This window comes from Amycolatopsis sp. cmx-4-54, from assembly GCF_046548895.1.
GTDB lineage: Bacteria > Actinomycetota > Actinomycetes > Mycobacteriales > Pseudonocardiaceae > Amycolatopsis.
In genome coordinates this window covers 55,910-166,968 of the sequence record NZ_JAEBEJ010000011.1, presented here as the reverse complement: position 1 = coordinate 166,968, position 111,059 = coordinate 55,910, and the positions used below count along the sequence as shown (strand labels likewise).

The 111,059-nt window shown below is 68.5% G+C and carries 111 protein-coding genes (2 of these 111 running past the window's edge); 55 read left to right on the top strand and 56 right to left on the bottom strand.

The features are described from left to right. Both ACLJQ7_RS31825 and ACLJQ7_RS31820 read right to left on the bottom strand, forming a co-directional pair. Positions 1 to 433, bottom strand: partial view of a hypothetical protein gene (locus ACLJQ7_RS31825; RefSeq protein WP_410652020.1) — the 5' portion only. Its footprint begins 29 nt before the window's first position; only the first 433 of its 462 coding nucleotides appear in the window; its start codon is at positions 431 to 433; the stop codon falls past the left edge of the window. Positions 434 to 516: 83 nt separating this feature from the next. Then, positions 517 to 1,920 carry an NAD(P)H-quinone dehydrogenase gene (locus tag ACLJQ7_RS31820; protein WP_410651843.1) on the bottom strand — a complete coding sequence of 468 codons (1,404 nt, stop codon included), beginning with the start codon at positions 1,918 to 1,920 and terminating at the stop codon, positions 517 to 519. A gap of 127 nt (positions 1,921 to 2,047) precedes the next feature. Between ACLJQ7_RS31820 and ACLJQ7_RS31815 the strand changes: the two genes are divergently transcribed. After that, positions 2,048 to 2,500 carry a gamma-glutamylcyclotransferase gene (locus tag ACLJQ7_RS31815; protein WP_192746686.1) on the top strand — a complete coding sequence of 151 codons (453 nt, stop codon included), beginning with the start codon at positions 2,048 to 2,050 and terminating at the stop codon, positions 2,498 to 2,500. Between the two features lie 149 nt (positions 2,501 to 2,649). On the opposite strand, the gene ACLJQ7_RS31810 is transcribed toward ACLJQ7_RS31815, so the two are convergent. The 6 genes from ACLJQ7_RS31810 to ACLJQ7_RS31785 form a co-directional block, all read right to left on the bottom strand. After that, positions 2,650 to 3,543: an endonuclease domain-containing protein gene (locus tag ACLJQ7_RS31810; RefSeq protein WP_410651842.1), complete on the bottom strand. Its 894-nt coding sequence runs from the start codon at positions 3,541 to 3,543 to the stop codon at positions 2,650 to 2,652. A 178-nt stretch (positions 3,544 to 3,721) separates the two neighbouring features. Then, positions 3,722 to 5,020 (bottom strand): amidohydrolase, encoded by a 1,299-nt coding sequence (locus ACLJQ7_RS31805; RefSeq protein ID WP_410651841.1) that lies wholly within the window; start codon positions 5,018 to 5,020, stop codon positions 3,722 to 3,724. Positions 5,021 to 5,258: 238 nt separating this feature from the next. Further along, a complete protein-coding gene (locus tag ACLJQ7_RS31800) occupies positions 5,259 to 5,567 on the bottom strand; it encodes a hypothetical protein (RefSeq protein ID WP_410651840.1) in 309 nt (102 codons plus the stop codon). Positions 5,568 to 5,624: 57 nt separating this feature from the next. Continuing rightward, positions 5,625 to 6,623 (bottom strand): methylmalonyl Co-A mutase-associated GTPase MeaB, encoded by a 999-nt coding sequence (gene meaB, locus ACLJQ7_RS31795; RefSeq protein ID WP_410651839.1) that lies wholly within the window; start codon positions 6,621 to 6,623, stop codon positions 5,625 to 5,627. Positions 6,624 to 6,760: 137 nt separating this feature from the next. Beyond that, on the bottom strand, positions 6,761 to 8,980 hold the full coding sequence (gene scpA / locus ACLJQ7_RS31790; protein ID WP_410651838.1) for a methylmalonyl-CoA mutase: 2,220 nt from the start codon (positions 8,978 to 8,980) through the stop codon (positions 6,761 to 6,763). Then, positions 8,980 to 10,860 carry a methylmalonyl-CoA mutase family protein gene (locus ACLJQ7_RS31785; protein WP_410651837.1) on the bottom strand — a complete coding sequence of 627 codons (1,881 nt, stop codon included), beginning with the start codon at positions 10,858 to 10,860 and terminating at the stop codon, positions 8,980 to 8,982. The genes scpA and ACLJQ7_RS31785 overlap by 1 nt, the downstream gene beginning before the upstream one ends. 196 nt (positions 10,861 to 11,056) lie before the next feature. Here ACLJQ7_RS31785 and ACLJQ7_RS31780 point away from each other — a divergent pair, with 196 nt between their 5' ends. After that, the gene (locus tag ACLJQ7_RS31780) at positions 11,057 to 12,841 is read left to right on the top strand and encodes a serine/threonine-protein kinase (RefSeq protein ID WP_410651836.1); all 1,785 of its coding nucleotides are present in this window, start codon (positions 11,057 to 11,059) and stop codon (positions 12,839 to 12,841) included. Here ACLJQ7_RS31780 and ACLJQ7_RS31775 read toward each other — a convergent pair. Beyond that, entirely contained in the window at positions 12,825 to 13,454 is a 630-nt protein-coding gene (locus ACLJQ7_RS31775) for a MerR family transcriptional regulator (protein ID WP_410652019.1), read from the bottom strand. The genes ACLJQ7_RS31780 and ACLJQ7_RS31775 overlap by 17 nt on opposite strands. A gap of 119 nt (positions 13,455 to 13,573) precedes the next feature. Here ACLJQ7_RS31775 and ACLJQ7_RS31770 point away from each other — a divergent pair, with 119 nt between their 5' ends. The 11 genes from ACLJQ7_RS31770 (at position 13,574) to hisS (ending at position 23,613) form a co-directional block, all read left to right on the top strand. Next, positions 13,574 to 14,542 carry a hypothetical protein gene (locus ACLJQ7_RS31770; protein WP_410651835.1) on the top strand — a complete coding sequence of 323 codons (969 nt, stop codon included), beginning with the start codon at positions 13,574 to 13,576 and terminating at the stop codon, positions 14,540 to 14,542. Further along, the gene (locus tag ACLJQ7_RS31765; RefSeq protein ID WP_410651834.1) at positions 14,539 to 14,970 is read left to right on the top strand and encodes an ABA4-like family protein; all 432 of its coding nucleotides are present in this window, start codon (positions 14,539 to 14,541) and stop codon (positions 14,968 to 14,970) included. The genes ACLJQ7_RS31770 and ACLJQ7_RS31765 overlap by 4 nt, the downstream gene beginning before the upstream one ends. Beyond that, on the top strand, positions 14,963 to 15,748 hold the full coding sequence (locus ACLJQ7_RS31760) for a purine-nucleoside phosphorylase (protein WP_410651833.1): 786 nt from the start codon (positions 14,963 to 14,965) through the stop codon (positions 15,746 to 15,748). Before ACLJQ7_RS31765 ends, ACLJQ7_RS31760 begins: the two co-directional genes overlap by 8 nt. A gap of 94 nt (positions 15,749 to 15,842) precedes the next feature. Then, entirely contained in the window at positions 15,843 to 17,489 is a 1,647-nt protein-coding gene (locus ACLJQ7_RS31755) for a phospho-sugar mutase (protein WP_410651832.1), read from the top strand. Position 17,490: 1 nt separating this feature from the next. Continuing rightward, on the top strand, positions 17,491 to 17,943 hold the full coding sequence (locus tag ACLJQ7_RS31750; RefSeq protein ID WP_410651831.1) for a flavodoxin family protein: 453 nt from the start codon (positions 17,491 to 17,493) through the stop codon (positions 17,941 to 17,943). A 390-nt stretch (positions 17,944 to 18,333) separates the two neighbouring features. Beyond that, complete coding sequence (locus ACLJQ7_RS31745) at positions 18,334 to 18,726, top strand: helix-turn-helix domain-containing protein (protein WP_410651830.1); 393 nt, start codon at positions 18,334 to 18,336, stop codon at positions 18,724 to 18,726. Next, a complete protein-coding gene (locus tag ACLJQ7_RS31740) occupies positions 18,723 to 19,244 on the top strand; it encodes a hypothetical protein (RefSeq protein WP_016331300.1) in 522 nt (173 codons plus the stop codon). Before ACLJQ7_RS31745 ends, ACLJQ7_RS31740 begins: the two co-directional genes overlap by 4 nt. Then, positions 19,241 to 20,374 carry an MAB_1171c family putative transporter gene (locus ACLJQ7_RS31735; protein WP_410652018.1) on the top strand — a complete coding sequence of 378 codons (1,134 nt, stop codon included), beginning with the start codon at positions 19,241 to 19,243 and terminating at the stop codon, positions 20,372 to 20,374. Before ACLJQ7_RS31740 ends, ACLJQ7_RS31735 begins: the two co-directional genes overlap by 4 nt. Further along, positions 20,371 to 21,588, top strand: a complete 1,218-nt coding sequence (locus ACLJQ7_RS31730; protein WP_410651829.1) for an amidohydrolase family protein — start codon at positions 20,371 to 20,373, stop codon at positions 21,586 to 21,588. Before ACLJQ7_RS31735 ends, ACLJQ7_RS31730 begins: the two co-directional genes overlap by 4 nt. A 335-nt stretch (positions 21,589 to 21,923) precedes the next feature. Then, positions 21,924 to 22,316, top strand: a complete 393-nt coding sequence (locus tag ACLJQ7_RS31725) for a hypothetical protein (RefSeq protein ID WP_410651828.1) — start codon at positions 21,924 to 21,926, stop codon at positions 22,314 to 22,316. 10 nt (positions 22,317 to 22,326) lie between these two features. Then, entirely contained in the window at positions 22,327 to 23,613 is a 1,287-nt protein-coding gene (hisS, locus tag ACLJQ7_RS31720; protein WP_410651827.1) for a histidine--tRNA ligase, read from the top strand. Positions 23,614 to 23,674: 61 nt separating this feature from the next. Here hisS and ACLJQ7_RS31715 read toward each other — a convergent pair whose 3' ends face one another. From ACLJQ7_RS31715 to ACLJQ7_RS31705, 3 genes are read right to left on the bottom strand one after another with little or no spacing between them, the layout of a single operon-like run. Next, a complete protein-coding gene (locus ACLJQ7_RS31715; protein WP_410651826.1) occupies positions 23,675 to 24,676 on the bottom strand; it encodes an aldo/keto reductase in 1,002 nt (333 codons plus the stop codon). Between the two features lie 25 nt (positions 24,677 to 24,701). Beyond that, on the bottom strand, positions 24,702 to 25,685 hold the full coding sequence (locus ACLJQ7_RS31710; protein WP_410651825.1) for an aldo/keto reductase: 984 nt from the start codon (positions 25,683 to 25,685) through the stop codon (positions 24,702 to 24,704). Continuing rightward, positions 25,682 to 26,083, bottom strand: coding sequence for a MerR family transcriptional regulator (locus tag ACLJQ7_RS31705; RefSeq protein WP_007032012.1), 402 nt, complete (start codon positions 26,081 to 26,083; stop codon positions 25,682 to 25,684). The genes ACLJQ7_RS31710 and ACLJQ7_RS31705 overlap by 4 nt, the downstream gene beginning before the upstream one ends. Before the next feature lie 84 nt (positions 26,084 to 26,167). Between ACLJQ7_RS31705 and ACLJQ7_RS31700 the strand changes: the two genes are divergently transcribed. Continuing rightward, complete coding sequence (locus ACLJQ7_RS31700) at positions 26,168 to 26,761, top strand: TetR/AcrR family transcriptional regulator (protein ID WP_410651824.1); 594 nt, start codon at positions 26,168 to 26,170, stop codon at positions 26,759 to 26,761. 382 nt (positions 26,762 to 27,143) lie between these two features. Here ACLJQ7_RS31700 and ACLJQ7_RS31695 read toward each other — a convergent pair whose 3' ends face one another. Genes ACLJQ7_RS31695 through ACLJQ7_RS31680 form a run of 4 tightly spaced genes read right to left on the bottom strand, consistent with a single transcriptional unit; the run spans position 27,144 to position 30,142 of the window. Further along, positions 27,144 to 28,412: a hypothetical protein gene (locus ACLJQ7_RS31695; RefSeq protein WP_410651823.1), complete on the bottom strand. Its 1,269-nt coding sequence runs from the start codon at positions 28,410 to 28,412 to the stop codon at positions 27,144 to 27,146. Beyond that, positions 28,409 to 29,002 (bottom strand): RNA polymerase sigma factor, encoded by a 594-nt coding sequence (locus ACLJQ7_RS31690; RefSeq protein ID WP_410652017.1) that lies wholly within the window; start codon positions 29,000 to 29,002, stop codon positions 28,409 to 28,411. The genes ACLJQ7_RS31695 and ACLJQ7_RS31690 overlap by 4 nt, the downstream gene beginning before the upstream one ends. 54 nt (positions 29,003 to 29,056) lie before the next feature. After that, a complete protein-coding gene (upp, locus tag ACLJQ7_RS31685; protein ID WP_410651822.1) occupies positions 29,057 to 29,680 on the bottom strand; it encodes a uracil phosphoribosyltransferase in 624 nt (207 codons plus the stop codon). Positions 29,681 to 29,698: 18 nt separating this feature from the next. Further along, positions 29,699 to 30,142: a protein-tyrosine phosphatase family protein gene (locus ACLJQ7_RS31680; protein WP_410651821.1), complete on the bottom strand. Its 444-nt coding sequence runs from the start codon at positions 30,140 to 30,142 to the stop codon at positions 29,699 to 29,701. A 105-nt stretch (positions 30,143 to 30,247) separates the two neighbouring features. Between ACLJQ7_RS31680 and ACLJQ7_RS31675 the strand changes: the two genes are divergently transcribed. From ACLJQ7_RS31675 to ACLJQ7_RS31655, 5 genes are read left to right on the top strand one after another with little or no spacing between them, the layout of a single operon-like run. Next, positions 30,248 to 30,859, top strand: a complete 612-nt coding sequence (locus ACLJQ7_RS31675) for a DUF1707 domain-containing protein (RefSeq protein WP_410652016.1) — start codon at positions 30,248 to 30,250, stop codon at positions 30,857 to 30,859. 22 nt (positions 30,860 to 30,881) lie between these two features. Continuing rightward, positions 30,882 to 32,045, top strand: coding sequence for a serine hydrolase domain-containing protein (locus ACLJQ7_RS31670; protein ID WP_410651820.1), 1,164 nt, complete (start codon positions 30,882 to 30,884; stop codon positions 32,043 to 32,045). Between the two features lie 19 nt (positions 32,046 to 32,064). After that, on the top strand, positions 32,065 to 33,039 hold the full coding sequence (gene deoC, locus ACLJQ7_RS31665) for a deoxyribose-phosphate aldolase (RefSeq protein ID WP_410651819.1): 975 nt from the start codon (positions 32,065 to 32,067) through the stop codon (positions 33,037 to 33,039). A 3-nt stretch (positions 33,040 to 33,042) separates the two neighbouring features. Next, positions 33,043 to 34,476, top strand: coding sequence for an aldehyde dehydrogenase family protein (locus tag ACLJQ7_RS31660; protein WP_410651818.1), 1,434 nt, complete (start codon positions 33,043 to 33,045; stop codon positions 34,474 to 34,476). Beyond that, positions 34,469 to 35,335: an aldehyde dehydrogenase family protein gene (locus ACLJQ7_RS31655; protein WP_410651817.1), complete on the top strand. Its 867-nt coding sequence runs from the start codon at positions 34,469 to 34,471 to the stop codon at positions 35,333 to 35,335. The genes ACLJQ7_RS31660 and ACLJQ7_RS31655 overlap by 8 nt, the downstream gene beginning before the upstream one ends. Before the next feature lie 217 nt (positions 35,336 to 35,552). Here the strand turns inward: ACLJQ7_RS31655 and ACLJQ7_RS31650 are convergent, their stop codons facing one another. Further along, positions 35,553 to 36,191 carry a TetR/AcrR family transcriptional regulator gene (locus ACLJQ7_RS31650; RefSeq protein WP_410651816.1) on the bottom strand — a complete coding sequence of 213 codons (639 nt, stop codon included), beginning with the start codon at positions 36,189 to 36,191 and terminating at the stop codon, positions 35,553 to 35,555. 215 nt (positions 36,192 to 36,406) lie between these two features. Here ACLJQ7_RS31650 and ACLJQ7_RS31645 point away from each other — a divergent pair, with 215 nt between their 5' ends. Both ACLJQ7_RS31645 and ACLJQ7_RS31640 read left to right on the top strand, forming a co-directional pair. Further along, positions 36,407 to 37,621: a cytochrome P450 gene (locus tag ACLJQ7_RS31645; RefSeq protein WP_410651815.1), complete on the top strand. Its 1,215-nt coding sequence runs from the start codon at positions 36,407 to 36,409 to the stop codon at positions 37,619 to 37,621. An 8-nt stretch (positions 37,622 to 37,629) separates the two neighbouring features. Next, positions 37,630 to 37,824 carry a ferredoxin gene (locus ACLJQ7_RS31640; RefSeq protein ID WP_034304647.1) on the top strand — a complete coding sequence of 65 codons (195 nt, stop codon included), beginning with the start codon at positions 37,630 to 37,632 and terminating at the stop codon, positions 37,822 to 37,824. 81 nt (positions 37,825 to 37,905) lie between these two features. Here the strand turns inward: ACLJQ7_RS31640 and ACLJQ7_RS31635 are convergent, their stop codons facing one another. Both ACLJQ7_RS31635 and ACLJQ7_RS31630 read right to left on the bottom strand, forming a co-directional pair. Next, positions 37,906 to 38,763 (bottom strand): DUF11 domain-containing protein, encoded by an 858-nt coding sequence (locus ACLJQ7_RS31635; RefSeq protein WP_410651814.1) that lies wholly within the window; start codon positions 38,761 to 38,763, stop codon positions 37,906 to 37,908. A 204-nt stretch (positions 38,764 to 38,967) separates the two neighbouring features. Continuing rightward, on the bottom strand, positions 38,968 to 39,633 hold the full coding sequence (locus ACLJQ7_RS31630; RefSeq protein ID WP_410651813.1) for a nitroreductase/quinone reductase family protein: 666 nt from the start codon (positions 39,631 to 39,633) through the stop codon (positions 38,968 to 38,970). Positions 39,634 to 39,743: 110 nt separating this feature from the next. Between ACLJQ7_RS31630 and ACLJQ7_RS31625 the strand changes: the two genes are divergently transcribed. Both ACLJQ7_RS31625 and ACLJQ7_RS31620 read left to right on the top strand, forming a co-directional pair. Then, the gene (locus ACLJQ7_RS31625; protein ID WP_410652015.1) at positions 39,744 to 40,178 is read left to right on the top strand and encodes a MarR family transcriptional regulator; all 435 of its coding nucleotides are present in this window, start codon (positions 39,744 to 39,746) and stop codon (positions 40,176 to 40,178) included. A gap of 8 nt (positions 40,179 to 40,186) precedes the next feature. After that, positions 40,187 to 40,513, top strand: coding sequence for a YciI family protein (locus ACLJQ7_RS31620; RefSeq protein WP_410651812.1), 327 nt, complete (start codon positions 40,187 to 40,189; stop codon positions 40,511 to 40,513). Here ACLJQ7_RS31620 and ACLJQ7_RS31615 read toward each other — a convergent pair. Then, the gene (locus ACLJQ7_RS31615; protein ID WP_410651811.1) at positions 40,510 to 41,334 is read right to left on the bottom strand and encodes a class I SAM-dependent methyltransferase; all 825 of its coding nucleotides are present in this window, start codon (positions 41,332 to 41,334) and stop codon (positions 40,510 to 40,512) included. The genes ACLJQ7_RS31620 and ACLJQ7_RS31615 overlap by 4 nt on opposite strands. A 142-nt stretch (positions 41,335 to 41,476) precedes the next feature. On the opposite strand from ACLJQ7_RS31615, the gene ACLJQ7_RS31610 reads away from it, so the two are divergent. Beyond that, positions 41,477 to 42,130, top strand: a complete 654-nt coding sequence (locus ACLJQ7_RS31610) for an NAD(P)-dependent oxidoreductase (protein ID WP_410651810.1) — start codon at positions 41,477 to 41,479, stop codon at positions 42,128 to 42,130. A 351-nt stretch (positions 42,131 to 42,481) separates the two neighbouring features. Here the strand turns inward: ACLJQ7_RS31610 and ACLJQ7_RS31605 are convergent, their stop codons facing one another. Then, complete coding sequence (locus ACLJQ7_RS31605; RefSeq protein WP_410651809.1) at positions 42,482 to 43,402, bottom strand: proteasome assembly chaperone family protein; 921 nt, start codon at positions 43,400 to 43,402, stop codon at positions 42,482 to 42,484. Between the two features lie 105 nt (positions 43,403 to 43,507). Between ACLJQ7_RS31605 and ACLJQ7_RS31600 the strand changes: the two genes are divergently transcribed. Together ACLJQ7_RS31600 and ACLJQ7_RS31595 are read left to right on the top strand one after the other, a co-directional pair. Next, positions 43,508 to 44,047, top strand: coding sequence for a PH domain-containing protein (locus tag ACLJQ7_RS31600; protein WP_410652014.1), 540 nt, complete (start codon positions 43,508 to 43,510; stop codon positions 44,045 to 44,047). Beyond that, the gene (locus ACLJQ7_RS31595; RefSeq protein WP_410651808.1) at positions 44,044 to 45,558 is read left to right on the top strand and encodes a PH domain-containing protein; all 1,515 of its coding nucleotides are present in this window, start codon (positions 44,044 to 44,046) and stop codon (positions 45,556 to 45,558) included. Before ACLJQ7_RS31600 ends, ACLJQ7_RS31595 begins: the two co-directional genes overlap by 4 nt. Here ACLJQ7_RS31595 and ACLJQ7_RS31590 read toward each other — a convergent pair. Beyond that, a complete protein-coding gene (locus tag ACLJQ7_RS31590) occupies positions 45,549 to 46,457 on the bottom strand; it encodes an SDR family oxidoreductase (RefSeq protein ID WP_410651807.1) in 909 nt (302 codons plus the stop codon). The genes ACLJQ7_RS31595 and ACLJQ7_RS31590 overlap by 10 nt on opposite strands. 111 nt (positions 46,458 to 46,568) lie before the next feature. On the opposite strand from ACLJQ7_RS31590, the gene ACLJQ7_RS31585 reads away from it, so the two are divergent. The 5 genes from ACLJQ7_RS31585 (at position 46,569) to ACLJQ7_RS31565 (ending at position 49,481) form a co-directional block, all read left to right on the top strand. Beyond that, entirely contained in the window at positions 46,569 to 47,348 is a 780-nt protein-coding gene (locus ACLJQ7_RS31585; protein WP_410651806.1) for an IclR family transcriptional regulator, read from the top strand. Between the two features lie 154 nt (positions 47,349 to 47,502). After that, complete coding sequence (locus tag ACLJQ7_RS31580; protein WP_410651805.1) at positions 47,503 to 47,997, top strand: GNAT family N-acetyltransferase; 495 nt, start codon at positions 47,503 to 47,505, stop codon at positions 47,995 to 47,997. A 111-nt stretch (positions 47,998 to 48,108) separates the two neighbouring features. Next, positions 48,109 to 48,303 carry a hypothetical protein gene (locus ACLJQ7_RS31575; RefSeq protein ID WP_020631236.1) on the top strand — a complete coding sequence of 65 codons (195 nt, stop codon included), beginning with the start codon at positions 48,109 to 48,111 and terminating at the stop codon, positions 48,301 to 48,303. After that, on the top strand, positions 48,282 to 48,704 hold the full coding sequence (locus ACLJQ7_RS31570) for a VOC family protein (RefSeq protein ID WP_410651804.1): 423 nt from the start codon (positions 48,282 to 48,284) through the stop codon (positions 48,702 to 48,704). Before ACLJQ7_RS31575 ends, ACLJQ7_RS31570 begins: the two co-directional genes overlap by 22 nt. Positions 48,705 to 49,055: 351 nt before the next feature. Beyond that, positions 49,056 to 49,481 (top strand): MmcQ/YjbR family DNA-binding protein, encoded by a 426-nt coding sequence (locus ACLJQ7_RS31565; protein ID WP_410651803.1) that lies wholly within the window; start codon positions 49,056 to 49,058, stop codon positions 49,479 to 49,481. On the opposite strand, the gene ACLJQ7_RS31560 is transcribed toward ACLJQ7_RS31565, so the two are convergent. Further along, the gene (locus tag ACLJQ7_RS31560) at positions 49,475 to 51,022 is read right to left on the bottom strand and encodes an AbgT family transporter (protein WP_410651802.1); all 1,548 of its coding nucleotides are present in this window, start codon (positions 51,020 to 51,022) and stop codon (positions 49,475 to 49,477) included. The genes ACLJQ7_RS31565 and ACLJQ7_RS31560 overlap by 7 nt on opposite strands. Before the next feature lie 24 nt (positions 51,023 to 51,046). Then, positions 51,047 to 52,255 (bottom strand): lyase family protein, encoded by a 1,209-nt coding sequence (locus ACLJQ7_RS31555; protein ID WP_410651801.1) that lies wholly within the window; start codon positions 52,253 to 52,255, stop codon positions 51,047 to 51,049. 148 nt (positions 52,256 to 52,403) lie between these two features. Here ACLJQ7_RS31555 and ACLJQ7_RS31550 point away from each other — a divergent pair, with 148 nt between their 5' ends. After that, positions 52,404 to 53,057, top strand: a complete 654-nt coding sequence (locus ACLJQ7_RS31550; protein ID WP_410651800.1) for a GntR family transcriptional regulator — start codon at positions 52,404 to 52,406, stop codon at positions 53,055 to 53,057. 137 nt (positions 53,058 to 53,194) lie between these two features. Here the strand turns inward: ACLJQ7_RS31550 and ACLJQ7_RS31545 are convergent, their stop codons facing one another. Both ACLJQ7_RS31545 and ACLJQ7_RS31540 read right to left on the bottom strand, forming a co-directional pair. Then, complete coding sequence (locus tag ACLJQ7_RS31545; RefSeq protein WP_410651799.1) at positions 53,195 to 53,686, bottom strand: pyridoxamine 5'-phosphate oxidase family protein; 492 nt, start codon at positions 53,684 to 53,686, stop codon at positions 53,195 to 53,197. After that, a complete protein-coding gene (locus ACLJQ7_RS31540) occupies positions 53,683 to 54,558 on the bottom strand; it encodes an NAD(P)-dependent oxidoreductase (RefSeq protein WP_410651798.1) in 876 nt (291 codons plus the stop codon). Before ACLJQ7_RS31540 ends, ACLJQ7_RS31545 begins: the two co-directional genes overlap by 4 nt. 83 nt (positions 54,559 to 54,641) lie before the next feature. Between ACLJQ7_RS31540 and ACLJQ7_RS31535 the strand changes: the two genes are divergently transcribed. Further along, positions 54,642 to 55,646 (top strand): GlxA family transcriptional regulator, encoded by a 1,005-nt coding sequence (locus ACLJQ7_RS31535; RefSeq protein ID WP_410651797.1) that lies wholly within the window; start codon positions 54,642 to 54,644, stop codon positions 55,644 to 55,646. 5 nt (positions 55,647 to 55,651) lie between these two features. Here the strand turns inward: ACLJQ7_RS31535 and ACLJQ7_RS31530 are convergent, their stop codons facing one another. The 9 genes from ACLJQ7_RS31530 to ACLJQ7_RS31490 form a co-directional block, all read right to left on the bottom strand. Continuing rightward, positions 55,652 to 56,923: an aspartate aminotransferase family protein gene (locus ACLJQ7_RS31530; protein WP_410651796.1), complete on the bottom strand. Its 1,272-nt coding sequence runs from the start codon at positions 56,921 to 56,923 to the stop codon at positions 55,652 to 55,654. 224 nt (positions 56,924 to 57,147) lie between these two features. Beyond that, a complete protein-coding gene (locus ACLJQ7_RS31525) occupies positions 57,148 to 57,843 on the bottom strand; it encodes a GntR family transcriptional regulator (RefSeq protein WP_410651795.1) in 696 nt (231 codons plus the stop codon). A gap of 4 nt (positions 57,844 to 57,847) precedes the next feature. Next, on the bottom strand, positions 57,848 to 58,633 hold the full coding sequence (locus ACLJQ7_RS31520) for an SDR family NAD(P)-dependent oxidoreductase (protein ID WP_410651794.1): 786 nt from the start codon (positions 58,631 to 58,633) through the stop codon (positions 57,848 to 57,850). A 2-nt stretch (positions 58,634 to 58,635) separates the two neighbouring features. Continuing rightward, positions 58,636 to 60,333: a hydantoinase B/oxoprolinase family protein gene (locus tag ACLJQ7_RS31515; RefSeq protein WP_410651793.1), complete on the bottom strand. Its 1,698-nt coding sequence runs from the start codon at positions 60,331 to 60,333 to the stop codon at positions 58,636 to 58,638. Next, positions 60,330 to 62,390, bottom strand: a complete 2,061-nt coding sequence (locus ACLJQ7_RS31510) for a hydantoinase/oxoprolinase family protein (protein ID WP_410651792.1) — start codon at positions 62,388 to 62,390, stop codon at positions 60,330 to 60,332. Before ACLJQ7_RS31510 ends, ACLJQ7_RS31515 begins: the two co-directional genes overlap by 4 nt. Continuing rightward, positions 62,387 to 64,018 carry a thiamine pyrophosphate-binding protein gene (locus ACLJQ7_RS31505; RefSeq protein WP_410651791.1) on the bottom strand — a complete coding sequence of 544 codons (1,632 nt, stop codon included), beginning with the start codon at positions 64,016 to 64,018 and terminating at the stop codon, positions 62,387 to 62,389. The genes ACLJQ7_RS31510 and ACLJQ7_RS31505 overlap by 4 nt, the downstream gene beginning before the upstream one ends. A gap of 334 nt (positions 64,019 to 64,352) precedes the next feature. After that, on the bottom strand, positions 64,353 to 64,976 hold the full coding sequence (locus ACLJQ7_RS31500) for an MSMEG_1061 family FMN-dependent PPOX-type flavoprotein (protein WP_410651790.1): 624 nt from the start codon (positions 64,974 to 64,976) through the stop codon (positions 64,353 to 64,355). Next, positions 64,969 to 66,126: an NAD(P)/FAD-dependent oxidoreductase gene (locus tag ACLJQ7_RS31495; RefSeq protein ID WP_410651789.1), complete on the bottom strand. Its 1,158-nt coding sequence runs from the start codon at positions 66,124 to 66,126 to the stop codon at positions 64,969 to 64,971. The genes ACLJQ7_RS31500 and ACLJQ7_RS31495 overlap by 8 nt, the downstream gene beginning before the upstream one ends. Beyond that, complete coding sequence (locus tag ACLJQ7_RS31490) at positions 66,110 to 67,111, bottom strand: glutathione S-transferase family protein (protein ID WP_410651788.1); 1,002 nt, start codon at positions 67,109 to 67,111, stop codon at positions 66,110 to 66,112. Before ACLJQ7_RS31490 ends, ACLJQ7_RS31495 begins: the two co-directional genes overlap by 17 nt. A gap of 95 nt (positions 67,112 to 67,206) precedes the next feature. On the opposite strand from ACLJQ7_RS31490, the gene ACLJQ7_RS31485 reads away from it, so the two are divergent. Then, the gene (locus ACLJQ7_RS31485) at positions 67,207 to 68,583 is read left to right on the top strand and encodes a WS/DGAT/MGAT family O-acyltransferase (protein WP_410651787.1); all 1,377 of its coding nucleotides are present in this window, start codon (positions 67,207 to 67,209) and stop codon (positions 68,581 to 68,583) included. 136 nt (positions 68,584 to 68,719) lie between these two features. Here ACLJQ7_RS31485 and ACLJQ7_RS31480 read toward each other — a convergent pair whose 3' ends face one another. Continuing rightward, a complete protein-coding gene (locus ACLJQ7_RS31480; protein WP_410651786.1) occupies positions 68,720 to 69,703 on the bottom strand; it encodes a PQQ-dependent sugar dehydrogenase in 984 nt (327 codons plus the stop codon). A gap of 294 nt (positions 69,704 to 69,997) precedes the next feature. On the opposite strand from ACLJQ7_RS31480, the gene pqqA reads away from it, so the two are divergent. The 5 genes from pqqA to pqqB all read left to right on the top strand — a co-directional run bounded on the left by pqqA (position 69,998) and on the right by pqqB (position 73,071). Next, on the top strand, positions 69,998 to 70,105 hold the full coding sequence (pqqA, locus tag ACLJQ7_RS31475; protein ID WP_410651785.1) for a pyrroloquinoline quinone precursor peptide PqqA: 108 nt from the start codon (positions 69,998 to 70,000) through the stop codon (positions 70,103 to 70,105). Positions 70,106 to 70,188: 83 nt separating this feature from the next. Continuing rightward, positions 70,189 to 70,872, top strand: coding sequence for a pyrroloquinoline-quinone synthase PqqC (gene pqqC / locus ACLJQ7_RS31470; RefSeq protein WP_410651784.1), 684 nt, complete (start codon positions 70,189 to 70,191; stop codon positions 70,870 to 70,872). Beyond that, positions 70,872 to 71,144, top strand: a complete 273-nt coding sequence (gene pqqD, locus ACLJQ7_RS31465; RefSeq protein WP_410651783.1) for a pyrroloquinoline quinone biosynthesis peptide chaperone PqqD — start codon at positions 70,872 to 70,874, stop codon at positions 71,142 to 71,144. The genes pqqC and pqqD overlap by 1 nt, the downstream gene beginning before the upstream one ends. Further along, positions 71,135 to 72,217, top strand: a complete 1,083-nt coding sequence (gene pqqE, locus ACLJQ7_RS31460; RefSeq protein ID WP_410651782.1) for a pyrroloquinoline quinone biosynthesis protein PqqE — start codon at positions 71,135 to 71,137, stop codon at positions 72,215 to 72,217. Before pqqD ends, pqqE begins: the two co-directional genes overlap by 10 nt. Continuing rightward, positions 72,214 to 73,071, top strand: a complete 858-nt coding sequence (gene pqqB / locus ACLJQ7_RS31455) for a pyrroloquinoline quinone biosynthesis protein PqqB (RefSeq protein WP_410651781.1) — start codon at positions 72,214 to 72,216, stop codon at positions 73,069 to 73,071. The genes pqqE and pqqB overlap by 4 nt, the downstream gene beginning before the upstream one ends. Here pqqB and ACLJQ7_RS31450 read toward each other — a convergent pair. Continuing rightward, positions 73,068 to 74,042 (bottom strand): aldo/keto reductase, encoded by a 975-nt coding sequence (locus tag ACLJQ7_RS31450; RefSeq protein ID WP_410651780.1) that lies wholly within the window; start codon positions 74,040 to 74,042, stop codon positions 73,068 to 73,070. The two genes, pqqB and ACLJQ7_RS31450, sit on opposite strands and share 4 nt — an antisense overlap. A gap of 107 nt (positions 74,043 to 74,149) precedes the next feature. Between ACLJQ7_RS31450 and ACLJQ7_RS31445 the strand changes: the two genes are divergently transcribed. Next, positions 74,150 to 74,668, top strand: coding sequence for an ArsR/SmtB family transcription factor (locus ACLJQ7_RS31445; RefSeq protein ID WP_410651779.1), 519 nt, complete (start codon positions 74,150 to 74,152; stop codon positions 74,666 to 74,668). Beyond that, positions 74,665 to 75,885, top strand: coding sequence for an MFS transporter (locus ACLJQ7_RS31440; RefSeq protein ID WP_410651778.1), 1,221 nt, complete (start codon positions 74,665 to 74,667; stop codon positions 75,883 to 75,885). The genes ACLJQ7_RS31445 and ACLJQ7_RS31440 overlap by 4 nt, the downstream gene beginning before the upstream one ends. Positions 75,886 to 75,936: 51 nt before the next feature. Here ACLJQ7_RS31440 and ACLJQ7_RS31435 read toward each other — a convergent pair whose 3' ends face one another. Together ACLJQ7_RS31435 and ACLJQ7_RS31430 are read right to left on the bottom strand one after the other, a co-directional pair. Next, positions 75,937 to 77,313, bottom strand: coding sequence for an amidase (locus tag ACLJQ7_RS31435; RefSeq protein WP_410651777.1), 1,377 nt, complete (start codon positions 77,311 to 77,313; stop codon positions 75,937 to 75,939). 7 nt (positions 77,314 to 77,320) lie between these two features. Further along, positions 77,321 to 78,310, bottom strand: a complete 990-nt coding sequence (locus ACLJQ7_RS31430; protein ID WP_410651776.1) for a D-2-hydroxyacid dehydrogenase — start codon at positions 78,308 to 78,310, stop codon at positions 77,321 to 77,323. A 98-nt stretch (positions 78,311 to 78,408) separates the two neighbouring features. Between ACLJQ7_RS31430 and ACLJQ7_RS31425 the strand changes: the two genes are divergently transcribed. Genes ACLJQ7_RS31425 through ACLJQ7_RS31415 form a run of 3 tightly spaced genes read left to right on the top strand, consistent with a single transcriptional unit; the run spans position 78,409 to position 80,660 of the window. Then, entirely contained in the window at positions 78,409 to 79,149 is a 741-nt protein-coding gene (locus ACLJQ7_RS31425) for an Asp/Glu/hydantoin racemase (RefSeq protein WP_410651775.1), read from the top strand. Positions 79,150 to 79,193: 44 nt separating this feature from the next. Then, positions 79,194 to 79,964: a maleate cis-trans isomerase gene (locus tag ACLJQ7_RS31420; protein WP_410651774.1), complete on the top strand. Its 771-nt coding sequence runs from the start codon at positions 79,194 to 79,196 to the stop codon at positions 79,962 to 79,964. Between the two features lie 3 nt (positions 79,965 to 79,967). Beyond that, the gene (locus ACLJQ7_RS31415) at positions 79,968 to 80,660 is read left to right on the top strand and encodes a GntR family transcriptional regulator (protein ID WP_410651773.1); all 693 of its coding nucleotides are present in this window, start codon (positions 79,968 to 79,970) and stop codon (positions 80,658 to 80,660) included. A 4-nt stretch (positions 80,661 to 80,664) separates the two neighbouring features. On the opposite strand, the gene ACLJQ7_RS31410 is transcribed toward ACLJQ7_RS31415, so the two are convergent. The 3 genes from ACLJQ7_RS31410 to ACLJQ7_RS31400 form a co-directional block, all read right to left on the bottom strand. Then, complete coding sequence (locus tag ACLJQ7_RS31410; RefSeq protein ID WP_410651772.1) at positions 80,665 to 81,141, bottom strand: DUF4262 domain-containing protein; 477 nt, start codon at positions 81,139 to 81,141, stop codon at positions 80,665 to 80,667. 528 nt (positions 81,142 to 81,669) lie between these two features. Continuing rightward, entirely contained in the window at positions 81,670 to 82,743 is a 1,074-nt protein-coding gene (locus ACLJQ7_RS31405) for a tartrate dehydrogenase (RefSeq protein ID WP_410651771.1), read from the bottom strand. After that, complete coding sequence (locus ACLJQ7_RS31400; protein ID WP_410651770.1) at positions 82,740 to 84,203, bottom strand: NAD-dependent succinate-semialdehyde dehydrogenase; 1,464 nt, start codon at positions 84,201 to 84,203, stop codon at positions 82,740 to 82,742. Before ACLJQ7_RS31400 ends, ACLJQ7_RS31405 begins: the two co-directional genes overlap by 4 nt. An 88-nt stretch (positions 84,204 to 84,291) precedes the next feature. On the opposite strand from ACLJQ7_RS31400, the gene ACLJQ7_RS31395 reads away from it, so the two are divergent. Together ACLJQ7_RS31395 and ACLJQ7_RS31390 are read left to right on the top strand one after the other, a co-directional pair. Next, a complete protein-coding gene (locus ACLJQ7_RS31395; RefSeq protein ID WP_410651769.1) occupies positions 84,292 to 85,542 on the top strand; it encodes an aspartate aminotransferase family protein in 1,251 nt (416 codons plus the stop codon). Further along, complete coding sequence (locus tag ACLJQ7_RS31390) at positions 85,542 to 86,039, top strand: DUF3830 family protein (protein ID WP_038508763.1); 498 nt, start codon at positions 85,542 to 85,544, stop codon at positions 86,037 to 86,039. Before ACLJQ7_RS31395 ends, ACLJQ7_RS31390 begins: the two co-directional genes overlap by 1 nt. Before the next feature lie 60 nt (positions 86,040 to 86,099). On the opposite strand, the gene ACLJQ7_RS31385 is transcribed toward ACLJQ7_RS31390, so the two are convergent. Both ACLJQ7_RS31385 and ACLJQ7_RS31380 read right to left on the bottom strand, forming a co-directional pair. Further along, positions 86,100 to 86,261, bottom strand: a complete 162-nt coding sequence (locus ACLJQ7_RS31385) for a hypothetical protein (protein WP_410651768.1) — start codon at positions 86,259 to 86,261, stop codon at positions 86,100 to 86,102. Between the two features lie 67 nt (positions 86,262 to 86,328). Then, the gene (locus ACLJQ7_RS31380) at positions 86,329 to 86,919 is read right to left on the bottom strand and encodes a hypothetical protein (RefSeq protein WP_410651767.1); all 591 of its coding nucleotides are present in this window, start codon (positions 86,917 to 86,919) and stop codon (positions 86,329 to 86,331) included. A gap of 180 nt (positions 86,920 to 87,099) precedes the next feature. On the opposite strand from ACLJQ7_RS31380, the gene ACLJQ7_RS31375 reads away from it, so the two are divergent. Then, positions 87,100 to 88,482 (top strand): FAD-binding oxidoreductase, encoded by a 1,383-nt coding sequence (locus ACLJQ7_RS31375; protein WP_410651766.1) that lies wholly within the window; start codon positions 87,100 to 87,102, stop codon positions 88,480 to 88,482. A 12-nt stretch (positions 88,483 to 88,494) separates the two neighbouring features. After that, positions 88,495 to 90,048, top strand: coding sequence for an acetolactate synthase large subunit (locus ACLJQ7_RS31370; RefSeq protein ID WP_410651765.1), 1,554 nt, complete (start codon positions 88,495 to 88,497; stop codon positions 90,046 to 90,048). A 47-nt stretch (positions 90,049 to 90,095) separates the two neighbouring features. Here ACLJQ7_RS31370 and ACLJQ7_RS31365 read toward each other — a convergent pair whose 3' ends face one another. The 5 genes from ACLJQ7_RS31365 to ACLJQ7_RS31345 form a co-directional block, all read right to left on the bottom strand. Beyond that, on the bottom strand, positions 90,096 to 91,523 hold the full coding sequence (locus ACLJQ7_RS31365; RefSeq protein WP_410651764.1) for an MFS transporter: 1,428 nt from the start codon (positions 91,521 to 91,523) through the stop codon (positions 90,096 to 90,098). A 57-nt stretch (positions 91,524 to 91,580) separates the two neighbouring features. Further along, on the bottom strand, positions 91,581 to 92,078 hold the full coding sequence (locus ACLJQ7_RS31360) for a DUF3761 domain-containing protein (protein ID WP_410651763.1): 498 nt from the start codon (positions 92,076 to 92,078) through the stop codon (positions 91,581 to 91,583). Positions 92,079 to 92,161: 83 nt separating this feature from the next. Then, positions 92,162 to 92,914, bottom strand: a complete 753-nt coding sequence (locus tag ACLJQ7_RS31355; RefSeq protein ID WP_410651762.1) for an SDR family NAD(P)-dependent oxidoreductase — start codon at positions 92,912 to 92,914, stop codon at positions 92,162 to 92,164. Between the two features lie 9 nt (positions 92,915 to 92,923). Continuing rightward, positions 92,924 to 93,817, bottom strand: coding sequence for an SRPBCC family protein (locus ACLJQ7_RS31350; RefSeq protein WP_410651761.1), 894 nt, complete (start codon positions 93,815 to 93,817; stop codon positions 92,924 to 92,926). Beyond that, complete coding sequence (locus tag ACLJQ7_RS31345; RefSeq protein ID WP_410651760.1) at positions 93,804 to 94,361, bottom strand: helix-turn-helix domain-containing protein; 558 nt, start codon at positions 94,359 to 94,361, stop codon at positions 93,804 to 93,806. The genes ACLJQ7_RS31350 and ACLJQ7_RS31345 overlap by 14 nt, the downstream gene beginning before the upstream one ends. Before the next feature lie 84 nt (positions 94,362 to 94,445). Between ACLJQ7_RS31345 and ACLJQ7_RS31340 the strand changes: the two genes are divergently transcribed. The 3 genes from ACLJQ7_RS31340 to ACLJQ7_RS31330 all read left to right on the top strand — a co-directional run bounded on the left by ACLJQ7_RS31340 (position 94,446) and on the right by ACLJQ7_RS31330 (position 98,400). Next, positions 94,446 to 95,522: a sensor histidine kinase gene (locus ACLJQ7_RS31340; RefSeq protein ID WP_410651759.1), complete on the top strand. Its 1,077-nt coding sequence runs from the start codon at positions 94,446 to 94,448 to the stop codon at positions 95,520 to 95,522. Next, positions 95,519 to 96,187, top strand: coding sequence for a response regulator (locus ACLJQ7_RS31335; RefSeq protein WP_410651758.1), 669 nt, complete (start codon positions 95,519 to 95,521; stop codon positions 96,185 to 96,187). Before ACLJQ7_RS31340 ends, ACLJQ7_RS31335 begins: the two co-directional genes overlap by 4 nt. A gap of 110 nt (positions 96,188 to 96,297) precedes the next feature. Beyond that, on the top strand, positions 96,298 to 98,400 hold the full coding sequence (locus ACLJQ7_RS31330) for an MMPL family transporter (RefSeq protein ID WP_410651757.1): 2,103 nt from the start codon (positions 96,298 to 96,300) through the stop codon (positions 98,398 to 98,400). Between the two features lie 68 nt (positions 98,401 to 98,468). Here ACLJQ7_RS31330 and ACLJQ7_RS31325 read toward each other — a convergent pair whose 3' ends face one another. Then, complete coding sequence (locus tag ACLJQ7_RS31325; protein WP_410651756.1) at positions 98,469 to 100,667, bottom strand: 3-hydroxyacyl-CoA dehydrogenase NAD-binding domain-containing protein; 2,199 nt, start codon at positions 100,665 to 100,667, stop codon at positions 98,469 to 98,471. Positions 100,668 to 100,677: 10 nt separating this feature from the next. Next, on the bottom strand, positions 100,678 to 101,889 hold the full coding sequence (locus tag ACLJQ7_RS31320) for an acetyl-CoA C-acetyltransferase (protein ID WP_410651755.1): 1,212 nt from the start codon (positions 101,887 to 101,889) through the stop codon (positions 100,678 to 100,680). Positions 101,890 to 102,034: 145 nt separating this feature from the next. Between ACLJQ7_RS31320 and ACLJQ7_RS31315 the strand changes: the two genes are divergently transcribed. From ACLJQ7_RS31315 to ACLJQ7_RS31300, 4 genes are all read left to right on the top strand, one after another. After that, positions 102,035 to 103,222, top strand: a complete 1,188-nt coding sequence (locus tag ACLJQ7_RS31315; RefSeq protein ID WP_410651754.1) for a TetR/AcrR family transcriptional regulator — start codon at positions 102,035 to 102,037, stop codon at positions 103,220 to 103,222. A gap of 38 nt (positions 103,223 to 103,260) precedes the next feature. Then, positions 103,261 to 104,484: a low temperature requirement protein A gene (locus ACLJQ7_RS31310; protein WP_410651753.1), complete on the top strand. Its 1,224-nt coding sequence runs from the start codon at positions 103,261 to 103,263 to the stop codon at positions 104,482 to 104,484. Between the two features lie 110 nt (positions 104,485 to 104,594). Continuing rightward, entirely contained in the window at positions 104,595 to 105,890 is a 1,296-nt protein-coding gene (locus ACLJQ7_RS31305) for an acyl-CoA dehydrogenase family protein (RefSeq protein ID WP_410652013.1), read from the top strand. Between the two features lie 17 nt (positions 105,891 to 105,907). Continuing rightward, positions 105,908 to 107,116, top strand: a complete 1,209-nt coding sequence (locus tag ACLJQ7_RS31300; RefSeq protein WP_410651752.1) for an acyl-CoA dehydrogenase family protein — start codon at positions 105,908 to 105,910, stop codon at positions 107,114 to 107,116. Positions 107,117 to 107,155: 39 nt separating this feature from the next. On the opposite strand, the gene ACLJQ7_RS31295 is transcribed toward ACLJQ7_RS31300, so the two are convergent. The 5 genes from ACLJQ7_RS31295 to ACLJQ7_RS31275 all read right to left on the bottom strand — a co-directional run. Then, positions 107,156 to 108,211: an alpha/beta fold hydrolase gene (locus ACLJQ7_RS31295; RefSeq protein ID WP_410651751.1), complete on the bottom strand. Its 1,056-nt coding sequence runs from the start codon at positions 108,209 to 108,211 to the stop codon at positions 107,156 to 107,158. A gap of 117 nt (positions 108,212 to 108,328) precedes the next feature. Further along, complete coding sequence (locus ACLJQ7_RS31290) at positions 108,329 to 109,192, bottom strand: SDR family oxidoreductase (protein WP_410651750.1); 864 nt, start codon at positions 109,190 to 109,192, stop codon at positions 108,329 to 108,331. 86 nt (positions 109,193 to 109,278) lie between these two features. Beyond that, positions 109,279 to 109,785: a GNAT family N-acetyltransferase gene (locus ACLJQ7_RS31285; protein WP_410651749.1), complete on the bottom strand. Its 507-nt coding sequence runs from the start codon at positions 109,783 to 109,785 to the stop codon at positions 109,279 to 109,281. Between the two features lie 9 nt (positions 109,786 to 109,794). Then, positions 109,795 to 110,400 carry a type I methionyl aminopeptidase gene (locus ACLJQ7_RS31280; protein ID WP_410651748.1) on the bottom strand — a complete coding sequence of 202 codons (606 nt, stop codon included), beginning with the start codon at positions 110,398 to 110,400 and terminating at the stop codon, positions 109,795 to 109,797. 74 nt (positions 110,401 to 110,474) lie between these two features. Further along, on the bottom strand, positions 110,475 to 111,059 hold the 3' portion of the coding sequence (locus tag ACLJQ7_RS31275; protein ID WP_410651747.1) for an acyl-CoA dehydrogenase family protein. It continues 570 nt past the right edge of the window; 585 of the gene's 1,155 nt are visible here — the last part of the coding sequence; the start codon falls outside the window, past its right edge; it ends in the stop codon at positions 110,475 to 110,477.

Sequence of the window (111,059 nt, the reverse complement as noted above, 5' to 3'; positions counted from 1 at the left end):
GAGCGGCGCCGGAAGGCACCGCGCTCACCTGACGGGGAGGAACGGTGAACGTTGCCGTATAAGACTTTCCGTTGCAATTGACGGTCAGCGGGTAACGGCCGGGCGCCGTGCCCTCGTTGAGCTCGACGTCGGCGCTGACGTTCGCCGGGACTCCGACGAGCGGGCCGTAGTCGTACTTCCCGACGCTCAGCACCGGCGAAGAGAACGTCGTCGACGCCGGCGCCTTCAGCCCGTCGCCGCCGGGGCAGCGCGCGAGGGCCACGTTGGAGTCGCCGTGCACGTACTTGTCGACCAGCCCGAGTTCGTAGGCGGTGTCGTCGTTGAGCTGCACCGTGACACCGGGATCCGCCTCGGGTTGCTGAGCGAAACCGGGCGACGATCCCGCCAGCACCGCCGCACCGATCGCCACCACTCCGGCGAGAACCCTGCGAATCACGGAAAACCCCTAGCTGTCAACGAAACACCGACACGCGCTAGACGCGAGCGGCCCCGCGAGGGTTGCTTCGCCGGAGACGATCAGTCCAAGTCGTCGTGGCGCATCAACTGGCGGCCTGCCTCGGTGATCGATCCCGACAGCGACGGGTACACCGAAAATGTCAGTGCCAGATGTTCCACTGTGAGCTGGTTCTGGACGGCGAGCGCGATGGGAAGGATGAGTTCGCTCGCCGTCGGCGCCACGACCACCCCACCGACGACCACACCGGTGGCGGGGCGGCAGAACAGCTTCACGAAACCGCGTCGCAGGCCTTCCATCTTCGCGCGGGCGTTCGTCGCGAGCGGGAGCATGATGGTGCGGGCGGGCACCTCACCCGAGTCGATCGCCTGCTGGCTGATGCCGACGGTCGCGATCTCGGGGTGGGTGAACACGTTGGCGGCGACGGTCTTGAGTTTGATCGGCGCGACACCCTCGCCGAGCGCGTGCCACATCGCGATGCGGCCCTGCATGCTGGCCACGGAAGCGAGCATCAGCACCCCGGTGCAGTCGCCCGCGGCGTAGATGCCGGGCGCGCTGGTGCGGGAAACGCGGTCGACGCCGATGAAACCGCCGGGGCCGGGCTCGATGCCGACCTTCTCCAGGCCGATGTCGGTGGTGTTGGGCACCGAACCGACGGTCATCAGCGCGTGGCTGGCTTCGATCACGCGGCCGTCGGAGAGGTGGATCTCGACGCCCTTTTCGGTGCGCTCGACCTTGTCGGCGCGGGCCTGCTTGACGACCGTGGTGCCGCGCTGGGAGAAGACCTCTTCGAGCACGGCGGCGGCGTCGGCGTCCTCGTGCGGGAGCACGCGGTCGCGGCTGGACACGACGGTGACCTTGACACCCATCTCGGTGTAGGCCGAGGCGAATTCGGCGCCGGTGACACCCGAACCGATGACGGCCAGGTGCTCGGGCAGCTCGCGCAGGTCGTAGAGCTGGCGCCAGTCGAGGATGCGCTCGCCGTCCGGCACGGCGCCGGGCAGCACCCGCGGGGTGGCACCGGTCGAGATGAGGACGACGTCGGCGTCGAGCACCTCGGTCGAGCCGTCGTGGGCGGTGACGGCGACCTTGTGCGCGGCGAGCCCGGCCTCTTCGTCGTCGAAGCGGGCCTGGCCGATGACGACGCGGACGCCCTCGCGCTGAACGCGGGCGCGGATGTCGGCGGACTGGGCGAGCGCGAGGCCCTTGACCCGGCCGTGGACGGTCGGCAGGTCGACGCTGGTGTCGGCCATGTCGGTGTTGATGCCGAGCTCACGGAGGTCGTGCATGTTCGCGAGCGCGCCGGAGGAGGCGATGAACGTCTTCGACGGGACACAGTCGTAGAGCACGCACGCGCCGCCGAGACCGTCGCGCTCGACGATGGTGACATCGGCTCCGTGCTGGGCCGCGACCAGTGCCGCTTCGTAACCGGCGGGGCCTCCGCCCATGATCACGATCTTGGTCACTGGTCTCCTCCTCGCAGCGGTGTCTGTGACTGCGTTTACCGTACGCGGGCGACCGTTGGGCGGATTGAGTGGCCGGACACGGCATGTACGTCCAGCCGGGTGACCGGCGGGTCGCTAGGCTGTCGCCGTGCCGTTGTATGCCGCGTATGGATCCAATATGGAGCCCTCCCAGATGTTGGAGCGCGCTCCCCACTCGCCCATGGCCGGCACCGGCTGGCTGGAGGGCTGGCGGCTGACCTTCGGGGGCGAAGACCTCGGCTGGGAAGGCGCGCTGGCGACCATCGTCGAAGACCCGGCCTCCCGGGTCTTCGTGGTGCTGTACGACGTCACCTCTTTGGACGAACCCAACCTCGACCGCTGGGAAGGCGGCGAGCTGGGCATTCACTCCAAGATCCGGCTCCGCGTGCAGACCATGGACGGCTCCGTGCTGGCGTGGCTGTACGTCCTGGACGCCTACGAGGGCGGCCTCCCGTCCGCGCGCTACCTCGGCGTCCTGGCCGACGCGGCCGAGGCCGCCGGTGCCCCCGCCGACTACGTCGACGCCCTCCGCACCCGTCCCTGCCAAGGCATCTCCGGCTGATCCCGCGAGTGTCGTCCGTCTGATCACACGTGTCGTCCGTCTGATCACGCGCGTCGTCCGTCTGATCACGCGCGTCGTCCGTCTGATCACACGCGGCGTCCGGCTGATCACGCGCGTCGTCCGTCTGATCACACGTGTCGTCCATCTGATCACGCGACTCCGCGCCTTTCGAACGCCCTGGACAGCTCGGCCAAGAAACGTCGAGGTTCACGTAGGTCGGCCGCCGACACTCGGATGGTGATCCAACCCCGTCCAGCCATCCGCGAGTCTCGCTCGGAGTCGTAGTCGTGGCGCCCCTCGTGAGACGCGAAGCCGTCGTACTCGAGGGCGATTCTCCGCGACGGCCACGCCATATCGAGTACGTACAGCGTCCGGCCGTCGATCGTGGTGATCTCGTACTGCACCTCCGGTATCGGGAACCCTGCCTCGACGACGATCAACCGGACGATGCTTTCCGGCGGGGAGTCCGCCTTACCGGTCGCCAGATCGAGCAACATGAGGGCCCTGTGGATACCTCGCCGGTCGCGGCGGTCCACAACTCTGTCCCGAACGTTCGCACGCAGGGTTCGGACGTGGTCCGGCGCAAGCCCGCGCATCGCCTCGTCCAGTGCGGCGAACGCGGTTCGCTTGTCCCCATCGCAGAGGAAACCCGCCAGCGCCAGATCCAACGAAAACGTGCCGAGCCCGTCGAGCTCGACAACATCTGAGGGCTGGAAATCGGCCTGATGGACGATCAGCCTGGGCTTCGACTTGATCCGCCGCGCGAAGGGCACCGTCACGTGGATACTCGTGTCGTCCACGGCCGAAATCCCATGTAGCGCAAGGGCTGTAGCTCCGGACAGTGCCGCAGGCTGCCCCACCACGAGCAGAGCGGCCTGAGCCCGGGTGGTCAGTTTGAGCGAATCCGCGGCATGAACGACCACGCCCCGCCATGGCTGCGTGAGGACACCGTTGGCCAGTCCTTCAAGGACCAGCCGACGCCCTAAGACCTTGTCGGCCTCACGACGCGAGACCGCCCCATGTCGTCCTCCCCAATCGATCATGCCTTCGAGGATCGTTGGTTTTCCAGCCTTGGGAAAGGGCCCTCATCCACACCTGTGGATAACTTCATATCTGTGGATAACCCTGTGGACAGGTGTTCGACACCGGAAGTGGCGAACACCTGTGACCAGGTGGACGACGCGCGTGATCAGACGGACGACACGCGTGACTGGCTGGACATCAGGCCAGGGTGGCCAGGGCCGTGTGGACCAGCGTGCGGACTCCGCACAGGAGCGAACGCTCGTCGAGGACGAAGGTCGGGCGGTGGATGTCGGCCATCGGGCCTTCACCGGGCCACACGCCGAGGCGCGCGAAGGCGCCTTGGACGTGCTCCAGGTACCACCCGAAGTCCTCGCCACCGGACGACTGCTCGGTCCCGGCCACGGCGGCCTCGCCCAGCGCGGCCTCGACACCGGCCCGCATCAGCGCGTGCGACTCCGGATCGGAGACGACCGGCGGCACGCCGCGGCGGTAGTCGAGGGAGAACCCGACCCCGGTCGGCGCGAGCAGCGACTCCACCGAAGACGCGACGAGCGGCTCCAGCATCGTCCAGACGTCGTGGTCCGCCGTGCGGAGCGTGCCGCGCAGCACCCCGTCCTGCGGGACCGCGTTGGCGGCCTGCCCGGCGTGCACCGCGCCCCAGACCAGCACGGTCCCGGATCGCGGGTCGACGCGCCGCGAGAGCACCGCGGGCAGCGACGTGATCACGGTGCCCAGCGCGTGCACCAGGTCCGCGGTCAGGTGCGGCCGCGAGGTGTGCCCGCCCGGCGAGGTGAGCCGCAGCTCGATGAGGTCGGCGGCCGAGGTCAGCGCGCCTTCGCGCAGACCGACCTTGCCGACTTCGAGCCGCGGGTCGCAGTGCAGCCCGTAGATCCGCTCGACGCCTTCCATCGCTCCCGCGGCGATCATGTCCAGCGCGCCGCCGGGCATGACCTCCTCGGCGGGCTGGAAGATCAGCCGCACGCGGCCGGGCAGCTCCGGCGCGCCGGCCAGTGCCCGCGCCGCGCCCAGCAGGATCGCGGTGTGCGCGTCGTGTCCGCACATGTGCGCGGCGCCGTCGGTCTTGGAGGCGTACGGGAGCCCGGTGGCCTCGGTCAGCGGCAGGGCGTCCATGTCGGCGCGCAGTGCGACGCAGCGGTCGCCGCTGCCGATGTCGCAGACCACGCCGGTGCCCGTGGGGAGCACCCATGGCTTGAGCCCGACCGAGCGGAGCAGGGACATGACCATTTCGGTCGTGGCGAACTCGTGGCGGGAGAGCTCCGGGTGCGCGTGGATGTGACGACGCCACGCGACGACGTCGGTGGCGTTCGCGCGGAGCCAGTCGTCGAGCCAGAAGGGGCCGCGTCCGGCGCCGAGGTCATGCACAGGTGCCATGCTGACGCCGGCCTCGGAGATCAGCGCGGCGGGCGCCTCTATCGGGGCAACGACGCGACCCTCGGGGTCGCCTGGAATGTCCGGACGTGAATCGAGCAACGTCACGCCGCACCTCCTCCCGCGACACAGTCACCTTCGTCTACCACCGTACGAGTGGTCGCTGAAGGCACGCTGGGTGCCGTTCGATCTGTGATACGCATTTGCGATAGATCGTGCACCATGCAGATGACAAGCCGCTCGTCGAGTGATCGAGCCGGAGATGGCCGGTAGTGGATCTGCGATGAACGGCTGCGAGAGTTCGGCCCGGGCTAAGCGGAGAGTCCTTCTACTTACCGGTCGCGGTTCAGGACTTCTTTTTCTTGGAACGGGCACGCCTGCCGAGGATCACCAGACCGAGCAAGATGGCCGCGGCGACGCCCGCGATGATCTTCCGTTTGGTCTCCTGGCTGTTGGCCTTGTCGGTCTCGGCGGGGTCGAGCACCGGCCCCGGGGGCGCCTGCGACGGCACCTCGTGCACCGCCGCTGCCTGCGCGATCACCGGCGCGGGCGCCTGGATCTCCGAAAACGGCGCAGCCTGCGCGACCGGCGCACAGACGACCAGCCCGGCGGCGACGAGTCCGGCAAGCTGCCCGAGACGAGACCTTTTCGGCATGACTCCCTTTCGACGGCGTGGCGCGAACCCGATTCTGCACTCTGCCGCGTTCCCGCGTCAGCCGCCACGCGGAGGACCGGAGAACGCCTCCAGAATCCGTTGCGCGGCCAGCGTCGGGGTCAGTTCACCGTCCCGGACCGCCCGTTCGACGTCCGGAACGACCGCTCGCACGTCCGGATGCGAAGCGAGCCGTCCGAGGAGCTGTTCCCGGACCATCGACCAGGTCCACTCCACCTGCTGCCGCCGTCGCCGTCCGTCCAGTTCACCCGAAGCGGTCAAAACGTCGCGGTGACGGCCGATTTCGGCCCACACGTCGTCGAGGCCGACGTCGGTGAGCGCGCTGCAGGTCAGCACCGGGGGCGTCCACTCGGCGTCCCGTCCGTAGATCATCCGCAGCGCGCCTGCCAGTTCGCGGGCCGCGCGTTTCGCGTCGCGCGCGTGGTCGCCGTCGGCCTTGTTGACCGCGATGACGTCCGCCAGTTCGAGGACGCCCTTCTTGATGCCCTGCAACTGGTCGCCGGTGCGGGCCAGGGTCAGGAACAGGAAGTGGTCGACCATGTTCGCCACGGTCACCTCGGACTGTCCGACACCGACGGTTTCGACCAGCACGATGTCGTATCCGGCCGCTTCCATCAGCACGATGGTCTCGCGGGTCGCCCGCGCGACGCCGCCGAGCGTGCCCGAAGTCGGCGAAGGGCGGATGAACGCCTTCGGGTCCACCGCGAGGCGGGCCATCCGGGTCTTGTCGCCCAGGATCGAGCCGCCGGTCCGCGTCGACGACGGGTCGACGGCCAGCACGGCGACCTTGTGCCCGGCCTCGGTCAGATCCATGCCCAGCTGGTCGATGAAAGTCGACTTGCCGACACCGGGAACGCCCGTGATGCCGACGCGCCGCGCGCCGCCCGCGTGCGGGAGCAGCTCGACCAGCAGTTCCTGCGCCTGCGCCCGGTGATCCTCCCGGTTGGACTCGACGAGCGTGATCGCCCGCGACAGCAGGCCGCGGTCACCCGCGAGGACACCTTTGGCGAGTGCCCCGACGTCGATCTTGCGCGGCAAGGTTCAGGACTCCTGAATTTCGGTTCGTGCACCCGCGTCCGCGATCGAGTCGGCAGGGCGCAACCCGCGCGAGCCCGTCACGACGGCGAAGAAGAGCGCCCTGCCACCGCGATAGCGGGGCCCTCGGCCGGGCGGGTTCACGCGTTGTGCCCGTTCGCCGGTTCGGTCTCAGCTCCGCCGACGGCTTCCTGGGCGGTCAGCTGTCCGATGAGGTCGATCGCCGCTTCGGCGATCACCGTGCCGGGACCGAAGATCGCCGCCGCGCCCGCCGCGCGCAACTCCTCGTAGTCCTGCGGCGGGATGACGCCGCCGACCACGACGATGATGTCCTCACGGCCCTGCTCGGCGAGCTCGGCGCGCAGCGCGGGAACCAGCGAAAGGTGCCCGGCCGCCAGCGACGAGACGCCGATGACGTGCACGTCGGCCTCGATCGCCTGCCGCGCGACCTCGCCGGGGGTGGAGAACAGCGGGCCGACGTCGACGTCGAAACCGATGTCGGCGAAGCCGGTCGCGATCACCTTCTGACCTCGGTCGTGGCCGTCCTGGCCCATCTTCGCGACCAGGATCCGGGGACGGCGGCCCTCTTCCTCGGCGAACTTCTCGACCAGCTCGCGCGCCTGCTCGACGTTCTCGGCCTTGCCGACCTCCTCGCGGTACACACCGAAGATGGTACGAATCTGGCCGGAGTGGCGCCCCCAGATCTTCTCCAGCGAGTCGGAGATCTCGCCGACGGTGGCCTTCGCCCTGGCGGCGTCGATGGCGAGCGCGAGCAGGTTGCCGTCGGACCGGGCGCCCGCCGTCAGCCGCCGCAACGCGTCCTGAGTCGCGTCCTCGTCCCGCTCTTCGCGCAGCCGCCGCAGTTTCTCCAGCTGCTGCGCGCGCACGCCGGCGTTGTCGATTTTGAGCACTTCGATCTGCTCGGCTGGGTCCCCGCTGGCGACCTGGTACTTGTTCACACCGATCACCGGCTGGCGGCCGGAGTCGATCCGCGCCTGCGTCCGCGCCGCGGCCTCCTCGATGCGCAGCTTCGGGATACCGGCGTCGATCGCCTTCGCCATCCCGCCCGCCTGCTCGACCTCGGTGATGTGGCCCCACGCCTTGCGCGCGAGGTCGTAGGTCAGCTTCTCGACGAACGCGCTGCCGCCCCACGGGTCGATCACGCGCGTGGTGCCGGATTCCTGCTGCAGCAACAGCTGCGTGTTCCGCGCGATGCGCGCGGAGAAGTCGGTCGGCAACGCCAGCGCCTCGTCGAGGGCGTTGGTGTGCAAGGACTGCGTGTGCCCCTGGGTCGCCGCCATCGCCTCGACACAGGTGCGGACGACATTGTTGTAGACGTCCTGGGCGGTCAGCGACCAGCCGGAGGTCTGAGAGTGAGTCCGCAGGCTCAAAGACTTCGAACTCTTGGGCTCGAAGCCCTTCACCAGCTTCGCCCAGAGGAGTCGTGCCGCGCGGAGCTTCGCGACCTCCATGAAGAAGTTCATCCCGATCGCCCAGAAGAAGGACAAGCGCGGCGCGAACTTGTCGACGTCCAGCCCGGCCTCGACCCCGGCACGGATGTACTCGACGCCGTCCGCGAGCGTGTACGCCAGCTCCAGGTCGGCGGTCGCCCCGGCCTCCTGCATGTGGTAGCCGGAGATGGAGATCGAGTTGTACTTCGGCATGTTCCGCGAGGTGAACGAGAAGATGTCCGAGATGATCCGCATCGACGGCTGCGGCGGGTAGATGTAGGTGTTGCGGACCATGAACTCCTTGAGGATGTCGTTCTGGATGGTCCCGGCCAGTTTGTCCGGCGTGACCCCCTGTTCCTCGGCCGCGACGACGTACAGCGCGAGCACCGGCAGGACGGCGCCGTTCATGGTCATCGAAACGCTCATCTTGTCGAGCGGGATGCCGTCGAAGAGCTGGCGCATGTCGTAGATCGAGTCGATCGCGACGCCCGCCATGCCGACGTCACCGGCGACGCGCGGGTGGTCGGAGTCGTAACCGCGGTGTGTCGCGAGGTCGAAGGCGACCGAGAGACCCTTCTGCCCGGCGGCGAGGTTGCGGCGATAGAAGGCGTTCGATTCCTCGGCGGTGGAGAAACCCGCGTACTGGCGGATGGTCCACGGCTGGTTGACGTACATCGTCGGGTACGGGCCGCGCAGATACGGCGCGACACCCGGATACGTCCCGAGGAAGTCCACACCGGACAGATCGCCGGCGGTGTAGACCGGCTTGACGCCGATGCCTTCCGGTGTCTCCCACGCGAGCGCGTCGGGGCCCTTGCCGGTGGCGGCGTGCAGTGCTTCGGTCCACTGAGGACGGTTGGCGGGGTCGGGGCCGCCCAGCTCGATTCCGGCGAAGTTCGGGATGGTCATCACTGCACTCCGAGCTCGGTCAACGTGCCGGTCAGGATTTCCAGGGCGTCGCAGCCGGTGTAGAGGTAGCCTGTGACATCCGGGTGGTCGCCGGGCTTTCCGGCGAGAAGCACCGACGTGGCGCCCGCTTCCTTCAACGCCTTCGCGACGCTGTCGGCTTCCTCCGCGTAGGAAGTGTTGCTGCCACAGAGGCAGGCGATCTTCGTTCCGCTGGCCCGGAATTCGGCGATGACGCCGTCGATGTCCTTGGGGGCGCCGGGGTTCACGGCCTCGATTCCGCCCGCCTGGAACAGGTTCACCGCGAAACTCGCCCGCGCGGTATGCGCCGCGACCGGGCCGAGCGTGGCGAGGAAGACGCGGGGGCGGCTCGGATGCGCGTCCGCCCGGTCCCGCAGGGTCTCGAACGCTTCGGCGTACCGGTGCCGGGGCAGGCCGCCGCCCGGCAGGTCATCGACGGCGTCGCGGATGACGGTTTTCTCGGTCAGGTTGGGGAATTCACTGACGCCGGTGATCGGATCTCGCCGGGTCGCGAGCCGCTTCGACCGCTTCTCCCAGGTCTCGGCGAGTCGCGCGGCGAGCGCACCGGAAGCCAGTTCGGCCTCGATCCCGCCCGCCGCCTCGATGGCGGTGAACTCGCGCCACGCGGCCTTGGCCAGGTCTTCGGTGAGGTTCTCGACGTACCAGGAGCCGCCGGCCGGGTCGATGACACCGGCCAGTTTGGACTCCTCCAGCAGCACGGCGTGCGTGTTGCGCGCGATCCGCGCGGAGAACGCGTCCGGCTGGCCGATCGCGGCGTCGAACGGGAGCACGGTGATCGCGTCCGCGCCGCCGACCCCGGCGCCGAAGCAGGCGAGCGTGGTCCGCAGCATGTTCACCCACGGGTCACGCTGGGTCAGCATCGCGGGCGAGGTGACCGCGTGCTGCCGCATGCCCGAAGCCTTGCCGCCGGACACTTCGGTGACCCGGGCCCACAAGCGCCGCGCGGCGCGGAATTTGGCGATCGTGAGGAACTGGTCGGCCGTGGCGGCGAGCCGGAACTCGATCTGCCCGGCCGCGGTGTCGACGTCCAGCCCCGCTTCGGTGAGCGCCCGCAGGTACGCGACACCCGCGGCGATGGTCGCGCCGAGTTCCTGCGCGTCCGAGCCGCCGGCCTCGTGGAACGGCAGGCCGTCGGCGACGATCGTCCGCACCTTCGGGTGACTGACGGCGACCCGCGCCGCCAGTTCCGCGGCGGGGGCGAGCGGCTGCGCCGAACCGGTGCGCGCGGCCGACCCGATCGGGTCGGCGCCGAGGGTCGCGGTGACCGCGCTCGCCGGGATCTCGCGTTCGGCGAAAAGGGCGAACAACTCGTTCGCGGCGGATTCGTACTCGTCGCCCGCGTCGAGGGTGACAGGCGCGAGGTCGACGTAGACCTCGTTCAGCGCGTCACCCAGATCGGTGACGGGGACGCCGTGCGCGCCGGCACGCAGCCAGATGGAGCTGACGCCGCCTTCGAGGTCGGCGAGGATCGCGGCGTTCGTGGCCTTCGCGTCACGGCGCGCGTACCGGGCACGGATGTCCCAGCCGGTCGTCACGGCGCCTTCGGGCCGGGCGTTTCTCACGAACGGCGGGAGACCGGGGAAACCTGTCCCCTCGACGGCGTCTTCGGCGGTGTAGAGCGGCTGGATCTCCAAGCCGTCATACGTCCGGGTGACGAGTTTGCTTTCGGGCAGGCCGTCGAAGGATTCGTCGATGGCGCCGCTCTTGCGCAGCACACCGGCCACGAGTTCCCGCCACTGGTCCCGGCTCGCTTCCGGGAACTCGGCCGCGAGCTTCAGCTCCTCGGGCGCGTCGGGCTCGCCGCGGGTCGGCACTGACTCCGTCTCGGCCACTTCCGTCATAACCATCGATGCTAACGGCCCTCAAGTGGCGTTACCTGTGACGCTAGTCGCGCCGGGGGCGGGCCGCGCGTGACGATCACCGGGGTCCACAGCCGGAAACGATCCGCGGGCCGACGGCATGTGCCCCAGTGGTCCGTTCATTCCGACAGGGCACGTCGCATGGGTCCCTCACACGGGCATACGCCACAATTGGGCCGTGCCGTCCGACACCACCGAGCCCAGCGAGAGCCCCGGCGACGAGAAGCGAGTGGTCGCCGGGCGATATCGGTTGCGCTCGGTCATCGGATCAGGGTCCATGGGCACGGTCTGGTCGGCCTACGACGAGTTCCTGCACCGCCCCGTCGCGGTCAAAGAGGTCCGTCTCCCGCCCGGCGTGCCCGCGTCGCAGGCCGACGAGCTGCGTGAGCGGACCCTGCGCGAAGCCCGCGCGATCGCCGTCCTGAGTCATCCGAACGTGATCATCCTGCACGACGTCGCGCGGGAAAACGACGAGCCGTTCGTGGTCATGGAGCTGCTGCCGTCGCGCAGCCTCGCGCATATCCTGCGCGACCACGGGCCGCTGACGGTCGAGCAGGCGGCGGCGGTCGGTATCGCGGTGGCGTCCGCGCTCGAGGCCGCGCACACCGCCGGCATCACCCACCGTGACGTCAAACCGGGCAACGTCCTCGTCGCGGGTGACGGCCGCATCAAGCTCACCGATTTCGGCATCGCGCGCAACGTCTCCGAAGCCACCATGACCCGGACCGGGATGATGCTGGGCTCGCCCGCCTACATCGCGCCCGAGGTCGCCTCCGGCGGCGCCGTCGTCCCCGCCGCCGACCTGTGGGGTCTCGGCGCGACGCTGTTCGCCGCCATCGAGGGCTCGCCGCCCTACGACGCCGACGGCGACCCGCTCGAAACGGTCGGCAAGGTCGTCAACGGGAAGGTGCCGAAGCCCGGCCCCGGTCCGCTGGCCGACGTGATCGGCGCGCTCATGAAGAAGGAGCCGTCGAAGCGGATCACCCTGCGCGAAGTGCGGCGCCGTCTGTACCCCTTGCAGGCCAAGACGCTCATCGACCTCTTCCCCGCCGAGCTGTTCCACACGCCCGACGGCAAGAAGACCACCGCGCACCTCGACGCGACCGACACCCAGGTGATCAAGCAGGTCGCGCCCGAGAAACCGGGCGAGGGCACGAGTTCCGCACTCGCCGCCGACCCCGGACCGCTGCCGTTCCTGAACCAGCCCGCACCGGCGCCTCCCGCTGAACTGCCGCCGATGCCGACCGTCACGCCGCCGCCACCTCGTCCGCCTCGTCCACCGGGGCGGTCAGGGCGGTCGGCGGTGGGCACGGTGGTCCTGGCGCTCGCGTCGGTCGTCCTCTTCCTGCTGGCCGCCGGAGGCGGGTTCGTGCTGGCCAGGGCCGTCGGCGGGCAGGACCTGCGGCCACCGGAGAAGGTGCAGCAGGGCGATACGGTCATCACTCAGCCGCCGCCGAAACTGATCACACAGCAGGGTGATGCCAGCACGGTGAACGGCCTCAAGGGCGGCCGGTTCAGCATCGGCGTCCCGGAAGGCTGGAAGAAGTTCGTCGCACCGCATGTCACCAGGGGCGTGCCGAGCACCGTGGTCCAGTACGTTTCGCCCGACGGCCGCCAGGTCATCCGGATCGAGCGGCTGAGCGGTTTCCTGTCGAACAGCCCGCCGCCCGCCTACTTCAGCTGGCTGAAGAGCCAGCATCCGGAGATCGCCCTCATCGGCGAGCCGACCACCGTGCCCGGCCGGGGCGACAACAGCCAGCGGTACACCTACCGGACGACCGAGCGCGCCGCCGGGAACAGGGACACCGTGAACGAGAGCATCACGCGCACGACGTACATGGACCTGTTCAGCGGGGGCACGGACCTCTGGATCCTCTCGGTGACCTCGACGATCGAGCAGGAGAACTCGACGAAGACCGGGATCTTCGAGCCCGTGGCGCTCTCCCTCATCGTGGACGGCTGAAGTAGGCCTTCGAGGCACGCTGCTGCGCCAGCCTCCGCAACACCGAGAGCAGCCTGTCCCCGAGCACCGTCTCCACGACGGCGATCTCGATGATCTGCTCCAGCGACTCGATCCCGGCGATCCCTTCGAGGTCCAGATCGGCGGTCCGGTCGGCGATCTCGGCGTAGGCGTCGAGTTTGTCGAGGTACCAGCCGTGCCCGACCTCGCGGATCGTGCACAGGACCCCGACCAGGGCCTGAATGACCAGGTCGTCGTCGGATTTGCAGGGCCAGCCTCGGCGTTCGGCGAGGTCGCGGACCGTGGCGAGCGCCCATTCCCTTGCTTCGTCGTCGGGCACCTGCCGGGAGGTGGTGATGCCCTGCTGGGCGATGCCGAGGACGTGGTGGGGGTTGGCTTCCCCGGCGTCGACCGCGGCGAGCACCTCGCCGACGGTCGCGAGCGAAAGGCCGCCGACCTCCATCAGCGCCCTGATCAGCTTGATCCGCTGAACGTGCCCGTCGTCGTACTTCGCCTGATTGGGGCTGGTCCGCTCACCCGGCGGGAGCAGCCCCTCCCGCAGGTAGTACTTGATCGTGGCGACCGGAAGCCCGGCTTTTTCGCTCAGTTCGGCCATCCGCACGCGCGCGTTCTCCGATCTCGGGGACGTTCCAGGGTCATCCCTGAAGACTTCTCAGGATGGATAGTTTAACTTCCCATAACGGAGAGCTTCACTATCCATCCTGGGAGGGACCCATGACCATCTTGACCGATCTCCGCGAGAGAACCCGCACCTGGCACCGGGGTTCGTACCGGCTCGCCCAAGCCTTCGCCGTCATCACCGTGCTGTGCGTGCTGGCGCTGCTGATCGACCAGCGGACGCTGGACGGCGCGCCGCTCTGGGCGAAACCGTTCAAGTTCGCCGTCTCCGCCGTGCTGTACTTCTTCACCTGGAGCTGGCTCGTCTCGATGCTGCCGAAGTTCCGCCGGACCGCGAGCTGGCTGACGAACGCGCTCGTCGTGATCTTCGCGGCCGAGTACGCGCTGATGATCTTCCAGGCCGCCCGCGTCCGGGCGAGCCACTTCAACAACGCGACCCCGCTGGACATCACGATCTTCCAGGTCATGGGCCGGATGATCGCCGTGCTCTGGGCGGTCAACCTCGTCCTGACGATCATCGTGATGTTCACCCGGCTCCCCGACCGCACGACGACGTGGGCGGCCCGGATCGGCGCGCTCCTCGGCATGATCGGGATCTCGCTGGCGACACTGATGGGCCCCCCGACCCCGGCCCAGCAGGCCGCGCTCGACGCGACCGGTCAGTCCGCGATGCTCGGCGCGCATACCGTCGGCCTCCCCGACGGCGGCCCCGGCCTGCCGATCCTCGGTTGGAGCACGGTCGGCGGCGACCTGCGGATCCCGCATTTCCTCGGCCTGCACGGACTTCAGGCGCTTCCGCTGCTCGCGCTCGCCCTCGGTGTCCTGGCGGCGCGCTACCCGCGGCTTCGCGACGACGTCCTCAGGCTGCGGCTGGTGGTGATCGCCGGCGTCGGCTACGCGGGTCTGCTCGCCCTGCTGACCTGGCAGGCGCTGCGCGGCCAGTCGATCGTCGCCCCCGACTCCCGGACCCTGACCGCCTTCGCCTTGCTCGTGGCGGGCGTCGCCTTTAGCGGGCTAATCGCGATCGGGCGGCCGTCGCGGGAGCTGGAGGTCTCGTTGCGATGAGCGTCGAGACGCTGTTCACCTGGACCTTCCCGCTGGCGACGCCGTTCTGGCTGCTGATGATCTTCCTGCCGGGCTGGTCGTGGACCCGCCGGATCATGTCCTCGCCCTGGACGCCGCTGCTCCCGCTGATCCCGTACTTCGTGCTCGCCATCGCGCATCTCGGCGAACTCTGGACGGCGGTCAGCAGGCCGGACCTCGACGTGCTCGGCGCGTTCACCGGCACGCCGTACGGGGCGGCCACGATCTGGGCCCATCTGATCGCCTTCGACCTGTTCATCGCCCGCTGGATGTACCTCGAATCCCGCGAGCACCGGATCCACCCGCTGGTGACCGGCCCGATCCTGGTGCTCACGATCTTCCTGTCCCCGTTCGGGCTGGTGGTGTTCCTGCTCGTCAGAACCGTCCGGATACGCTCGTCGCATGAGTGAGAACGAGGTCGCGGCGGCCGCCGCCATCGCCGAACGCACCGGCGTCGACAAGCACGACATCGCCGTCGTGCTGGGTTCGGGCTGGCGCCCGGCGGCGGACGTCATCGGGGAGCCCGAAGCGGAGATCCCGCTGGGCGAGCTGCCCGGATTCGTCGCGCCGGGCGCGGTCGGGCACGGGGGCACCGTCCGGTCGGTCCGCGTCGGCGACAAGCGCGCGCTGATCCTGCTGGGCCGCACGCATTTCTACGAGGGCAAGGGGATCGACCCGGTCGTGCACAACGTGCGCACCGCCGCGGCGGCGGGCGCCAGGACCGTGCTGCTGACCAACGCCGCGGGCGGCCTGCGCGAGGGCTTCCGGGTCGGGCAGCCGGTGCTGATCTCCGACCACCTGAACCTGACCGCGCGCTCACCGATCGTCGGCGCGAACTTCGTCGACCTGACGGACCTCTACGCGAAGCGGCTGCGCGACATCGCCCGCGAGATCGACCCTTCGCTGGAAGAAGGCGTCTACGCGGGGCTGACCGGGCCGCATTTCGAGACGCCGGCGGAGATCCACATGCTGCGGACGCTCGGCGCCGACCTCGTCGGCATGTCGACGGTGCTGGAGGCCATCGCCGCCCGCGCCGCCGGGGTCGAGGTGTTCGGGCTTTCGCTGGTGACCAACCTGGCGGCCGGGATGACCGGGGAACCGCTGAACCACGAAGAGGTCCTGGAGGCGGGGCGCCAGTCCGCCACCCGCATGGGCACCCTGCTCAAGGAACTCGTCGCCCGCGCCTGACACTTTGCGCGTGAAGGCCCCCTTTTTTCGGCTGAGCCGAGGGAAGGGGGCCTTCACGCGCTTCTCCTCCCCAACGTACCCGTAGGCTGACTCGGTGACGACTTCCTTGACCTCGGAGCTGCGGGATCGGGCGTTCCGCTGGATCGCCGACGACCCGGACGACGATTCCCGTGTCGAGCTGCAGAACATCCTCGCGCGCGCGATGGGCGGCGAAGCCGGTGCGGCGGACGAACTCTCGGACCGGATGGCGGGCCCGCTCGAATTCGGCACCGCCGGTCTGCGCGGCCCGGTGCGCGCGGGCCCCAACGGGATGAACGTCGCGGTCGTGACCCGGACGACGGCCGGCGTCGCGGCCTGGCTGACCTCGCAAGGACGTGCGGGTGGGGTCGTGGTGGTCGGCCGCGACGCGCGGCACGGTTCGGAAGCCTTCGCCAAGGCCGCCGCCGAAGTGCTGACGGCCGCCGGGTTCGCGGTGAAGACGCTGCCCGGCCCGCTGCCCACCCCGGTGCTCGCGTTCGCCGTGCCGGCCCTCGGCGCGGTCGCGGGTGTCCAGATCACCGCGTCGCACAATCCCCCGGCCGACAACGGTTACAAGCTTTACGACGCGTCGGGCGGGCAGATCGTCCCGCCTTCGGACGGTCAGATCGAGCGCGCCATCGAAGCCGCACTCCCGGCGATCAGCGTGCCGCGCGAGCCGGGCGCCGAGGTACTGGGCGGCGAACTCCTGGACGCGTACCTCGCGGAGGTCGCGCTTTTACCGCGTGGCCCGGAGCGAGCGGTCAGGGTCGCCGCGACGGCCCTGCACGGCGTCGGCGCGGACACCCTGCGCGCCGCGTTCGAGCGCGCCGGTTTCGGCGCCCTCCACCTGGTGGCCGAGCAGGCCACGCCCGATCCCGACTTCCCGACGGTCGCCTTCCCGAATCCGGAAGAACCTGGCGCGACGGACCTTTTGCTGACGCTGGCGTCCCAAGTGGACGCGGATCTGGCGGTCGCGCTCGACCCCGACGCCGATCGTTGCGCACTGGGCGTGCGCGAGCGGGACGGTTCGTGGCGGATGCTGCGCGGCGACGAGACCGGTGTCCTTCTCGGCTGGCACGTTCTGTCCACTGTAGACAGCGCTGTCGGCGATGCTCCGCTCGTCGCCACGACGATCGTGTCGTCGTCGATGCTCGGCGAGGTCGCGAAGGAATTCGGAGCGCGCTACGCGGAGACCTTGACCGGGTTCAAATGGCTGGTCCGCGCGGGCGAAGGGCTCGTCTTCGCTTACGAAGAGGCGCTCGGCCTTTGCGTGAACCCCGGTTTCGTCCGCGACAAGGACGGCATCGCCGCCGCCGTCCTCGCCGCGGCGTTGACCGCTTCCCTGCGCGCGGCGGGCCGCGGGCCACTGGACGTCCTCGACGAACTGTCCGTGAAGCACGGGGTGCACGTGACGGATCAGGTCTCGTTGCGGGTCACCGATCTTTCGGTGCGAGAGCGGCTGATGGCGGGCCTGCGCGCCACGCCACCGTCGGCACTGGGCGGCACCGGCGTCACGATGGAGGACCTCCTGCCCGACGCCGACGTCCTCCGCCTGACCGGCGAGGGCCTGCGTGTCGTCATCAGGCCGTCCGGGACCGAGCCGAAACTGAAGGCGTACCTGCAGGTCAAGCAGCCGGTCACCGGCGACCTCGCCGAGGCACGCGCCGCGGCGGGCGCCCGGCTGGCCGCGCTGCGAGCCGACATCGAGTCCCTGCTGGTGTGAAATGCCGAAGCTGCTGATCGTCCACCACACGCCGTCGCCCTCGACGCAGGCGATGTTCGAGGCCGTGCTTTCCGGCGCGAACCATCCGAACATCGAGGGCGTCGAGGTCATGCGCCGCGCGGCGCTGGGCGCGACCGTGCCCGACGTCCTGGACGCCGACGGCTATCTGCTCGGCACCCCGGCGAATCTGGGGTACATGTCCGGCGCGCTGAAGCATTTCTTCGACACTGTTTACTACCCGTGCCTGGATTCCACGCGGGGACGGCCGTTCGGGTTCTTCGTGCACGGCAACAACGACGTCTCGGGCACCGTGCGCGGGATCGAGAGCATCACCACCGGACTCGGCTGGGAGAGCGCGGCTTCTCCGGTGCTCGTCACCGGCGAACCGGGCAAAGCGGATCTGGCGGCTTGTTTCGAACTGGGCGGCACCCTGGCCGCCACCCTGATGCCCTGACGCCTTTCGTCCTCTAAATGCGGTAGTTGGCGATACGAACTACCGCATTCAGAGGACGAACGCGGGAAAAGTAAGGGGCCTGTCACCGGAAGCCCTGGGGGTCGACCTCCGGCAACAGGCCGAGACCAAGGGTTCGCCGTGACGGCGATCAACCTTGGCTGCCTCAGCGTACTACATCCGGCACGATCTTGTGCACCCACCGGGGAAAACGGCTCTCACTCCGGCGTCCGTACACCCCCAGGGCACGGATTCCGGAGTGAGAGACCGGACACGGCACGAAACCGCTTGACAACTGTAAACCACTGCATACATACGCTGTCAACAGCTGCGGACAGGCTGTATCGCGTTACACTCCCACTACGGAACGGGACCAGGGAACGGATGGGGGCCATGTCTCCGTATCAGACCTTCGCGCAGAAGCTGAGCGCGCTGATCGATTCGGCGCGCGCGGACGAATGTGCCCCGCACAGCTATCGCGAGCTGTCCGCGGCGATCGACCGCGCCGGTGGGCCCACCATGTCGCCCGCGTACCTCCAGCAGCTCGCCACGGGCAAACGCGTCAATCCGAAGATCCACTACGTCGAGGCGCTGGCGAAACTGTTCGGGGTTCCGATCACCTACTTCTTCGAAGACCAGGAACAGCAGCCCGCCGGAGAGGCGACGCTCATGGCCATGCGCGCGCAGGAGCTTTCCCCACAGGGCCGTCGCCAGGTCATGGACCTGCTGGAGCTCGTCGAGCGGTACGAACGGGCCGAGCGCGACCAGCCGGGCGAAAGCCGATGAAGGAACGGGAACTCCGCAAACGCTGCCGCAAGATGCTGAACAAGCTCGACATCGAGCCGCCGCTCGACGTCGGCGTGCTCTGCGAGCGGCTCGGCGAACAACGGGGCAGGCCGATCCGGCTGATGCCGTACCCGCTGGAGGTCCCCGGCCCGTTCGGCTGCTGGATCGCCACCGGTTCGGCGGACTACATCTTCTTCCAGCAGGAGACCACGAAGTCCCACCAGGACCACATCATCCTGCACGAACTCGGGCATATGCTCGCCGATCACCATCCCGGTGGCGACGCCGAACCCGCCGACTTCCTGCGCGGCCCCGCCCCCGGGCTCGACGGGGACGCGGTACACCGCGCCTTGCGCCGCACCTCCTACGATGAGGCGCACGAATGGGAAGCCGAGACCGTGGCGACCATCATCCTCGAATGGGCGTCGGTCTTGAACTACACGATTCCCCGTCGCGCCGACGACGATGACGTCCGCCGCGTCCAAGGCGCGCTGGGCGACCATCAAGGGTGGCTGTGAACTCGCTGTTCTCCCCTCTCAACGTCGTGGCGATGGCGCTGTTCGCGACCGCGCTCGCCTGGCGGATCTACCAGACCTACCGCGCGCCCCGGCTGCTGCCGAACTGGGCGATCACCATCACGATCGTCTGCGTCGCCGGCTCCTTCCTCGCCCAGCAGAAGGTCATCTCCGGCTGGCTCGACGGCCTGACGGGCAAGGGCACGGGGCGACTGGTCAACAACATCATGCTCGCCATCGGGGTGTGCGCGCTGCTGATCGTGTTCCTCGGCTCCGCGCTGGGCCCGCGCAGGCCGAGGCGCGTCCTGTTCGAACTCGTCCCGCTGTCCGGCGCGATCGCGCTGATGCTGGTCGCCATGGCCCTCACCCCGCCGGAGGTGCGCGGGCTCGCGCTGAGCCCGAAGCTCGTGCACGTGCCCGGCGTGGCGCTGTTCTACCTGGGGGCCGGGATCTACCTGATCTACGGTCTCGCCGCGTGCGCCTGGTGGATCTTCCGCTACATCCGCACCGCGGACCGCCATCTGAAGACCGGGCTGAAACTCAGTGCCGCCGGACTGGTCTGCCTTTCGGCAGGCAGCGTCTTCCGCGCGCTGTACATCGTGATCGCGTGGGCGTTCGGGCCGTCCGTCCGGCTTCTGCTCACCGTCGCCATCCCGCTGGTGATCCTCGGGATCGTGCTCTTCCTCGCCGGCATCACCTATCCGGGTGTCCGCGCGCGGTTCGCCGCGCTGCGACGCCGTCGCCAGCACCGGCGCCACCACGACGAGCTCACCCCGTTGTGGACCGCGCTGGCCGGGATCTACCCGAACATCGTGCTCCGGACCGCGCCGCAGAGCCGGTGGGAACGGTGGCGCCCGCGCACGGTCCACCGCCGGTACTACCGCCGCGTGATCGAGATCCGGGACGGGCTCGTGCAGCTGAGCCCCTATCTGGAAACCGATCTCACCGCGCTCGCCGCCGACGATCCGCGAGCGGCGGCGGAGGCGCTGAAGACGGCGATCGCCAGGCAGACCGCGGGCGAGGAGACCGACGGGCGGGCGAAACTCGTGCTCCCGGGCGGCGCCTCCGACATCGAATCCGACGTGCGGCCGCTGCTCGCCCTGTCCGCCGCCGTCTCCAGGAGCGACGCATGACCGCACAACTGCTGCTGACGGCCGGGCGCGTCCTGCCGCGTCCGAGCACACCGGTCGAAGACGGCGCCGTGCTCGTCGAGGGCGGCCGGATCCTCGCGGCGGGCCCTCGCGCCGACGTCGTGGCCCAGGCGTCGCCGGACGCCGAAAGGCTCGACTTCCCCGGAGCGACGCTGTTGCCCGGCCTGTTCAACGCCCACGTGCACCTGGCTTTCGACGCCTCGCGCGAGATGCTGCCGAACTTCCTGGCGAGCGAAGACGACGCTCTCCGCGCGGGTGCCAAGGACCGGCTGGGACAGCTGCTGCGCAGTGGCGTCACGACGGTGCGGGATCTCGGCGATCGCGACGCGCTGGGCGCGCGAGTCCGGGCGGAACTCGACGCCGAAGGCATCGCCGCTCCGCGCCTGCTGACCGCGGGATCCCCCTTGACCGTCCTCAAAGGACACTGCCATTTCTTCGGCGGCGAGGTCGCGGACGACGCCGCGATCCGGGCCATGATCGACGCCAACGCGGCCGCCGGCGCGGACGTGATCAAGGTGATGGCCAGCGGCGGCCAGATCACCGAGGGCGGCGCGGACATGTGGGAGTCGCAGTTCGACGTCCGGGCGCTGCGCCTGATCGTCGAGCACGCGGCACGCCACGGACTCCCGGTCGCGGCGCACGCCCACGGCTCCGACGCGATCGAGGCGTCGGTCGAGGCGGGTGTCCGCACGATCGAGCACTGCACCTGGATGACCGGGCCGCAGCGCCAGGACAGGCGCGAAAATGTCGCCAAGCGCATGGCGGCCGAGGACATCGCGGCGTGTTCGACGAGCAGCCGCAACTGGCGGATGCTGGCCGAGCGCATGGGCGAGGAGCTCGCGAAAACCGTGTACGGACGGCTGTCCTGGCTGGAGGAGCTGGGCGTCCCGCTGCTGGCGGGGACGGACGCCGGGCTGCCCGGTTCGGTCTTCGACGATCCCGTCGGCGCCCTCGAACTCTACGAATGGCTCGGTTTCGGTCGGCGCCGGATCCTCGAGATCGCGACCGAGGACTCCGCCGCCGGGCTCGGTCTCGGCGACGTCACCGGGCGGCTCACCCCCGGTCTGAGCGCCGACGTCCTGGTCGTCGACGGCGATCCGCTCGCCGAACTTTCCGCGCTCCGGAACGTCCGCCTCGTCCTCGCGCGGGGTGATGGCTGCGCTGTGACGTTGCGAAAGCCACTTTCGCAACGTTGAAGGTTGCGAAAGTGGCTTTCGCAACACGCCCTCCCAGCCCGGCTTGAACGCCGACGTCCTTATCGTCGACGGCGATCCGCTCACCGAACTTTCCGCGCTCCGGAACGTCCGCCTGGTCCTCGCGCGCGGCGTGATGGCTGCGACGTGACGTTGCGAAAGCCACTTTCGCAACGTTGAAGGTTGCGAAAGTGGCTTTCGCAACACGCCCACAGCGACGCCACAGGGACACACCGGCAACAACCCGGCACGGCAACGGCAACGGCAACGGCAAGACTTTCGTGACAGTGTTTTAAAACGGTGTTACCGTTGCCTCCCGCACCACGAAAGGAACCACCATGGAAGGCCCGATCAGGCTCTTCACCGTCATCGCGCTCGTTTCCCTGCCGACGGTGATGTACGGCGGTTACGCGCTGATGGGTGTCCTGCGCGACAGGAAACTGACCGAACACCAGCGCGGGATGTTCCGCGCAGGCCACGCGCACGCCGGTGTCCTCCTGGTTCTCGCGCTGGTCGCGCTGCAGATCCTCGGGCAGACCGGGCTCCCGGCCGCCACGCTTTGGATCGTCTGCTTCCTGCTGCTGTTCGGCGTGCTCGCCCAGTCCGGCGGCTTCTTCCTGCATCTGGCACCGGGCAAGGGCAAGCTCGGCGGGCGGGTCACCGGCGCCGGAGCGGTGCTGCTCGGGGCGGCGATCCTGACCACCGCGTACGGCGTCGCCTTCGCTGGTTAAGCTTGCTGACGTGCCTGAATACCTGCCGACAGCCCCCGCCAAGGGGACCCGCGACTTCCTGCCCGCCGAGATGTCCGTCCGGACGCAGGTGTTCGGCCATCTCTACGACGTGCTCGAACTCCGGGGTTTCCTCCGCTACGACGGGCCCATCCTCGAACCCGCCGAGATCTACGAGCGGAAGTCCGGGCAGGAGATCGCGGACCAGCAGCTGTACACCTTGACCACCAAGGGCGGCGAGCGGCTGGCGCTGCGCCCGGAGATGACGCCGTCGGTCGCTAGGATGATCGCGGGCAACGCCAAAGCGCTGCAGTTCCCGGTGCGCTGGTACAGCCACCCGAACTGCCACCGCTACGAGCGTCCGCAGCGTGGCCGGGTTCGCGAGCACTGGCAGATCAACGCGGACATCTTCGGTTCGGACAGCGCGAACTGCGAGATCGAGATCTTCGAACTCGTCCACGACATGATGAGCGCGCTCGGCGCGACCCCGGACATGTTCCAGGTGCGGGCCAACGACCGGAACCTGCTCTCCTCGGCGCTCACCGACATCGTCGGCGTGACCGCGGAGCAGCTGCCGCAGGTGTTCACCCTGGTGGACCGCTGGGAGAAGTCGGACCGGACGAAGCTGAGCGACACCGCGGCCGAGATCGGGCTGACCGACAAGCAGTTCGAGAAGCTGACCGAGATCCTGACGTCCGGCACGGCCCTGCTCGACGAGCTGCCGGACCAGGTCAAGGAGAGCTCGAACCTGGTCAAGGTGCTGAACAGCGGCGCCGCGGACCTGATCACGTTCGACCCGATGATCGTGCGCGGGCTCGCGTACTACACGTCGACCGTGTTCGAGGTCTTCGACACCTCCCCGGAGAACCGTCGCGCCCTTTTCGGCGGCGGCCGGTACAGCGACCTGGCGTCGTTGTTCACGTCGCAGCAGATCCCCGGGATCGGCTTCGGCATGGGCGACGTCACGCTGATCGACTTCCTCGACACGCACGGCCTCACCCCGAAGCCGCGCAGCGAGACCGATGTCGTGGTGATCCCGGTGATCGAAGAGCTCACCGACGCCGCGCGCGAGGTCGCCGGGCGGCTCCGGAAGGCCGGGCTGCGCACGTCCACGCCTGTCGAACTCCGCAAGCTGGGCAAGGAGCTCACCCGTGCGGACAAGGCCGGGGCGCGGGCCGTGGTGATCGTCGGCCAGGAGGACTGGGACGCCGGGAACGTGACCGTGCGCGGACTCGCGACCCGCGAGCAGCAGGCGGTGGCTGTCGACGGCGTGGTCGACGCGGTCACGTCTTTGGTCTGACAGAGCCCTGCTCTGACAACGAAAAGCCGGCACCCGTTGATCGGGCGCCGGCTTTTCGTTATCAGCGGGACAGCATGCGCATGGCCGCTTCGGGGTAGCGCTCCCCCGCGACCGCGTCTGCCGGGACCGCCGCCTCGATCGCGGCGACGTCCTCGGCGGTCAGCTTCAGGCCGACGGACGCCACGTTCTCTTCGAGGTACTTGCGGCGTTTGGTGCCCGGGATCGGCACGACGTCGTCGCCCTGTGCCTGCACCCAGGCCAGCGCGAGCTGTCCGGCGGTGACGCCCTTCTGCTCGGCCAGCGCGCGCAACGCGTCGACGATCGCCATGTTGCGCTCGAAATTGCCCTCGGCGAAGCGCGGCTGGGTCTCCTGACGGAAGTCACCCTCCGCGAAGTCCTCTTTGGACTTGAAGCGGCCGGTGAGGAAACCGCGGCCCAGCGGGGAATACGGCACCAGCCCGATGCCGAGCTCACGGCAGACCGGGACGACCTCGTTCTCGATGTCGCGCGACCACAGCGACCACTCGGTCTGCACGGCCGTCACCAGATGCACGGCGTGCGCCCGCCGGATCGTCTCCGGACCGGCCTCGGACAGCCCGATGTGCCGGATCTTCCCCTGCTCGACCAGCGAGGACAGCGTGCCCGCGGTCTCCTCGATCGGCACGTTCGGGTCGACACGGTGCTGGTAGTAGAGGTCGATGTGATCGACGTTCAACCGGCGAAGCGAAGCCTCGACCTGTTGGCGCACATAGAACTCGTCGCCCCGGATGCCGCGCTTCGAGGGATCCGCCTCGTCGCGCACGATACCGAACTTGGTCGCCAGCACCACCTGGTCCCGTTTGCCCGCCAAGGCGCGGCCGACCAGTTCCTCGTTGCGGCCGAAGCCGTACATGTCGGCGGTGTCGATCAGGGTGACGCCCAGTTCGATCGCGCGGTGGATCGTCGCGATCGATTCGGTGTCGTCACCTTGGCCGTAGAACTCGCTCATGCCCATGCAGCCGAGCCCCTGCGCGCCGACTTCCAGCGTGCCGAGCCCGCGGGTGGGCAGGGTGGAACCCGTCATGATCTCTCTCGCAATTCTCTGGGTTTTATTTTCCGGCGGCGCGGGCGAGCCGCTCCGGATAACGCTCACCGGCGATCGCCTCGGCGGGCGCGGCCTTTTCGATGGCCTGGATGTCCACTTCGGACAGTTCGATATCCGCGGCGGCGGCGTTCTCTTCGAGGTACTTGCGGCGTTTGGTGCCCGGGATCGGCACGACGTCGTCACCCTGCGCCTGCACCCAAGCCAGCGCGAGCTGCCCCGCGGTGACACCCTTCTGCTCCGCCAGCGCGCGCAACGCCTCGACGATCGCCATGTTGCGCTCGAAGTTGCCCTCGGCGAACCGGGGCAGCCCGCGGCGCATGTCGTCCGCCGGAAGGTCCTTCACCGACGTCACACTGCCGGTGAGGAAACCGCGGCCGAGCGGCGAGAACGGCACGACGCCGATGCCCAGCTCGCGAACGGTCGAGAGGATCTCGCCTTCGAGGCCACGAGTCCACAGGGACCATTCGCTCTGCAGCGCCGTCACCGGGTGGACGGCGTGGGCGCGACGGATCGTGTCGACGCCGGCCTCGGAAATCCCGGCGTAACGGATCTTCCCCTCCTGGACCAGCTCCGCGAGCGCGCCCCAGGTCTCTTCGATCGGCGTGTTCGGGTCGACCCGGTGCTGGTAGTAGAGGTCGATGTGGTCGACGTTCAGCCGCCGAAGCGACTCTTCGCAGCTCTGTTTGACGTACGCCGCGTCGCCGCGCGCGGACATCCCGCCGTCCTCATCCCAGACGATGCCGAACTTGGTCGCCAGCACGACCTGGTCCCGCTTGCCCGCGATCGCGCGGCCGACGAGCTCTTCGTTCGCTCCGGCGCCGTAGACGTTCGCGGTGTCGAGCAGGGTCACGCCCAGCTCGAGGGCACGGTGGACGGTGGCGATCGACTCCGTGTCGTCGTCGCGGACGCCGTAGGCCTGGCTCATCCCCATGCAGCCGAGGCCCTGCGCCCCGACCGCCAGCCCGCCGAGCATCCTGGTGCTGATCACGCTGAAATTCCCTCCACGGTGGCTCCGGTGCCGAGCACCTTGCGTTCCACCTGGTCGTAGTGGTCGATCTTGTAGTCGAGGATGTCGAGACAGGTCTGCAACTCGGCGATCCGGTCGGCGACCGATTTGCGCTGGTCGACCAGGATCGCCTTGCGCCGGCCCGCGCTCGCCGCGCCGTGGTGGCGCAGGGAGGCGTACTCGCGCATCCGTTTGATGGGCATGCCGGTCAGGCGGAGCTTGGTCAGGAACCCCAGCCACCCGAGGTCGTCGTCGGTGTAGGCGCGGCGCCCGGCGGCGTCCCGCGCCGGGGGCTCGACGAGTTTGATGCGCTCGTAGTACCGGAGAGTGTCGATGGACAGTCCGCTACGTCGCGCGGCTTCCGCTATCGAGTAGCTCATGCGAACGACACTACGACCTGGAGTGCGCTCCAGGTCAACTCCGAATCCGAGCGATTGATAACAGCGTTGCGCTACCCTCCGTACATGCCCCGCCCCAGGACGCACGACGAGAACCTCCGGCTGAAACTGCTGGACCGCGCCGGTGAACTCATCTCGGCCGACGGTCCCAAGGCGCTGAGCCTCCGCAAACTGGCCGCCGACGTCGGCACGTCCACCACCGCGGTCTATTCGCTCTTCGGCGGGAAAACGGATCTCGTCAGCGCCCTGTTCACCGAGGGGTTCCGCCGCTTCGGACGCCGGATGTCCGGGGTCACGCTGAGCGGCGACCCGGTCGAAGACCTGGTGCGGCTCGGCGTCGCGTACCGGGAAAGCGCGCTGGCCGACCCGCATCTCTACGCGATCATGTTCACGAAGTCGGTGCCGGGTTTCGAACCGGCGGAGGAGACATCCGAGCACGCCCGCGCCACGATGGCGCCGCTGGAGGGGACGATCCGCCAGGCCGTCGCCGACGGCGTCTTCCTCGACGTGCCGCCCGAGGTCGTCACGGTGGCGTGCTGGGGCTTCGTGCACGGGCTCGTGTCGCTGGAGCTGAACGGGAACCTTCCGGAGCAGTACACCGTGAGCACGGCTTACGAGACCGCGCTGCGGGTGAACGCCGCGGGCTGGCTGCGCCGGTGACCTGCGTTTAGCGGGCTAAACGCGATCCGGTGCGGGCTTGGGCGGGCAGGTCCGTGAAGGCCTCCTTGAGGGACTCTAGGTCTCTCAAGGAGGCCTTCACGGACTTCGGCGATCGCCCCGGGGCACGACCTGCGTTTAGCGGGCTAATCGTGATCCGGTGCGGTAGGCCCGTGAGGCCTTTTGCCTACCTTCAGAGCAGGGAGGGAGGCCGTCACTACGCCGCCACCCGCCGGATCGCGTTTAGCGGGCAAAACGCGATCCGACTGGCCTTGCCCCCTGATCAAGTACACGAAGGCCCCCTTGCGCCTAGCTCCGTGAAGGCCCCCATAGCGCGCCCCACCCGCCGGATCGCGTTTAGCGGGCTAAACGCGATCCGAGGCGGTCAGTAGAGCGGCAGGGTGCCCTCGTGGAGCGTCTTCCCTTCGGCATCGAGGACGACGACGCCCACCTGCGCGTTCGGCTCCATGGCCTCCGTGCCCTCCGGTCGCCAGACCGCGAAAGTCCCGTCGGTGACCGCTGCGTCGACCTTCTTGCCCGACCCGAAATCGAGCTTCACCGTGGTCGCGGTCCGCGGCACGATCCCGATGAACGGATTCTTCGCGCTGCCGACCCCGCCTTGCTCGGAGCCGCCGAGCGTTTCGGTCGAAAGTTTGCGCACTGGCTGCCGCTCGGTGCTCGAATCGGGGAAGAGGCGGTAGTAGTGATCCCCGAGCCCGCCCTGGCAGACGGCGAACCTGTCGCCGAGCCGGGCGACGACCACCTTGACGTCATCGCCTTCGAGCAGCGTTCCCGTCTCGTACACGTCCACGTCGGGCAGCGGTTCGACCGCCCCCTCCACGCAGGTCTGGAAGAACTTCCCCGCCGGTGTGCCTCGGTCCGGCACCACGGGCGGGACGCGATCGATGTCCGTCACAGCCGGTTCGGGCGCGGGCCGAAGAGCGTGCGGCGCGACGGTGACACCGTCGCCCGGCTCCCCGGTGTACGGCCCGACCGAGTATGTGGTCCGCGAAGGTTTGGACTGAGAAAGCATCACGAACAGGTTCCCGTTCCGGAAGATCGGCACGTCGGACGAGGCCGTCGAATCGGCGGTCCGGCTGAAGATCTCCATCTTTTCCCAGCCAGGGTCGGCCACCCCGGCGACCGTTCCGACGCGGCTCGTCAACAGCGCCGCGGCCTTGGTCCCCGTGGCATAGGACGGAACGGTGTCCGGGTCGGACACCGTCACCGTGATCGACGTCGTTTCACAGAAGAATGTCTTGCCGCCCGCGCGCACCGCGACGACCGTCACGGACGTCCAGGAAGGGGCGACGGTGAATTGCGGCACCCATTCGTCACGGGCGGGGAAGCGCGCGGCCTTGCCCCGGGACTGGAGCGCCGCCCAGCACCGGTTCATCGCCTCCTCGGCCTTCGGCAGGTCGAGAGCGAAGTCAGGTTCGCTCGCGACGGCAGGGCCCTGCCGGTCCGGCTCCCGGATGAGCACGGTCGTGACGAGAGCGCCCGCGAGTACCAGGACCACGGCGGCCGCGGCGGCGGCGATCGGCCATCGCCGCCGCCCGGGTTTTCCCATTCCCTCCCGCAGGGACATCCGCAGGTCGTCGAGCACTTCCGGAGGGAGTTCGCGCCTGCCGGGCAGGCCGAGGTCGTCGGTCATTTCTCCTCCAGGGCGGCCCGCAGCTGCGTACGGGCCCGCGAGATGTGGGCGCGAACGGTCACCTCCGCGACGCCGAGCAGTTCGGCGGCGTCGGCGAAGGAGAGATCGCCGAGCAGGCAGAGTTCGACGGCTTGCCGCTGCGATTTCGGTAGCTTCGCGACCAAGGCGAGCACCTGCCGCAGGCGGTCTTCGCCGTCGAGCTGGTCGACGACGGTGTCGGCGTGGTCGGACACCGACCGGGGCTCCGGCAGCCGCCGGACGAGCCGGAGCCGCCGCCCGGTGCTGCGGTGTTCGCTGCGCGCGAGGTTCCCCGCGACGGTGTACAGCCAGGGCAGCGCGCTGTCGCGGATGAGCGTGATGTCCGCCCGGCGCCGCCAGGCGGTGAGAAACGTCGTCGACGTCAGGTCTTCGGCCGACGCCCACGACCCGGTGAGCCGGTAGGCGTGGTTCCACACCGACTGGACATGCCGTTCGAACAGCTCGGTGAACGCCGGGTGATCACCGCCCGCGGCCGCCCGCCAAAGCTCCGTGTCGCTCCTGCCGGGAGGAGATTCGCACGAGTCCACCGGCACCCCCACCGTTCCGGTCACTGTCCTGGTCACATCTGTCAGTGACCGGCAACGGCGGAGTTGTTGCGAACCGGGTCAGACGGCCCCGTACTGCCGGTCCCCGGCGTCACCGAGACCCGGCACGATGAACCCCGAATCGTTCAGCCGTTCGTCGATGCTCGCGGTCACCACGCGCAGCGGCAGCCCGGTCTTCTTCAGATGCTCGATGCCTTCGGGAGCCGCCAGCGCACAGATCGCCGTGACGTCGGTGGCGCCCCGATCGGTGAGCAACCGGATCGTGTACTCCATCGACCCACCGGTCGCCAGCATCGGGTCGAGCACCATCACCGGCCGGTCGGCGAGCGATTCGGGCAGCGACTCGAGGTACGGCGTCGGCTTGAGCGTCTCCTCGTCGCGCGCGAGGCCGACGAAACCCATTTGGGCGTCCGGGATCAGCTTGTGCGCCTGGTCCGCCATCCCGAGCCCGGCCCGCAGCACCGGCACGAGCAGCGGCGGGCTCGCCAGCGCGTAGCCGTCGGTGCGCGCCACCGGCGTGTGGATCCGCTCGATCCGCACGGGAATTTCGCGCGTGGCTTCGTAGACCAGCATGACGGTCAGTTCGTGCAGTGCCGCGCGGAAGGCGGCGCTGTCGGTGCGCGCGTCGCGCATGGTGGAGAGCCTGGCTTTGGCCAGCGGGTGATCAACGACGTGCACATCCATGCCGGTCAATTTAGCCCGTCACGACTGCCGCGCGAACCAGCCGACCCAGCGGCGCTGCCAGGGTGTCTCCACCGAACGCTTGTCGTGGTTGGCCCGCGCCCACGCCACCGCCTCGTCGGCGCTCATCCCGGAAAGGGTGGCGAGACAGGACAGCACCGTGCCGGTCCGCCCCACTCCGCCGTAACAGGCGACCTCGACGCCTTCGCCCGCCGCGGCCCGGGTGTGCAGGTCGACGATCCGGCGCCGCGCGTCGGCCCAGTCCGTCGGCAGGAGGAAGTCGGGCCAGCGGATCCACGCCCGCTCCCAGTCCATTTTGTGATCGTGTTTCCGGCGCAGCTTCGCCCCGCCCAAATACAGTCCGAATTCCGGCGCGGGCCCGTTCGGCCAGGGGCGGCCCAGGCCCCGTCCGCGCACCTTGATCCCGTCCGGCAGCTCGACGGCGCCGGGTAGTGAGTTCCCCATCACGAGAGGATGCCACTGTCGACCGGAAGATGGACGCTTGGCCCTCTCCTCGGCGCTAGGCTCGTCCAGGTGAGTGAAGAGCCGGCCCTGCCGGGCCCCGAACAGATGCGCATCTCCGACGCCGACCGCGAGCAGGTCGCGCAGGTGCTGCACGCGGCGATGTCCGAAGGACGCATCACCATCAACGAGCTGGAAGAACGGCTCACCACCGTCTACGCGGCCAAGACCGTCGGAGACCTCAAGCCGGTCACCGCGGATCTGCCCCAGCAGTCACGGGCCGCGATCGAGCCGTCGACCTCGCGCGCGCTGGGCCTGCCCGACGATCGCATCGGCGGGCATCCGGGCTCCAACGCCTCGATCGCCGTCATGTCCGGCGCGTCCCGCAAGGGCAGCTGGGTCGTGCCGCCGCAGCACAACAGTTTCGCGTTCTGGGGCGGCACCGACATCGACCTGCGGCACGCGCGGTTCGCCGAGAAGCACACGACGATCACCGCGGTCGCGATCATGGGCGGCATCGACATCATCGTGCCCGACGACATCAACGTGGACGTCACCGGAATCGGCTTCATGGGCGCCTTCGAACTGGAGGATCGCGCCGGGACTCCCCCGGCGCCGCCGACCGCGCCGACGGTGAAGATCACCGGCCTGGCGTTCTGGGGTGGCGTCGTCGTGAAGCGGAAACCGCGTAGAAAGGACGTACCCGAACTGGAAGCCTGACCTGAACTGGGGGGTTCACCACATGCGCCGAAGTTTCGTCGCGATCGTTTGTGCCGCACTGCTTTCCGCCACCGCCTTGCCGGCGGTGGCCGCCGAGAACGCCGATCCGCGCCAGACCGCGATGGACGCGGCCGTCGCCGCGGGCATCCCCGGCATGGTCGCCGTCTCCGACGGATTCCGCGGTGTCAGCGGCGTCGCGGACATCGACCGGCCGGGCAAGCCCGACGTGTCGGGCCGCTGGCGGATCGCGAGTGTGTCGAAGGTGTTCGTCGCGACGCTGGTCCTGCAGCTCGTGGCGGAAAAGCGCGTCGGGCTGGACGAGCCCGTCCGGCGCTACCTGCCGGGGCTGTTGCCGTATCCGGAGTCGATCACCGTCCGCCAGCTCCTGCAGCACACCAGCGGCCTCCCGCGCGACCTGGCGCCCGAGGACACCTGGGCGACCGGTCCGGAGGTCGACACCGAACGCTTCGAGCACTTCGACAGCGACGACCAGATCCGCCTGAGCGTGACGAAGCAGCCGCTGCAGTTCGAGCCCGGGACGAGCTGGGCGTACTCCAACACCGGCTACAACGTCCTCGGCCTGCTGGTCGAGAAGGTCACGCGGAAGCCGCTGGAACGCGCGCTCACCGAGCGCGTGACCGGGCCGCTGCACCTGCGCGACACCTCGCTCCCCCGCGATTTCCCGTTCCTGCTCCGCCCGGCCGCCCGCGGCTACGAGCAGCTGTACGACGCGCCGCGCGGCCTCACCGACGTCACCACCTACAACTACTCGCGCTACTTCGGCGCCGGCGGCATGGTGTCTTCGGCCAAGGACCTCAACCGCTTCTTCGAGGCGTTGTTCGGCGGGCGCCTGCTGCCCGCCGGTCTGGTGGCGGAGATGAGGAAGACGGTCCCGGTGGGCGGTGGCATGGAGTACGGCCTCGGCCTGATGAAGCTGAACCTCAAGACGGCGGGCGCCTGCGCCGAGGACATCTCCGTCTGGGGACACGGCGGCGATCTGCCGGGGTTCGCCACCCTCAGCTTCCACGACGACTCCGGCAAGAACATCTCCACGCTGGCGACCGTGGACATCACCGCGTCGCCGGACGCCGCGCTCAAGCGTCAGCTGCCGATGATCTCCGAGTTCTGCGCCCCGGTGGTGCCCTCGACCAGTGCGCTCGCCCAGGCCCCGGTGCCCAGCCTGTAGGCCGCTTACACTCACCCGTATGACAGCTACGACCAGCTCGTCAGCGGCGACGGCCACCCCGTCGCCGCTGGCGGACGCGACTCGCGACGAGGCGAGCCTGCGCCGGTTCCTGCACGGGCTGCCTGGTGTCGACCAGGTCGGCGTCGAGCAGCGGGCGGCGGGGCTCGGCACGCGCAGCATCAAGAAGGCCGCCAAGCTCTGGGCGATCGACACCGCCATTTCGATGGTCGACCTGACGACCCTCGAGGGCGCCGACACCCGGGGCAAGGTCCGCGCGCTCGCCGCGAAGGCCATGCGGCCGGATCCGGAACGCCCGGACACCCCGCGGGTCGCGGCCGTGTGCGTGTACCCGGACATGGTCGAGACGGCTGTCGAGGCGCTTCGCGGCACCGGTATCCACGTCGCGAGTGTGGCCACCGGCTTCCCGGCGGGCCGCACGAGCCGCGAGATCAAGCTGGCCGACACCAAGATCGCCGTCGACGCGGGCGCCGCCGAAATCGACATGGTGATCGACCGCGGCGCCTTCCTGGAGGGCCGCTACCTGGAGGTCTTCGAGGAGATCCAGGCCATCAAGGCCGCCTGCGGCAGCGCTCACCTCAAGGTCATCCTCGAAACCGGTGAGCTCGCCACCTACGACAACGTCCGCCGCGCGTCGTGGCTCGCGCTGCTGGCGGGCGGCGACTTCATCAAGACCTCCACCGGCAAGGTCTCGCCCGCCGCGACGCTGCCGGTCACCCACGTGATGCTGCAGGCCGTCCGCGACTGGTTCGTCCAGACCGGTGAACTGCGCGGCGTCAAACCGGCCGGTGGCATCCGGACGACCAAGGACGCGATCAAGTACCTGGTCGCGGTCCACGAGGTCGCCGGCGAGCAGTGGCTGACCCCGGATCTGTTCCGGTTCGGGGCGTCCAGCCTGCTCAACGACCTCCTGCTGCAGCGCCGCACCCAGGCCGACGGCCACTACAGCGGTCCCGACTACGTGACGGTGGACTGATCCATGGGCATCTTCGAGTACGCGCCCGCGCCCGAATCGCGCGACCTCGCGAACCTCAAACCGCATTACCGACCGTTCGTGAACGGCGAATTCGTCGACGGCTCAGGTGAGCCGCTCAAGACCATCAATCCCGCCACCGAAGAGGTGCTCGCCGAGGTCGGCACCGCTTCGGTGTCCGATGTGGACAGTGCGGTGAAGGCCGCGCGCAAGGCGTACAACGGCGTCTGGTCCAAGATGCCGGGCTCCGAACGCGCCAAGTACCTGTTCCGCATCGCGCGCCTGATCCAGGAACGATCGCGCGAGCTGGCCGTGCTGGAAAGCCTCGACAACGGCAAGCCGATCAAGGAATCGCGCGATTCCGACGTGCCGACGGCCGCCGCGCACTTCTTCTACCACGCCGGCTGGGCCGACAAGCTCGACTACGCGGGCTACGGCCCGAACCCGAAGCCGCTCGGCGTCGCGGGCCAGGTCATCCCGTGGAACTTCCCGCTGCTGATGCTGGCGTGGAAGATCGCGCCCGCGCTGGCCACCGGCAACACCGTGGTGCTCAAACCCGCGGAGACCACGCCGCTGACCGCGCTCGTGTTCGCGGAGATCTGTCAGCAGGCCGAACTCCCGCCCGGCGTGGTGAACATCCTGCCCGGCGCCGGGGACATCGGTGCCGCGCTCGTGGGCCACGGCGACGTGAACAAGGTCGCGTTCACCGGTTCGACCGAGGTCGGCAAGGCCATCCAGCGCCAGATCGCGGGCACCGCGAAGAAGCTGACGCTGGAGCTGGGCGGCAAGGCGGCGAACGTCGTCTTCGATGACGCTCCGCTGGACCAGGCCGTCGAGGGGATCGTCAACGGGATCTTCTTCAACCAGGGTCACGTGTGCTGTGCGGGCTCGCGCCTGCTGGTGCAGGAGTCCATCGCCGAAGAGCTGCTCGAGAAGCTGCGCTACCGCGTCTCGACGCTGCGGCTGGGCGACCCGCTGGACAAGAACACCGATATCGGCGCGATCAACTCCGCCGAGCAGCTCGCGAAGATCAAGGGTCTCGTGGAGTCCGGCGACGCCGAGGGCGCGCAGCGCTGGACCAGCCCCTGCCCGGTGCCGGAACGCGGTTTCTTCTTCGCTCCCACCGTGTTCTCCGACGTCCAGCAGTCGATGCGCATCGCCCGCGAAGAGATCTTCGGGCCGGTGCTTTCGGTGCTGACCTTCCGCACCCCGGACGAGGCGGTCACCAAGGCGAACAACACGCCGTACGGGCTTTCGGCCGGCATCTGGACCGAGAAGGGTTCGCGCATTCTCTGGATGGCGAACCAGCTCCGCGCCGGCGTCGTCTGGGCCAACACGTTCAACCGCTTCGATCCCGCCGCGCCGTTCGGCGGCTACCAGGAGTCGGGTTTCGGCCGCGAAGGCGGACGCACCGGACTGGAGGCCTACCTCGATGTCTGACCGTATTTCGGTGGCGAAGACCTACAAGCTCTACATCGGCGGCAAGTTCCCGCGTTCGGAATCCGGCCGCGTGTACCCGGTCACCGACACCAAGGGCAAGTTCCTGGCGAACGCCTCGCACGCGTCCCGCAAGGACGTCCGCGACGCGGTTTCCGCCGCTCGCAAGGCTTTCGGCGGCTGGTCGGCGGCGACGGCGTACAACCGCGGCCAGGTCCTGTACCGGGTGGCGGAGATGCTGGAAGGCCGCCGCGAACAGTTCGTCGCGGAGGTCTCGGCGTCCGAAGGCGTGGCGACGAAGAAGGCTCAGTCCCTTGTGGACGCGTCGATCGACCGCTGGGTCTGGTACGCGGGCTGGACGGACAAGATCGCGACCGTGCTCGGCGGGGCCAACCCGGTCGCGGGCCCGTACTTCTCCTTCACCGTGCCGGAACCGACCGGTGTCGTCGGAGTGCTGGCGCCGCAGGAGTCATCGCTGCTGGGCCTGGTGAGCGTGCTGGCCCCGGTGCTGGCGACCGGCTCGACCGCGGTGGTCGTCTCCAGCGCGGACCGGCCGCTGCCCGCGATCACGCTTTCGGAGGTCCTGGCGACGTCCGATCTGCCCGGCGGGGTCGCGAACATCCTGACCGGCCGCGCGTCGGAGCTGGGCTCGTGGCTCGCGTCGCACGGAGACGTCAACGCCCTCGATCCGACCGGCGCCGAGCCGTCCGCGCGGGCGGACCTGGCGCGCGAGGCCGCGGGGACCGTGAAGCGGGTCCTGACCGTTCCGGACACCGAGCCGGACTGGACCGCCGACGCCGACATCTCGCGGCTGCGGCGGTACCTGGAGGCGAAGACCGTCTGGCACCCGCTGGGCGTCTAAGCCACCCGGTTCGGACAGTTGGACACCGCAAGTCCGTGAAGGCCTCCTTCCCTACTTTGAGGGTAGGGAAGGAGGCCTTCACGGCACCCAGTCGCTGGGGGTCCGGCCCGCCTGCCCGCCCCTACCGCCGGCGTTGCGAAAGCCACTTTCGCAACGTTGAAGGTTGCGAAAGTGGCTTTCGCAACCACCTTCGCCGCACCACCGGCCGGCCAAGACCTCACGGATCGAGATCGGCCCCGGTCAGCGCCCGGCCCGGCAGCGGCTCGTTCGTGCCGACGGCCCGCAGGCCGTCGATCATGATCCCGATGCACCGCCTCGTCGCCATCCGCGCGACCTCCTCGCCCTTGCCCGGCATCTGCCGCAGCAACGTCGCGAACAGGATCGCGACGTCACCGGCGGCGACGTCGCTCCGGAGCTTGCCCTCCGCCTGCGCGCCCCGGACGAAAGCGTCCATCACCAGCAGCAACTCGTCACGCAGTGCCTTGATCGCGGGGTCACTCTTCAGGATCGCCAGCGCCCGGGGCGACACCATCGCGAGCTGGATGCTCAGCTGCAGTTCCATCGACTGGTGCAGCAGCCGGATCAGCGCCTCCCAGTCCGAGGCCTCCTGATCCCTCGCGGCCTTCGCGTCCCTGAGGACCCGGTCGAAGTTGTCGACGGCGACCGCCCGGATCAACGCGTCGCGATCCGGGAACCGCCGGTACAGGGTGCCGACGCCGACACCCGCCGAGCGGGCGATCTCCTCCATCGGGACCTCGGCGCCTTGGGCGGCGAAGATGGCTCTCGCGGCAGCCAGGATCTGATCCCGGTTCCGGCGCGCGTCGGCACGCAAGCGGGTCTCGGGGTCGGCCGTCATGATCCTCGCCTCTCGAAGGGTCCTTCAGGGCCGTGATTCTCGCACGTAAGGGCGTGCCCTTCACGCCTCCCGGGAAACCACCCCTTCGCGAGTGGACGATCCGCCTCCGCTTGAGTACCTTGGTCGATAAGCGGAATGAAACCATCCGCATACGTTTTTGGGGTCCCCTGTCCGATACCGCCCGAACCACCCGACTTCTGGGGAAGGACAACCCGATGACCGACGTCGAGGAAACCACCGCGACCTTGCCGCTGGCGCGGAAATGCCCGTTTTCGCCACCGCCCGAATACGAACGGCTTCGCCGGGAAAGTCCGATCTCCCGGGTCGGTCTTCCTTCCGGCCAAACGGCTTGGGCGCTCACCCGGCTCGAAGACATCCGCGAAATGCTGAGCAGCCCGCATTTCAGTTCCGACCGGCAGAGCCCGTCGTTCCCGCTGATGGTCGCGCGGCAGATCCTCCGCGAGGACAAGCCGTTCCGGCCCTCCCTCATCTCGATGGACCCGCCGGAACACAGCCGGGCCAGGCGTGACGTCGTCGGGGAATTCACCGTCAAACGCATGAAGGCGCTCCAGCCGCGAATTCAGCAGATCGTCGACGAACATCTCGACGCCCTGCTCGCGGGCCCCAAACCCGCCGATCTCGTCCAGGCGCTTTCCCTGCCGGTTCCGTCTTTGGTGATCTGCGAACTGCTCGGCGTCCCCTATTCGGACCACGAGTTCTTCCAGTCCTGCAGTTCGAGGATGCTCAGCCGGGAGGTCACCGCCGAAGAACGGATGACCGCGTTCGAGCAACTCGAAAACTATCTCGACGAACTCGTCGCCAAGAAGGAGGCGGACGCCACCGAGGACGACCTCCTCGGCCGTCAGATCCTGAAGCAGCGCGAAGCGGGCGAGGCCGACCACGGCGAACTTGTCGGGCTGGCGTTCCTGCTGCTCATCGCCGGACACGAGACCACGGCGAACATGATCTCGCTCGGCACGGTGACCCTGCTGGAGAACCCCGATCAGCTGGCGAAGATCAAGGCGGACCCGGGCAAGACCCTCGCCGCCATCGAGGAACTCCTGCGGGTCTTCACGATCGCGGAAACGGCGACCGCACGCTTCGCCACCGCGGACGTCGAGATCGGCGGAACGCTCATCCGCGCCGGCGAAGGCGTCGTCGGCCTGAGCAACGCGGGCAACCACGATCCGGACGGCTTCGAGAACCCGGACACCTTCGACATCGAACGCGGCGCGCGGCATCACGTCGCCTTCGGATTCGGGGTGCACCAATGCCTCGGCCAGAACTTGGCGAGGTTGGAACTCCAGATCGTGTTCGATACGTTGTTCCGGCGAGTACCGGGCCTCCGGATCGCCGTTCCGGTCGACGAACTGCAGTTCAAGCACGATTCGACGATCTACGGCCTCCACGCCCTTCCGGTCACCTGGTAGGAGGAGCCATGAAGATCATCGCGGACACCGGGAAATGCGTGGGCGCGGGCCAGTGCGTGCTCACCGATCCCGATCTGTTCGATCAGAGCGAGGACGACGGAACTGTCCTCGTGCTGAACGCCGAGCCCGAAGGCGAAGAGGCGGAAGAGAACGCGCGCACCGCCGTGCACATTTGCCCGGGGCAGGCCTTGTCGCTCGCGTGAGGGGCGGGGCGCGGTGGTCGTGAGTGGTAAGTGTCGTTCTAACGACACTTACCACTCACGACCACCCCAGCGCGAAGTGGGTCAGCAGCTGACGAGTAGCCCGGTGACCGCCGTGCAGGCCGCCGACGCGGTGTCGTTGGCCGCGTTCGGATCGGCGACGGAACTCCGCGTGATCTTCGCGGTCGTCTTGACCGGTCCGAGGCTCAGCAGCCCGGTCGCCACCGAGAACTTGGCCGTGGCACTGGCTCCGGACGCGAGCGACGGGAAGTCGCAGTCGACGACCTTCGTGCCGTTCGGGTTCGAGCAGGCCGAGGAGCCGGTGAAGCGCAGCCCGTTGCCGAGAGTCGACGCCACCCGGATCCCGGACGCCGCGGCCGGACCCGCGTTCGTGACCTTGACCGTGTAGTCGATCGACGACGTCAGGAGCCCGCGCGGGGACGCGGTCAGCGTGACCCCGAGGTCGGCGGCGGTCGTGCCGCCGGTGACGGTCAGCACCGGACCGTCGAACGTCTCGAAACTGTAGTTCTCACCGAGGAACTGGTGCCGCAGGGTCACCGGGCCGAGCGGGGCGTCGTCCTTGATCCGCAGGGTGAACGTCACCTTGCGGCTGTCGCCGGGAGCCACGTCCCCGACCCCGCCGCGGATGCTCACGACGTGCGAGCTGCAGCTGAGCGCGCCCGGGCACGAGACGACATCGGCGATCCCGGTGAGCGGGGTCTCGGCGGTGTAGAGCGTCGCCGCCCCGCCCTCGATGGCCGCGTCCGTGAGCGCGTTGTACAGCGAGTGCTCGACGGTGAACGTCTGTCCACGTTGGACAGTGGTCGGGCCGACCACCACCGAACTGGTGGGAGTCTCGGCGAAGGCCGGGGACGGCGACACGAGCGTGATCGTGGCGGCCGCGACCACAAGCGACAGAAGGGCGGCTCTTCGAAACTTCATCGATTCTCACAATCCCGGGCGTCGGTGCGGACAACGATCAGTCGCCGGGTGACGGGCGTTCGTTACCGGTGTCTTCCACCGGCCGGCCCGTCGTTCTCACCCGCTCGGAGCAACCCTCCCGCGTGTTCCAGGTGCGCAGAACGCGTCTTCGGTCAGCAGTTCGATCACCACGCCCGTTCCCAAGCTGTGACCAACGCCGGCTAGCTAGCTCGTGCCCTCGCCGCGAAGCGCGGGAAGCAGATTCGCCTCCTCGTAGGCGAAATGCTGTTCGAGTCCCTTCACGACGCGCTCGAACTCCTGTCGCAGTGCGGCGCGTTCGATCTTCCCCTTGCCCTGCAACAGTTGGTCGAGATCGTGCAGCGCGCGGGACACGGTTTCGTGCTCCTGACGCAGCCGCTTCAACGCCGGCGCGAGCCCGGGATGGGCCTTCTCGATCGCGGTGAACGCGGCGTCCTCGCGGAGATGATGCATGCGCAGGTCGTTGCAGAAGGTCACGCAATGGCCGAGCAGTTCGCGCCGCGGATGCGGCCGGTCCGCGACCGGCGCTCCGTCGAGCTCGGCCCGCGCGGCCGCCAGCGTCTTGCGGAGCTCCCTGTGGTGGACGAGCAGCTGATCGGCGATCGCCCGGCCGCGGGCGGCGTCGACTTCCAAGAGATGCAGCGTGAAACCCCGCTCTCCGCCTTCGAACGGGACGGCACGCGCGGCATGCGGCACGCCGTCGATCTCGAGTGTCGCTTGTGGACTGGCCAGAAGGTCGCGATACCAAGGTGAATCGCCGTCGGGCGCGAACACCAGATACCGGCTTCCGGCCGGGCGGCAGTCGACACGAGTGGTGCGGGGACGGCCCGTTCCGGCGTCAGCGGTGGTCATCAGCACCGATACTCCCCAGGTAGCATCATCATGAAAGCTATTTTGCTTTGCAAGCAAAGCCTCTTTGTTTGCAAAGGTATCCAGGAGGGTGCACGGTGTCAACCGAGGACATGGAAGTCGACGACGCCGTACGCGCCTTGCTGCTGCTCATGCCGCGGATGGTCGGACGCGCGAAGCGGATCAAGATCCCCGAAGAACTCCAGTCGCTGTCACTGGCGCCGCGTCATCTGTCGCTGTTGTCGTACCTGCTCTTCGACGGGCCCATGACGGTGAACGAGCTGGCCGAACGGCTTGAGGTCGCCCCGACCACGGTGAGCCTGATGGTCGGCGAACTGACCAAGAAGGACGTGCTCGTCCGGCGCGAGGACGAGGCGGACCGGCGACGACGGATCGTCGCCATCGCCGAGGGGATGCGGCCCGCGATCGACGGCTGGCTCGCGCAGGGCGCCCGCGCCTGGCAGAAGGCGCTCACGCCGTTGACGCCGGCCGAGCGGCGCATGTTCATCGATACCCTGCGCGCGTACGAAGACGGACTGACCGACTAGGAGGAGCGGTGCGCTACCTGCTGATGCTCTGCGGGACCGACGGCGATCCGGCGGTCACCACCGATATCACCGAACCCTGCCGCGCCTGGGGCGAAGAGATGGCGCGGCGCGGTCTGCGCGTCAACGGCATGGGCCTCCACCCACCGTCGTCGGCGACGACCATCCGCGTCCGCGGCGGCGAGGCACTGCTCACGGACGGGCCGTTCGCCGAGACGAAGGAACAGATCGGCGGAATCAACATCCTCGAATGCGACAGCCGCGAACAAGCCGTCGAGGCGGCGAAGACCCACCCGTGGGCCGCGATCGGCACGATCGAGGTCCGCGAACTGCTTTAGGCGATCCGGACGGTGACCTGATTGTCGGCGTAGGTGTAGGCCACGTATTCGAATTCGACGCCGGTGCGTTCGACGTACTCCAGCCACGCCTTATGCTCGTGCCGTTGCCAGCCGGGATAGTTGAAGAACTCGTCGAAATGCACGATGCTGCCGGACCGCAGACGCGGGCCGACGAGATCGAGCACGGTTTTCGCGGAGCTGTACAGATCGCCGTCCACGTGAAGGAAATCGACGACGCCTTCGTGCTGCCCGAGAAAGCCGGGAAGCGTGTCGGCGAAAAGACCGACGACGAGTTCGGCGCCGGGGACATCGGGCAGGTCGTCGCGCGCGAACGAACCGGCGGGCATCCCGTTGAGCCAGTTCTCCGGCAGGCCCTGGAACCAGTCGAATCCGTAGGTCTCCACACCACCGCGGGCCTTGGCGATCACGCGCAGCGTGTTCCCGGTCGCGACACCGAACTCGAGGGCCATTCCCCCGGCCGGGGCAAGGGAAAGCGCGTACGCGAGAGTCTCTTGTGGACGCGCGAAATGCTTGGTGCCGGTCAGCTGCTCACGGGCGAAACGATTGCTGTCCCTTGCCGCGTCCTGGTCGCCGGCGTAGATGATGTCGCGGCGGCTCCGGATTTCGAACTCGACGATCCGATCGAAACAGCGATCCCCCTGCCGGACGATCTCCGCGCGCAATTCCGCGGCGACCCGGTCCAGTTCCTCCGGATAAGGATCATGGAATCGCCGGGCGAGCCGGTGCAGGCCCCGGCCGAGCGTGCCGCGAGCCGACCGGCTCAGGGTTTTCAGGGCTGAATGGGGTACCAGGTGACGCATCCCGGGAAGATACACCCGTCCCTTTCGGGTGAACGGGTCCAGAACGCCCGGGGGCCGGTTTCGTTGCGGTAACCGAGGGGTCCGCTCCTAACATCGCGATCGCCGCCGGTACTCGGGGTACCGGCACGGAAAAGGGAGCACGATGAGCAGGATCGTCATCTTCGGGGCGGGCGGACGCGGCGGGCGCGGTGCCGTCGCCGAAGCCGTGAGCCGCGGGCACCAGGTCACCGCCGCCGTGCGGGACCCCGGCCGCCACCCGGACCTCGCCGGGGACAACGTCACCTTGACCGCCGCAGACGTCACCGTCGCGGACGACGTCGCGAAGGCCGCCGCCGGGCACGACGCCGCGATCAGTTCCATCTACCGCGGGGATCTCTCGTCACGCGAGTACTACCCGGCCGCCGCGCACGCGCTGATCGACGGCCTCGGCCGGGCCGGTGTCGCCAGACTGGTCGTCGTCGGCGTCGGATCGGCGCTGGAGATCGCTCCGGGCGTCGCCTTCCACGACCAGCCGGGCTGGCCGCCCGAGCACCGCGAGTTCTCGCTCGGGCACACGGCGGAACTGGAGGTCTTCCGTACGTCCGGCGGCGGGCTCGACTGGGTGGTTGTCGCGCCGCCGCCGGTGATGCTCGACGAACACGCCGAACGCACGGGCGAGTACCGCAGCGGGGACCACCGAGTACTGCCGCGCGCGGCGGACGCGGGGCCGTTCTCCTACGCGGATCTCGCGGTCGCGCTGGTCGACGAGATCGAGCGGCCGAAGCATTCACGGGTGATGGTCGCGATCGACCACTGAGGCTTCACGGCCATGCGCCTGCTGGTGCAGGTGGGGCGGGTGTGACGATGAGCGGGTCCGTGAAGGCCTCCTTGAGGGACTCTGGGTCCCTCAAGGAGGCCTTCACGGACCACGCGCCCGCCAGCAGCCACAGCCCTGGATGTAAAGCGCGTGAAGGGCATGGCGGCTGCGAGTGAAGGGGAAACTCGACCTTCGCACCTTCCTAAGTACATGAAGGCCCCCTTCCTTGCGCCTGGCGCAAGGAAGGGGGCCTTCATGTACTTGGCGAGCCGTCAGGCGGTCGGCGTCCAGTACAGGAGCCGGTTCGGGGAGCGCGTGAAGGCCTTCACGCGCTCCCCGGTCGTAAGACTTCTAGCGCTCTGGGGCGTCGCCGCCGTTCTGCTCGGCCAGGAACCGCTCGAACTGGTTGCCCAGTTCCTCGGCGGTCGGCATGTGCTCGACCGACTCCGCGAGCAGGCTTTCCTTGCCGGACGCCTCCATGAACGTGTCGTACTGCTGCTCCAGCGCGCGCACGACGTCGGCGACCTTCTCCGAGCCGGCGACCTGGCGGGCGATCTCCGCCTCCGCCTCGTGCGACGCCTTCCGCAGTTCCCCGTCCGGCAGGTTCAGCCCGGTCGCCGCGGCGACGGCGCCGAGCAGGTTCAGCGCGGCGCTCGGGTACGTCGAGTCCTCCAGATAGGGCGGCACGTGCGCCGCGAAACCGGACGCGTCGTGTCCCCACTCGCCGAGGCGGAACTCCAGCAGCCCGGCGACACTGCCCGGCACCTGCATCCGGTTGGGCAGTGGGCGGTGTTCGCCGACGAGTTCGTTCCGCGTCGCGTGCGCGGTCACGCCGAGCGGCCGGGTGTGCGGCGCGCCCATCGGGATGCCGTGGAAACCGGTGGTGAGCCGGACGTCCCAGCGTTCGACCAGCCCGCGCACGGCCGCGCAGAACCGCTCCCAGTCGTGGTCCGGTTCCGGCCCGGTGAGCAGCAGGAACGGCACGCCGTCGGCGTCGTGCAGCAGGTGGACGACCAGTTCGGGGGCGTCGTAGGCGTCCCAGTGGTCGATGGAGTAGGTCATCGCCGGGCGGCGCGAGCGGTAGTCGATGAGGCGGTCCACGTCGAACCGCGCGATCACCCGGTGCTCGGAGGAGTTCAGGAGCTGCTCGGCGACGAGCCTGCCCGCCGAACCCGCGTCCATGAAGCCGTCGAAGTAGTGCAGGAGCACGGCCCCGCCGAGGTCAGGGACGTCCGAGTCCACCTCGTACAGGTCTTCCGGGTCCAGCGCCACCAGATCCTCCAGGTTTCGTGGGTACGACCGTCCACAGGTACCAACGCCTCGATAGGGGGTATCCATTCCGCCGACGGTGGCTTCGATCCTATCGGTCCGTGACAGCTGTCGTGGGCGGTCCACACCGGGGTGGTGCAGGCTGGAGGGGTGACAGAAGAGACTCTCGGCCTGCGCCCGCCCGCCAATCGGGTGAGCAGGCGCGCCATCGGTTACTGGACGGTGTGGGCCGCGGTCGGCTGGGTGATCCTCATCGCCGCGCAGACGGTGTTCGTGCTCACGAGCGACGACGCGCCGACGTGGCTCACGGTGACCTTGACGATCTCCTGCGTGGTCGCGCCGCTGCATCTGCTGGTCATGCCGCAGTGGCGCTACCGGATCCACCGCTGGGAGGTCACCGGCGAGGCGGTGTACACCCAGGAAGGCTGGCTCAGCCAGGACTGGCGGATCGCGCCGATCTCGCGGATCCAGACCGTCGACATCGAACGCGACCCGATCGAGCAGCTGTTCCGGCTGGCGAAGATCACCGTGACGACGGCGTCGGCCGCGGGACCGGTCAAGATCGCCGGTCTCGACCACGCCGAAGCGCTGAAGCTGGCCGCGGAGCTCACGAAGACCACGCAGGCCACGCCGGGTGACGCGACATGAGCACCGAGGCACCACCGGAGGCCGCCGTCGGCCAGTGGCGCCGGCTCGACCGCCGGATGCTGCTGATCCGGCCGGTGCTCGACGTCGTCAAATCACTCCCGGTGCTGATCGGGACGGTGATCCTCGGCCGGGGCAACGGCTGGGAATGGTTCGGGCTCGGCGTCACCGCGCTGACCGTCCTCGTCGGTGTCTCGCATGTGCTCACTTCCCGCTACCGCATCGCCGACGGCCAGGTGGAATGGACCACGGGCCTGTTGCTGCGCAAGCATCGCGCGATCCCGCTGGACCGGGTGCGCACGGTCGACGTCACCTCGGAACCCAAGCACCGCTTGTTCTCCCTCAGCGCCGTGCGCATCGGCACCGGACGGCATTCGCTCGCCCAGGGCACGAACGGCGACCAGCTGGTGCTCGACGCCGTCAGCCGGACAGAGGCCGACCGGCTGCGCACGGTTCTCTTGCACCGCAAGGAGATCACCGAGACCGCCCCGCCTCCCGAGCAGGTCGTGGCGGAGATCGACCGCAAGTGGGTGCGGTACGCGCCGTTCACGCTGTCCGGGCTCGCCGTGGTGGGCGCGATCTTCGCCGCCGTCTGGCATTTCGCGCACCAGCTGAACATCGCGCCGGAGAACGTCGGGCCACTGCGGGATCTCATGGACGATCTGGCGGACACGGCGCTGTGGCTGATCGTGGTCGTCGCCGCGGTCGCCCTGCTCGTGGTCGTCTCCCTGCTTTCCGTCGGCGGCTATGTGCTGTCGTTCTGGAACTTCAAGCTCACCCGGGAGACGGAAGGCACCCTTCACATCCGGCGCGGGTTGATCACCACGCGTTCGGTGTCCATCGAAGAAGAACGGCTTCGCGGCGTCGAAGTGAAGGAGCCGCTGCCGCTGCGGATCGCCGGCGGGGCGCGGCTCACCGCGATCGTCGGCGGGCTTCGTGAGGGCAAGGGCGGGGACAAGGGTGGCGGGCTCCTGCTGCCGCCCGCGCCGGTCGGCCGGGTCCACGAGGTCGCGGCCGAAGTGCTGCGGGAGAACTTCGATCCGGCCACCGTCCCGCTGAACCGGCATCCCCGGCGGGCGCTGACCAGGCGGCTGACCCGCGCGGTCGGCGGCGTGCTGATTCTGGCGGCCGCCCTGTTCGGCTTGGCGTGGATCGATTTCCTGCCGTCATGGATGTGGCAGGTCGCGCTCGCCCTGGTCCCGCTCGCCGCACTGGTCGGCTGGGACCGCTATCGCAACCTCGGCCACGCGATCGTCGGGCGGTACCTGGTCAGCCGGTCGGGTTCGCTGGCGCGGGCGACGGTGGCGATCCGGCGCGAGGGGGTCACCGGTGTCGTCGTCAGCCGTTCGTTCTTCCAGCGCCGCGCCGGATTGATCACCGTGACGGCCCCGATCGCGGCGGGCAAGGGCGACTATCAGGTGGTCGACGTCGGCGAATCGGCCGGGCTGGCGATGGCGGAACAGGCGGCGCCCGGCCTGCTCACTCCCTTCCTGCGCCGGGAGGTTCAGCGGTAACCGGTGACGTCCGCGGGCAGGCCGGGGTCCTGGACCTCGACGAGATAGCGCCAGCAATCGGGACGGCTGCCGTCGAGGTCGGTGAATCCGTATTCCTTCGCCAATTCGCCACTGGACACCGATTTCCCGTTCCAGCGGGCGACTTCCGCGTCACCGGCCAGCGCGGCGACCGCCCTGCCGACGAACGCCGGGCTTTCAGAAATGGCGAAATGCGGCTGCACCTTCGTCGCTTCCCGCCAATTCTCTTCGGTCACCCGATAAGCGTCGAGCATCGCTTCGGAACGCAACCAGCCGGGCGTGACCGCCACCGCGGTACCGCCATGCGGCGCCAATTCGTGCCCGAGCGCGAACGCCATCCGGTTCACCGCGGTCTTGGCCAGGTCGTAGAAGAACGAAACCCGGTAATTCTCCGAGTTGTACTCGGCGGTGCCGTCGTTGACCTCGACGACCAGCGCGCCGGGCTTCCTGATCATGAGCGGGAGCGCGAAATGGCTGGTGATGGCATGGGTGTCGACGGCGAGCCGCAGCGTCCGCAGTCCGACGTCCAAAGTGGACTCCCAGACCGTCTTGTCCCACTCGATGGGCGCGCCGTAGATGTCGTTGACCAGTACGTGCAACGCACCCTGTTCGGTGTCGATCCGCTCCACCAGTTCGCGGACCTGGTCCGCCGCCAAATGGTCCACACCGATCGCTATCCCGCACCCGCCTGCTTCGTCGACGAGCGCCGCGGTCTCCTCGATCGTCTCCGGACGATTCATTTCCGATCGCCGGGAACCGGTACTGCGACCGGTCACGTAAACGGTCGCGCCGGCGGCGCCCAGCTGTACCGCTATTCCCCGCCCGGCCCCGCGAGTCGCCCCGGCGACCAACGCGATCTTGCCTGCCAATGGCTTTTCCATGGGCCGAACCTAGCAAGAAGTCCGCTTGTTCGTGGACCAAAGACCCTGGTCCGCAATTCACACAATGTGCTAGCTTCTTGACTCTTCGTGATTCCCCGGCGAGAGGTCGAGATGACGCCTGCCGCACGATCCCTGGACACCACCGCCCCGCCGAAACGCACCCCCGGCGCCAGCAGCTCGCGCAAAGTACTGCAGTTGCTGCTCTCCTTTTCCGAACGCCGCTGGGACGCGAGCGTCGCCGAACTCGCGGCGAGGATCGGCACCCCGGTCGCCACGACGTATCGCTATGTCGCGCTGCTGAAGGAACTCCAGCTCCTGGAGGAGGGCAGGACGGGGCGCTATCACGTGACGAGCCAGGTGATGCCGCTCGCGCGGGCCGCGCAGCTGGCCAACGACCTCGCCCGGCTGGCCCGCCCGGCGATGGAAGAGGCGGCCCGCGACCTCGGCGAGACGGTGCTGCTGTTCCAGCATTTCGGCGAATCCGCGGTCTGCGCGGACCGCGTCGAATGCGAACGCGCGATGCGGTTCACCTTCCAGCCGGGGCATTCCGTCCCGCTCGGCACCGGCGCGTCGGGCAAGATGCTGCTCGCCATGCTGCCGGAGGCCGAACGCGAAAGGCGCCTTTCGTCGCTCGTCCAGCGCCGCGGCGCGAGCGTGCGGGAAGAGGTCAAACGCGCCGGGGCGAACCGGTTCGCGGTCAGCTGGGGCGAACTGGACGACGGCGTCTGGTCGTGTTCCGTGCCGATCCCGAACACGGGGCACCGCCCGGCGGTGCTGACGCTGGCCGCCCCCGCCACCCGAATCGGTGACGACGCGAAGCGGGCCGCCATCGTCGCGCTCCAGTCGTACGCGAGCAGGATCCACCGCGCCGTTTCGTCGTTCGCCCTCTGACTCCGCGAGTGCCGTCCATCCAGTCACGCGTGTCGTCCGTCTGATCACACGTGCCGTCCGGCCGGTCACGGGAACCGGCCGTTCGGTTCGGGCACGTCGGCCTCGCCCCCTAATTGACGCGCCCCACGCGCCACGGCGGGGTAGAACTCGATCCGTGATCCGACTCGCCACCTCCGAAGACCTTCCCGTACTCCAGGACATCGAACGCGCCGCCGGCGAACCGTTCCGCGCGCTCGGCATGGCCGCGATCGCCGACGACGACCCGCCGTCGATCGCGGACCTCACGGCCTTCCAGCGCGAGGGCCGGGCCTGGGTGTGGGACGCGGGCGACGGGCCGGTGGCGTATCTGCTCGCCGACGTCGTCGACGGACACGGCCACATCGAACAGGTGTCCGTCCATCCGGATCACGCGCGCCGCGGTCTCGGGCGACGGCTGATCGAGCACGTCGCGGAGTGGGCTTCGCGAGAAGGACTCGCCGGGCTGACGCTGACGACGTACGCCGAGGTGCCGTGGAACGCGCCGTATTACGCCCGGCTCGGCTTCGCGACGCTCGACGAGAAGAACCTCACAGAGGGCCTGCGAGCCGTCCGGGACCACGAAATCGCCCGCGGCCTGGACGCGTGGCCGAGGGTGACCATGCGGCGATGACCCGCCCGGGGGGCCGGATTGGCGACGAGCGTCGAACATGTGTTCTACTGTCGGCGCCGGCCCCGGAGGGGGAAGCTCCGCGGGCCGGCACCGGACTTCAGGGAGGCACGGATGGCGGTCAAGATCACCCATCTCACCAACGGCCAGCAGGTGCGCTTCGCCAACGCGGACGGCGCCCGGCGCTACGCCGAGATCATCGGCGGCGGGGTCGACAAATGGCGGTTCACCGTGGTCAGCGGGCATGACCGCCCGGAATTGTCGGGACGGGTCGTTAATGTGCCGGTATGGCGTATGACTTCCAGGTGACCGTGGATTCCGCCCATCCGCACGACCTCGCCGGCTGGTGGGCGGAGCTGCTCGGGTGGCGGGTCGAGGAGAGCAACGAGGAGTTCATCCGCGAGATGGTCGCCAAGGGATACGCCGACGAGGAAGCGACGACCACGCACAACGGTGTCCTGGTGTGGAAGGACGGCGCGGCGATCGTCCATCCGGAGACCGGGCAGCGGTTCCTCTTCCAGCTGGTCCCCGAGGGGAAGACGGTCAAGAACCGGCTGCACCTCGACATCCGGATGGGGGCGGGCAAGATCGAGGCCGAGCTCGAGCGGCTGACCGCGCGTGGTGCGACGTTCCTGCACCGCGGCAAGCAAGGGCCCGCGGAGTGGATCACGATCGCGGACCCGGAGGGCAACGAACTCTGCCTCTCCTGAGGCGGGCCCACGAGGGCCCGCCACTGGGGTGTCATGAAGGGCTGTGCTCTTCATGACCGAGCGCGCGGCCCTCGTGGGTGGTCGGCAGCCAGCCGCCCCATACCTCGGTGAGCAGCACGCGCTGGTCGACTCGCCGTTGCGCCAACGCGACCAAGACCGTCCGCGCCCTCGTAGCAGGCGATGATCGGCAGTCCGCCGTCCAGGAACAACGTGAAGATCATGGTGCGGGCGAACGTGGTGCCACCCGCCGGTGGTCGTTTTGACGCGGAGTCCGTATTCACGGCGCGGGGACTGTCCCGGTCGCCCATCGGGTTTCCGGGCGACCTCGCGAACCCCCGATAAGCTGAATCCGTGTCGGACGAAGGCCGGGCAGCCGAGGTCGAGGACGTGCACATCCTCGCGCTTGGCATGCCGCACGTGACGGTGGAGCGGGGGACCGCGGGAAACCCCGTCTATCAGGTGGGCCGGAAGTCGTTCGTCTTCTTCCGTACTCCGCGGCCCGACGCCTTCGACCCCGAGACCGGTGAACGCTACGACGACGTGATCGTGTTCTGGACCCCGTCGGAAGCGGACAAGCAGGCGATGGTGCAGGACGAAGCATCACCGTTCTTCACCACTTCCCACTTCGACGGGCATCCATCGGTGCTGGTGCGCGCCTGCCGCATCGGCGAGCTGACCCACGACGAGCTGTCCGAGGTCATCCAGGACGCCTGGCTCGCCCAAGCCTCCGCCCGGCGCGCGTCCGCGTGGCTCCAAAACCACGAAGGACGTCAGTAGAGATAGCCGCCTGGGCCGAGTGGCACGCCGAGCAGGTACCAGACGACGAACAACGCGGTCCAAGCCACGAGGATGACGAGCGACAAGGGGATCGCGAAGGACATCACCGTTCCGATCCCGGCGTCCTTCTTGTATTTCTGAACGTAGGTCAGTGCCAGGATGAAGAAGGCGTTCATGGGGGTGACCGGGCCGGTCGACGAGTCCCCGATCATGAAGGCCGAAAGCGTCGCCTCGGGTCGCAGGCCGACGTACATCATCATCGGCACCAGGATCGGCGCGAGGATCGACCACATGGCGGTGCCACTCGAGATCACCAGATTGAGCACGGCGATCGCGAAGACGATGACGACCAGGACGACCAGGTCGGGGGCGTTCACCTTGTGCAGCAACTCGGCGCCTTCGACCGTGATCACCGAGCCCAGCCCGGTCCATTCGAAATAGGCGAGAAACTGCGCGGCCGCGAAGAAGAGCACGATGACCGGCGCGACCGGGATCATGCCGTCGGACATGATCTTGGGCAGGCTCGCCAGTGAGCGAACGCTTCCCGTGATCTTGCCGTAGACGAAGCCCATGATTCCGAGAAGCAGCGCCACGAATACGGCGACGTCCAAGACCACGGTCGACTGCACGATGCTGCCGCCCTTGCCGAGCAGCGGAGAACCCGGGAGCAGCAAGAGCGTCGCGACGACTGCCACGTAGACGACGAACACCACGCCGGCCCACCGAAGGCCGCGTCGCTCCGGGGCGGTGAGCCGGGCATCCATCTCGGCGGGTTCGTCGTCGTGCTCCGACGGCAACTGGGTGAATTCAGGTCGCTTGGCCAGCACCAATTCGACCATCAGCGTGATGACGATCGACAGGAGTATCGATCCGACGGCGGCGTAGAAGTACGTCGACAGCGGGGTGACCACGGCCGCCGGATCGACCGTCTGGGCGGCCACAGTCGTCAGTGACGCCCGGATCGCCGCGGACGGCGTGATCAGCGGGCTGGCGTTAAACGCCGCGGAGACCGAGACGAAGGCGACCAGGACGCCGAGGACGGGACTCCTGCCGACGGCACGGAACGCCAGCGCCCCGAGCGGGATCATCACCATGTACGCCGAGTCGCCCATGACATGGGACACCATCGACGCGAAGGCGATCGAGAAGGTCACCCACCGGCCGGGCAGCCGGATGACCGTCGCTCGCAGCAGCGCCGTCATGAGGCCGCTCGCCTCGGCGACACTCACGCCAAGAACCATCGTGATCACGAGCGGGACCGGAGGGAACTCCGCGAAGTTGTCGAAGGCCGATTCGGCGGCGTGGTTGAGGCCTTCGAGGGACAGCAGGTTCCTGACTTCGACGACCTTGCCGGAGTTCGGCAGGATGACCGAAACATCCAGTTCGGCCAGCACGAGACTGGCCACGCCCAGGATCCCGCTCATGATCCAGAAGAGCCAGAAGGGGTTGGGGAGCTTGTTCCCCAACCGCTCGATAGTGGTGATCGCGCGGAACAGGAAGTTGGGCTTCATGGCAGGTGCGCGCCGTTGCGACTCTGTCATCTTTCATTCCTAGCGCTAGAGAAATTAGACAGAACGGGCGGCCACGGCATCGTAACCGTCATTTTCGGCCTGTTCGATCAGAGCGTCGAACGGCCGTGAGGCGAGCTCGGCGACCCTGGACCGGTTCCAGTGGAGGCTGTCGATGCACCGGTCGGCGAAGACCAGCACCACGGCGGCCAATTCGTCCAGTGCCGGTGAAAGAGTCGCGACGACGGCCGGGCTGTTCGAGTTGTAGTCCGGCTCCCCCGCGGCGATCGCCATGCCCACGGCGGCGGCGGCCGCGCGGATGGCGAAGCTGGCCTGGCTGACCATGCTGGGAACGACGGGATTCACCTTGCCGGGCATGATCGACGACCCCGGCTGGAGCTTCGGCAGCACCAGCTCCCCCAGGCCGCCGTGCGGGCCGGAACTCAGAATCCGGAGATCCTGGCTCTGCTTGAACAGGATGCTCGCGCACCGGGCCGCAGTGTCGGCGAGGACACCGTAACCGTCAGCGTGCGCGAAGGCGTCGACCCAGCTCACGCTCGGGCGCATCGGCAGGCCGGTGATCTCGGCGAGGTGGCCCACCGCCACGCCGGCATACCCCGCTGGAGCGCCGACGCCGGTGCCGAGCGCCGTCCCGCCCAGCTGGACGGCCTGCAGCGCCTCGGCCGCGGCCACGAACTGATCCGCGAAGCGCTCCGCCGCCAGGGCGTGGGCCCGGTGGGTTTCCGAGACCGGGACGAGGACGGCGTCCTGCCAGGCGGTGCGGCCCAGCCGCTCGACGCCCTCGTGCCGCTCCGCCTGCCGCCGGAAGCTGCGAGCGAGCCTGCGCAGGACGTCGGCGACTTCGAGAGCCTGCCGCACGAGAAGCACCTTGACCGCGGTGGGATACACGTCGTTCGACGATTGCGAGCGGTTCACGTGGTCGTTCGGATGAATCGTGACGCCCGGGACCAGCCGGGACGCGCGCGCCGCGAGGACCTCGTTGACGTTCATGTTCGTCGCCGTGCTGCCGCCGGTGGCGACCACACGTAACGGGAACTGGTCGAGGAACCCGCCACCGGCGACCTCGGTCGCCGCGCTGGCGATGGCGCCGGCTCGCGCCTCATCGAGGACGCCCAGCTCCTGGTTGGCCCGGACGGCGGCGAGTTTGACCTCGGCGAGCGTCCGGACGAAGGCGGGCAGGTCGCGGAGACGCAGCCCGGTGCTCGGCGAGTTCTGAAGGGCGAGCGAGGTCACTCGCCCCCACATGGGGCCATGGTCGGTCGATTCGCTCACGTTGTGCCTTTCGACGGGAGGCGTGGCAACAGCGAGACCATACGACCTAGTAACCAGGTTGTCTAGTTGTCTAGTTAGTTGGTTGGCCAGGAGTGAGCTCCGGAGTCTAAGATCGGGACCGATGCGCCCAGCCAACAAACTGAAGCCGAAGAGCCTGGTGGACCAGGCCGTGGAGCAGCTCCGCGGTGAAATCATCGACGGCTCGCTCGCTCCGGGCACCCCGCTGCCGGAAGGGCAGGTCAGTGAGTGGCTGGGCATCGCGCGGCCGACCGTCCGTGAGGTGCTGCTCCGGCTGGAGAACGAAGGGGTCGTCCAACGGCAAGGCCGCGGCGTGGCACTCGCGGTCACCCGGATCGACCGTGCCCAGCTGGTGGAGATCTACACGGCCCGGTTCCATCTCGAAACGGCCGGGGCCCGCGCGTTCGCCACCGCCGCGCTCGAGGACCGGGAAGCACTCGACCGGAGCATCGAGGCGCTCGAATCCTCGGTGGTCACTTCCGATCCCCTGTCGCAGAGCCACCTGGATTCGGCGTGCCATACGGCCGTCGTCGCACTGACCGGTTCCCGGAAGCTGGTCGCGCTGCACCGGCAACTGATGGTGGAAGCCCGGTTGGCCACCCTGGCGGCCGGCCGTCCCGACGGTGAGATCGTCATCGCCAACCACCGGGAATTCGTCGACCTGCTCCGCGCGGGAGAGTTCGACGCCGCGTGCGATCAGCTCAAACAACGCATGGACATCGCGCGAGAGCGGCTCTTCCGGATACTCCCCGCCTAACGCTCCTGGTTCCACCAGGGATGGTTCTCGCTGTCCGTGAAGGCCTCCTTGAGGGACCCAGAGTCCCTCAAGGAGGCCTTCACGGACCGAAACCGCAGCCGGTAGTCAGTAGGTACTGAGACACCTTTGGAGGCCCGTCACTTTCGGTGCTCCCCGTCCGCTCGCCAGATCCGGCTGCGCAGGTCGGCACCGCGGATCACCTGGATCCGCCACGGCGTCAGGCGCAACACGTGCAACCGCGGGTCGGACGGAGACTGCCAGAAACTGCCGAGGGGGTAGCCGGCGCCGCGCGGGCTGGTCTTGCGATACAGGTCCCACACATGCTCCTTGACGGCGGGCTCGTTGTCCCAGACGGCCACCGCGTCGACCGCCACCGAGTTGTTCCCCGGTGCCCAGTAAGAGAAATTGGTGTGCGGGTTGCCTTCGAGATGAGCCGCCTTAACCGGGGTCCGGAAGGTGGCCAGCCAGCCGAGCGGAAGACCGTCGACCTTCTCCCACACCGGGATGAGCACCCGGGTTCGCGGGCGGTTCTCGGCGTCGACGGTCACCATCGTGGCGTAGTTGATGGCTCCGACGTAGGTGTCGAACTCGGCTTCCAGCTCACCGAAGTCCCGGGTCGTCGTGCTCATGCGGCGCTCCGGAAGGACTCGACGGCGCGAGAAAGACTGGCCGCGCTGTGTCCGGCCTCGATCTGCCGGTCGATCAGGTCCTTGATCGGAAGCAGGGTGTCCGCCGGAACGTCCAGCGCCCGGCTGGCCCGGATGATCGTGTTCAGTCCCGCCTGGTTCATGGCCAGGCTGGACTCGCCACCGGTGTATCCGCCGCGGTCGATTTCCTCGGCGAAGGTGGTCAGCGCCGGGAACGAATCCGCCAGCCAGGACAGCAGCATCGGCGTCAGCTCGGTGGCGCGCACCCCTGCCGCCGACGCCATCGCCGTGGCGTGCAGGAAACCGCCGATCATGCCGTACATCCCGGCCAGGATGGCGACGTCGTAGCCCGACGCGAGACCGGCGTCGGCGCCGAGGAAAGTGCCTTTACCCAACAGATCCAGCGTCGGCTGCCAACGGCGGTGAACGGCCTCGGCACCGCTGTAGCTGATCGACGATCCGGCGGTGCCGATCGTCTGCGGCACCGCGTAGACGGCTCCGTGCAGGTACTGCGCGCCGTGTCCAGCCGCCCAGGTGGCCAGTTCCCGCGCGTCCTCCGGCCCGCCGGAGGTGACGTTGACCAGCGCGCGCCCGGCGACGGCAGCACCCGCGGTCGTCAGGACCTGCCGGGCGACGGTGGCATCGAGCAGCGCGACGATCACGAGGTCGCTCGCCGCGATCGCCTCCGCGGCGGTCGCCGCCGCCGTCGCGCCGTCCGCGACGAGCGCGTCCGCCTTGGTGGCGTCCCGGTTCCATACGGTCGTGGGAATCCCTTGGCGCAAAAAGGTTTCAGCCAGCGCGTGGCCCAGGTTGCCGAGGCCGATCACGGCGACTCGCTCAGGTGTCGTACTCATGTGACCAGCCTGCTGGCCCGCACTCCCCGCTGCCAGTGACACTGATGACCGGAAGCACCAAATTCGTGCCATAGACTGTGGCCATGAGCGCTGGTTCGGTCGCCCTGGTCGTCCCCGAGGAGATCGGGATCGCCTTCTGGGACCTGTACGAGGTGAGCATTCCCGCCACTGTTTTCGGGATGCCCCAGCCCGATCTCGCCGATCCCTGGTACGACCTGCGGCTGTGTGGAACCGGTGACCGCGCCGCGGAAGCGGCCCTCGGGTTCGCGCTGCGCACCCCGTACCGGCTCGACGACATCGTCGGCGCCGGGACGGTCATCGTGTCGTCGGTCCCGGACGAGGTCCTCAGTGACGGCGCGCCGGTCTCACCCGAGCTGATCAGCGCGTTACGGCGCGCCCACGACGCGGGCGCGCGGATGGTCTCGCTGTGTTCCGGCGCCTTCGCGCTCGCCGAGGCAGGGCTGCTCGACGGCCGTCGAGCGACCTCGCACTGGATGCACACCGCACAGCTGGCCGAGCGGTTCCCCGAGGTCGAAGTCGACGACTCCGTGCTCTACGTGGACGACGGCGACGTGCTCACCAGCGCCGGGATGACCGCCGGCCTCGACCTGTGCCTGCATCTTGTCCGGCGCGATCTCGGCGCACATGTGGCCAACCAGCTGGCCCGCCGGATGGTCGTGCCCGCGCACCGGCCGGGCGGGCAGGCCCAGTTCATCGATCTTTCCGTTCCGGCCACCGACGACCAGGGGCTGGCACCGGTGCTCGACTGGGCGAGGGCACATCTCGACCGGCCGCTGACGATCGAAGATCTCGCCCGGCGCGCCATGATGAGCCGCCGGACGTTCTACCGGCGCCTCCAGCAGGCGACCGGCACGACGCCCCTCCAATGGCTGCTGACCCAGCGGCTTTCGCGGGCGCAGAGCCTGCTGGAATCGACCGCCCTGCCGGTGGAGAGGATCGCGGAGCTCAGCGGGCTCGGCACCGCGAACAACCTGCGCCACCACTTCCTCAAGCAGGTCGGTGTTTCGCCCGGCGCCTACCGGAACGCGTTCCCGCGGCAGCCACAGGTGATCGCCGCCGCGGGATGACTCACCTAGGCGAGCTTGTCCAGAGCACGCGGCAAAGCCGTCGCGAGCACGTCGAGCTCGGTCTCGCCGGCGATCAGCGGCGGTGACACCGCGATCCCCTTGGCCAGGTTCCGCACGAGGACGCCTTCGTCCCGCGCCAGCCGCTGCAACCGGTTCGCCGCGCCGGGGTTCGCCTCGACGACTTCGGCCTTCAGCTCGACGGCGCCGAGGAAGCCGAGCCCGGCCCGGACCTCCGCCACCAACGGATGCGAAGCGAGCCCGGCAAGCGCGTCCGCCAGCGGTTTCTCCAGTTCCCGCCCGCGCGGGATGAGCCCGTCGCGCTCATAGATGTCCAGCGTCGCGTTTCCCGCGGCGCAGGCGACCGGATGCCCGGCGTAGGTCGCGCCGTGCCGCAGCACCGGCGCACCGGGCGAGCCGGTGAAGAACGGTTCGGCCACCCTCGGCGCGACGATCAGCGCGCCCAGCGGGATCGTCCCGCCGGTGATGCCCTTAGCGGTCGTGATCATGTCCGGTTTCACGGCCCACCGGTCGATCCCGAACCAGGTACCCAATCGCCCGAATGCGGCGATCACGCAGTCCGCGACGAACAGCACGTCGTGCTTGCGGCAGATCTCGGCGACCGTCTCGATGTACCCGTCCGGGGGAAGCAGGACGCCGCCCGCGCCGATCACCGGTTCGCAGAAGAACGCCGCGACCCGCTCCGACCCGACCCGCAGGATCTCCGCTTCGAGCGCTTCGGCACTGTCGTACGGTACGTGCGAGATGTCGCCCGGCAGCGGCCCGAAGCCCGCCGCGTTGGCCGCGATACCACCGACGGCCGTGCCGAAACCGTGCGTGCCGTGGTAACCCTGCACCCGGCCGATGACGTGCACCTTCTCCGGGCGCCCGGTGTGCGCGAAATACGAACGGGCGATCTTGACCGCGGTGTCGATGACGTCGCCGCCGCCCGAACCGAAGAACACCTTCGAGCCCGGTTCGGGCGCCAGCGCGGAGACCCGCTCGGCGAGCTTCAGCGCGGGCTCGTTGGCGTTGTAGCCGAACAGGTTGTACGAATCGAGGGTCCGCAGCTGGTCCGCGACGGCCCGCGCGATCTCCTCGCGCCCGTGCCCGAAGTTCGCGTACCAGAGCGACGCCGTCGCGTCGAAGTACCGCTTGCCCTCGTCGTCCCAGACGTAGGAACCCTCGCCGCGGGTGATGACGAGCCGGTCGCCGTCGACCGCTCCCATGTCCGCGAAGGGGTGCCACAGCGGATTGCGCGCGGACGCCGACGAAACCATGATCTTCCTCCTCGTGCTCGTGCCCCCATCCTCACCCGGATCCGGCCGGAACGCGAACACTCCATCGTGCACAGTTCGCGCTTCGGACTTGTCCGACCTGTCCGACCTGTCACCCCAGGATCGGCCGCGGGAACCTACCCGCGGCCCCACCGGAAGGTTGCGAAAGCCACTTTCGCAACCTTCAGTGTTGCGAAAGTGGCTTTCGCAACGCCTGGAAAGCGCCCTCACGCCTCCCGTCTGTCGTAAGCGGCCAGAAGCTGCTTCTCCGCATCCCGCAAGTACTTCTCCAGCGCCGTCTCAGCCGGTCCGAAGCGCCCCCGCTCCAGATCCCGCAGGATCCGCTCGTGCCGCTCCAGGAACGGCTCGAAGAACGCACGCGTGTTCTCCGCCAGTACGAAGAAGAGCCGCGTCTCCGCCAGCACCTGACGCATCGTCGTGCTGACCCGCTCGCTGCCCGCCAGGTCGCCCACGGCCTGGTGGAAAGCGATACTCGCGGTTCCGACGGCTTGCCAGTCACCTTCGTCGGCCGCGGCCCGGCCGTCTCGCACCGCGGCCGCGATCGCCGACAAGTCCACAGTGGACAGCTCGGCCGCGCGCCGCAGCGCACCGCATTCGGTGACCCGCCGCATCACGTAGAGATCCGAGATGTCCTGCACGGACAGCTCCCGCACGAACACGCCGCGGTTGAGTTCGTGCACCGCGAGCCGTTCGTGCGCCAGGAGCTGGAAGGACTCGCGCAGGGTGTTGCGCGAGACGCCCAGCGCGGCGCTGATCGACGGTTCCGAAAGCCTCGACCCGGGCGGGAAGACACCTTCGGTGATGCGCCGGCGCAGGATCTCGGCGACCCGTTCCGCTGTCCCGCTCCGTTCGAGCAACGGTCTGTCGCGGGCCAGCGTCTCCTCGGCGGCAGAGGTGGACATGGCGCTACCTGACACCGAGTTCGAAGTCGAGACTGTACCGGTTGCCTGGCATGGCACCGGCGGCCTTGGCGCCGTCGATCGGCAGCGCGACCCCGTTGACGAACCGGGATTCGTCGCTGGCCAGGAAGACCACCGCTTTCGCGACCTCCCACGCCTCGCCGACCCGCGCCGCCGGGGTGCTCGCGGTCAACTGGTGTTGCTCGGCTTCGAAGTCCTCCGGCGAGGTGAGTGTGCCGCGCAGCATGTCCGTGTCGATCGCGCCAGGGTTGACCGTGTTCGCGCGGATGCCCTGGTGCGCGTGCGCGACGGCGATCGACTTGGTCAGGCCGACCAGCGCGTGTTTGGTGGCGTTGTACACCGGGTCGCCGGGGCGGCCCATCACCCCGCCGTTGGACGACGTCGTGACGATGCTGCCCGCCTTGTTCGCGATCATGTGCGGCAGTACCGCCCGCGTGCCGAGGAAGGCCGCGCGCACGTTCAGCGCGAAGAGGTCGTCGAACTCCGCCAGCGTCGTGTCCACCAGCGGTTTCCCGAGGTGGACGCCGACGTTGTTGAACAACACGTCGATCCGCCCGGTTTCGGCGACCACGCCGCGCGCGAATTCGTCGACCTGTCCTTCGTCGGTGGCGTCCACCAGGGACTGACGGGCGCCTTCGACGGCTTCCGCGGGTTCACGAATGTCACTGGAGAACACGGTCGCGCCCTCGGCGACGAACTCCTTCACGGTGGCGAGGCCGATACCCCTCGCGCCCCCGAAGACCACCGCGACCTTGCCGGCCAGCCGACCCATGCTCATCTCTTCCCTCTTGACGAAACCGCTGTGTAGTCCTCCGGAAGGCGCACCAGCGCACCGGGTTCTCCGTGATAGGTGACCTCGACGCCGTACAGTTCGCGCGCCGCTTCCACCGAGATGTATCCGTCGACGACGTCGGCGAGCACGGCCTCCGGGTCCCGTTCGAACGGGTCGCCGTGACCCCCGCCGCCCGGGAGGATCACGTTCACCACGTCGTCGGGCCGCAGGTTCACCCGGCTCTTCGACGGCAAGGGACCGCGGGCCAGCTCGAACCGGCCCACCGCGCCGTCGTGTCCCGAGTCCACCCCGGCCGCCGGCCGCAGCACCCGGTCGACGTTTCCGTTGACACTCCACGAGATCTCGCCGCGGGCGGCCATGGTGGTGCGCTGACCGAGGCCGCCACGCCACCGTCCGGCGCCGCCGGAATCCGTGCGCAGCGCGCGTTCACGCTGGATCAGCGGTGCCATCGTCTCGATGACCTCTGTCGGCGTCGACCGCAGTCCGCTCGGGAATCCCGTGGTGTTCAGTCCGTCCTTTGTGGACCGTGCACCGATACCGCCGGTCTGGAAGACGTTCAGCATGAACGCGCGGCCCTCGGCGTCGGCCCCGCGCCAGATCGTCATCCACAACGCGTCCGCGCTGTGCGCCATGGCGTTACCGGGCAGGGCCGTGATCAGCAGCGAAGGCAGGAAGTGCCCGATCAGGTGCCGGGACGCGACCGGCGCGGGCGGCGTGCAGTTGAGCACCGAGCCCTCCGGCGCGGTGACGTGCACCGGCCGGAACGAACCCGCGTTGTGCGGCACCTCCGGCGAGATCGCCGCTTTGACCGCGAACGACGCGTATGCCCTGGTGTAGTTCAGGACGACGTTGATCCCGCGGCGGCTCTGCGGCGACGATCCCGCGAAGTCGAGGTGGATGTCCTGACCGTCGATGGTCACGGCGACCTTGAGGACGACTTCTTCGTCGTCGAAACCGTCTGTCGCCAATTCGCTGGTATACGTGCCGTCCGGCAGTTTCGCCAGCGCGTCCCGCAGCGCCCGCTCGGAGCGGTTCATGATCTCCGCGGCGACGTCGTCGAGCGAGTCCAGGCCGAATTCCTCCAGCAGCCGCACCAGGCCGGCCGCACCGACCTCGTTGCCGGTGACCTGGGCGTACAGATCGCCGATGGTCTCCTCGGGAGTGCGGACGTTGGCGCGGATCAGCAGTTCGAGATCCGCGTTGACCTCGCCCGCGCGGAGGAACTTCATGATCGGCAGGCGCAGTCCCTCTTCGAAGACCTCGTGGGCCTCGGCGGAGACCAGCCGCCCGCCGATGTCCGGGGCGTGGCAACAGGAAGCGAACCAGGCGACCAGCCGTCCCCGCAGGAACACCGGCGTCGCGACGGTGATGTCGTTGATCTGCCCGGCCGTCTGCCACGGGTCGTTGGTGAGCAGGACGTCGCCGGGTTCCAGCGTCTCCGGCGGGTACGCGGCGACGAAATGACGCATCCCGGTCGCCATCGCGTTGATATGGCCGGGCGTTCCGCCGACGGACTGCCCGATCATCTCGCCGCGGGAGTCGAAGACCGCGCAGGCGAGGTCGAGTGATTCCCGCACCACGGACGAGAACGCCGTGTCGACGAGCGCGTTCTGCTGTTCGGCCAGGATGGAGTGCAGCCGCTTGCCCAGCACCCCCACCAGGATCGGGTCCACGCTCATACCGTCACCACCAGACTGGCGTCTTCACCGACAACACAGCGCGCACCCGGCGGAACGACCACAGTGGACTCTCGTTCCTCCACAATGGCCGGTCCTTCGACGCGATCACCCGGCTTGAGGCGGTACCTGTCGAACACCGCCGTGTCGACAAATCCACCTTCGCCGGGGAAGTACGCGGGACGGCTCCCCTTGCGCGCGTCGCCCTCGGCCGCGGCGCCCGCGAGTTTCAGCGTGACCTCGGGCGCGCGGCCACTGGAGACGACGCGCCAGTTCAGCACCTCGATCGCGACGTCCGGGCCGGTCCGCCGGTACAGCGTCCGATAGGTCTCGGTGAACGCGTCGATCAGCGATGCCGGCCAGTCCCCGCCCTCGACCGGCACGCGGATCTCATAGCCCTGCCCGGCGTACCGCATCTCGGCGATCCGGCGGTGCGTCACGTCCGAACCGTCCACTCCGGACTTCTCCAGCAGCTCCGCGCCCTCGGTCTCCATCTCTCCGAACAGCGCGCCGACCTGTTCCCAGGAAAGGTCGAGCACCGCGGAGCGCACCGAACGCACGAAGTCGAAAGCCAGTGGCGCGGTGAGGAATCCCGCCGCGCTGAGCACTCCGGCGGCGGGCGGCGCGACCACCTCGGGCGCGCCGAGCGCCCGCGCCACCCCGACGCCGTGCACGGGACCGGCGCCACCGAACGTGAACATCGGCAGCTTCGCCGGATCCTTGCCGCGCTCGACGGCGTGGACGCGGGCCGCGTTCGCCATGTCCTCGTTGACGCTGGTGTGGATGCCCCAGGCGGCCTCTTCGACGCTGATGCCGAGCGGCCCGGCGATCTTCGAGCGGATCGCCTCGCGCGCGCCGTCGAGATCCAAAGCCATTCCGCCGCCGAGGAAATACTCCGGATCCAAATAGCCGAGCACGAGGTCGGCGTCCGTCACCGTCGGCTCGGTGCCACCTCGCCCGTAGCAGACCGGGCCGGGCTCGGACCCCGCCGAATCCGGGCCGACGGTGAGCAGGCCGAGCGCGTCGATCCGCGCGATCGAACCGCCGCCGACGCCGATCTCGATCATGTCCGTGACCGGTACCTTGACCGGCAGCCCGGATCCCGGCAGCAGCCGGTACTTCCGGTCCACTTCGAACTCGTGCGTCACCAGCGGCGCGCCGCCGGAGATCAGGCACAGTTTCGCCGTCGTGCCGCCCATGTCGAAGGCCAGCAGATCCTCGATCCCCGCCGCGGACCCGATCGCGGACGCGGCCAGCGCCCCGCCCGCCGGCCCGGATTCGAGAATGCGGATCGGGTAGCGGGCGGCGGTGTCGACGGTCGCGATACCCCCGTTGGACAGCATGATGTGCGGCGATGGCCGAACCCCGGCCTCGTGCAGGCGTCTTTCCAGGTCACGCAGATAACGTTCGGTGAGGTCCTGGACATAGACGCATCCGACCGTGGTCGACATCCGTTCGAACTCGCGGATTTCGGGGACGACCTCGCTGGAGAGCGCGATCCGCAACCGGGGCGCGACCTTCCGCAGCACCTCGGCCGCCCGCCTTTCGTGCACGGGATTCGTGAAGGCGTGCAGGAAACAGATCGCGACCGCGTCGATGCCCCGGGTGTCGAGCTCCCGGCCGAGCCGCGCGACGTAGTCTTCGTCCAGTCCTGTGTGGACGGTACCGTCGGCGAGGATCCGCTCCGGGACGTCGAACCGCAGGTGCCGTGGCACCAGCGGCGTCGGCAATTCGATGAGCAGGTCGTAGAGTTCGTACCGGTGCTCACGCCGCATCTCCAGCACGTCGCGGAAACCGGCCGTCGCCAGCAGGGCGGTGCGCGCTCCCTTGCGTTCGATCAGCGCGTTCGTGACCAGTGTCGTGCCGTGCACGAAATGCTCGACGTCACCCACGTCCAGCCCGGCGTCGTCGAGTGTCCTCTTGAGACCTTCTTCGACCGCACGGGCGGGCTCGTCGTGCGTCGTCAGCACCTTGCCGACGGCCACGATCCCGGTCTCGTCGAGCACGCAGAGATCGGTGAACGTGCCACCGATGTCCACGCCGACGCGGAGCCCGGTCACGGGGATTCCTTGCGATACCAGCGCGGCGAGGTGTTGAGCGGCGGAGCCATCTTCGCACGCACGACCAGCACGTTGGGTTCGTCGGACTCGACGAATTCGCCGAGCAATCGCCGGAACGCGCGCCCGAATCCGGAGACGCGGTCCGCGTGCACCCCGAACGACCTCGCCAGGCCGACGAAATCGGGACTGTCCCAGTCGACCCCGCGACGCGGCAGGCCCGCGCGATCCTGGTCGTAGCGGAGCATTCCGTAGCCTCCGTCGTCGACGAGGATCACCGTGACCGGCAGCTGTTCCTGCGCCAGCGTGTGGAGATCGCCGCAGCCGAACAGGAAACCGCCGTCACCGCTGACGCAGATCGCGCGGCCGGCGCCCGCGGCGCCCGCGCCGAGCGCGGCGGGGAAGCCGTAACCGAGCGTGCCCCAGCCCATCGGGTACGCGAGCTTGCGCGGCGCGCGGACGCGATGGAACCCGCCGATCCAGTACCCGGCCACGCACATGTCCGCGACCACGACCGCGTCCTGCGGCAACACCTCGTCCAAAGTGGACAGCAGGTCCGCGGCCTGCGGTTCCTCCTCCTTGATCCGCCGCCGGACCCGGGCGGAGACCTTGGCGAGCCTGCCGACGAGAGCCGCGATACCCGGCCGTTCCTCGACTTTCAGCGCCTCGACGAGCACCCTGGCGTCACCGACCAGCGTGATGTCCGGCCGGTAGTTCTTGGCCGCGTCGTCCGGGTCGACGTTGATCGCGATGAGCTTCTTCGGCTGCGGCATCAGCCAGTTCTGCGTCATCAGCCCGTCGAAGTCGGTGCCGATCGCGAGCACGACGTCGGCCTCGTCCCACAACGCGCCGACCTCGGGCGCGTGTACCGGATTCGGGGCGAGACAGGGATGATCGACCGACAGGAGCCCGCGAGCGCCGAACGTGGTGAGCACCGGCGCGGCCAGTCGTTCGGCGAGTTTCCCGATCGCCTCACCCGCCTCGGCTCGCAGCGCGCCGCCGCCCGCCCAGATCAGCGGCCGGTCCGCGGTGGCCAGGAGCGCCTCGGCCTCGGTGAGGTCCGGGATCTCGGACGGCCGGGCGTGTGACCGCGGCGGGCGGCGCGCGGGCGTCCGCTCCGACAGGAAGTCGGCGGGGATGCCGAGGTACACCGGCCCGCTCTGCGGCTGGAGCGCGAGCCTGGCCGCGCGGTGGAGGGTGGCGGCGACCTGGTCGGCGCTCGTGACGGTGAAGCCGGCCTTGGTGACCGGCGCGAACATCGCCTGCTGGTCCGACGTCTCGTGCAGGACGCCGCGGACCACACCCGGCCGCCGCAGCGTGGAGGGGATGTCGGTCGCGATGATCAGCACCGGCGCGGCCGACGCCATGGCCTCGCCGACGGCGGCGAGCGTGTTCGCCGCGCCGGGCCCCGTGGTCACCAGCGCGACGCCGAGCTTCCCTGTGGCGCGGGCGTAGCCGTCGGCGGCGTACCCCGCCGTCTGCTCGTGCCGGACCCCGACGAGCCGGATGTCGGTATCGGCCAGCGCCTCCCATAACGGCAGGTTGTGCACCCCGGGGAGACCGAAGACGACTTCGGTCCCCAGAGCGGTCAGCGCGTCGGCGAGATGCTGGGCTCCGGTGGGTGCAGGCACTCCGCCGATAGTGCCAGATCGTTCAACGATCCAGCAACCACCGCGGTCGGCCTCGTGAGTGGTAAGGACGGTTATCGAGGGGTAAGTCAAATATGGCGTGGCGGTCTCTTGTCACGGTTACGGCTGGCCGTGAAGGCCTCCTTCCCTACCCTGATGGTAAGGAAGGGGCCCTTCACCACTCGCCGGTGTGATCCCTGGTGACACTGCGACAGTTGTGACGTCCTGCCCGGCCCTGAAAGTCCGTGAAGGCCTCCTTGAGGGACTCTAGGTCCCTCAAGGAGGCCTTCACGGACCTACCACCCGACACGACACGTTTGCCTTACCACTCACGAGCTCAGTACAACCCGGCCGAGTAGGCGGCGGGAGCGTAATACGCCTCGAGGTCGGCCAGGGAATCCTCTGGCCGCTCGAAGGTCTGGGAGATCGCCGCCCGCGACGGCAGCGCGTCGGGCGCCCAGCTCTCCGGCGACCACAGCTTCGACCGCATGAACGCCTTCTGGCAGTGGTGGAAGATCTCGTCGATGTCGACGACCAGCGCCAGCTTCGGCCTGCTGCCCTTCACGACCATGTCGTCGAAGAACGGTGCCTCCCGCACGAGCCGCGCGCGGCCGTTGATCCGCAGCGTGTCACCGCGGCCCGGGATGAGGTAGATCAGCCCGACGTGCGGATTCGACAGCACGTTGTGGAACCCGTCGGCGCGCCGGTTGCCGGGACGCTCCGGGATGGCGATCCGCGTGTCGTCCAGCACCAGCGTGAACCCGGCCGGGTCGCCCTTCGGCGAGACGTCGCAAGTGCCGTCGGCCGCCGACGTCGCGATCAGCACGAACGGTGACTCCGCGAGCCACTGCCGGTCCATCTCGTGCAGCTTCGGGCGCGCCTTGTTCGCCGTCCGTTCCAGCGGTGGCGGCAGGATCTCGCGCAGCTCGGCCTCGGTGGTGACCTCGACGAACTCAGACAATGTTGTGCTCCCTCGTCACGGCCCGGTCGCCGGCGAACCGGCGGACGTCGAGCCCGCTGATGTCGATGGCCGGGACCCGCCCCAGGTAGAGGTCCCGCACGAGTTCCCCCACCGCCGGACCCATCTGGAACCCGTGTCCCGAAAAGCCGGTCGCGTAGAAGAACCGCGACACCTGGACGCTTTCCCCCACGATCTGGTTGCGGTCGGGAGTGACCTCGTACAGCCCGGCCCAGCCGCCGCGGATCCCCGCGTCGAGTACCGCGGGCACCCGGCGCGCGGCGATCTCGGCGAGTTTCGGCAGCCACTCGCCCGGCTGATAGCGGGTGTCGAAGCCGGGGTCGCCGGCACCGTCGCAGAAGGACATCGCGAGGCCGAGGCCCTCGCGGTGGAAGTAGAAGGCGGACGGCATCTCGATGGTCAGCGGCACGGATCCGGGCAGATCCGCGACCGGTCCGGTGAACACGACCTGCCGCCGGAACGGCCGCACCGGGAGGTCGACACCGGCGAGTTCGCCGATCCGGCCCGACCACGCGCCCGCCGCGCAGACGACCGCGTCCGTCCGCACGAAACCGTCGCCGGTCCGGACGCCGGTGATCTGGTCGCCGTCGCGTTCGATCCCGACGACTTCGACGCCGGTCCTGAGCACCGCGCCGTGCCCGCGGGCCGCCCGCGCGTAGCCCTGGACGGCGGCGTCCGGAGTCGCCTTCGCGTCGTCCGGCGACCACAGCGCGGCGACGACGCCCTCGGTGTCGATCAGCGGGGAGAGCCGCCGCGCTTCGGCGGGCTCGACGAGACGGCTGCGGACGCCGTAGGAGTTCTGCAGTTCGGCGCAGCGTTCGAATTCGGGCAGGTCCGCGGGGTCGGTGATCAGGTACAGATAGCCGTCGCGGCGGAAGTCGATCTCGGTCCCGTACGTCTCGGCGAAGGAGGCGTACTCGGCGAGCCCGCGCAGCCCGATCTCGATGTTGACCCGGGTGGTGAACGACGACCGGATCCCGCCCGCCGCCTTCGCCGTCGAGCCCGCGCCCAGGATGTCGCGTTCGAGCAGCAGGACCGACACGCCGGCGGCGGCGAGCCGGTACGCGCAGGCGACCCCGATGATGCCGCCGCCGATCACGACGACGTCGGCGCGTTCAGGAAGTGGCTCCATACGGGTCCCCGATCCGTTCGTCCTCGGGCGGCGTGCCGTCGCCGAACGGGCGACCGCCCAGCTGCTCCCGGTGATGCGGTTTCGTCCAGCCGGACAGATCCGGTCCCAAGGGGACGATCCGCGTCGGGTTCAGCTGCTCGTGCACCGCGTGGTAATGCCGCTTGATGTGGTCGAAGTCGACGGTGTCACCGAAGCCCGGCGTTTGGAAGAGGTCACGGGCATAGGCCCACAGCACCGGCATTTCGGTCAGTTTGTTCCGGTTGCACTTGAAGTGCCCGTGGTAGACGGCGTCGAAGCGGACGAGCGTGGTGAACAACCGGATGTCCGCTTCGGTGATCGTGTCACCGACGAGGTAGCGCTGCTTTTCGAGCCGGTCGGAAAGCGCGTCCAGCATGGCGAAAAGCCGGGTGTAGGCATCCTCGTACGCGGCCTGCTTGGTCGCGAAACCGGCTTGGTACACAGCGGCGTTGACATCGGCGTAGACCCCCGCGTTGACGTCGTCGATCTCGCCGCGAAGTCGCTCTGGGTAAAGGTCGGGCGCGCCGGGCCGGTGAAGGCTGGTCCATTCGGTGGACAGATCGAGGGTGATCTGCGGATAGTCGTTACTCACCAGCCGTTTGCTCGGAATGTCCACAATGGCCGGAACGCTGATCCCGCCCATGTAGTGCGGATCGGCCGCGTGATAGGCCTCGGCCAGGTATTTGATGCCGAGCACGGGATCCCGGTCATCGGGATCGAGGGTGAACCGCCAGCTCTTCTCGTCCTGGATCGGATCGGCGACGGCCACGCTCAGCGCGGACTCGAGGCCGAGCAGCCGCCGGACGACCAGGCCACGGCCGGCCCAGGGACAGGCCCGGCTGACCACCAGCCGGTATCTCCCCGCCTCCACCGGCCAGCCGTCGCGGCCGTCGGCGGTGACACGCGCGTCGAAATGGTTGGCGGACCGACGGAACTCACCAGTCTGCGGATCGGTCGGGATCGTCATGTGAGCCACCCTAAAGCGTGAGAAGGTGGTTTCGGTGTGCGTAGACTCTGGCACCCGGCGTGTTCGCACGCCGCCGCGCGGAAGGTGGTCCGACGATGCCGTTCATGCCCGTGACCGACTCGATGTTCCTTCTCGTGGAGACGCGCGAACATCCGATGCACGTCGGCGGACTGCAACTGTTCAAGAAACCCGAGGGCGCCGGCCCCGACTATCTGCGTGACGTCCGCAAGAGCCTGCTCGATTCCGACAACATGCGCTCGGTGTTCCGGCGCCGCCCAGCCCGGCCGGTCAACACCGCGGGCCACGTCGCGTGGGCGACCGACAACGATCTCGAACTCGACTACCACTTCCGGCATTCGGCACTGCCGCAGCCCGGCCGGATCCGCGAACTGCTGGAGCTGACCGGACGCTGGCACAGCACCCTGCTCGACCGGCATCGTCCCCTGTGGGAGATCCATCTGGTCGAGGGCCTCCAGGACGGCCGGTTCGCGATCTACAGCAAGATCCACCACGCGCTGATGGACGGCGTCTCGGCACTGCGCCACCTGCAGGGCACGCTGTCCGACGACCCGTTCGACCTCGACTGCCCGCCGCCGTGGGGGCGCCGCGCCAAACCGGACGGGGGCCGCAACGGCAAGGTGTCGCCCTCGGTGTTCAACACCTTCGGCAAGACGGTCAACCAGCTCGCCGGCATCGCGCCCGCCGCGATGAAGGTGGCGCGTGAGGCGTTCCAGGAGCACACGCTCACCCTGCCGTCACAGGCGCCGAAGACGATGTTCAACGTCCCGATCGGCGGAGCCCGCCGGTTCGCCGCGCAGTCGTGGTCGCTGGACCGGGTGCGCAAGGTGGCGACCGCCACCGGCGTGTCGCGCAACGACGTCGTCCTCGCGATGTGCTCGGGCGCGCTGCGGGACTACCTGATGGAACAGAACGCGCTCCCCGACGCGCCGCTGACCGCGATGGTCCCGGTTTCCTTGCGGCGCAAGGACAGCGGGGACGCGGCGGGGAACAACATCGGCGCGCTGCTGTGCAACCTCGCCACCCATCTGACCGATCCGGCCGCCCGGCTGGCGACGATCAACGCGTCCATGCGGAACGGGAAGAAGCTCTTCTCGGAGCTGACCCCGCTGCAGACGCTGCTGCTGTCGGGCATCAACGTCGCCCAGCTCGGCGTGTCCCCGATCCCGGGCTTCGTGAACAACACGAAACCGCCGTTCAATCTGGTGATCTCCAACGTTCCGGGGCCGCGCAAGCAGATGTACTGGAACGGCGCGGCGCTCGACGGCATCTATCCGGCGTCGGTGCTGCTGGACGGGCAGGCGCTGAACATCACGCTGACCAGCAACGGGGACGACCTGGACTTCGGCATCACCGGCTGCCGCCGGAGCGTGCCGCATCTGCAGCGCATCCTGACCCACCTCGACACCGCGCTCGCCGAACTCGAACACGCGGTGTCCATCGGGCGCAGCTGACGAAAACGTTCCGCGGGGCACCTGGCCACAAGAACCTCACGTTCTCGTACATGGCGCCCCGCGAAACGTTTTCGTGGGCCTCCGGCTCGAAAGAGGCTGAGCCGGTGAAGTCTCCGCCGGGCGAGACCCTTGACCGTTAGCTGCCGTCGGAGACGTAGAGGGCACCCGGGGTGATCGTGTACAGCTGGCCGTCCGGGCCGGCGACCGCGTCACGGGTGCGGCCGAGGTTGGTCCAGAGCTTGCCGCCGTTGCCATTCAGGTCGAGCTTGTACGTGCCACCCTTGAGGGACGCCATGTACAGCGAGCCCTTGTAGGCCGCGAGCCCGCTCGGCGTCGCCGAAGACGTCGGCCACGACTTGACCGGGTTGGTCATCCCGGCCGTGTTGCACGGGCCTTCGCAGGTCGGCCAGCCGTAGTTCTTGCCCGGCTCGATCTTGTTCAGCTCGTCGAGCCGGTTCGCGCCGATGTCGGAGCCGTACAGCTGGCCGTTCGCCCAGGTCAGGCCCTGGACGTTGCGGTGGCCGTAGGAGTAGACGCGGCTGTTGAACGGGTTGCCGGGCGCGGCCGCGCCGTCGGTGGTGACCCGCAGGACCTTGCCGCCGAGAGAGTTCTTGTTCTGCGCGTTGGCACCGTTCTGGCCGTCGCCGGTGCCCGCGTAGAGGTAGCCGTCCGGGCCGAACCGGATCCGCCCGCCGTGGTGGTACTGCGAACCGCGCGGGATCCCGGTGACGATCGGTGTCGGCGTCTGACCCAGCTTCAGCTTGGCGATCCGGTTGTCGGAACTGGTCGTGTAGTAAATGAAGACCGTCTGGTCTGTGGCGTAATTCGGCGAGACGGCGATGCCGAGCAGACCGGCCTCCGCGGTGACGCTCACCCCGGGGACGGTCTGGACCGTGGTGACCTTGCCCGCCTTGTCGATCTTGCTGATCGTCCTGGCGTCCTTCTGCGTGAAGACGCCGGTGCCGTCGGGCAGGAAGTCGATCGACCAGGCCTGGTTGAGGCCGCTCGCGAGCTGTCTGATCGCCTGGATCGACGGCGCTTCGGCGGCCGCCGGGACGGCCGCGATCGAAACGGCCGTCGCCGCGGCGAACGTGGCGGCGAGAATACGACGTAAGGACATGGGACGCCTCCTTCAGCTACACCCCTGGAGCTCGGATGGCGGCGGTAGGCGGGTGGTCGGGGTACACCCGTCGAGTTGGATAGAAACACACCGTGGGACGAAACGGACACCACTGGACGGGCTATCGGCGGCACCGGTCGTTAACCGTTCTGTGCGCCGAGCGTGACGACCGGCCCGGCTCGATCGGCCATAGGTAGGAAACTTTACAAAAAGCCGCCGGAAGTCGGTTCTTGCGTCTGGTCAGAATCGGCGACGCGCTTCTAGGGTGACGGTGGCTCGGCCCTGTTCGATCCCATGTGGACGTTAGGAGCAGAAATGATCGAGGTATGGTCTACCCCCGACTTCGTCGAATACGAAACCCCCATGGAGGTCACCGCTTACGCGGCCCGCATGGAGGACTGAATCCGCTTTCGGTGGTGGGGGGCGTCCCCCACCACCGCCGCCGTCCCGATCAGCGAGCCCCCGGAGGCAGCACGGTGTCCCTCATGTCGTCGTCGGAGTTCATCGCGGCGTTGCGCGGGCTTTCGCACCGCTACTGGGGCACCCACCCGTTCCACGTGCGGATGCACGACGGCGGCCTGTCCGCGCACGAGCTGAAGATCTGGGCCGCGAACCGCTGGTACTACCAGTGCGTTCTCCCGCAGAAGGACGCGGCGATCATCAGCAACTGCCCGTTGCCGGAGATCCGCCGGGAATGGCTCGACCGCATCGTCTACCACGACGGGACGCAGGCCGGTGACGGCGGAATCGAGCGATGGCTCCGTTTGTGTACAGCGGTAGGGCTCGACCGTGAAGAGGTTCTCGATCAGCGGCACGTCGCCCCCGGCGTACGGTTCGCCGTCGACGCCTACGTGAATTTCGCTCGCACGAGCCCCTGGCTCGAAGCGGTCGCTTCGGGGCTGACCGAAATGTTCGCCGGCCATCTCATGCAGCGGCGGGTCGCCGACATGCTGGCGAACTATTCGTGGATCGCGCCGGAGGACCTCGCGTATTTCACCAATCGCATCGACAAGGTCTCCGGCGAGGGCAAGGACACGCTCGACATCGTCGTGCGGCACGCCGTCACCCGCGAGCAGCAGGACAAGGCGATCGCCGCGCTGTCGTTCAAGACCGACGTGCTCTGGTCGATGCTCGACGCCATCGAGCGCGCGGCGGCCGAGGAGAAGTGATGACCACCCTCGAACCGGATTCGGTGCCGCGGCTGCGACGCGGGGTCCGGCTGAGCTACGACCAGACCAGGGAAACGCACGTCCTCCTGTTCCCCGAAGGCGTGCTCGTCCCGAATCCGACCGCCGCGGCCGTGCTCTCCCTCTGCGACGGCGTCGTGGACGTGGCGGGAATCGCTTCGGCGTTGCGCGAACGCTACACCGGTGTGCGCGAGGAAGAGATCCTGGACGTCCTGTCCCGGCTGGGAGAACGGCGGATCGTCGAATGGACCTGAAAGCCGCGCAACCGCCACTGGGCATGCTGGCCGAACTGACCCACCGCTGCCCGCTGCATTGCCCGTATTGCTCGAATCCGGTCGAGCTGATCACCCGCGACGGCGAACTGTCCACAGAGGAATGGCTTTCCGTGCTCACCCAGGCGCGGGAACTCGGGGTGCTCCAGGTGCACATGTCCGGCGGCGAGCCGCTCGCCAGGCCGGATCTGCCCATTCTGGTCGAACACGCCACGAAACTGGGGTGCTACGTCAACCTGGTGACGTCCGGGCTCGGGCTGACGGAGTCCAGATTGGACGATCTCGTCGAAGGCGGCATCGCGCATATCCAGCTGTCCGTCCAGGGCGCGACCGCCGAACGCGCGGACCGGCTCGCCGGAGCACGGGCACACGACCGGAAGCTGGTCGTCGCCGAACTGATCAAGAAGGCCGGACTGCCGCTTTCGGTGAACGTCGTCCTGCACCGGCAGAACCACGATCAACTGGCCGGGATCATCGACCTGGCCGAGGAAATGGGCGCGGACCGGCTCGAACTGGCCAACACGCAGTACTACGGCTGGGCCCTGCGCAACCGTGACGCCCTGATGCCGACCCGGCGCCAACTCGACGAGGCCGAGCCGATCGTGCGCGCGGCCACCGAACGCCTGCGTGATCGCATGGAGATCATCTACGTCGTCGCCGACTACTACGAGAAGTACCCGAAGCCGTGCATGTACGGCTGGGGCGCACGGCAATTGACCGTGGCGCCGGACGGGAACGTGCTGCCGTGCCCCGCCTCGACGGCGATCGAGACACTGGAATTCGACAACGTGCGGGACAAGCCGCTGGCGTGGATCTGGTACGAATCCGGTTCCTTCAACGCCTATCGCGGCGAGGACTGGATGCCCGACACGTGCGGCACGTGTGATCGGCGCGCGATCGATTTCGGCGGCTGCCGGTGCCAGGCGTTCCAGCTCACCGGTGACGCGTCGGCGACGGACCCGGTGTGCTCGCGTTCGCCGCATCGGGAGGTCGTCGACCTCATTCTCGCCACGCAGGCGAAAACGGACGAACTCGTGATGCGGACGCCACGATGAGGGTGATCCTGCTCGGCACCGCGGCGGGCGGCGGTTTCCCGCAGTGGAACTGCGCCTGCGCGCTGTGCGTTTCGGACGCGCCGCCGCGGACGCAGGACTGTGTCGCGGTGAGCGCGGACGGCGAGGGCTGGTACCTGCTCAACGTGTCACCGGACATCCGCGCGCAGATCCTCGCCACGCAGGCGCTGCGCGCCGGTCCCGGGCCGCGGGAGATCCCGCTGCGCGGGGTGTTGCTGACCGACGCCGAACTCGACCATTCGCTCGGTCTGCTCCTCCTGCGGGAAGCGGGCGGCCTGCCGGTGTGGGCGCCGGACGCCGTGCTGGGCGCCTTGTCCGAGCACTTCCCCGCGCGGTCGATCATCGACGGGTACGGCGGCTGGGAGTGGTTGCCGTCCTCGGATGTCTCCATCGACGGTCTCCGGGTGAGCGTGCTTCCGGTGAGCGACAAGCGACCGAAGTACGCGCGTTCGTCCACTGAGGACGGTCATTGGGTGGTGGCGTACCGGATCGAAGACGTCGAGACCGGCGGCGTCTTCGTGTACGCGCCTTGCTTGAAGAGCTGGCCGGACGGGTTCGACGACTTCACTCGCGACGCCGGTCTGGTGCTCTTGGACGGGACCTTCTACGCACCGGACGAGATGTCGGGCGCCACCGCGGCCGATGCCGGCGCTCAACCGGCGATGGGTCATCTGCCGATCACCGGCAGTCTCGCGAAGCTCCGGCCCGGCCCGCGGTGGGCGTACACACACCTGAACAACACGAACCCGGTGATCGATCCCGCGTCGCCCGAACACGCCGCCGTACTGGACGGCGGCGCGTCGCTTCCCTTGGACGGTACCGAATACAGGCTTTAGGCGACGCCTTCGGGGCTCGCGCCCGACACGGGAACGGCGTCGGCGGTGAGCCGGTCGATCTCCGCGAGTTCGTCCACGGTCAGGTCGATGCCGGCGGCGGCGAGACTGGCCTCGATGTTGGCCGCCTTGCGCGCGCTCACGATCGCGACGTGCACACCCGGCTGGGCGAGGGTCCACGCGATCGCGAGCTGACTGACGGAGATTCCCTTGTCCGCCGCGAATTCCTTGAGCCGGTCGACGACGGCGAGATTGCGCCGGAAGGTCTCGCCGGTGAACGCCGACGATCGTGAACGCCAGTCGGTCTTCTCGAACGTCGTCTCCGGCGTGAAGGCTCCGGTCAGCAGCCCACTGCCGAGCGGGCTGTACACGAGCACGCCGATGTCGTTCTCGCGCGCGTACGGGAGAGGGTCGGTCTCGATGTCGCGGCGGAACAGGTGATACGGCGGCTGCAGGGTTTCCACGGGCCGGTTCTTGTCGAAGGCGGCGAGCCCCGCGGCGTCGTAGTTCGAGACACCGACGTGCCGGATCTTGCCGGAATCGACGAACTCCTGCAGGATCCCGGCCGTCTCCTCCGCCGGAGCATCGGGATCGGGCCAGTGGATCTGGTAGAGGTCGATGTGGTCGACGTCGAGGAAACGGAGGCTGTCCTCGATACCCTGTGCCAGCCACTCGCGCCGCGAATCGCGCGGCCGTTCGGAACGCGGCTTGATGCCGCCCTTCGTGGCGATGACGAGGTTGTCGCGGTCGCGTTTGAGTTCCTCGCGCAGTGCCTTCCCCAGCATCGCTTCGGACTTGCCGAAACCGTAGGCCTGTGCGGTGTCGAAGAAGTTCACCCCTAGTTCGCGGGCGTGGTGGATCGCCGCGATCGCCGCGTCCTCATCGAACGAACCCCAGTCGCCGCCGAGTTGCCAAGTGCCGAAAGCGATCCTCGACACCTCGAGACCGCTCCTGCCCAATGTCGTCGTACGCATGTCTCCAGCAGAGCACAGACATCGGATCACCGCACCGGATCTCCCGGCCAATGAAACCCCCAAATAACTGTTTGACGGTTTGCGTCCCGGCAGTCGATACTCGTCTCATGTCCGAGTCCCCCGGCCTCGACGAGCTGCGCGTCCTCGCCCACCCCGTCCGGCTGCGCATTCTGTCCCTTTTGACCGGTGCCGCGATGAGCGCGGCCGAAGCCGCGCGCGAACTCGGTGAGACACAAGCGAATGTCAGCTATCACCTGCGGCGGTTGCACGAGGCCGGCCTGCTGGACGTCGCCGAGGAGGTCCGGATCCGGGGCGGTCTGGCGAAACGCTACCGGCACGATCCTGAGTCCGGGGCGCGGTTCACGTCGGCGAATCCGCGGGAGGAACAGCTTCTCATCGCGACGATCGCCGAAGAACTCAAGCGCCGAAGCGAATTCCGCGTTCCCGGCAAACCGGGGTCGACGAGCGACGCGGAGATGTGGGTCGACCGCGAGACCTGGGAGAAGGCGCTCGAACACGCTCGCGAACTGAGCGAACTCCTGCACTCGGCCGCGAAGCCGCCCCGCACCAAGGGCACGATCCCGGTCAGCGCGACGGTCTCGCTGTTCGAAATGAGGCGACGGTGACGTCCCTGCGCGAACCCCTGCGCCATCACAACTTCCGCTGGCTGATCGGCGGCCGCACGTTCGGGGAGTTCGGCAACGCCGTCGCCCCGCTCGCGCTCGCGTTCGCGGTGATCGACCTGACCGGTTCGGCCGTCGACATCGGCATCGTCGTCGGCGCGCGATCCGTGGCGAGCGTGGTCCTGCTGCTGTTCGGCGGGGTGCTGGCGGACCGGCTACCGCGGTCGGTGATCCTGCAGGGCACCGAAGTCGCCGCCACCGTGACCCAGGCGGTCATCGCGGCGAGCGTCCTTTGTGGATTCGCGTCGATCCCGTTGCTGGTCGGCCTGAGCGTGGTCAACGGCGCGGTGGCCGCGATCTCCGCCCCCGCGTCGGCGTCGCTCACCCCGCTGACGGTGCCCACCACTCTTCTCGCCCAGGCCAACGCGCTGGCCAGGTTGTTGTCGAACTCCGGCCGGATCACCGGCGCCGGGCTCGGCGGCATCCTGGTCACCGCGGTCGGCCCCGGCTGGGCGCTCGGCGGGAACGCGCTGCTGTTCCTGGGCTCCGCCCTGTCCTACCGACGCATCCGCCTCAGCCGGCGGGAACGGATCCCCGGCAGCCGCCCGCTGGCGGAACTCGTCGAAGGCTGGCACGAGTTCCGGTCGCGGACGTGGGTGTGGGTCGTGGTCGTGCAGTTCATGGTGGTGAACGCCGTCATCGCCGGTGGGATCGCGGTGCTCGGCCCCGTCGTCGCCGACAGCACTTTCGGCCGCTCCGGCTGGGGATTCGCCCTCGCCGCGCAGACCATCGGCTCACTCGTCGGCGGGATCCTCGTGGCCCGATGGCAACCGCGGCGCGCGCTGTTCGTCGGCGTCGCGGTGATCCTTTTCGAAGCGCCACCACTGATCCTGCTCGGCGAGGCCCCCTTGCTGCCGCTGCTGCTGATGGCCATGTTCGTCTCCGGGCTGGCGATCGAGCAGTTCGTGGTCGCGTGGGACGTCTCGCTGCAGGAGAACGTGCCCGAGGACAAACTCGCGCGCGTCTACTCCTACGACATGCTCGGTTCCTTCATCGCCCTGCCCCTCGGCCAGATGGCGGCCGGGCCCGCCGCGCAGCACTTCGGGGTCAGCACGACCTTGCTCGCGTGCGCCGCGCTGGTCGTGGTCGCCACCGGTCTCGCGCTGTGCAGCGGCCAGGTGCGCGGGCTGGTCCGTAAGTCCTACGCCGCGCAGCCCTGATCCACGGCCCAGAAAAGTGATAGCAAAGGTCCCTTGCTCCCTTTCCGCAGGTCACGGCCAGGGGCGGATCTCCTCGAGCAGCTTCGCGACCGCGAGCACCAGGTCGTCGGAGTGCCGCGGGCCGACGATCTGCAAGCCGACCGGGAGACCGCTGGAGGTGCGGCCCGCCGGCACACTGATGGCGGGCTGCTGGGTCATGTTGAACGGGTAGGTGAACGGCGTCCAGTCCGGCCAGCCACTCAACCCGCTGCCCGGCGGCACCTCGTGCCCGGCCTCGAAGGCGGGAATCGGCAGGGTCGGCGTGATCAGCACGTCGTAGCGCGTGTGGAACTCGCCCATCAGGATGCCCAGCGCGGCCCGCTCGGCGTTGGCGCCGAGGTAGTCGCTCGCCGAGAAGGTCTTGCCGAGTTCCCACACCTTCCGCAGCCCGGGATCGACCTTCGTCTCCGAACCGGCGGGGAAGGTGTCCAGCCACTTGGCCGCCCCCGTCGACCACAGGATGTCGAAGGCCGCTTTCGGGTCGGCGAAGCCGGGATCGGTCTCTTCGATGTGCAGGCCCGCGTCACCCAGCGACCGGACCGCCGATTTGACGATCTCCGCGACCTCCGGGTCGACGTCGACGTAGCCGAGCGTCGGCGAATAGGCGGCGATCAGCCCGCGCACGTCCCGGCGGACGGCCTCGCGATAGGTCGAAACCGGCGGGGCGAGCGCGGCCGGGTCCCGATGGTCCGGCAGGGCGAGGACGTCGAGGAGCAGCGCGGTGTCGTCGACCGAACGCGCCATCGGACCGGCGTGCGAGAGCGGGCCGAACGGGCTCGCCGGGAACAGCGGGATCCGGCCGTGCGTCGGTTTGAGGCCGACGATTCCACAGAACGAGGCCGGTATCCGGATCGAGCCGCCGCCATCGGTGCCGACGGAGAGTTCTCCCATCCCCGCCGCCACGGCCGCGGCGCTTCCCCCGCTGGACCCTCCCGCCGTCGTCGAGGGGTCGATCGGGTTACGGGTGATCCCGGTCAGCGTGCTGTCGGTGACACCCTTCCACGCCAGTTCCGGTGTCGTGGTCTTTCCCAGCAGCACCAAGCCGTTCTCGCGCAGTCGCGCGGTGACCGGGCTGTCGACGTCCCACGGCTGGTCGGGGTCGATGCACCGCGAACCACGCAGCGTCGGCCAGCCCTGGGTCAGGAACATGTCCTTGATCGAGGCCGGTACACCGTCGAGCCAGCCGATCGGATTGCCGTCGCGCCAGCGGATCTCGGACGCTTTCGCCTGTTCGAGCGCGCCGTCGGCGTCGACCAGGCAAAAGGCGTTCGTCTCGCCGTCGCGTTCTTCGATGACACGCAAGGCGCTCTGAGTGGCCTCGACCGGCGACAGCTCCCCGGTGGCGTACGCGGCGACGAGCTCGCTCGCGGTCAACTTGGTGTCGTTCATCCGGCCCCTAACCTTGGCGAAGCGTCTCCGACGGCACGTACCCGAGCTGCTTGTCCACGACGTTGCGCAGTGGCTCCCCCGCGCGCCAGCGACGGAAGTTGTCCGCGAACACCTCTACCAGAGTATTACGCCAGCCGACGAAGTCACCCGACATATGCGGCGAGATCAGCACGTTCTCCATAGTCCACAAAGGACTATCGGACGGCAGCGGCTCGGTGTCGAAGACGTCGAGCGCCGCGCCGCCGAGCGGCCCGTCCCGCAGTGCGCCGATCAGGTCCGAGGTGACGACCAGTTCGCCGCGGCCGACGTTGACGAACCGTGCGCCGGGTTTCATCGCGGCGAAGGCCTCGGCGTCGAACATGCCTCTGGTCTGCTCGGTCAGTGGCGCGACCGCTACGACGTAGTCCGCCCCGGGAAGATGGCGGGCCAGATCCGAAGACGCGTACACGTCCCCGAAGTCGGGATCGCCCTCACGAGAACGGCGTCCGACGCCCGCCACCGACATCCCGGCCGCCCGCAGCAGCCGCGCGATCGACCGGCCGATCGGCCCGGTGCCGACCACGAGGACCCGGCGGCCGGAGATCCGTTCACTCTCCCGGTGTTTCCACTGCCTCTGTCGCTGCAGGTCCCAAGAACGGACGAAGTCCTTGGCGAACGCGAGGACGACCCCGAGGACGTACTCGGCTATCGCCCCGTCGAACACCCCGCGGGAGTTGGTGAGCACGACGTCGCTTTCCTGCAGCCCCGGGAAGAGAACGGGGTCGACGCCCGCGCTGGCGATGTGCAGCCAGCGCAGCTTGTCGGCCGCGTGCCAGGCGCCCGGGACGGCGGTCGAAAGGAAGTCGTAAACGAAGAACGCGTCGGCGCCGGACAACGCGTCGGCCAGCCCGGCCTCACCGGTGTAACGAACCACCGCGCGGTCTTCGATAGCGCGCATGTCCGGTGGGCGTGTGTCTCCGCAGAGCACCGCCAGCACAGGGGTCTCCGAGGCGATCACGTTGACACCGTAAAAGTGGCTCGTATGATTGTCAACAATCCGAGGAACGACCCCCGGAGCACCGGACTGTGACAGCAGAAGTTTCCGGAGGCTGAGACTTGGATTTCGACTTACTGGAGTTCGAAGGCCCGTTGGCGCAGCGCGGTATCGGCGTGATCGCTCCCTTCGACCTGGCCCTGGAACGCGAGCTGTGGCGCTGGGTGCCCATGGAGGTCTCCCTCCATCTGGCGCGGACGCCGTATGAGCCCGTGCCCGTCAGCATGGAGATGGCCCAGCTCGTCAGCGACAGCAGGCATCTCGCCGCCGCCACGCGGGACGTGCTCCACGTGGAGCCCGAAGTCGTCGCCTATCTGTGCACCTCCGGCAGTTTCGTCAATGGTGTGGACTACGAACGCTCTCTGACCAAGGCGATCTGCGACGCGGGCGCGACGGACGCCGTCACCACGTCCGGAGCGCTGGCGGAGGTTCTGCACCAGCTCGACCTCCACCGAGTCTCGGTGCTCACCCCGTACGACGGCGACCTGACCGGGAAGCTGCACGACTTCCTGGCCGAACTCGGCGTCCACACCGTCTCCAGCGACCATCTCGGCCTGGGCGGCGGCATCTGGAAGGTCAGTTACCGGACCATCGCCGAACGCATCCTCGCCGCCGACCACGCCGACGCCGAAGCCATCTTCGTCAGCTGCACCAACCTCCCCACCTACGATCTGATCGAGCCACTCGAAAGCGCGCTCGGCAAACCGGTCCTCACCGCGAATCAGCTCACCATGTGGGCCTGCCTCCGGCGGATGAACCTGCCGATCGTCGGGCCCGGCAAGTGGCTCCGGGAGGTCGACTGACCTCTTCGCCTACGATTGTCGACAATCTGCCCTCCGGAGGTTCCGTGCCCATCACGCCGTTCGCCCCGCCCGAGCCGCCGTCCGAGACGACCACCATCGGGTTCATCTATCCCGATCACGCGGCCGAAGACGACTACCCGCTCGCGGAACAGCTCCTCGGCGGGGACATGGCCGGGATCAAGCTGCCGGTCGAGCACATCTACGGAACCGACCTGCACGCCGTGCCCGAGCTCCTGGACCTCGGTAGCGAAAGCCGGCTCGCCGACGGTGCCGCGCTCCTGGCCAAGCACGAACCCGACGCGGTGGTGTGGGCGTGCACCAGCGGCAGCTTCGTCTACGGCTGGGAAGGCGCCCGCGACCAGGCCGACCGGTTGGCCGCCGTCGCCGGTGTCCCTGCGTCGAGCACGTCCTTCGCCTTCGTCAACGCCGCACGAGCGCTCGGCGTCCGGCGGGTCGCGGTCGCCGCCAGCTACCCGGACGACGTCGCCCGGCTGTTCGTCGAATTCCTCGGCGCGGGCGGGGTCGAAGTGGTCTCGATGGGCAGCGCGGACATCGACACCGCGGCCGAGGTCGGCGAACTCAGCCCGGAAGCCGTCGTCGAACTCGCGGTGAGCCGGGACCACCCGGCCGCCGACGCGCTGCTCGTCCCCGACACCGCCATGCGGACGCTCGGCGAGATCAACACGCTCGAAACCAGGCTCGGCAAGCCGGTGCTGACCGCCAATCAGGTCACCGTCTGGGAAGGTCTGCGGCTCACCGGGAAGTCCCCGCTCGTCCGCACCTTGGGCGCGCTGTTCGGGAGAAGGGGCGACTGAACCATGTCCTTGCCGGATATCGAGCCGGTCAGCCGGGAGTCGACCGCCGGGATCATCGCGCGCCAGTTGCGGGACGCGATCATGACCGGCGCCCTCCCTCCCGGCACCCAGCTCGGCGAAACGGATCTGGCCTCCCGGTTCCAGGTTTCGCGGGGGCCACTGCGCGAGGCGATGCAGCACCTCGTTTCCGAAGGACTCCTGCGCAGCGAGCGCCACCGCGGCCTGTTCGTGATCGACCTCGAGCCCGGCGACGTCTACGACATCTACTCGGCGCGCTCGGCGATCGAACGCGCCGCGATGCTGCGGGCACTGCGCGGGGACAGGGAACGGGTCGCCACCGAACTCGAAGAGGCCGTGCACGCCATGGCCACCGCCGCGGACGACGACGACCCGACCGCGCTCTCCTGGGCGGACCTCCGTTTCCACGAGGCGCTGATCGCCGCTTCCGGCAGCAAACGGCTCGTGCGCATGGCCAGAACCCTGCTGATCGAGACCCGGATGTGCCTCACCGCGCTGCAGGCGACCTATCAGCAGGTCGAGGAACGGGTCACCGAGCACACCAGGATCATCGAAGCACTGCGGGCCGGTGACGAAGAGACCGCGCTGTCGCTGCTGGAAGCCCATATGGAGGACGCCGTCCAGCGGCTGGCCCCGGGAACCAGCCTGCGGGAAGGCGAAGCTCCCGCGGTGCCATAGGGATTCATCCACGGCCCCGCGCCCCCAGCACCGGCTGACCGCCCGTCCCGCCGCGGAACTCCCTGTCCCACGGCCAATTTCCGTGCTCGTCCTCGTAGACCAGTTGCACCGCGCGGAATTCCTCGCCGTACAGGAGAACGGCGGTGAGCAGGTGCGCCGACGGTGCACTGAGCGGGACGACCTCGAACGACGGCCATCCGACCGCGGCGGGCAGCACCTCACCCGCCTGCGGCGGACCCGACCGGACCACCTGCTGGGCGAAATAATTCAGCAGCTGCCCGGATCTTCGCTCTCTCAGGCCGGTGACGACGAGCTCCGGCAGCCCGGCATCGGTGAGCCCGACCGTGTACGCGAAACCGGGCTGGACCGTTCCGCGCTCGACCGTCTGCACCATCCAGCCGTACTTCCGGATCAGCGGGCGGACCTCCTCGACGAGGTAGTCGTCGCGGGTCTTTCCGGGGTTGTCGCAATGCCAGCACATCGGTGCTCCTCCAGTCGTCGAATCCGATGACCGGCACTGTGCACCGGGGCACCGACAAAAACTCACGGCCCGGGGTGACGCACAGGCGACGAACGGGCTTTCGTGCTGGATTTCGCGCCGAGATTCCCTTTCAGGGCAACATTTTTACCTTGCTTGAGAAAATTTTCCGAGAGCATGGCCGCGTGATGGACTGTCGGGCCCTTGCAGGGGCCGAGTTCACGGGCCCGACGTCCCCGATGCCACATCGGATGCACCGAACGATTCAGCCGATATGCGTCGCGAGCGGCGACTCGGCAGGCAGGGGTCAGGGTTCCTGATGTCGCATTCGAGTTGCTGAGTTTCCTAATGCGACATCGGTAACACCGAACCGCGGCTGCTCCACTCGAAACACCACTACAACCTTAACTCCCTTGAGTGCACGAAGGCCCCTTCTCTGCGCTTAACGCAAAGAAGGGCCTTCCTGCACCCAAAAGTCATGAATGTACCGTTCATGACTTCCGGGACTTGACACGCCACTATGCGGATGGTTCAAGATAGAGCGGCGACCACCGCGGACCCGAGTTCGGCGGTGGTGGACTTCCCGCCGAGGTCGGGGGTTTGCACGGCCCCCTCCTCGAGAACCTTTTCCACCGCGGCGCGTACCTCTTGTGCCGCGGCGGTTTCCCCGAGATGGTCGAGCAGCATCGCTCCCGCCAGGATCTGCGCCACCGGATTCGCGATGCCTTGCCCGGCGATGTCGGGAGCGCTGCCGTGCACCGCCTCGAACATGGAAGGGAGCTCACCGGTCGGATTGATATTGCCCGAGGGTGCCATTCCGAGCCCGCCCGTCACGGCCGCCGCCAGGTCGCTCAGGATGTCACCGAACAGATTGGAAGCCACCACGACGTCGAGCCGGTCCGGCGCCTGCACCATCCGCGCGGCGAGCGCGTCGACATGGCACTGCTCGGCATGCACGTCCGGGTACTCCGCGGCGATTTCGGCGAAGATCTCGTCCCAGAAAGGCATCGAGTGGATGAGCCCGTTGGACTTGGTCGCCGAACAGACCCGCCCCGTGCGCGTCTTCGCCAGTTCGAAGGCGTAGCGGATGATCCGCTCCACCCCGACCCGCGTGAACACGGATTCCTGTAAGACGAACTCGTTCCCCAGCCCCCGATTGTGCCTGCCGCCGATCTCCGAGTACTCACCCTCGGAGTTCTCCCGGACGATCACCATCTCCAGTTCTTCGGCGCCGCGGCCCGCCAGAGCCGACGTCGTCCCCGGCAGCAGCCGGACCGGCCGGAGGTTGACGTACTGGCTGAACGCGCGCCGGACCGGAATGAGGAGACCCCACAACGAAACATGGTCCGGGACGCCGGGAAAACCGACGGCACCGAGAAAGATCCCGTCGAAAGCCGAAAGCTGTTCGATCCCGTCGGCAGGCATCATCGAGCCGGTTTTGGTGTACCGCTCACAACTCCAGTCGAACTCCGTCCAAGACAAGGAGAAGCCATGCGATGCCGCCGCGCGGTCGAGGACCTTGCGGGCCTCGACCGTCACATCCACGCCGATCCCGTCGCCGGGAATGCTCGCGATCCGATAGGAGGTCCCTGCTCGAGAAATCACAGAGCCACCGCGATGTACTTGGTCTCGAGGAACTCGTCGATGCCGACACTGCCGCCCTCACGGCCCAGCCCCGACTGCTTGATCCCGCCGAACGGCGCCGCCGGGTTCGAGACCAGTCCCTGGTTGAGGCCGATCATGCCGGCTTCCAGCCGCTCCGAGACCCGCAGTGCCCGTTTGAGATCGGAGGTGTACACATAGGACACGAGACCGAATTCGGTGTCGTTCGCCGCCGCGATGGCCTCGTCCTCGCTGTCGAACGGAGTGATCGGGGCGACCGGCCCGAAGATCTCCTCCGAAGCGAGCCTGGCGTCCTTGGGCACGTCGGCGAGCACCGTGGCCTGATAGAAGTTTCCCGGACCGTCCACTGTGGATCCACCGGTGAGAACGCGCGCTCCTCGCTCGGTGGCGTCGGCGACCAGACCGCTGACCTTCTCGACGGCGGCTTCGTCGATGAGGGGACCGACGACGACACCCTCCTCGGTTCCACGCCCCATCGGCAAAGCCTCCATCCGCTCGGTGAGACGCCGGGAGAACTCGTCGACGATGCCTCGCTGGACATAGAAGCGGTTCGCGGCCGTGCAGGCCTCGCCGATGTTGCGCATCTTCGCGGTCATCGCGCCTTCGATCGCCGCGTCGAGGTCGGCGTCTTCGAAGACGAGGAAGGGGGCGTTGCCGCCGAGTTCCATCGAAGTACGGAGAACCTTGTCCGCGCACTGTTCCAGCAGCTTCCGCCCGACGCCGGTCGAGCCGGTGAAGGACAGCTTCCGCGCGCGGCCGTCGCGGATCAACGGCTCCATCACGCCGCCGGAGTCCGACGTCGTGAGCACGTTCAGCACCCCTTCCGGCAGTCCCGCCTCGGCGAGGATCGCCGCGAGGGCCAGCATCGAAAGGGGAGTCTGGGCAGCGGGTTTGATGACCATCGTGCAGCCTGCCGCGACCGCGGGCCCGATCTTGCGGGTGCCCATCGCCATGGGGAAGTTCCATGGCGTGATCAGCAGGCACGGCCCGACGGGCTGCTTCGTCACGAGGAACCGGCCTGCCCCGTTGGGGGCGACGGCGTAACCACCGTCGATCCGGACGGCTTCCTCCGCGAACCAGCGGAAGAATTCGGCCGCGTAGGTGATCTCGCCCTTCGACTCCGCGAGCGGTTTGCCCATCTCGAGGGTCATCAGCAGCGCGAGTTCGTCGGCGCGTTCGATCAGCAGCTCGTAGGCGCGGCGCAGGATCTCACCGCGTTCGCGCGGGGCGACGCTCGCCCAGCCGGCCTGTGCCGCGACGGCCGCGTCGAGCGCGCTGACGCCGTCCGCCGGTGACGCGTCGGCCACCTCGCACAGGGCTTCGCCTGTCGAGGGGTCGAGAACGGGGAAGGTCTTCCCGTCCGTGGCGGGCACCCACTTGCCGCCGATGAACAGTTCCTTGCCGACCGACGTGACCACGCCGGCCTCACTGATCGAGCTCATCCCAACGCTCCTCCATGTTGTCCCGAACGCCATGCTATGGATATTGTCAACAATCGACAACAGCTCAGCCGACCTAGGAGCGCAGCCCATGGCCCAGCTATCACCGCTGCTCAAGCAGGCAACGCCGGTCGTGGTCGACCACGGTGAAGGGGTTTACCTCTACGGCACCGATGGCAAACGTCACCTGGATTTCACCGCCGGTATCGGCGTGACCAGCACCGGCCACTGCCACCCGCACGTGGTGAGCGCGGCGCGGGAGCAGATCGGCAAACTCGTCCACGGGCAGTACACGACGGTCATGCACAAGCCGATGCTCGAGCTGACCGAGAAGCTGGGCGGTGTCCTCCCGGAAGGCCTGGATTCACTCTTCTACGCGAACTCGGGCAGCGAGGCGGTCGAGGCGGCGCTCCGCTTGTCGAGGCAGGCCACGAAACGGCCCAACGTCATCGTCTTCCAGGGCGGGTTCCACGGCCGGACGGTCGCGGCGGCGACGATGACGACGTCGGGCACCCGGTTCAGCGCCGCGATCTCGCCGCTCATGTCCGGCGTGCATGTCGCGCCCTTCCCCTACGCGTTCCACTACGGCTGGGACGAGGAGACGGCGACGAAGTTCGCGTTGCGCGAGCTCGACTACCTCTTCGCGACGGTCTGCGCGCCGAACGAAACGGCCGCGTTCTTCATCGAGCCGGTGCTCGGCGAGGGCGGGTACGTCCCGGCGAACACCGAGTTCCTCGCCGGACTGCGGGAACGCGCCGACAAGCACGGGATCCTGCTGGTGATGGACGAGATCCAGACCGGCTTCGGCCGGACGGGCCGGTTCTGGGGGCACGAGCACTTCGGGGTGCGCCCGGACATCGTGCTCATCGCGAAAGGGCTCGCGAGCGGCTTCCCGATCTCGGGTATCGCCGCGTCGGAGGAACTGATGGCGAAGGCGCTCCCCGGTTCCCAGGGCGGGACCTACGGCGGCAACGCGGTGGCCTGCGCGGCGGCGATCGCCACGCTCGAGGTGATCCAGCAGGAGGGCCTGGTCGAGAACGCCGCCGAACGAGGACGCCAGCTCCTGGAAGGCGTGCGGGTGGTCGCGGACAAATCACCGTCGATCGGCGACGTCCGCGGGCTGGGGCTGCTGGTCGGTTCCGAGTTCACCACGCCGGACGGCGAGCCGGACACCGCGAAGGCCCAGGCGGCCCAGAAAGCCGCGTCCTCCAACGGGTTGTTGCTGCTGACCTGTGGGGCGTACATGAACGTCGTCCGGATGGTGCCGCCGCTGATCGTCGATTCCGCACAAATCGACGAGGCCCTGCGGATCTGGGGTGACGTCGTGGCGGGGGTCGAGTGATGGCCCGCTACATCACGATCACGCTCGACAAGCGCGGAGTGTCCTGCCGGGCCCGGCTGCTTGACGCCGAAGCCCCGCGGACCTGTCGCGCGGTCTGGGACGCGTTGCCGCAAAGCGGTTCGGCGTACCACGCGAAGTACGCGCGCAACGAGGTCTACACGCTCGTGCCGCCCTTCGCCGAACCGAAGCCGGGCCGCGAAAATCCCACGGTGACCCCGATTCCGGGGGATGTCGTGTACTTCGGGTTCGAGGCTTGGGAGATTGGCAACCCGGCGTACGGCTACGACGAGGACAGTGAGGCGCACAGCGACCAGGGCGCGACGGACCTCGCGATCTTTTACGGCCGCAACAACCTGCTGATCAACGGTGACGCGGGCTGGGTGCCCGGCAACGTGTTCGCGACGATCGAAGAGGGGCTCGCCGAAATGGCGGAAGCCGCCCAGGATCTCTGGCTGCGAGGTGTCGAGGGCGAGACGCTTTCGTTCGCACGCGCGTGAAAACCCATGGGCGGTGCGGGTTCGCACCCTCACCGCCCACGGGCCGGCACCCCACCCTGGCTACTGCCGCGCTTCGGAGAGCCGGTACTCGACGCCACCGACCTCTTCGCCGCGCTGGTCCACCTGAGTCACGTGGACGGTGTACCGCTGTCCCCCTGCCGCCTCGGCTTCCGCGGTGAAGCTCAGCCTGGCGTCCACCTGTTCGCCGGACTTGAATGTCAAACCGCTGATCCGAGCCCTCTGCGGGTTCACGATGGCCAGCTCGGTCTCACCGATCCGTTCAACACCTTCACCCTTCGCACCGGCCGCCCGCCAGCGCGGCGAGGTCGGGGCCGAGATCGATGGTGATCCACCCCGGGCCGGTGAACGGCCTGCCCGGCTGGGTGAAGACGATGTCGCCGACCGCCGTGGGGTCGGGACCGTTGTCGTCGTCGGCCACCCAGGCGACGCCGACGCTGTGCCCGATCCGCACGCCTTTCTCGCCGCACAGGCGCAGGGAGAACATTTCGTCGTTCTCCACGAGGGAGTCGGCGCGGACCTTGACCGCGACCGTCTGTGCGTCCGCCTTCCGGACCAGGTCAGCGTGCCCGCACGCGGCAGGTAGTCGACGCTCTCCTTCGCGACGAACGCCGGATCGACCGGCGAGCCGTTGCCCTCGATCGTCCGGTATTCGACCGAGCCCTGCGGCGCGCAGCCGCCGTCGGTGAGCGAAAACGGTGAAGACAAGGGTGGTGTACCCGGCGCTCGTCCCCTCGGCCTGACTGACTCCGCTGACGTTCGCCACGGACGCGGTGCAGCCCGTTTGCCCGCCTTCGGCCACCGGTACCGCGAGTCCGAACGTGACCGCCAGCGCCGCCCCCAGCGCCGCGATCCGTCTCATCCTGGATCCCCATCGAGCGTCCGCCCCTTCCGCCGGGCCGCCGCGGCCCGCTGCGACGTGGGTAACCGAGCGAGGTTGTGGCCACCGTGCGAGCAAACGTGAAAATGATTCATGGCCATCATCGCCCGCTACGTACTACGCTTCGGTAACCAGGCAAAGAAGTGTGAGGAAGGGCAGTCGATGGGCGAAGTTGCGGCACGGTTCGCCGAGATCGTCGGGGACACGAATTTGCTTTCAGGCGAGGCGATCCCCGAGGATTACGCGCACGACGAGGCGTTGACCACCACGGCGCGGCGGCCCGCCCACCTGGCGAAACCGGGAAGCGCCGAGGAGGTCGCGGAGCTGCTCAAGGCCGCGAGCGAACACGGCGTGCCGGTCACCGCGAGAGGATCGGGCACCGGGCTTTCGGGTGGCGCCACACCACGCGAAGACAGTCTGGTGATCTCTTTCGAACGAATGAACGCGGTGCTGGAGATCGACACGGAGAATCACGTCGCCGTCGTCCAGCCGGGTGTCACGTTGTCCGATTTGGACGAAAAGACCACGGTGGCCGGACTCGGCTACACCGTCTATCCCGGGGAACTGAGCGCGAGCGTCGGCGGCAACGTCGGCACGAACGCGGGCGGGATGCGCGCGGTCAAGTACGGCGTCACGCGGCACAACGTCGTGGGTCTGCAGGCCGTGCTGCCGACCGGCGAGATCATCCGCACCGGTGGCAAGACCTCGAAGGTGTCGACAGGGTACGACCTGACGCAGCTGATCGTCGGTTCCGAAGGCACCCTCGCGATCGCGACCGAGGTCATCGTGAAGCTGTACCCACGTCTGCCGCACGGCGCCACGGTGCTCGCCCCGTTCGAGACCTTCGACGAGGTGATGACCGTCGTCCCGAAGATCATCGCCGGCGGGCTCGCGCCGCACATCCTCGAGTACATCGACAACCTGACGCTCGCCGCGATCAGTTACAACGAGAAGCTCAGCCTCGGCGTGCCGGACTCCATCCGCGACACCGCGCAGGCGTATCTGGTGGTGGCGCTGGAAAACCGCGACAGCGACCGGTTGCACGCCGACATCGAGGAACTCGGCGGCATGCTGGGCGAGCTCGGCGCGATGGACGTGTACGTGCTCGAAGGCAACTCGGCGCGCAAGCTCATCGAGGCCCGCGAGAAGGCGTTCTGGACGGCCAAGTCGGTCGGGGCCGACGACATCATCGACGTGGTGGTGCCGCGGTCCGCGATGCCGGAGTTCCTGCGCAAGGCCAGGGAAATGGCGCTGTCCCGCGAGTCGGGCGCACTCGGCTGCGGGCACGCCGGCGACGGCAACGTCCACCTCGCCATCTTCTGCAAGGACCCGGACAAACGGAAGCAGCTGCTGACGGACATCTTCGCGCTCGGCATGGAACTCGGCGGCGCGATCTCCGGCGAGCACGGTCTCGGGAGGACCAAGTCCGGGTATTTCCGCGAACTGGAGGACCCGGCGAAGATCGCGCTGATGCGGCGGATCAAGGAGAGCTTCGACCCGGCCGGGATCCTCAACCCCGGCGTTCTTTTCGCTGAGAGGGCTTGAAAAGTGAGTGAGATGAACGGCGCCCAGTCCCTGATCCGCACGCTCGTCGACAGTGGCGTTGATGTGTGCTTCTCGAATCCGGGCACCTCGGAGATGCACTTCGTGGCCGCGCTCGACACCGTGCCCGAGATGCGCGGCGTGCTCGGCCTGTTCGAAGGCGTCGTCACCGGTGCCGCAGACGGGTACGCGCGCATCGCCGACAAGCCGGCGGCCACGCTGCTGCACCTCGGCCCCGGCCTCGGCAACGGGCTGGCGAACCTGCACAACGCGCGCCGCGCGCACACCCCGATCGTCAACGTGATCGGCGATCACGCGACCTACCACAAGCAGTACGACGCCCCGCTCGAATCGGATATCGAGGCCGTCGCCGGTTCGCTCGAAGGCTGGGTCCGCCGGTCCGAGCACACGAAGGACGTCGGCGCCGACGCCGCCGCCGCGGTCGCGGCGTCCCAGGACGCCCCCGGCCAGGTGGCGACGCTGATCCTCCCCGCCGACGCCTCATGGGGCGAGGGCGGCGAGCCCTGCGCGCCGATCCCGCCGCGGATTCCGCAGGCCGTCAACGCGACGACGGTGAAGAAGATCGCCGAGGTGCTGGCCAGTGGTGAACCGGTCGCCCTGCTCGTCGGCGGCAGCGGCTGCCGTGAGGCCGGTCTGCGCGCGACCAGCCGGATCGCGGCCGCGACCGGGGTGAAGGCGTTCGTCGAGACCTTCCCCGCCCGGCTCGAACGCGGCGAAGGCCTGCCGACGATCGAGCGGCTGGGTTATCTCGCCGAGCAGGTCGCGTACCAGCTCGACGGGATCAAGCACGTGATCGTCGCCGGGACGAAGGCGCCCGTGTCGTTCTTCGCCTACCCCGGCAAGGCGAGCAACCTGGTTCCCGAGGGCGCTCAGGTCCACGTGCTGGCCGAAGTCGGACAGGACGTGCCTCGAGCGCTGAACGACGTCGCGGGACTGGTCGCGGCCGAGACGGAGCCGGTGCTGCAGGAGGCTTCCCGGCCTGCGTTGCCGTCCGGACCGCTGACGCCGCAGAACTGGGTCGAGGTGATCGGCGCGCTACTGCCGGAGCGAGCGATCATCGCGGATGAGGCGAACACCTCCGGCCTGCTGCTGCCCGCCGCGACCGCGGGGGCACCCCGGCACGACGTGCTGACCCTGACCGGCGGCGCGATCGGCTACGGCATGCCCGTCGCGACCGGGGCGGCCGTCGCCGCGCCGGACCGGCCGGTGATCAACCTGCAGTCCGACGGCAGCGCGCTGTACACGATTTCGGCGCTGTGGACGCAGGCCCGGGAGAACCTCAACGTCACCACCGTCCTGCTGAACAACCGCGCGTACGCGATCCTGCGGCTGGAGTTGCAGCGGGTCGGCGCGGACGCCAATGGTCCCAAGGCGAACGAACTGCTCGACCTCTCCCGGCCCGACATGGACTTCGTCAAGATCGCCGAAGGCATGGGTGTCCCGGCGACCCGGGCGACGACGGCGGAGGAGCTGGCCGAGCAGTTCCAGCGCGCACTCGCCGAACCGGGACCGCACCTGATCGACGCGATCGTCCCGACGCTGTTCTGAGCGGAGCGTCCCTGCGTGCGATGAGTCCTTTCATCGCGCGCAGGGCGCTAGCGGACCGAGGCGACCAGAGGTTCAGGCCGGCGTTGCTTCGGGACGAAAACGGTCAAGACGAGCCCCAGGAGCGCCGCACCGGCGGCGACCACGAAACTCAGCCGGAACCCCGTCGCGGACGGGACGGAAACCCCGCCGACGGTGATCGCCAGCGACGCGAGCATGGACGCCATCACCGCACTGGACGTCGACGTGCCGACGGAGCGCATCAGCGAATTCAACCCGTTCGCGGACGCGGTTTCGCTGACCGGGACCGAGCCCATGATCAGCGCCGGCATGGCCGCGTAGGCGATGCCCACCCCGCCGCCGATGATGATCGAAGCCGTGATCAGCTCGAAGGCGTTGTCCATCAACACGGTCGCGAAGGCGTATCCGGCCGCGATGGTGGTGGCACCGACCATCAGCGTCGTACGTGGCCCGTAGCGTTCGATGAGCCGGGCCGAAACCGGTGACAGCATGAACATGACCAGGCCGTTCGGCGCGAGGCAGAGCCCGGCCTGCACCATGGTCAGGCCGAGGCCGTAGCCGGTCGACGCGGGAGCCTGCAGCAACTGCGGGAACGACAACGCCATCGAGTACAGCGCGAACCCGATCATGATCGACGCGAGGTTGGTGAACAGCACCGGCCGCCGCGCGGAGACCCGCAGGTCCACGAGCGGATCACGCCGCCGCAGCTGGTAGGCGCCCCAAACCAGCAGGATCACCACCGCGCTCCCCGCGAAGACGAGGGTTCGGCCGCTTCCCCAGCCCCACTCACTGCCCTTGACGATCGGCAACAACAGGCAGACCAGGCCTACAGTCAGCCCCAGCGCGCCGAGGTAGTCGAACGGCGCCGGTGTCTTCACCGGCGACTCCGGCACCACGAACAGGATGAGCAGACCGCAGACGAGCCCGAGCCCCGCCGACGCCCAGAACAGGACGTGCCAGTCGGCGTTCTGCGCGACCAGCGCCGACACCGGGAGCCCGATGGCACCTCCGACACCGAGCGTCGAACTCATCACCGAGATCGCGGCGCCGACCCGTTCCGTCGGAAGTTCGTCCCGCATGATGCTGATGCCCAGCGGGATCGCGCCCATCGCGCAGCCTTGCAGCCCTCGCCCGAGGACCATCAGCGCGAGCGAACTGGTCAGCGCGGACACCACCGAACCGGCGACCAGGAAGCCCAGGCTGATCAGCAGCAACCGGCGTTTGCCGTAGAGGTCGCCGAGCCTGCCGCTCACCGGCATCACCACGGCCCCGGCGATCAGGGTCGCCGTCACCACCCACGACGCGTCCGACGGAGTCGCATCGAGCAGCCGGGGAAACGCGGGGATGAGCGGGACGACGAGCGTCTGCATGAACGAGGCCACCAGACCGCAAGTGGCGAGCACGACGACGAAGACCCGGGGCGAAGGTGCCCGTCCGACCGGTTTCACCATGCGCATCCCATGATCCGACCTTACACAGCACCACCCTTCTCAGTGAACGGTTGACCGACGGGATCACAGCCAGGTGCGAACCCCACCATGGCCGGAACAGGTACCGCGGCGATTCTGGCTGTAGCTATAGGAACCATCCTTGCAGAGGGCGGTCGCTCCGTCGGCCGCGCCGGGTCCGGCCGACGGCCGATGGACACAGACACCGACGGTGTTGCGGTAGTAGTCGCTTCCGCACTCCACCAGGTTCGGCGCCTTCGCCGCCTGCGTTGTCTTCGGAGGTGTTCTCGTCGGTTTGGGCTCGACCTGCTTCGGCACCTCGACCGCGGCTGTGGTCGTCGGCACGAACTGCTGAGGCGTCGGCGATGTCCGACTGCTGGCCGGCGTCGGCGTTGTCGTCGGCCCCGTCGGCACTGTCGGCCCAGTCGGCGTGGTCGACGCTGTCGACACCGGGCCGCTCTGCGGCGTGACCCGTCCGGTGGGCGCGGTCTCCACACCACAACCGCCGGCGACCAGAAGTCCGATCGCCAGTGCCATGCCCAGCTTCGTCGCTCTCTTCGGCATACGACCTCCCCGGCACCTGGTAGTGCCGCGTAGTCGGGAGATCGTCCGCTGGCGTTACCGCCAGGCGGGAGCTGGGCCGTGTCCTAGTCGACCATTGAGCCGCAACTGATGTTCAACGCCGTCGCCGTCATGCTGCGCGCGTGGTCCGACGCGGCGAAGGCGGCCACCCGGGCGACGTCTTCGAGTGATGCCGTCCGCTTGAGCATCGTCGCGTCGACCATGTCACGGATGGCGTCGTCGAGGCCGGCGCCCTCAGGAATCGTCTCCGGGATCCCGCCGGTGCGCAGAGTCACGACACGGATGCCCTGAGGCCCGAGTTCGCATGCCAGCCCGCGCCGCAACGCCTCCATCGCGCTGAACGCGACCTGCAGCCCGCCGAGGTGGTACCCCGGCAGCGGATCACCGTCGCCACCGAACATCATGATCACCCCGGACCCCTGCCCGATCATGTGCCGGGCGGCCGCCCGCGCGGTCAGGAAGTTCGTCCGTACCGCCGTCCGGACCGGGCTTTCGAGGTCCTCCAACGACATCTCGACCAGCGGAGTGCCCTGGACGTCGTTGTGCGTGATCACGTTCATCGAGATGTCGACGCTCCCCGCCGAGGAAGCCACCGAAGCGGCATGCTCGTCGATGGCGGCTTCGTCGAGCGCGTCGAACTCCGCCGTTTCGGCTTTCCCGCCCGCCGCCCGGATTTCATCGGCCAGAGCATCGAGCTTCTTCAGCGTGCGACCGGTGAGGTGGACCGTCGCACCCTCTCCGGCGAAACCGCGGGCCACCGCGCTCCCGATCCCGCCCGCCGCCCCGTAGATGATCGCGTTCCTGCCTCCGAGCAACATCGACTCCTCCTATTTCCCTTGCAGCGTGATGAGTCCTTCGGGAGCCCCTTCCAGCTGGACGTCGACCCACAACGGGAGCCACGGGTCGACTTCGTGGAACCTGCGCAGCTCCGCCAGGCCGCTGAGCCAGCCCATCCACGCGCCGTACGGCGGCTTCTCCTCGGAGAATCCACTTTGGACGAACGTCAGCCTCGTACCGCCGTCGGAGTCCTCGAGTTCCCATGAGGCGACGACGCCGTCCTGGTAAGCGAGCGACATCTTGGAGCCGGGCACCAGGTCGACGATCTTCGCCGGATCCGGGTCGATTTCCAGCGACCCCATCGCCCAGCGGCCGCCGACGTGGGCCTCCGCCTCGATCCGGGCACCGAACCAGCGCGTGAACACGGCGGGGTCGGCGATCGAGGAGTAGACCTCACCTCGCGGCGCGTCGATCCGCACTTCTTCGCTCATCAGCGGGGAAGTGAGGTCACAGCGGGCGGTGAGCGGCCGCCCTTCGACGTGGTCCACGAGGTTCGCGACGGAAAGCGCCCAGAACGTGTACATCATGCCGAGTGCCGAATCCGGGTCGGCGAGCATCGCGGTGTAATCCGGCAGACCGCTCTGGCTGAACGACAAGGACGTCCCGTCCCCGTCCTCCGTCAGCGCGATCTCGACGACGGTCTCCGTACCGCCGACGATCCACGCGAACCGCAGGACGTTGTCCTCGGCCAGCAGCAGTCGCTGGCGCGGACGATCGCCTTCCGGCGTGTAGCGACCCCAGAACTCGTACCGGGACGGCAGGTCGACTTCCGCGTATTCGGAAAGCCACTCCCGCAGCGCGGCGGGATCGATCAGTGCGTGCCAGACCTCTTCGATCGGCGCGCGCATGCGCAACTGGAACCTCGTCGGTTCAGTCACGGGCATCTCCCTTCGGGTAACAGGCCACGGCGAGTTTGAAGGCGTCGCCTTCCGCTCCCCCGTAGCGGGTGAACAGATCCTGCAAAGTCGTCTTCAGTTCGTCGAGGAACTCCTGACGCCGCTCCGGCTCCACCCGGATCTCGCCGGAGACACCGATCGACGGCAGTTCGGGCGCGGCCCTGTCGAGCGCGGCGACGTCCGCCTGGACCTCTTCCATGAGGTCCACCAGGTAGCCAAGGCTCAGCTCGTCCCGCGCCACCCTCGGTCCGAGCCGGCCCACCAGCCCCGGGGACAACCAGTACGAACGGGCGGTCGCCTGGTACACACCCTCACTGACGGCGCGCACCTTCCGCTCCGACACCTGCTTCACGAGACCGGCTTCCACCAGTCGCTTCACGTGGTAATAGACCCGCTGCGGAGTCTGCTCCAGCACCGCCGCCACCTCGGTGCAGGACCGCGGCTCCGCCAGCTGCCGCAGGACGTCCACCCGCTGCGGTTTCAGCAACGCCTCCGCCTGCTCCAGCCGCTCGAGGTACTCCACGTCTCTCACAGCGCCACACCCTTGATCACAAAAACCAGTTTGAACGTAAAAATTCATTTTGTCAATCAGGGTGGATCGCGCTACTCTCGTCGTGTGGCGATCCTGCGGCGGTACGCGGCGGACATCGCGGTCACCGCGGCGGTGATCGCGGGTTCCGTCGTGGCCTCGGTCGGGGATGACGCGGAAGCACCGCGCAACGCGGTCGTCGGCTGGGTCTGCGTGGCACTCGCCTGTGCCGCGTTGTTCCTGCGCCGGCGGTATCCGCTTCCCGTCGCGATCTTCACCGCTGCCTGTTGCGCGATCTACTACCCACAGACCGATCCCGACGGATTCGTGCTCCTCGCGTTCGCCTTCGCGCTGTACAACGCCGCCTCGACCGGGCGGATCCGCAGCGCGGCGGTCGTCGCGGCGGCCTCGATGGGTGGCGTCGCGATCGGCGAGGCACAGGCAGGCGCCGCACGACAGGTGGACGACTTCGCGTTCCTGTTGATGGCGGGCTGGTTCATCGCGCTGGTCGCGGTCGGCGCGGTGACGTACTACCGCCGCGAAGCCGAGCGCACCAAGGAGACCGAGGCACGGCGAAGGGCCACGGACGAGCGGCTCCGGATCGCGCGCGAACTGCACGACGTCCTCGGCCACAACCTTGCGCTCATCAACGTCCAGGCGGGCGCGGCCCTGCACGGCAAGGATCCGGTGAAATCCGAGGAGGCGCTGACCACGATCAAACAGACCAGCAAGGAGGCCTTGCGCGGACTCCGCGCCACACTGGGCATGTTGCGGCAGGCGGACACGCCGAGCCTGGCCAGGGTCGCCGAGCTCGCCGAGTCGGCGGGCGCGCACGGGCTGACCGTCCGGACCGAGATCGACGGCACCGCCACGGAACTGCCACCCGACGTCGAACACGCGGCCTTCCGAGTGGTCCAGGAGGCGCTGACCAACGTCGCGCGGCACGCCGCCGCGAACACCGTCGTGGTGCGGATCGGCTACACACCCCATGATGTGTCCGTGCAAATCGACGACGACGGCCGGGGCGGCACGGCGAAACCCGGCAACGGGATCCGAGGCATGACCGAACGGGCCGAGGCACTCGGGGGCGAACTCACCGCGGCCGCCCGCGATGACGGCGGCTTCCGGGTGCGCGCCCGGCTTCCTCTGCGGGTGAAGAAATGATCCGGGTCCTGCTCGTCGACGACCAGAGGCTGGTGCGTGCCGGATTCAAGTCCATATTGGACAGTGAAGACGACATCACCGTGGTCGCCGAAGCGGCCGACGGGCGCGAATCCCTTCAAGCCGCGTACGAACACCGGCCCGACGTCGTCCTGATGGACATCCGGATGCCCGGGATGGACGGTCTCACCGCGACCCGGCACCTGCTCGAAGACCCCGCGCTGACCGGGATCAAGGTCGTCATCCTCACCACCTTCGACCTGGACGAGGACGTCTACGGCGCGTTGCGCGCGGGTGCCAGCGGGTTCCTGGTCAAGGACACCGAACCGGAGGAACTGATCCACGGCGTCCGCGTGGTCGCCAGGGGCGACGCCCTGCTCGCGCCGTCGATCACCCGCCGCCTGATCTCCGAATTCGCCTGCCGGGTGGACCGGCCGGTCCCCTCGCCCACCCTGAACCGGCTCACCGAACGGGAACGCGAGGTGATGAGCCTGGTGGCGGCCGGCCTGTCCAACGACGAGATCGCGAAGGAACTCGTGCTCAGCCCGGCGACGGCCAAGACGCACGTCAGCCGGATCATGACCAAGGTCGACGTCCGTGATCGCGCGCAACTCGTCGTGCTCGCCTACGAATCGGGCATGGTCACCCCTCGCTGGTTGACCCCGTGACCACAACCCCGGTAGTACGGGAGGAGCCTTAGGGGTACCCAGAAGTCGCGGCCGGAGTGCCCGCCGGAGCCCGACGATATGCGGGCCGGGAAAGCCGATGCTTTTCCGCCATGGACACCATCACTCTTTCCCCGAGACAGCCGCCTGGGGGCGCGCTCTCGAAGCTGGCGGGCTGGTCTCAGCGTCATCGCTGGCTCGCCGTTTCGCTCTGGCTGCTCACCCTCGTCGGTGTCACGCTGGGCTCACAGCTGGCGGACAGTGCGTATCACGACGACCATTCCCTGCCGGGCACCGAATCCCAGCAGATCATGGACCTGTTCAAGGCACAGGCTCCGGCGCAGGCCGGCGCGACGGCCGAGATCGTCTTCAAGACCGAAAGCGGGCTCGCGACCGCACGCGGACCGATCGACCGGATGCTCGCCGAAGTCCGGAACCAGCCACACGTGAAGGCGGTGACGAGCCCCTTCGACAGCCCCACGGCCATCTCGCGTGAGGGCACGATCGGCTACGCCGCGGTCGCCTTCGACCTCGAGTCGAAAGATCTGCCGTACGACGACATCGTGCGCGTCGTCGACACCGCGAAGAAGGCGGAATCGGCCGGGCTCCAGGTCGAACTCGGCGGCGACCCGATCAAGCGGACCGGCGGGGGCGGTGGTCCGTCGGAAGGCGTCGGGTTGCTGGCCGCGCTCGTGATCCTCGTGTTCCTGTTCCGCTCAATCCTCGCCGCGGGGCTCCCCGTGATCACGGCGATCTTCGCCGTCGGCAGCACCCTCGGCGTGATCGTGCTCGTCAGCAGGTTCGTCGACATCGCGAGCTACACGACGCCGCTGATGATGCTGGTCGGGTTCGGCGTCGGCGTCGACTACGCGCTGCTCATCTTTTCCCGCTATCGCGGCGAAATCCTGGCCGGTCTCGACCGCGAGCAGGCGGCGCGGCGGGCACTGGACACCGCGGGCCGCTCGGTGCTGTTCGCGGGCGGCACGGTGATCATCGCGCTGCTCGGCCTGCTCGCCCTCGGTCTCGGTTCGCTGCGCGGGGTCGCCCTCGCGGTGGCCCTGACCGTGCTCGTGACGATGCTCGCCTCGATCACCCTGCTGCCGGCCCTGCTCTCCCTTTTCGGCCGCCGCTTGGAAAAAGGCATCCGCAAGCATGCCTCGAAACGGGAACACGGCAAGGCGTGGGGCCAGCTCGGGGACGCGGTCCAGCGACGGCCGATGGTGCCGCTCGCGATCGGGCTGCTCGTCCTCGTCGGCCTTTCCCTGCCCGCGCTCGGCATGCGCCTCGGGTTCGCCGACGCGGGCACGGATCCGGAGCCGTCGACCACCCGGCAGGCCTACGACCTGATGGCGGAGGGTTTCGGTCCCGGGTTCGGCGAGCCGCTGATCGTGGTCACCGAGAACGGCGATGGTGCCGCGCTGCGACGGAAACTCGAAACCACACCGGGGATCGCCGAGGTGACACCGCCGATGGGGCAGGGCGTCACGACGGTGCTCGCCTTCCCCACTTCTTCACCGCAGGACGAGGCGACCGCCGAGCTGGTGGAACGGTTGCGGACCGAGGTGTTGCCGACCCTGCCGGGCAAGTACCTGGTCGGCGGGAGCGTCGCGGCGGCGGTGGACTTCGCGGACGCGGTGGGTAACCGGTTGCCGCTGTTCGTGCTGGTGGTCGTCGGACTCTCGGCGTTGCTGCTGATGGTCGTGTTCCGCTCGATCCTGATCCCGCTCAAGGCGGCCTTGCTGAACCTGCTGAGCATCGGCGCCGCGCTCGGCGTGATGACGGCGGTGTTCGGCGACGGCCTGTTCGGAGCGCAGCCTGGCCCGATCGAAGCGTTCGTGCCGGTGCTGATCTTCGCGATCGTGTTCGGGCTTTCCATGGACTACGAGGTGTTCCTGGTGTCCCGGATGCACGAGGAATGGCGGCGCACCGGCGACGCGCGCCACGCCGTCCGCGAAGGACTCGCTTCCACCGGCGGGGTGATCACGGCCGCGGCGCTGATCATGATCCTGGTGTTCGGGGCGTTCCTGCTCAATCCCGACCGGATGCTGGCGCAGTTCGGTCTCGGGCTGGCGGTGGCGGTGCTGGTGGACGCGTTCGTGATCCGCTGTCTCGTGGTGCCCGCGGTGATGCGGTTGCTCGGGGAGCGCGCCTGGTGGCTGCCGCGATGGCTGGACCGGCGGTTGCCGCACGTGGCGCTGGAACCGTCGGCTCGCTAGCCCCGAACGACATGAAAGGCCCCTTCATTGCGAAATTTTGCAATGAAGGGGCCTTTCATGTCACGCGCTTATTCGTAGATCTCGCCCTTCGCGGCCTTCTCGACCAGCGACGCGGGCGGGGTGAAGTGGTCGCCGTAGCGCTCCGCCAGCTCACGAGCCCGGTCGACGAAGCCCTGCAGGCCACCCTCGTACTGGTTGATGTACTGGATGACACCACCGGTCCACGCCGGGAAACCGATACCGAAGATCGAACCGATGTTGGCGTCGGCGACGGTGGTGAGCACGCCCTCGTCGAAGCACTTCACGGTCTCGAGCGCCTCGGCGAACAGCATGCGCTCCTTGAGGTCCTCGAACGGAACCTCGGCGGTGCCAAGCCCGGGTGCGGGTGTCCCGCGAGGCACTGTGAACGCGTCGCGCAGGCCCGGCCAGAGACCGGTCCGCTTGCCCGCTTCGTCGTAGTCGTAGAAACCCGAACCGGTGGAACGGCCCTTGCGGTCGAATTCCTCCACCATCCGGTCGATGACACCCTCGGACGCGTGCGCGTTCCAGGTGCCGCCGGCGGCCTCGATCGCTTCGCGGGTCTCCTTGCGGATCTTGCGCGGCAGCGTCAGGGTCAGCTCGTCCATCAGCTGCAGCGGCGGGGCCGGGTACCCGGCCTGCGCACCGGCCTGCTCGATCGACGCCGGCTCGACACCCTCGCCCAGCGCGGCGACGGCCTCGTTGAGGAACGTGCCGATGACGCGCGAGGTGAAGAAGCCGCGGCTGTCGTTGACGACGATCGGGGTCTTCTTGATCTGCAGCGTGTAGTCGAAGACCTTCGCCAGTGTGGCGGGCGAGGTCTTCTCACCGCAGATGATCTCGACCAGCGGCATCTTGTCCACCGGCGAGAAGAAGTGGATCCCGATGAAGTCCTCGCTCCGCTGGACACCTTCGGCGAGCGCGGTGATCGGCAGGGTCGAGGTGTTGGAACCGAGCACGGCGTCGGGGTTGACGTAGCCCTCGATCTCCTGGAACACCTTGTGCTTCAGCTCGACGCTCTCGAAGACGGCCTCGATCACGAAGTCGACGCCGGCGAAGTCCTCCGCCTTGTCGGTCGGCTTGATCTTGGCGAGCAGCGCGTCGGACTTCTCCTGCGTGGTCTTGCCGCGGGAGAGTGCCTTCTCCTCCAGCTTGACCGCGTAGCCCTTGCCCTTTTCGGCGCCTTCGAGGGTGACGTCCTTGAGCACGACGTCGATGCCGGCCTTCGCCGAGACGTACGCGATCGCGGCGCCCATCATGCCCGCGCCGACGACGCCGACCTTCTTGGCGGTGTACTTCTCGAAACCCTCCGGCCGCGAACCGCCGGAGTTGATGCTCTGCAGGTCGAAGAAGAACGCCTTCGTCATGTTCTTCGAGACCTGGCCGGTGGCGAGGCTGATGAAGTAGCGGGTCTCGACGGTGATCGCGGTGTCGAAGTCGACCTGCGAACCCTCGATGGCCGCGGCCAGGATCGCCCGCGGGGCCGGCATGTTCGCGCCCTTGATCTGCTTGCGCAGGTTCGCCGGGAACGCGGGCAGGTTCGCCGCGAAGCTCGGGTTCGACGGGGTGCCGCCCGGGATCTTGTAGCCCTTGACGTCCCACGGCTGCACGCCGCCTTCGGGGTTGGCCTTGATCCACGCCTTCGCGGCCGGGACCAGCTCCTCGACGGTGCCGACGAGCTCGTGCACCAGGCCGAGTTCCTTCGCCTTGGCGGGCCGGTGCCGCTGGCCCTGCAGCAGCACGTTCAGCAGGGCGCTCTGGATGCCCAGCAGGCGCACGGTGCGGACCACGCCACCGCCGCCGGGGAGCAGGCCGAGGGTGACCTCGGGGAGGCCGATCTGGCTGCCCTTGACGTCGGCCGCGATGCGGTGGTGCGTCGCGAGCGCGAGTTCGAGGCCGCCGCCGAGCGCGGCGCCGTTGATGGCGGCCACGACCGGCTTGCCCAGCTGCTCGAGCCGGCGCATCTGCCCCTTCATCAGGCCGCTGCTCTGGGTGATCTCGGCGGCGTGCTCCGGCTTGGCCTGGATCAGGTCGTTGAGGTCGCCACCGGCGAAGAAGGTCTTCTTGGCCGAGGTGAGGACGACACCCGTGATGCTGTCCTTCTCCGCCTCCAGCCGGTCGACGACCACGCCGAGCGACTCGCGGAAGTCGGCGTTCATCGTGTTGGCGGACTGCTTCGGGTCGTCCAGGGTGAGCACGACGATGCCGTCGGCGTCCTGCTCCCAGCGGATGGTCTTCGCTTCAGTCATTGTCTCTTCCTCAGACCCGCTCGATGATGGTCGCGACGCCCATGCCGCCGCCGATGCACAGGGTGACCAGGGCGCGGCGCGCCTGACGACGCTCCAGCTCGTCGACGACGGTGCCGACCAGCATCGCGCCGGTGGCGCCCAGCGGATGCCCCATCGCGATGGCGCCGCCGTTGACGTTGACCTTCTCCTCGTCGAGGTGCAGGTCCTTGATCCACTTGAGGACGACCGAGGCGAAGGCTTCGTTCAGCTCCCACAGGTCGATGTCGTCCGGGGTGAGACCGGCGATCTTGAGGACCTTCTCGGTGGCCGGGGTCGGGCCGGTGAGCATGATCGTGGGCTCGGAGCCGACGGTCGCGGTCGCCACGATGCGGGCGCGCGGGGTCAGGCCGAAGTCCTTGCCGATCTGCTCGTTGCCGACCAGCACCACCGCGGCGCCGTCGACGATGCCGGACGAGTTGCCGCCGGTGTGGACGTGGTTGATCTTCTCGACCGAGTGGTATTTCTGGAGCGCGACGGCGTCGAAGCCGCCCAGCTCACCGATGCCGGCGAAGGCGGGCTTGAGCTTGCCGAGACCTTCGACGGTGCTGCCGGGGCGACGGTGCTCGTCGTGGTCGAGGATCGTGACGCCGTTGATGTCCTTCACCGGGACGACGGACTTCGCGAAGTAGCCGCCGGACCAAGCCGCTTCGGCCCTTTCCTGCGAACGCACGGCCCACGCGTCGACGTCCTCGCGGGAGAAGCCCTCGATGGTCGCGATCAGGTCGGCGCCGGTGCCCTGCGGGACGATGTAGTTGTCGTACGCGGTGGCCGGGTCCATGAACAGCGCGCCGCCGTCGGAACCCATCGGCACACGCGACATCGACTCGACGCCGCCGGCGATGATCAGCTGGTCCCAGCCGGAGCGCACCTTCTGCGCGGCGGTGTTGGTGGCTTCGAGGCCGGAGGCGCAGAAGCGGTTCAGCTGGACACCGGCGACCGATTCGGGAAGACCCGCGTTCAGCGCGGCGGTGCGCGCGATCACGGCGCCCTGCTCACCGACCGGGGACACCACGCCGAGGACGATGTCGTCGATCACGGCGGGGTCGAGGTTCGGGTGCCGGACCTTCAGTTCCTCGATGAGGCCGACCACGAGATCGACCGGCTTGGTGCCATGGAGGGCACCGCCCTTGTTCTTGCCGCGAGGCGTACGGATCGCCTCGTAGATGTAGGCCTCGCTACTCACAGAAAAACTCCTCCGCGTACGGCGCTGTAACAGGATGAAACGTACCGGCCAGTAGCCATGCTAATGCCGATTAACATAAACCGCGATAACCCCATGGTGTCAATGGGTTGCGATGCACGCAACCGGCGCTATCGTGGGTTCACCTATGGATCACCCGACCGAGCGTTCAGCCCGACCGCGCGACCGCAAGGCCCAGCTGGCAGGCCTCGCCGCGGAGCTGTTTCGCGCCCGCGGGTTCCACGGCGTCGGCATCAACGACATCGCCGCCGCTGCCGGGATCACCGGCCCGGCGCTCTACCGGCATTTCGCGGACAAGCAGGCGGTGCTGTCCTACGTCGTGCTGTCCGGCATCGACGACATGGAGGCGGCCACCACCGAGACGCTCGCCGACGGTCTCCCCGTTCCCGCCCAGGTCAACGCGCTCTTGGGCACCCTCGCCGCGCAGGCGGTGGAGCGGCGCGAGGTCGCCGCGCTGTGGCGCTGGGAGGGCAGGCATCTGCCCCGGGAGGAACGGCGCGAGATCCGCCGCCGGTCCGGCGCGGTGCTCGAAGCGTGGTCCAAGGCGCTGCGCGCGTTGCGTCCGGAACTGACCGCCGACGACGCCGAGCTGCTGTGCTGGGCGGGGCTGAGCGTCTTCGGCAGCGTCTCCGTGCATCACACGTCCGTGGCGAAAAAACGCTTCGCGCAGATCCTGGTGCGACTGGCGGAGTCGGTGCTGCATGTCACACTTCCCGAACCCGCGGAGCAACCGGACGAGACGCCGTCGCTCGCACTCGGCGAGCCGTCCCGCCGCGAGCAGATCCTCGCCGCCGCGACCGAGCTGTTCGGGCAACGCGGCTTCCGCGCGGTGAGCATGGAGGAGATCGGCGCGGCCGCCGGGATCGCCGGGCCGAGCGTGTACCGGCACTTCCCCAGCAAGGCCGCGCTGATGGTGGCGATCGGGCATCGAGCGGCCGACCGGCTGGCACTCGCCGCGGAACGCGCGTTGCGGACCGACGACGAACGCGACGCGCTGCGCAGGCTGGCGGCGTCCTATGTGCACACCTTGCTGCACACGCCCGAACTGCTGGTCTCGTTCTCCGGCAGCCCCATGGAACTGCCGGAACGCGACAAGGCGGACCTGATCCGCGTCCAGCGGGACTACGTCGCGCGCTGGATCGCGCTGGTGTCGGAAGTCCGCCGGGAACTGAGCCTGCGCGAAGTGAAGATCACCGTGCACGCGGCGCTGACCATCGCGAACGACCTCGCGCGCACCCGGCGCGTCAACGGCCGCCCGAACTTCGAGGCCGAGCTGACCGCGCTGACGCACGCCGTCCTGAAAGTCAGCTCTTAGCAAACTCCCGTGTCCCGCAAAGGCGTGACGGGCACGATATGCGCGTGCCCACGAAACGCGGCCTGCGTCTGGTGACCCGGGAAGAAGACCACAAGGTCACCACGCTGGAGCTCTTCTTCGATCTGGTCTTCGTCTACGCCATCACCCAGACCACGCAGCTGATGGCCGATCACCTCACCCCGCTCGGCATCGGGCAGGGCGTGGTGATGATCGCCGTGCTGTGGTGGTGCTGGTGTGCCTACGCCTGGCTCGCCAACACCCTGCACGTCGACCGGGGCATCGCCCAGCTGGCGATGTTCGCCGCGATGGGGACGATGTTCCTGGTCTCGCTGACCATCCCGGAGGCGTTCACCGACCTGCCCGGCGGCCTGTACGCGCCGCTGATGTTCGTCGGCTGCTACTTCCTCGTCCGCCTGCTGCACCTGACCGCGTACTTCGGCGCCGCGCGAACCGACCCCGAGCTGCGTAAAACCGTCTTGACGATGTTCGTCGGCCTGCTGCCGAGCGTCGCGCTGCTGGGCGTCGCCGCGTTCTTCTCCGGCTGGGTGCAGCTCGGCATCTGGGCCGTCGCGATGCTGGCCGACTACGTCAACGTCTTCCGGACCCGGTCCTCGGACTGGCGGCTGCACCAGCCCGGTCACTTCGCCGAGCGGTTCGGGCTGATCGTGATCATCGCGCTCGGCGAGTCGATCGTGGCGATCGGCATCGGGATCAGCTCGTATCCGATGTCCTGGCCGATCACGCTGGCCGCCGTCTTCGGGCTCGCGCTCGCTTCGGCGATGTGGTGGATGTACTTCGCCGTCGTCGCGCACGTCTCCGAACGCAACCTGAAGCGCGCGGAAGGCGTGGAGCGGGTGCGGATCGGGACCGATTCGTACACCTTCCTGCATCTCCCGCTCATCGCCGGGATCGTGCTCGTGGCGCTGGGGCTGAAGAAGTCGCTGCTGTACGTGTCCGACACCGAGCACCACAGCCTCGCCGACGGCCTTCACGGGACACCGATCTGGGCGCTGACCGGCGGGCTCGCGCTGTACCTCATCGCGTTGAGCGGGCTGCGGCGGCGGAACCTGGGCTCGTGGAACATCCAGCGGCTGGTGCTCGCGGTGGTCCTGCTGGCGGCGACTCCGCTTCTGGAGCTGGTGCCGGCGATCGTGCTGGTCGGCGTCGTGGCGGTGGCGGCGGTGGGATTGGTGACCTTCGAGCGACGCAAAGTCGTGAGTGTTTTGCACAGTGAGAACGACCCGAATCACTCACGAGCGTGACGTTCGCCTCCCCCGTGGTGGCGCATCGATCCCAGGAGCGTTAACCTACTCACGAGTAGGTAAGCGAGGCAGGGAGACTCACCGTGGGTGCGCCTAGGAAACGAGACGTGATGGGCCTTGGCCTGTCCGCGCTCACCCGGCTGGCCGGGAGCAAGGTCATTGAACGGGCCGGACTTCGGAAGCCCGTGCAGAACCTGGTCAGCGCCGGGACGCGCAACGGCTTCCGGGTCGCGGGCGCGGCGGGACGGACCTTCAAGTCCGCCCAGAAGCTCGGCAAGCCCGCGCGGCTCGCGCCGGCGGAGGACACGGGACTGTTCGACCTCACCCCGAGTGAGGACCAGCAGCTCATCGTCGAGACCGTGACGGAGTTCGCGGCCGAACAGCTGCGGCCCGCCGCGGCCGATGCCGACGCGAAGCTTCAGGCGCCCGGGGGCCTGTTGAGCCGTGCCGCCGAACTCGGCATCACGCTCGTCGGCATCCCGGAGGAGCTGGGCGGGGTCGGCACCGAACGGTCGGTCGTCACGAACGCGCTGGTCGCCGAGGCGCTCGCGCACGGCGACCTCGGCCTGGCGGTCGCGGTGCTCGCGCCGTCCGCGGTCAGCACCGCGCTGGTGTCCTACGGCGACGAGCAGCAGCAGGCGGACTACCTGCCCGCGTTCGTCGGCGAGAACGTCCCGGCCGCGGCGCTCGCGCTGCAGGAGCGCACCGCGCTGTTCGACCCGTTCAAGCCCGCGACCAAGGCCCGCCGCACGCCGAAGGGCTACCAGCTCGACGGCGTGAAGTCGCTGGTCCCCAGGGCCGCCGACGCCGAGCTGTTCATCGTGTCGGCCGACCTCGAAGGACGCGGCACGGCGCTGTTCCTCGTCGAGTCGTCGAACTCCGGTGTCACCATCGAGTCCGAACCGGCGATGGGCCTGCGGGGCGCGGCGACCGGGAAGCTGCACCTGGAGAAGGTCGCCCTTCCGGCCGGAGCGCTGCTCGGCGGCGGCAAGGCCGAGGTCTTCACCGAAGTCGTCCGGCTCTCTCGCCTCGGCTGGGCCGCGCTGGCCGCCGGAACCGCGAAGGCCGTTCTCGACTACGTGGTGCCGTATGTCAACGAGCGCAAGGCGTTCGGCGAACCGGTGAGCCACCGGCAGGCCGTCGCGTTCTCGGTGGCCGACATCGCGATCGAGCTGGAAGGGCTGCGGCTGGTCACGCTCCGGGCCGCTTCCCGCGCCGAACAGGGCAAGCCGTACGCCCGCGAGGTCGCGCTGGCCCGGAAACTGGCCGCCGACAAGGGAATGCAGATCGGCAGTGCCGGGGTGCAGCTGCTCGGCGGGCACGGGTTCGTCAAGGAACACCCCGTCGAACGCTGGTACCGCGACCTTCGTGCGATCGGCGTGATGGAAGGCGCCGTCCTCCTCTAGGACTTTGAAAGGCAATCATGATCAACCTTGAGGTTCCGAAGAAGGCCGGCACCCTGATCAACCAGGCGTACCAGGCCGCGGCCGAGGTGTTCCGGCCGATCTCGCGCAAGTACGACCGCGCCGAGCACACCTACCCGGCCGAACTCGACATGTTCGCCGCGCTGCTGGACGGGCTGAACTCCTCCGGCGAGGGCGGCGCGGGCGCGGCGGGGGTCCGCCGGTCCGAGAAGAACGAGAAACCGGGCAACCGCAACGGTTCCAACCTCAACATCGTGCTCGGCACGATCGAGATGTGCTGGGGCGACGTCGGCCTGCTGTTGTCGATGCCGCGTCAGGGGCTCGGCAACGCCGCCATCGGCTCGGTCGCCACGGACGAACAGCTCAAGAAGTTCTCCGGGCTGTGGGCCGCGATGGCGATCACCGAACCCGACTGCGGCTCGGACTCCGCCGCGATCACCGCGACCGCGCGGCTCGATGGTGACGAGTACGTGATCAACGGCGAGAAGATCTTCGTGACCGCCGGCGAGCGCGCCGACGCCGTCGTCGTCTGGGCCACCCTGGACAAGACGAAGGGTCGCGCGGCGATCAAGTCGTTCGTCGTCGAGAAGGGCACGCCCGGCTTCGAGGTGGTGCGCGTCGAGCACAAGCTCGGCATCCGCGCCTCCGACACCGCCGTGCTGCGATTCGAGAACGTCCGCGTGCCCAAGGAGAACCTCCTCGGCACGCCGGAGATCGACACCGCCAAGGGTTTCGCCGGGGTCATGCAGACCTTCGACAACACCCGTCCGCTCGTCGCCGCCATGGCCATCGGTGTCGCCCGCGCGGCGCTCGAAGAGACCCGGAAGATCCTCACCGACGCACGCGTGACCATCGACTACGACAAGCCCGTCCACAGCCAGCACGCCGCGGCCGCGACGTTCCTGCAACTGGAGGCGGACTACGAAGCGGCGTACCTGCTGACCATGGAATCGGCGTGGATGGCCGACAACCGCAAGCCGAACTCGCTGCAGGCCTCGATGGCCAAGGCGAAGGCGGGCCGGTCGGTCGTCGAGATCACGCTGAAATGCGTCGAGCTGGCCGGAACCTTGGGCTACACCGAGGAATCGCTGCTGGAGAAGTGGAGCCGGGACGCGAAGATCCTGGACATCTTCGAAGGCACGCAACAGATCCAGCAGCTGATCGTGGCGCGCCGGATCCTGGGCAAGACGAGCGCCGAGCTCAAGTAAGCCGTGAGTGGCTAGGACGGTTCTGACCGTCCTAGCCACTCACGAAGCCTGCTCGTCCAGGAAACGGTCGAGGTAGCGCCACGTGGTCCCGCGCGCCTTCCGGCCGGTGAGGACGCCGAGGTGGCCGCCGGGCGCGGTCTCGAAGGTCACCGACGGCGCGTTGTCCAGCAGCTCGGTGAGCCGTTCGACGGCCGCGCGCGGGGCGATCGTGTCGTTCTGCCCGGCGATGACCAGCGTCGGCACCTTGACCCCGGACAGCGCGATGATGCGGCCGTTGAGATCGACCGTCCCCTCGGCGAGATCGTTGGCGCGGAAGAACCGGTGGTAGATCTGGCCGAACGTCCGACCGGGGTAGGCGATCATGTTGTCCATGAAGTGATCGACGGCCTCGATCTGCGCCAGGTAGTCCCGGTCGTCGAGATTCTTCAGGATGGCAAGGGGTTTGGTGATCTCCTTGCTGATCCCGGTCACCCGGAAGACGCGGCTGACCAAATAGGACGGTGCGCCGCCGAGCACCCGGTAGAACGGGGTCAGCAGGTGGCCGCCGGTGAGGTCCACCAGCGGGCGGAACGGGGCGATCAGCGGGATCGCGGTGAAATCGAACGGCGACGCGATGGTCGCGATCGATTCGATCGGCAGATCGGGCTGGTCGGCGGTGGTCAGCAGCGAGAAGATCCCGCCGAGGCACCAGGCGACGACGTGCACGCCCTGGCCGCCGGAATCCTCGCTGACCTTGCGGATCGCGCGCGGGAGCACCTCCTCGATCCAGTGCTCGATGCCGAGGCGCCGGTCCGAGAAGGCGACGTTCCCGTAGTCGACGAGGTAGGTGTTGCGGCCGCCCTCGACCAGATGCTCGGCGAGGCTGCACCCGCGGCGCAGGTCGAAGCACAGTGCGGGCGCGGCCAGCGGCGGCACCAGCAGCACCGGCGGCCCCGCCTGCGGGCCCTTGCCGTTCGTCAGCCGGTAGAGCGAACGGTTCGGGCCCTGGTCGATCAGGACGCGCGGCACCGGGCGAAGATCGGCGACACCACCGTGCAGCACCTTCCCGACGACGTTCGACGCGGCGGCGGCGAGCCGTGCCGGGGGTGTGGCCATGGTGTGCCTCCTGGGGAATCAACGCGGTAAGACGTAATCTTGCCGCCTGGGAGCGCACTACTCAACACCCCGGTCACCACAGGCCGTCCATTTCGGACAGTGGCTAGGCCGGACGAGTTAAGAATCGGTGCCGTTTTCCACCGCCGGGGCACTCCGCGCGGCCCGCGATTCGTACTCCGCCCGAGCACTGGAATGCGTTGCGGAGGACAGAATCTTGTCACCGCCGAGCGCACGAAGCAGACCTTCACCGAGGCGGCGCGGAAGCAGCCGTGTGATCCTGCCCATGGCGTCCAGCGACGTGGGAACGAAGACGTCGAACTTGGGACGGCGCAACGCATCGACAATGGCCTGCGCCACATCTTCCGGCTGCACCGACTTGAAGAACTTCGCCTCGCCGAGCCCGCTGGCCAGTTCCGTGCGCACCACCGCGGGCATCACGCAGGACACGAGTACTCCCGTCCCGTGCAATTCCAGATGCACCGATTCCGACAGGCCGACGACGGCGTGTTTCGTGGCGCAGTAGGTGGCGGCGCCGGGGAATCCGGCCTTTCCCGCCATCGAGGCGATGTTGACGATGTGGCCGGTGCCACGCGGGCGCATCCGCTTCACGGCTTCCCTGGTGCCGTGGATGACCGCGTGCAGGTTGATCTCGAGCAGCCTGCGGGTCGCCGCGTCGTCCTCTTCGTCGAGTGGTGCGAGCGGCATGATGCCCGCGTTGTTGATCAGCACGTCGATCGGACCGACGCGCCGTTCGACCTCGTCGAGGAACTCGGTGAAGCCGCGCGTGTCGGTGACGTCGAGCGGCAGCGCCTCCGCGCCCAGTTCGGCGGCGGTCTTCTCGGCGAGGACCTGGTCGAGGTCGCCGATGACCACCTTGGCGCCGAGCCGGGACAGCGCCGTCGCGGTGCTGGCCCCGATGCCCTGCGCCGCTCCGGTGATCACGACGACCTTGCCTGCCAGGGAACGTTCACGTTTGGCCATGCTGGGCTCCTCTGCGACTTCACTGTCCAGGGCACTGTTGGCGTTGCGCCAACTATGGTGCACCGGAAGCCGTGAAGGCGCCAGTCCTACGGCCGTTGCTCGAACACCTGCCCGATCCAGCCCTTGACGTCGAAGCGTTCCGTCGGCTTGAAGCCCTGGCTCTCGTAGTAGCGCTGCAGGTCGCCGTCGCCACCGGCCCAGCAATCGACGCGCACCAGGCCGATGCCGCGTTCCCGCGCCTCGGCCAACGCGAACTCGACGAGCCGCGCGCCGACCCGATGACCCGTGAACCGGCGCGAGGTCAGCAGCAGGCCGATGTAGATCTCCGGCTCGTCGACCGGCGAGACATGCGGGAAACGGTCACCGAGGATGATCGCCCCGGCCGCCTGGCCGTCGATCTCGGCGATGTACAGCCCCGGCCCATCGGCCATCCCGCGGACCCGCTCGACCCGTTTCGGGATCGTGGACCACGGCTCGCTCCCCCACTGCCCCTCGCTGCCGCGCGAGGCCAGCCACGCGACGACCTCGTCGAACATGTCCAGCAACGTTTGGAAGTCCCCAGAACCACCCGGGCGGATGATGAAGTCGCTCATCCTTCCGTTCTACAACATCGTGAGGACACGCGGACCTTCTTTGGTGATCGCGACGGTGTGCTCGACGTGCGCGGCCCTGGCACCGCGGACGGCGCGCAGCGTCCAGCCGTCGTCGTCGATGCGGTAGCCGTCGCGGCCGTCGGCGATGAACATCGGCTCGATCGCCAGCACGAGCCCCGGCTTGAGCCGCATGCCGCGCCCCGGCTTGCCCTCGTTCGGCAGATGCGGATCCTCGTGCATGCGGCGGCCGATCCCGTGACCGCCGTGGTGAGCGAGGAGGCCGTAGCCCGCTTCGCGCCCGACAGTGCCGATGGCGTGGGAGATGTCGCCCATCTGGTTTCCCGCCTGCGCGGCGGCGATTCCGGCGGCCAGCGCGCGTTCGTTGGTCGCGATGAGTTCGAGGTCGGCGGGATCGGCCTCGCCGACGACGTAACTGATCGCCGCGTCGCCGTGCCAGCCGTCGATGTAGGCGCCGGCGTCGATGCTGACCAGGTCACCGTCACGCAGGCGGTGCGGCCGATAGTGGAGGAACGACGGTTTCGCGCCGTCGTCCCTGATCACCTGCGCGGCGATCTCGTCCAGCTCTTCCAGGCTCACGCCGATCGCGTGCGTCAAGTCGTAACACGCGTGATCAGAGCCGTAACTCGCGTGATCAGAGCCGGTACGGCCTCAATCACGCGAGTTACGGGTCAGACGACGCCGAGATGCCGCGCGATCAGCATCCGCTGCACCTCCGAGGTCCCTTCACCGATCTCCAGGATCTTCGCGTCCCGGTAGAAGCGGCTCACCGGGAACTCGTTCATGAAGCCGTACCCGCCGAAGATCTGCGTCGCGTCGCGCGCGTTGTCCATGGCGGCGTTCGACGCGACGAGCTTCGCGATCGACGCCTCCTTCTTGAACGGCTCGCCGCGCAGCATCTTCGACGCCGCCGCGTAGTAGGCCAGCCGCGCGGTGTGCGTGCGCACCTCCATGTCGGCGATCTTGAACTGGATCGCCTGGTATTCGCCGATCTTGTGGCCGAACGCCTCGCGTTCCTTGACGTACCGCAGGCATTCGTCGACGCAACCCTGCGCGAGCCCGACGCTCAGCGCGGCGATCGCGACCCGGCCCTCGTCCAAAATGGACAGGAACTGGGCGTATCCGCGGCCGCGTTCGCCGACCAGGTTCTCGGCCGGGACACGGACGTCGTCGAAGGAGAGCTCGTGCGTGTCCGAGCAGTTCCAGCCGACCTTGGAGTACTTCGGCGCGACGGCGAAGCCGGGGGTGCCGGACGG

Coding starts and splice junctions, on each gene's coding strand:
- ACLJQ7_RS31785 (WP_410651837.1), bottom strand. CDS start 10,860: ATGACGGAAGTGGCCGAGACGGAGTCAGTGCCGACCCGCGGCGAGCCC.
- ACLJQ7_RS31550 (WP_410651800.1), top strand. CDS start 52,404: ATGCGCCCAGCCAACAAACTGAAGCCGAAGAGCCTGGTGGACCAGGCC.
- ACLJQ7_RS31655 (WP_410651817.1), top strand. CDS start 34,469: ATGTCTGACCGTATTTCGGTGGCGAAGACCTACAAGCTCTACATCGGC.
- ACLJQ7_RS31410 (WP_410651772.1), bottom strand. CDS start 81,141: ATGTGCTGGCATTGCGACAACCCCGGAAAGACCCGCGACGACTACCTC.
- ACLJQ7_RS31290 (WP_410651750.1), bottom strand. CDS start 109,192: ATGGCCAAACGTGAACGTTCCCTGGCAGGCAAGGTCGTCGTGATCACC.
- ACLJQ7_RS31490 (WP_410651788.1), bottom strand. CDS start 67,111: ATGACGATCCCGACCGATCCGCAGACTGGTGAGTTCCGTCGGTCCGCC.
- ACLJQ7_RS31545 (WP_410651799.1), bottom strand. CDS start 53,686: ATGAGCACGACGACCCGGGACTTCGGTGAGCTGGAAGCCGAGTTCGAC.
- ACLJQ7_RS31575 (WP_020631236.1), top strand. CDS start 48,109: ATGGCGGTCAAGATCACCCATCTCACCAACGGCCAGCAGGTGCGCTTC.
- ACLJQ7_RS31415 (WP_410651773.1), top strand. CDS start 79,968: ATGTCCTTGCCGGATATCGAGCCGGTCAGCCGGGAGTCGACCGCCGGG.
- deoC (WP_410651819.1), top strand. CDS start 32,065: ATGACAGCTACGACCAGCTCGTCAGCGGCGACGGCCACCCCGTCGCCG.
- ACLJQ7_RS31540 (WP_410651798.1), bottom strand. CDS start 54,558: ATGAGTACGACACCTGAGCGAGTCGCCGTGATCGGCCTCGGCAACCTG.
- ACLJQ7_RS31800 (WP_410651840.1), bottom strand. CDS start 5,567: ATGCCGAAAAGGTCTCGTCTCGGGCAGCTTGCCGGACTCGTCGCCGCC.
- ACLJQ7_RS31355 (WP_410651762.1), bottom strand. CDS start 92,914: ATGTTGCTCGGAGGCAGGAACGCGATCATCTACGGGGCGGCGGGCGGG.
- ACLJQ7_RS31395 (WP_410651769.1), top strand. CDS start 84,292: ATGGCCCAGCTATCACCGCTGCTCAAGCAGGCAACGCCGGTCGTGGTC.
- pqqE (WP_410651782.1), top strand. CDS start 71,135: ATGGACCTGAAAGCCGCGCAACCGCCACTGGGCATGCTGGCCGAACTG.
- ACLJQ7_RS31695 (WP_410651823.1), bottom strand. CDS start 28,412: ATGACCGACGACCTCGGCCTGCCCGGCAGGCGCGAACTCCCTCCGGAA.
- ACLJQ7_RS31775 (WP_410652019.1), bottom strand. CDS start 13,454: ATGGCCGAACTGAGCGAAAAAGCCGGGCTTCCGGTCGCCACGATCAAG.
- ACLJQ7_RS31295 (WP_410651751.1), bottom strand. CDS start 108,211: ATGGCCACACCCCCGGCACGGCTCGCCGCCGCCGCGTCGAACGTCGTC.
- ACLJQ7_RS31285 (WP_410651749.1), bottom strand. CDS start 109,785: ATGAGCGACTTCATCATCCGCCCGGGTGGTTCTGGGGACTTCCAAACG.
- ACLJQ7_RS31310 (WP_410651753.1), top strand. CDS start 103,261: ATGCGCGTGCCCACGAAACGCGGCCTGCGTCTGGTGACCCGGGAAGAA.
- ACLJQ7_RS31610 (WP_410651810.1), top strand. CDS start 41,477: ATGAGCAGGATCGTCATCTTCGGGGCGGGCGGACGCGGCGGGCGCGGT.
- ACLJQ7_RS31705 (WP_007032012.1), bottom strand. CDS start 26,083: ATGAGCTACTCGATAGCGGAAGCCGCGCGACGTAGCGGACTGTCCATC.
- ACLJQ7_RS31315 (WP_410651754.1), top strand. CDS start 102,035: ATGGATCACCCGACCGAGCGTTCAGCCCGACCGCGCGACCGCAAGGCC.
- ACLJQ7_RS31675 (WP_410652016.1), top strand. CDS start 30,248: ATGCGCATCTCCGACGCCGACCGCGAGCAGGTCGCGCAGGTGCTGCAC.
- ACLJQ7_RS31745 (WP_410651830.1), top strand. CDS start 18,334: ATGTCTCCGTATCAGACCTTCGCGCAGAAGCTGAGCGCGCTGATCGAT.
- ACLJQ7_RS31740 (WP_016331300.1), top strand. CDS start 18,723: ATGAAGGAACGGGAACTCCGCAAACGCTGCCGCAAGATGCTGAACAAG.
- ACLJQ7_RS31810 (WP_410651842.1), bottom strand. CDS start 3,543: ATGATCGATTGGGGAGGACGACATGGGGCGGTCTCGCGTCGTGAGGCC.
- ACLJQ7_RS31390 (WP_038508763.1), top strand. CDS start 85,542: ATGGCCCGCTACATCACGATCACGCTCGACAAGCGCGGAGTGTCCTGC.
- ACLJQ7_RS31725 (WP_410651828.1), top strand. CDS start 21,924: ATGGAAGGCCCGATCAGGCTCTTCACCGTCATCGCGCTCGTTTCCCTG.
- ACLJQ7_RS31435 (WP_410651777.1), bottom strand. CDS start 77,313: ATGAACGACACCAAGTTGACCGCGAGCGAGCTCGTCGCCGCGTACGCC.
- ACLJQ7_RS31650 (WP_410651816.1), bottom strand. CDS start 36,191: ATGACGGCCGACCCCGAGACCCGCTTGCGTGCCGACGCGCGCCGGAAC.
- ACLJQ7_RS31660 (WP_410651818.1), top strand. CDS start 33,043: ATGGGCATCTTCGAGTACGCGCCCGCGCCCGAATCGCGCGACCTCGCG.
- ACLJQ7_RS31525 (WP_410651795.1), bottom strand. CDS start 57,843: ATGTCCACCTCTGCCGCCGAGGAGACGCTGGCCCGCGACAGACCGTTG.
- ACLJQ7_RS31400 (WP_410651770.1), bottom strand. CDS start 84,203: ATGAGCTCGATCAGTGAGGCCGGCGTGGTCACGTCGGTCGGCAAGGAA.
- ACLJQ7_RS31680 (WP_410651821.1), bottom strand. CDS start 30,142: ATGGGGAACTCACTACCCGGCGCCGTCGAGCTGCCGGACGGGATCAAG.
- ACLJQ7_RS31590 (WP_410651807.1), bottom strand. CDS start 46,457: ATGGAAAAGCCATTGGCAGGCAAGATCGCGTTGGTCGCCGGGGCGACT.
- ACLJQ7_RS31635 (WP_410651814.1), bottom strand. CDS start 38,763: ATGAAGTTTCGAAGAGCCGCCCTTCTGTCGCTTGTGGTCGCGGCCGCC.
- ACLJQ7_RS31300 (WP_410651752.1), top strand. CDS start 105,908: ATGATCAACCTTGAGGTTCCGAAGAAGGCCGGCACCCTGATCAACCAG.
- pqqD (WP_410651783.1), top strand. CDS start 70,872: ATGACCACCCTCGAACCGGATTCGGTGCCGCGGCTGCGACGCGGGGTC.
- ACLJQ7_RS31750 (WP_410651831.1), top strand. CDS start 17,491: ATGCCGAAGCTGCTGATCGTCCACCACACGCCGTCGCCCTCGACGCAG.
- ACLJQ7_RS31530 (WP_410651796.1), bottom strand. CDS start 56,923: ATGGTTTCGTCGGCGTCCGCGCGCAATCCGCTGTGGCACCCCTTCGCG.
- ACLJQ7_RS31360 (WP_410651763.1), bottom strand. CDS start 92,078: ATGCCGAAGAGAGCGACGAAGCTGGGCATGGCACTGGCGATCGGACTT.
- ACLJQ7_RS31730 (WP_410651829.1), top strand. CDS start 20,371: ATGACCGCACAACTGCTGCTGACGGCCGGGCGCGTCCTGCCGCGTCCG.
- ACLJQ7_RS31535 (WP_410651797.1), top strand. CDS start 54,642: ATGAGCGCTGGTTCGGTCGCCCTGGTCGTCCCCGAGGAGATCGGGATC.
- pqqC (WP_410651784.1), top strand. CDS start 70,189: ATGTCGTCGTCGGAGTTCATCGCGGCGTTGCGCGGGCTTTCGCACCGC.
- ACLJQ7_RS31375 (WP_410651766.1), top strand. CDS start 87,100: ATGGGCGAAGTTGCGGCACGGTTCGCCGAGATCGTCGGGGACACGAAT.
- ACLJQ7_RS31760 (WP_410651833.1), top strand. CDS start 14,963: ATGAGTGAGAACGAGGTCGCGGCGGCCGCCGCCATCGCCGAACGCACC.
- pqqB (WP_410651781.1), top strand. CDS start 72,214: ATGAGGGTGATCCTGCTCGGCACCGCGGCGGGCGGCGGTTTCCCGCAG.
- ACLJQ7_RS31305 (WP_410652013.1), top strand. CDS start 104,595: ATGGGCCTTGGCCTGTCCGCGCTCACCCGGCTGGCCGGGAGCAAGGTC.
- pqqA (WP_410651785.1), top strand. CDS start 69,998: ATGTGGACGTTAGGAGCAGAAATGATCGAGGTATGGTCTACCCCCGAC.
- ACLJQ7_RS31480 (WP_410651786.1), bottom strand. CDS start 69,703: ATGTCCTTACGTCGTATTCTCGCCGCCACGTTCGCCGCGGCGACGGCC.
- ACLJQ7_RS31370 (WP_410651765.1), top strand. CDS start 88,495: ATGAACGGCGCCCAGTCCCTGATCCGCACGCTCGTCGACAGTGGCGTT.
- ACLJQ7_RS31640 (WP_034304647.1), top strand. CDS start 37,630: ATGAAGATCATCGCGGACACCGGGAAATGCGTGGGCGCGGGCCAGTGC.
- ACLJQ7_RS31645 (WP_410651815.1), top strand. CDS start 36,407: ATGACCGACGTCGAGGAAACCACCGCGACCTTGCCGCTGGCGCGGAAA.
- ACLJQ7_RS31495 (WP_410651789.1), bottom strand. CDS start 66,126: ATGGAGCCACTTCCTGAACGCGCCGACGTCGTCGTGATCGGCGGCGGC.
- ACLJQ7_RS31570 (WP_410651804.1), top strand. CDS start 48,282: ATGGCGTATGACTTCCAGGTGACCGTGGATTCCGCCCATCCGCACGAC.
- ACLJQ7_RS31615 (WP_410651811.1), bottom strand. CDS start 41,334: ATGCGTCACCTGGTACCCCATTCAGCCCTGAAAACCCTGAGCCGGTCG.
- ACLJQ7_RS31715 (WP_410651826.1), bottom strand. CDS start 24,676: ATGACGGGTTCCACCCTGCCCACCCGCGGGCTCGGCACGCTGGAAGTC.
- ACLJQ7_RS31325 (WP_410651756.1), bottom strand. CDS start 100,667: ATGACTGAAGCGAAGACCATCCGCTGGGAGCAGGACGCCGACGGCATC.
- ACLJQ7_RS31630 (WP_410651813.1), bottom strand. CDS start 39,633: ATGACCACCGCTGACGCCGGAACGGGCCGTCCCCGCACCACTCGTGTC.
- ACLJQ7_RS31770 (WP_410651835.1), top strand. CDS start 13,574: ATGACCATCTTGACCGATCTCCGCGAGAGAACCCGCACCTGGCACCGG.
- ACLJQ7_RS31670 (WP_410651820.1), top strand. CDS start 30,882: ATGCGCCGAAGTTTCGTCGCGATCGTTTGTGCCGCACTGCTTTCCGCC.
- ACLJQ7_RS31765 (WP_410651834.1), top strand. CDS start 14,539: ATGAGCGTCGAGACGCTGTTCACCTGGACCTTCCCGCTGGCGACGCCG.
- ACLJQ7_RS31595 (WP_410651808.1), top strand. CDS start 44,044: ATGAGCACCGAGGCACCACCGGAGGCCGCCGTCGGCCAGTGGCGCCGG.
- ACLJQ7_RS31365 (WP_410651764.1), bottom strand. CDS start 91,523: ATGCGCATGGTGAAACCGGTCGGACGGGCACCTTCGCCCCGGGTCTTC.
- ACLJQ7_RS31560 (WP_410651802.1), bottom strand. CDS start 51,022: ATGACAGAGTCGCAACGGCGCGCACCTGCCATGAAGCCCAACTTCCTG.
- ACLJQ7_RS31625 (WP_410652015.1), top strand. CDS start 39,744: ATGGAAGTCGACGACGCCGTACGCGCCTTGCTGCTGCTCATGCCGCGG.
- ACLJQ7_RS31585 (WP_410651806.1), top strand. CDS start 46,569: ATGACGCCTGCCGCACGATCCCTGGACACCACCGCCCCGCCGAAACGC.
- ACLJQ7_RS31515 (WP_410651793.1), bottom strand. CDS start 60,333: ATGAGCGTGGACCCGATCCTGGTGGGGGTGCTGGGCAAGCGGCTGCAC.
- ACLJQ7_RS31700 (WP_410651824.1), top strand. CDS start 26,168: ATGCCCCGCCCCAGGACGCACGACGAGAACCTCCGGCTGAAACTGCTG.
- ACLJQ7_RS31555 (WP_410651801.1), bottom strand. CDS start 52,255: ATGTGGGGGCGAGTGACCTCGCTCGCCCTTCAGAACTCGCCGAGCACC.
- ACLJQ7_RS31520 (WP_410651794.1), bottom strand. CDS start 58,633: ATGGGTCGGCTGGCCGGCAAGGTCGCGGTGGTCTTCGGGGGCGCGAGG.
- ACLJQ7_RS31450 (WP_410651780.1), bottom strand. CDS start 74,042: ATGCGTACGACGACATTGGGCAGGAGCGGTCTCGAGGTGTCGAGGATC.
- ACLJQ7_RS31380 (WP_410651767.1), bottom strand. CDS start 86,919: ATGAGACGGATCGCGGCGCTGGGGGCGGCGCTGGCGGTCACGTTCGGA.
- scpA (WP_410651838.1), bottom strand. CDS start 8,980: ATGACCATCCCGAACTTCGCCGGAATCGAGCTGGGCGGCCCCGACCCC.
- ACLJQ7_RS31330 (WP_410651757.1), top strand. CDS start 96,298: ATGGACACCATCACTCTTTCCCCGAGACAGCCGCCTGGGGGCGCGCTC.
- ACLJQ7_RS31485 (WP_410651787.1), top strand. CDS start 67,207: ATGCCGTTCATGCCCGTGACCGACTCGATGTTCCTTCTCGTGGAGACG.
- ACLJQ7_RS31335 (WP_410651758.1), top strand. CDS start 95,519: ATGATCCGGGTCCTGCTCGTCGACGACCAGAGGCTGGTGCGTGCCGGA.
- ACLJQ7_RS31445 (WP_410651779.1), top strand. CDS start 74,150: ATGTCCGAGTCCCCCGGCCTCGACGAGCTGCGCGTCCTCGCCCACCCC.
- upp (WP_410651822.1), bottom strand. CDS start 29,680: ATGGATGTGCACGTCGTTGATCACCCGCTGGCCAAAGCCAGGCTCTCC.
- ACLJQ7_RS31350 (WP_410651761.1), bottom strand. CDS start 93,817: ATGCCCGTGACTGAACCGACGAGGTTCCAGTTGCGCATGCGCGCGCCG.